Annotated in this window: 112 protein-coding genes and 6 pseudogenes (1 of these 118 cut by a window edge); 81 read left to right on the top strand and 37 right to left on the bottom strand. The window is 61.0% G+C overall.

Translation table 11 applies throughout. The features are described 5' to 3' along the window. From D3242_RS28805 to D3242_RS28785, 4 genes are all read left to right on the top strand, one after another. Positions 1-627: the end of an Nramp family divalent metal transporter gene (locus D3242_RS28805; protein ID WP_064982354.1), read on the top strand. The gene continues 663 nt to the left of window position 1, outside the view; only the last 627 of its 1,290 coding nucleotides appear in the window; its start codon lies beyond the left edge, outside the window; the stop codon is at positions 625-627. A 6-nt stretch (positions 628-633) separates the two neighbouring features. Further along, the gene (locus tag D3242_RS28800) at positions 634-1,530 is read left to right on the top strand and encodes a DUF6328 family protein (RefSeq protein ID WP_019864034.1); all 897 of its coding nucleotides are present in this window, start codon (positions 634-636) and stop codon (positions 1,528-1,530) included. Then, positions 1,527-2,678, top strand: a complete 1,152-nt coding sequence (locus D3242_RS28795) for a DUF2252 family protein (protein ID WP_032921655.1) — start codon at positions 1,527-1,529, stop codon at positions 2,676-2,678. The genes D3242_RS28800 and D3242_RS28795 overlap by 4 nt, the downstream gene beginning before the upstream one ends. 292 nt (positions 2,679-2,970) lie before the next feature. Beyond that, positions 2,971-3,471 carry a DUF6894 family protein gene (locus D3242_RS28785; protein WP_019864037.1) on the top strand — a complete coding sequence of 167 codons (501 nt, stop codon included), beginning with the start codon at positions 2,971-2,973 and terminating at the stop codon, positions 3,469-3,471. Between the two features lie 110 nt (positions 3,472-3,581). Here D3242_RS28785 and D3242_RS28780 read toward each other — a convergent pair whose 3' ends face one another. Together D3242_RS28780 and D3242_RS28775 are read right to left on the bottom strand one after the other, a co-directional pair. Beyond that, entirely contained in the window at positions 3,582-3,779 is a 198-nt protein-coding gene (locus D3242_RS28780; protein ID WP_027047930.1) for a hypothetical protein, read from the bottom strand. Between the two features lie 1,101 nt (positions 3,780-4,880). Beyond that, positions 4,881-5,180, bottom strand: coding sequence for a DUF1236 domain-containing protein (locus D3242_RS28775; protein WP_064982366.1), 300 nt, complete (start codon positions 5,178-5,180; stop codon positions 4,881-4,883). A gap of 531 nt (positions 5,181-5,711) precedes the next feature. Between D3242_RS28775 and D3242_RS28770 the strand changes: the two genes are divergently transcribed. Continuing rightward, entirely contained in the window at positions 5,712-6,809 is a 1,098-nt protein-coding gene (locus tag D3242_RS28770; protein WP_064982353.1) for a glycosyltransferase family 4 protein, read from the top strand. Between the two features lie 193 nt (positions 6,810-7,002). After that, the gene (locus D3242_RS28765; protein WP_081295980.1) at positions 7,003-9,171 is read left to right on the top strand and encodes an amylo-alpha-1,6-glucosidase; all 2,169 of its coding nucleotides are present in this window, start codon (positions 7,003-7,005) and stop codon (positions 9,169-9,171) included. Positions 9,172-9,360: 189 nt separating this feature from the next. On the opposite strand, the gene D3242_RS28760 is transcribed toward D3242_RS28765, so the two are convergent. Further along, positions 9,361-10,752, bottom strand: a complete 1,392-nt coding sequence (locus D3242_RS28760) for a Do family serine endopeptidase (protein WP_032920954.1) — start codon at positions 10,750-10,752, stop codon at positions 9,361-9,363. A gap of 378 nt (positions 10,753-11,130) precedes the next feature. Here D3242_RS28760 and D3242_RS28755 point away from each other — a divergent pair, with 378 nt between their 5' ends. Then, the gene (locus tag D3242_RS28755) at positions 11,131-11,562 is read left to right on the top strand and encodes a hypothetical protein (protein WP_064982350.1); all 432 of its coding nucleotides are present in this window, start codon (positions 11,131-11,133) and stop codon (positions 11,560-11,562) included. A 1,252-nt stretch (positions 11,563-12,814) separates the two neighbouring features. Beyond that, positions 12,815-13,033: a hypothetical protein gene (locus D3242_RS33375; RefSeq protein ID WP_147377497.1), complete on the top strand. Its 219-nt coding sequence runs from the start codon at positions 12,815-12,817 to the stop codon at positions 13,031-13,033. Between the two features lie 367 nt (positions 13,034-13,400). Here the strand turns inward: D3242_RS33375 and D3242_RS28745 are convergent, their stop codons facing one another. Continuing rightward, a complete protein-coding gene (locus tag D3242_RS28745) occupies positions 13,401-13,646 on the bottom strand; it encodes a DUF6894 family protein (RefSeq protein WP_019864047.1) in 246 nt (81 codons plus the stop codon). Between the two features lie 121 nt (positions 13,647-13,767). Here D3242_RS28745 and D3242_RS28740 point away from each other — a divergent pair, with 121 nt between their 5' ends. Both D3242_RS28740 and D3242_RS34105 read left to right on the top strand, forming a co-directional pair. After that, positions 13,768-14,487, top strand: a complete 720-nt coding sequence (locus D3242_RS28740) for a Crp/Fnr family transcriptional regulator (protein ID WP_027047934.1) — start codon at positions 13,768-13,770, stop codon at positions 14,485-14,487. Positions 14,488-14,639: 152 nt separating this feature from the next. Continuing rightward, positions 14,640-15,002: a hypothetical protein gene (locus tag D3242_RS34105; RefSeq protein ID WP_223217967.1), complete on the top strand. Its 363-nt coding sequence runs from the start codon at positions 14,640-14,642 to the stop codon at positions 15,000-15,002. A 163-nt stretch (positions 15,003-15,165) separates the two neighbouring features. Here the strand turns inward: D3242_RS34105 and D3242_RS28730 are convergent, their stop codons facing one another. From D3242_RS28730 to D3242_RS28720, 3 genes are all read right to left on the bottom strand, one after another. After that, a complete protein-coding gene (locus D3242_RS28730; RefSeq protein WP_019864052.1) occupies positions 15,166-15,396 on the bottom strand; it encodes a hypothetical protein in 231 nt (76 codons plus the stop codon). A 381-nt stretch (positions 15,397-15,777) separates the two neighbouring features. After that, positions 15,778-17,349, bottom strand: a complete 1,572-nt coding sequence (locus D3242_RS28725; protein WP_081295978.1) for an alpha,alpha-trehalose-phosphate synthase (UDP-forming) — start codon at positions 17,347-17,349, stop codon at positions 15,778-15,780. A gap of 182 nt (positions 17,350-17,531) precedes the next feature. Continuing rightward, a complete protein-coding gene (locus D3242_RS28720) occupies positions 17,532-18,425 on the bottom strand; it encodes a LysR family transcriptional regulator (protein ID WP_019864055.1) in 894 nt (297 codons plus the stop codon). Positions 18,426-18,527: 102 nt separating this feature from the next. On the opposite strand from D3242_RS28720, the pseudogene D3242_RS28715 reads away from it, so the two are divergent. The 5 genes and pseudogenes from D3242_RS28715 (at position 18,528) to D3242_RS28685 (ending at position 23,343) form a co-directional block, all read left to right on the top strand. After that, positions 18,528-19,346: pseudogene (locus tag D3242_RS28715) on the top strand (NmrA/HSCARG family protein). A gap of 277 nt (positions 19,347-19,623) precedes the next feature. Continuing rightward, positions 19,624-19,956 carry a low affinity iron permease family protein gene (locus tag D3242_RS28710; RefSeq protein WP_019864057.1) on the top strand — a complete coding sequence of 111 codons (333 nt, stop codon included), beginning with the start codon at positions 19,624-19,626 and terminating at the stop codon, positions 19,954-19,956. A 1,111-nt stretch (positions 19,957-21,067) separates the two neighbouring features. Further along, on the top strand, positions 21,068-21,667 hold the full coding sequence (locus tag D3242_RS28705; protein ID WP_019864058.1) for a cupin domain-containing protein: 600 nt from the start codon (positions 21,068-21,070) through the stop codon (positions 21,665-21,667). Between the two features lie 415 nt (positions 21,668-22,082). Next, the gene (locus tag D3242_RS28700; protein ID WP_063827361.1) at positions 22,083-22,322 is read left to right on the top strand and encodes a hypothetical protein; all 240 of its coding nucleotides are present in this window, start codon (positions 22,083-22,085) and stop codon (positions 22,320-22,322) included. Positions 22,323-23,139: 817 nt separating this feature from the next. Next, positions 23,140-23,343, top strand: a complete 204-nt coding sequence (locus D3242_RS28685; protein WP_064982362.1) for a hypothetical protein — start codon at positions 23,140-23,142, stop codon at positions 23,341-23,343. Positions 23,344-23,792: 449 nt separating this feature from the next. On the opposite strand, the gene D3242_RS28680 is transcribed toward D3242_RS28685, so the two are convergent. Continuing rightward, positions 23,793-23,981 carry a DUF3606 domain-containing protein gene (locus D3242_RS28680; protein WP_019864062.1) on the bottom strand — a complete coding sequence of 63 codons (189 nt, stop codon included), beginning with the start codon at positions 23,979-23,981 and terminating at the stop codon, positions 23,793-23,795. Positions 23,982-24,107: 126 nt separating this feature from the next. Here D3242_RS28680 and D3242_RS28675 point away from each other — a divergent pair. Continuing rightward, positions 24,108-24,993, top strand: a pseudogene (locus D3242_RS28675) (ATP-dependent DNA ligase). A gap of 46 nt (positions 24,994-25,039) precedes the next feature. Further along, a complete protein-coding gene (locus D3242_RS28670) occupies positions 25,040-25,411 on the top strand; it encodes a response regulator (protein WP_064982344.1) in 372 nt (123 codons plus the stop codon). A gap of 1,065 nt (positions 25,412-26,476) precedes the next feature. Here the strand turns inward: D3242_RS28670 and D3242_RS34100 are convergent. Both D3242_RS34100 and D3242_RS33370 read right to left on the bottom strand, forming a co-directional pair. Then, positions 26,477-26,665: pseudogene (locus D3242_RS34100) on the bottom strand (SOS response-associated peptidase family protein); the annotation flags it as partial. A gap of 1,209 nt (positions 26,666-27,874) precedes the next feature. Further along, positions 27,875-28,168 carry a hypothetical protein gene (locus D3242_RS33370; RefSeq protein WP_081295976.1) on the bottom strand — a complete coding sequence of 98 codons (294 nt, stop codon included), beginning with the start codon at positions 28,166-28,168 and terminating at the stop codon, positions 27,875-27,877. A 48-nt stretch (positions 28,169-28,216) separates the two neighbouring features. Here D3242_RS33370 and D3242_RS28640 point away from each other — a divergent pair, with 48 nt between their 5' ends. Beyond that, the gene (locus tag D3242_RS28640; RefSeq protein ID WP_019864068.1) at positions 28,217-28,606 is read left to right on the top strand and encodes a hypothetical protein; all 390 of its coding nucleotides are present in this window, start codon (positions 28,217-28,219) and stop codon (positions 28,604-28,606) included. Positions 28,607-29,129: 523 nt separating this feature from the next. Here D3242_RS28640 and D3242_RS28635 read toward each other — a convergent pair. Both D3242_RS28635 and D3242_RS28630 read right to left on the bottom strand, forming a co-directional pair. Further along, on the bottom strand, positions 29,130-29,354 hold the full coding sequence (locus D3242_RS28635) for a hypothetical protein (RefSeq protein ID WP_064982339.1): 225 nt from the start codon (positions 29,352-29,354) through the stop codon (positions 29,130-29,132). 239 nt (positions 29,355-29,593) lie between these two features. Continuing rightward, positions 29,594-29,794 (bottom strand): hypothetical protein, encoded by a 201-nt coding sequence (locus tag D3242_RS28630; RefSeq protein ID WP_019864070.1) that lies wholly within the window; start codon positions 29,792-29,794, stop codon positions 29,594-29,596. 130 nt (positions 29,795-29,924) lie between these two features. On the opposite strand from D3242_RS28630, the gene D3242_RS28625 reads away from it, so the two are divergent. The 7 genes from D3242_RS28625 to D3242_RS33675 all read left to right on the top strand — a co-directional run bounded on the left by D3242_RS28625 (position 29,925) and on the right by D3242_RS33675 (position 41,938). After that, positions 29,925-30,434 (top strand): pyridoxamine 5'-phosphate oxidase family protein, encoded by a 510-nt coding sequence (locus D3242_RS28625; protein ID WP_019864071.1) that lies wholly within the window; start codon positions 29,925-29,927, stop codon positions 30,432-30,434. Positions 30,435-31,198: 764 nt separating this feature from the next. Beyond that, positions 31,199-32,161 (top strand): ArdC family protein, encoded by a 963-nt coding sequence (locus D3242_RS28620; protein ID WP_064982337.1) that lies wholly within the window; start codon positions 31,199-31,201, stop codon positions 32,159-32,161. Between the two features lie 308 nt (positions 32,162-32,469). Beyond that, a complete protein-coding gene (locus D3242_RS28615) occupies positions 32,470-34,593 on the top strand; it encodes a ParB/RepB/Spo0J family partition protein (RefSeq protein ID WP_064982335.1) in 2,124 nt (707 codons plus the stop codon). Positions 34,594-34,752: 159 nt separating this feature from the next. Then, positions 34,753-39,072 carry a bifunctional class I SAM-dependent methyltransferase/DEAD/DEAH box helicase gene (locus D3242_RS28610; RefSeq protein ID WP_064982334.1) on the top strand — a complete coding sequence of 1,440 codons (4,320 nt, stop codon included), beginning with the start codon at positions 34,753-34,755 and terminating at the stop codon, positions 39,070-39,072. After that, positions 39,072-40,130 (top strand): DUF7146 domain-containing protein, encoded by a 1,059-nt coding sequence (locus D3242_RS28605; RefSeq protein WP_019863575.1) that lies wholly within the window; start codon positions 39,072-39,074, stop codon positions 40,128-40,130. Before D3242_RS28610 ends, D3242_RS28605 begins: the two co-directional genes overlap by 1 nt. Before the next feature lie 355 nt (positions 40,131-40,485). Further along, positions 40,486-41,415, top strand: coding sequence for a DUF2493 domain-containing protein (locus D3242_RS28600; protein ID WP_019863577.1), 930 nt, complete (start codon positions 40,486-40,488; stop codon positions 41,413-41,415). Between the two features lie 355 nt (positions 41,416-41,770). Continuing rightward, positions 41,771-41,938 (top strand): hypothetical protein, encoded by a 168-nt coding sequence (locus D3242_RS33675; RefSeq protein WP_019863578.1) that lies wholly within the window; start codon positions 41,771-41,773, stop codon positions 41,936-41,938. Between the two features lie 51 nt (positions 41,939-41,989). On the opposite strand, the gene dinB is transcribed toward D3242_RS33675, so the two are convergent. The 3 genes from dinB to D3242_RS34095 all read right to left on the bottom strand — a co-directional run bounded on the left by dinB (position 41,990) and on the right by D3242_RS34095 (position 44,154). Next, positions 41,990-43,075, bottom strand: coding sequence for a DNA polymerase IV (gene dinB, locus D3242_RS28595; RefSeq protein ID WP_019863579.1), 1,086 nt, complete (start codon positions 43,073-43,075; stop codon positions 41,990-41,992). A gap of 58 nt (positions 43,076-43,133) precedes the next feature. Further along, positions 43,134-43,559, bottom strand: coding sequence for an SOS response-associated peptidase family protein (locus D3242_RS28590; protein WP_027047835.1), 426 nt, complete (start codon positions 43,557-43,559; stop codon positions 43,134-43,136). A gap of 325 nt (positions 43,560-43,884) precedes the next feature. Beyond that, on the bottom strand, positions 43,885-44,154 hold the full coding sequence (locus D3242_RS34095; protein WP_223217989.1) for a hypothetical protein: 270 nt from the start codon (positions 44,152-44,154) through the stop codon (positions 43,885-43,887). Between D3242_RS34095 and D3242_RS34090 the strand changes: the two genes are divergently transcribed. Next, positions 44,047-44,559: a DUF2285 domain-containing protein gene (locus D3242_RS34090; protein ID WP_223217984.1), complete on the top strand. Its 513-nt coding sequence runs from the start codon at positions 44,047-44,049 to the stop codon at positions 44,557-44,559. The two genes, D3242_RS34095 and D3242_RS34090, sit on opposite strands and share 108 nt — an antisense overlap. Here the strand turns inward: D3242_RS34090 and D3242_RS28575 are convergent. Then, positions 44,520-45,101 carry an amino acid synthesis family protein gene (locus D3242_RS28575; RefSeq protein WP_019863584.1) on the bottom strand — a complete coding sequence of 194 codons (582 nt, stop codon included), beginning with the start codon at positions 45,099-45,101 and terminating at the stop codon, positions 44,520-44,522. The genes D3242_RS34090 and D3242_RS28575 overlap by 40 nt on opposite strands. Positions 45,102-45,263: 162 nt before the next feature. Here D3242_RS28575 and D3242_RS28570 point away from each other — a divergent pair, with 162 nt between their 5' ends. From D3242_RS28570 to D3242_RS28525, 10 genes are all read left to right on the top strand, one after another. Then, positions 45,264-47,060 carry a helix-turn-helix domain-containing protein gene (locus D3242_RS28570; protein ID WP_064982330.1) on the top strand — a complete coding sequence of 599 codons (1,797 nt, stop codon included), beginning with the start codon at positions 45,264-45,266 and terminating at the stop codon, positions 47,058-47,060. A 174-nt stretch (positions 47,061-47,234) separates the two neighbouring features. Further along, positions 47,235-48,212 carry a flavin reductase family protein gene (locus D3242_RS28565; RefSeq protein WP_064982329.1) on the top strand — a complete coding sequence of 326 codons (978 nt, stop codon included), beginning with the start codon at positions 47,235-47,237 and terminating at the stop codon, positions 48,210-48,212. Between the two features lie 22 nt (positions 48,213-48,234). Continuing rightward, complete coding sequence (locus D3242_RS28560) at positions 48,235-49,746, top strand: aldehyde dehydrogenase (protein WP_064982327.1); 1,512 nt, start codon at positions 48,235-48,237, stop codon at positions 49,744-49,746. Positions 49,747-49,773: 27 nt separating this feature from the next. After that, positions 49,774-50,850: an LLM class flavin-dependent oxidoreductase gene (locus D3242_RS28555; RefSeq protein ID WP_019863588.1), complete on the top strand. Its 1,077-nt coding sequence runs from the start codon at positions 49,774-49,776 to the stop codon at positions 50,848-50,850. Positions 50,851-50,852: 2 nt separating this feature from the next. Further along, positions 50,853-51,680, top strand: coding sequence for an alpha/beta fold hydrolase (locus D3242_RS28550; RefSeq protein ID WP_019863589.1), 828 nt, complete (start codon positions 50,853-50,855; stop codon positions 51,678-51,680). A 240-nt stretch (positions 51,681-51,920) separates the two neighbouring features. Further along, positions 51,921-52,754, top strand: a complete 834-nt coding sequence (locus tag D3242_RS28545; RefSeq protein WP_064982359.1) for a transporter substrate-binding domain-containing protein — start codon at positions 51,921-51,923, stop codon at positions 52,752-52,754. A 56-nt stretch (positions 52,755-52,810) separates the two neighbouring features. Further along, on the top strand, positions 52,811-53,785 hold the full coding sequence (locus D3242_RS28540; RefSeq protein ID WP_019863592.1) for an amino acid ABC transporter permease: 975 nt from the start codon (positions 52,811-52,813) through the stop codon (positions 53,783-53,785). Continuing rightward, on the top strand, positions 53,782-54,525 hold the full coding sequence (locus D3242_RS28535; RefSeq protein ID WP_019863593.1) for an amino acid ABC transporter ATP-binding protein: 744 nt from the start codon (positions 53,782-53,784) through the stop codon (positions 54,523-54,525). The genes D3242_RS28540 and D3242_RS28535 overlap by 4 nt, the downstream gene beginning before the upstream one ends. A 101-nt stretch (positions 54,526-54,626) precedes the next feature. Further along, entirely contained in the window at positions 54,627-55,031 is a 405-nt protein-coding gene (locus D3242_RS28530) for an MAPEG family protein (protein ID WP_027047839.1), read from the top strand. A 291-nt stretch (positions 55,032-55,322) separates the two neighbouring features. Further along, complete coding sequence (locus D3242_RS28525; RefSeq protein ID WP_032921571.1) at positions 55,323-55,880, top strand: DUF2062 domain-containing protein; 558 nt, start codon at positions 55,323-55,325, stop codon at positions 55,878-55,880. Positions 55,881-56,847: 967 nt separating this feature from the next. Here D3242_RS28525 and D3242_RS28520 read toward each other — a convergent pair. After that, a complete protein-coding gene (locus D3242_RS28520) occupies positions 56,848-57,648 on the bottom strand; it encodes a class I SAM-dependent methyltransferase (RefSeq protein WP_019863596.1) in 801 nt (266 codons plus the stop codon). 115 nt (positions 57,649-57,763) lie between these two features. On the opposite strand from D3242_RS28520, the gene D3242_RS28515 reads away from it, so the two are divergent. From D3242_RS28515 to D3242_RS28495, 5 genes are all read left to right on the top strand, one after another. Further along, on the top strand, positions 57,764-59,269 hold the full coding sequence (locus D3242_RS28515; RefSeq protein ID WP_027047840.1) for a sensor histidine kinase: 1,506 nt from the start codon (positions 57,764-57,766) through the stop codon (positions 59,267-59,269). Next, a complete protein-coding gene (locus D3242_RS28510) occupies positions 59,266-59,712 on the top strand; it encodes a response regulator (protein ID WP_010913467.1) in 447 nt (148 codons plus the stop codon). The genes D3242_RS28515 and D3242_RS28510 overlap by 4 nt, the downstream gene beginning before the upstream one ends. A 6-nt stretch (positions 59,713-59,718) precedes the next feature. After that, positions 59,719-60,750 carry a histidine kinase dimerization/phosphoacceptor domain -containing protein gene (locus D3242_RS28505; protein ID WP_019863599.1) on the top strand — a complete coding sequence of 344 codons (1,032 nt, stop codon included), beginning with the start codon at positions 59,719-59,721 and terminating at the stop codon, positions 60,748-60,750. A gap of 83 nt (positions 60,751-60,833) precedes the next feature. Beyond that, positions 60,834-61,976 carry a sugar ABC transporter substrate-binding protein gene (locus D3242_RS28500; protein WP_020629175.1) on the top strand — a complete coding sequence of 381 codons (1,143 nt, stop codon included), beginning with the start codon at positions 60,834-60,836 and terminating at the stop codon, positions 61,974-61,976. A gap of 142 nt (positions 61,977-62,118) precedes the next feature. Continuing rightward, positions 62,119-62,298 (top strand): hypothetical protein, encoded by a 180-nt coding sequence (locus D3242_RS28495; protein ID WP_019863601.1) that lies wholly within the window; start codon positions 62,119-62,121, stop codon positions 62,296-62,298. A gap of 72 nt (positions 62,299-62,370) precedes the next feature. Here the strand turns inward: D3242_RS28495 and D3242_RS28490 are convergent, their stop codons facing one another. The 4 genes and pseudogenes from D3242_RS28490 to D3242_RS34295 all read right to left on the bottom strand — a co-directional run. After that, positions 62,371-63,213, bottom strand: coding sequence for a PRC-barrel domain-containing protein (locus D3242_RS28490; protein ID WP_019863602.1), 843 nt, complete (start codon positions 63,211-63,213; stop codon positions 62,371-62,373). A 476-nt stretch (positions 63,214-63,689) separates the two neighbouring features. Further along, a complete protein-coding gene (locus D3242_RS34405; protein ID WP_064982357.1) occupies positions 63,690-63,935 on the bottom strand; it encodes a hypothetical protein in 246 nt (81 codons plus the stop codon). 188 nt (positions 63,936-64,123) lie between these two features. Further along, positions 64,124-64,315, bottom strand: a complete 192-nt coding sequence (locus D3242_RS34300; RefSeq protein WP_244748429.1) for an SOS response-associated peptidase family protein — start codon at positions 64,313-64,315, stop codon at positions 64,124-64,126. 82 nt (positions 64,316-64,397) lie between these two features. Next, positions 64,398-64,814 (bottom strand): annotated as a pseudogene (locus tag D3242_RS34295) (SOS response-associated peptidase); the annotation flags it as partial. A 147-nt stretch (positions 64,815-64,961) separates the two neighbouring features. Here D3242_RS34295 and D3242_RS28465 point away from each other — a divergent pair. From D3242_RS28465 to D3242_RS28440, 4 genes are all read left to right on the top strand, one after another. Next, positions 64,962-65,171 (top strand): hypothetical protein, encoded by a 210-nt coding sequence (locus D3242_RS28465; protein WP_010915372.1) that lies wholly within the window; start codon positions 64,962-64,964, stop codon positions 65,169-65,171. Beyond that, entirely contained in the window at positions 65,172-65,732 is a 561-nt protein-coding gene (locus tag D3242_RS28460) for a hypothetical protein (protein WP_223217988.1), read from the top strand. A 418-nt stretch (positions 65,733-66,150) separates the two neighbouring features. Next, positions 66,151-66,477 (top strand): DUF736 domain-containing protein, encoded by a 327-nt coding sequence (locus tag D3242_RS28450; RefSeq protein ID WP_027047842.1) that lies wholly within the window; start codon positions 66,151-66,153, stop codon positions 66,475-66,477. Positions 66,478-66,693: 216 nt separating this feature from the next. After that, positions 66,694-67,773: an IS630 family transposase gene (locus tag D3242_RS28440; RefSeq protein ID WP_019863233.1), complete on the top strand. Its 1,080-nt coding sequence runs from the start codon at positions 66,694-66,696 to the stop codon at positions 67,771-67,773. Here D3242_RS28440 and D3242_RS34290 read toward each other — a convergent pair. Beyond that, positions 67,762-67,944 carry a helix-turn-helix domain-containing protein gene (locus tag D3242_RS34290; RefSeq protein ID WP_280948385.1) on the bottom strand — a complete coding sequence of 61 codons (183 nt, stop codon included), beginning with the start codon at positions 67,942-67,944 and terminating at the stop codon, positions 67,762-67,764. The two genes, D3242_RS28440 and D3242_RS34290, sit on opposite strands and share 12 nt — an antisense overlap. 343 nt (positions 67,945-68,287) lie before the next feature. Between D3242_RS34290 and D3242_RS28430 the strand changes: the two genes are divergently transcribed. The 3 genes from D3242_RS28430 (at position 68,288) to D3242_RS28420 (ending at position 69,613) form a co-directional block, all read left to right on the top strand. Next, positions 68,288-68,755 carry a hypothetical protein gene (locus D3242_RS28430; RefSeq protein ID WP_223217983.1) on the top strand — a complete coding sequence of 156 codons (468 nt, stop codon included), beginning with the start codon at positions 68,288-68,290 and terminating at the stop codon, positions 68,753-68,755. Between the two features lie 101 nt (positions 68,756-68,856). Continuing rightward, positions 68,857-69,057: a transcriptional regulator domain-containing protein gene (locus tag D3242_RS28425; RefSeq protein WP_120145555.1), complete on the top strand. Its 201-nt coding sequence runs from the start codon at positions 68,857-68,859 to the stop codon at positions 69,055-69,057. Positions 69,058-69,112: 55 nt separating this feature from the next. Beyond that, complete coding sequence (locus D3242_RS28420; protein WP_019863607.1) at positions 69,113-69,613, top strand: DUF2285 domain-containing protein; 501 nt, start codon at positions 69,113-69,115, stop codon at positions 69,611-69,613. A gap of 219 nt (positions 69,614-69,832) precedes the next feature. Here D3242_RS28420 and D3242_RS28415 read toward each other — a convergent pair whose 3' ends face one another. Then, on the bottom strand, positions 69,833-70,738 hold the full coding sequence (locus D3242_RS28415) for a LysR family transcriptional regulator (protein WP_064982498.1): 906 nt from the start codon (positions 70,736-70,738) through the stop codon (positions 69,833-69,835). 119 nt (positions 70,739-70,857) lie between these two features. Here D3242_RS28415 and D3242_RS28410 point away from each other — a divergent pair, with 119 nt between their 5' ends. Continuing rightward, positions 70,858-71,280, top strand: a complete 423-nt coding sequence (locus tag D3242_RS28410) for a DoxX family protein (RefSeq protein ID WP_064982496.1) — start codon at positions 70,858-70,860, stop codon at positions 71,278-71,280. A gap of 44 nt (positions 71,281-71,324) precedes the next feature. Further along, positions 71,325-72,197, top strand: coding sequence for an NmrA family NAD(P)-binding protein (locus tag D3242_RS28405; protein WP_064982494.1), 873 nt, complete (start codon positions 71,325-71,327; stop codon positions 72,195-72,197). Between the two features lie 328 nt (positions 72,198-72,525). Here the strand turns inward: D3242_RS28405 and D3242_RS28400 are convergent, their stop codons facing one another. Together D3242_RS28400 and D3242_RS28395 are read right to left on the bottom strand one after the other, a co-directional pair. Beyond that, on the bottom strand, positions 72,526-73,254 hold the full coding sequence (locus tag D3242_RS28400; RefSeq protein ID WP_245435307.1) for a hypothetical protein: 729 nt from the start codon (positions 73,252-73,254) through the stop codon (positions 72,526-72,528). A gap of 23 nt (positions 73,255-73,277) precedes the next feature. Then, the gene (locus tag D3242_RS28395) at positions 73,278-73,985 is read right to left on the bottom strand and encodes a competence protein CoiA family protein (protein ID WP_064982490.1); all 708 of its coding nucleotides are present in this window, start codon (positions 73,983-73,985) and stop codon (positions 73,278-73,280) included. A 213-nt stretch (positions 73,986-74,198) separates the two neighbouring features. On the opposite strand from D3242_RS28395, the gene D3242_RS28390 reads away from it, so the two are divergent. Beyond that, the gene (locus tag D3242_RS28390) at positions 74,199-74,936 is read left to right on the top strand and encodes a hypothetical protein (RefSeq protein ID WP_064982488.1); all 738 of its coding nucleotides are present in this window, start codon (positions 74,199-74,201) and stop codon (positions 74,934-74,936) included. Between the two features lie 605 nt (positions 74,937-75,541). Continuing rightward, complete coding sequence (locus D3242_RS28385) at positions 75,542-76,300, top strand: SDR family oxidoreductase (RefSeq protein ID WP_171880425.1); 759 nt, start codon at positions 75,542-75,544, stop codon at positions 76,298-76,300. 80 nt (positions 76,301-76,380) lie between these two features. Here the strand turns inward: D3242_RS28385 and betI are convergent, their stop codons facing one another. Then, a complete protein-coding gene (betI, locus tag D3242_RS28380) occupies positions 76,381-77,139 on the bottom strand; it encodes a transcriptional regulator BetI (RefSeq protein ID WP_081295988.1) in 759 nt (252 codons plus the stop codon). Between the two features lie 21 nt (positions 77,140-77,160). On the opposite strand from betI, the gene choX reads away from it, so the two are divergent. The 3 genes from choX to D3242_RS28365 all read left to right on the top strand — a co-directional run bounded on the left by choX (position 77,161) and on the right by D3242_RS28365 (position 80,279). Continuing rightward, on the top strand, positions 77,161-78,090 hold the full coding sequence (gene choX / locus D3242_RS28375; protein ID WP_064982485.1) for a choline ABC transporter substrate-binding protein: 930 nt from the start codon (positions 77,161-77,163) through the stop codon (positions 78,088-78,090). After that, positions 78,091-79,125, top strand: coding sequence for an alcohol dehydrogenase catalytic domain-containing protein (locus tag D3242_RS28370; protein ID WP_064982483.1), 1,035 nt, complete (start codon positions 78,091-78,093; stop codon positions 79,123-79,125). 251 nt (positions 79,126-79,376) lie between these two features. Continuing rightward, positions 79,377-80,279, top strand: a complete 903-nt coding sequence (locus tag D3242_RS28365) for an AraC family transcriptional regulator (protein WP_064982480.1) — start codon at positions 79,377-79,379, stop codon at positions 80,277-80,279. 204 nt (positions 80,280-80,483) lie between these two features. On the opposite strand, the gene D3242_RS28360 is transcribed toward D3242_RS28365, so the two are convergent. After that, entirely contained in the window at positions 80,484-81,836 is a 1,353-nt protein-coding gene (locus D3242_RS28360; RefSeq protein WP_064982478.1) for an ROK family transcriptional regulator, read from the bottom strand. A gap of 156 nt (positions 81,837-81,992) precedes the next feature. Between D3242_RS28360 and D3242_RS28355 the strand changes: the two genes are divergently transcribed. The 5 genes from D3242_RS28355 to D3242_RS28335 all read left to right on the top strand — a co-directional run bounded on the left by D3242_RS28355 (position 81,993) and on the right by D3242_RS28335 (position 87,131). After that, entirely contained in the window at positions 81,993-82,427 is a 435-nt protein-coding gene (locus D3242_RS28355) for an RbsD/FucU family protein (protein ID WP_064982477.1), read from the top strand. Between the two features lie 135 nt (positions 82,428-82,562). Further along, complete coding sequence (locus D3242_RS28350; protein WP_064982505.1) at positions 82,563-83,519, top strand: substrate-binding domain-containing protein; 957 nt, start codon at positions 82,563-82,565, stop codon at positions 83,517-83,519. 142 nt (positions 83,520-83,661) lie between these two features. Beyond that, a complete protein-coding gene (locus D3242_RS28345; protein WP_064982475.1) occupies positions 83,662-85,188 on the top strand; it encodes a sugar ABC transporter ATP-binding protein in 1,527 nt (508 codons plus the stop codon). Positions 85,189-85,214: 26 nt separating this feature from the next. Then, complete coding sequence (locus D3242_RS28340) at positions 85,215-86,246, top strand: ABC transporter permease (RefSeq protein ID WP_064982503.1); 1,032 nt, start codon at positions 85,215-85,217, stop codon at positions 86,244-86,246. 111 nt (positions 86,247-86,357) lie between these two features. After that, positions 86,358-87,131, top strand: coding sequence for an SDR family NAD(P)-dependent oxidoreductase (locus tag D3242_RS28335; protein ID WP_064982502.1), 774 nt, complete (start codon positions 86,358-86,360; stop codon positions 87,129-87,131). A 230-nt stretch (positions 87,132-87,361) separates the two neighbouring features. On the opposite strand, the gene D3242_RS28330 is transcribed toward D3242_RS28335, so the two are convergent. The 3 genes from D3242_RS28330 to D3242_RS28320 form a co-directional block, all read right to left on the bottom strand. Beyond that, positions 87,362-88,372, bottom strand: coding sequence for a sugar-binding protein (locus D3242_RS28330; protein ID WP_064982473.1), 1,011 nt, complete (start codon positions 88,370-88,372; stop codon positions 87,362-87,364). A gap of 76 nt (positions 88,373-88,448) precedes the next feature. Continuing rightward, positions 88,449-89,429, bottom strand: a complete 981-nt coding sequence (locus tag D3242_RS28325; RefSeq protein ID WP_064982471.1) for an ABC transporter permease — start codon at positions 89,427-89,429, stop codon at positions 88,449-88,451. A 52-nt stretch (positions 89,430-89,481) separates the two neighbouring features. Continuing rightward, positions 89,482-90,225 (bottom strand): ATP-binding cassette domain-containing protein, encoded by a 744-nt coding sequence (locus D3242_RS28320; protein WP_064982469.1) that lies wholly within the window; start codon positions 90,223-90,225, stop codon positions 89,482-89,484. Positions 90,226-90,364: 139 nt separating this feature from the next. Here D3242_RS28320 and D3242_RS28315 point away from each other — a divergent pair, with 139 nt between their 5' ends. The 16 genes and pseudogenes from D3242_RS28315 (at position 90,365) to D3242_RS28240 (ending at position 105,800) form a co-directional block, all read left to right on the top strand. Then, positions 90,365-91,600: an ROK family transcriptional regulator gene (locus D3242_RS28315; RefSeq protein WP_064982468.1), complete on the top strand. Its 1,236-nt coding sequence runs from the start codon at positions 90,365-90,367 to the stop codon at positions 91,598-91,600. A gap of 15 nt (positions 91,601-91,615) precedes the next feature. After that, positions 91,616-92,695: a Gfo/Idh/MocA family protein gene (locus tag D3242_RS28310; protein WP_064982466.1), complete on the top strand. Its 1,080-nt coding sequence runs from the start codon at positions 91,616-91,618 to the stop codon at positions 92,693-92,695. After that, positions 92,695-93,531 (top strand): sugar phosphate isomerase/epimerase family protein, encoded by an 837-nt coding sequence (locus tag D3242_RS28305; protein ID WP_064982464.1) that lies wholly within the window; start codon positions 92,695-92,697, stop codon positions 93,529-93,531. The genes D3242_RS28310 and D3242_RS28305 overlap by 1 nt, the downstream gene beginning before the upstream one ends. Continuing rightward, the gene (locus tag D3242_RS28300; RefSeq protein ID WP_064982462.1) at positions 93,528-94,328 is read left to right on the top strand and encodes an alpha/beta fold hydrolase; all 801 of its coding nucleotides are present in this window, start codon (positions 93,528-93,530) and stop codon (positions 94,326-94,328) included. Before D3242_RS28305 ends, D3242_RS28300 begins: the two co-directional genes overlap by 4 nt. Beyond that, positions 94,325-95,218 (top strand): ROK family protein, encoded by an 894-nt coding sequence (locus D3242_RS28295; protein WP_064982460.1) that lies wholly within the window; start codon positions 94,325-94,327, stop codon positions 95,216-95,218. The genes D3242_RS28300 and D3242_RS28295 overlap by 4 nt, the downstream gene beginning before the upstream one ends. A 399-nt stretch (positions 95,219-95,617) precedes the next feature. Next, positions 95,618-96,745, top strand: a pseudogene (locus D3242_RS28290) (IS30 family transposase); the annotation flags it as partial. A gap of 463 nt (positions 96,746-97,208) precedes the next feature. Next, positions 97,209-97,535, top strand: coding sequence for a DUF736 domain-containing protein (locus D3242_RS28285; protein WP_064982458.1), 327 nt, complete (start codon positions 97,209-97,211; stop codon positions 97,533-97,535). A gap of 301 nt (positions 97,536-97,836) precedes the next feature. Beyond that, positions 97,837-98,118, top strand: a complete 282-nt coding sequence (locus D3242_RS28280; RefSeq protein ID WP_019863632.1) for a helix-turn-helix transcriptional regulator — start codon at positions 97,837-97,839, stop codon at positions 98,116-98,118. A gap of 17 nt (positions 98,119-98,135) precedes the next feature. Further along, positions 98,136-99,188, top strand: coding sequence for a replication initiator protein A (locus D3242_RS28275; protein ID WP_064982456.1), 1,053 nt, complete (start codon positions 98,136-98,138; stop codon positions 99,186-99,188). Further along, positions 99,185-99,676, top strand: a complete 492-nt coding sequence (locus D3242_RS28270) for a DUF2840 domain-containing protein (protein ID WP_167470466.1) — start codon at positions 99,185-99,187, stop codon at positions 99,674-99,676. The genes D3242_RS28275 and D3242_RS28270 overlap by 4 nt, the downstream gene beginning before the upstream one ends. Further along, positions 99,673-100,218: a S26 family signal peptidase gene (locus D3242_RS28265; protein ID WP_064982452.1), complete on the top strand. Its 546-nt coding sequence runs from the start codon at positions 99,673-99,675 to the stop codon at positions 100,216-100,218. The genes D3242_RS28270 and D3242_RS28265 overlap by 4 nt, the downstream gene beginning before the upstream one ends. A 36-nt stretch (positions 100,219-100,254) precedes the next feature. After that, positions 100,255-100,584, top strand: a complete 330-nt coding sequence (locus tag D3242_RS28260; protein WP_064982450.1) for a DUF736 domain-containing protein — start codon at positions 100,255-100,257, stop codon at positions 100,582-100,584. Then, positions 100,581-101,357 (top strand): lytic transglycosylase domain-containing protein, encoded by a 777-nt coding sequence (locus D3242_RS28255; RefSeq protein ID WP_064982448.1) that lies wholly within the window; start codon positions 100,581-100,583, stop codon positions 101,355-101,357. Before D3242_RS28260 ends, D3242_RS28255 begins: the two co-directional genes overlap by 4 nt. A 243-nt stretch (positions 101,358-101,600) precedes the next feature. Then, positions 101,601-103,340 (top strand): relaxase/mobilization nuclease domain-containing protein, encoded by a 1,740-nt coding sequence (locus tag D3242_RS28250; protein WP_064982446.1) that lies wholly within the window; start codon positions 101,601-101,603, stop codon positions 103,338-103,340. 22 nt (positions 103,341-103,362) lie between these two features. Further along, positions 103,363-105,351: a conjugal transfer protein TraG gene (locus D3242_RS28245; RefSeq protein WP_064982444.1), complete on the top strand. Its 1,989-nt coding sequence runs from the start codon at positions 103,363-103,365 to the stop codon at positions 105,349-105,351. A gap of 5 nt (positions 105,352-105,356) precedes the next feature. Beyond that, positions 105,357-105,800 (top strand): CopG family transcriptional regulator, encoded by a 444-nt coding sequence (locus D3242_RS28240; protein WP_064982442.1) that lies wholly within the window; start codon positions 105,357-105,359, stop codon positions 105,798-105,800. A 186-nt stretch (positions 105,801-105,986) separates the two neighbouring features. Here the strand turns inward: D3242_RS28240 and D3242_RS28235 are convergent, their stop codons facing one another. Continuing rightward, entirely contained in the window at positions 105,987-107,312 is a 1,326-nt protein-coding gene (locus D3242_RS28235; protein WP_064982440.1) for a type II toxin-antitoxin system HipA family toxin, read from the bottom strand. Then, entirely contained in the window at positions 107,312-107,566 is a 255-nt protein-coding gene (locus D3242_RS28230; RefSeq protein WP_064982438.1) for a helix-turn-helix domain-containing protein, read from the bottom strand. Before D3242_RS28230 ends, D3242_RS28235 begins: the two co-directional genes overlap by 1 nt. A gap of 166 nt (positions 107,567-107,732) precedes the next feature. Here D3242_RS28230 and D3242_RS34080 point away from each other — a divergent pair. Continuing rightward, positions 107,733-108,039: pseudogene (locus tag D3242_RS34080) on the top strand (conjugal transfer protein TraG); the annotation flags it as partial. Positions 108,040-108,100: 61 nt separating this feature from the next. On the opposite strand, the gene ehuB reads toward D3242_RS34080, so the two are convergent. Continuing rightward, positions 108,101-108,973 (bottom strand): ectoine/hydroxyectoine ABC transporter substrate-binding protein EhuB, encoded by an 873-nt coding sequence (gene ehuB, locus D3242_RS28220; protein ID WP_064982437.1) that lies wholly within the window; start codon positions 108,971-108,973, stop codon positions 108,101-108,103. 175 nt (positions 108,974-109,148) lie between these two features. Here ehuB and D3242_RS28215 point away from each other — a divergent pair, with 175 nt between their 5' ends. The 3 genes from D3242_RS28215 (at position 109,149) to D3242_RS28205 (ending at position 110,560) form a co-directional block, all read left to right on the top strand. Continuing rightward, positions 109,149-109,700: a putative peptidoglycan-binding domain-containing protein gene (locus D3242_RS28215; RefSeq protein ID WP_019863647.1), complete on the top strand. Its 552-nt coding sequence runs from the start codon at positions 109,149-109,151 to the stop codon at positions 109,698-109,700. Then, complete coding sequence (locus D3242_RS28210) at positions 109,697-109,990, top strand: hypothetical protein (protein ID WP_064982435.1); 294 nt, start codon at positions 109,697-109,699, stop codon at positions 109,988-109,990. Before D3242_RS28215 ends, D3242_RS28210 begins: the two co-directional genes overlap by 4 nt. A gap of 165 nt (positions 109,991-110,155) precedes the next feature. After that, positions 110,156-110,560: a DUF1515 family protein gene (locus D3242_RS28205; protein ID WP_064982433.1), complete on the top strand. Its 405-nt coding sequence runs from the start codon at positions 110,156-110,158 to the stop codon at positions 110,558-110,560. Positions 110,561-110,616: 56 nt separating this feature from the next. Here D3242_RS28205 and D3242_RS28200 read toward each other — a convergent pair whose 3' ends face one another. The 4 genes from D3242_RS28200 to D3242_RS28185 all read right to left on the bottom strand — a co-directional run bounded on the left by D3242_RS28200 (position 110,617) and on the right by D3242_RS28185 (position 113,459). Then, positions 110,617-111,441 carry a methyltransferase domain-containing protein gene (locus D3242_RS28200; RefSeq protein ID WP_019863649.1) on the bottom strand — a complete coding sequence of 275 codons (825 nt, stop codon included), beginning with the start codon at positions 111,439-111,441 and terminating at the stop codon, positions 110,617-110,619. A 687-nt stretch (positions 111,442-112,128) separates the two neighbouring features. Then, positions 112,129-112,533, bottom strand: a complete 405-nt coding sequence (locus D3242_RS28195) for a sunset domain-containing protein (RefSeq protein WP_064982431.1) — start codon at positions 112,531-112,533, stop codon at positions 112,129-112,131. 24 nt (positions 112,534-112,557) lie between these two features. Continuing rightward, positions 112,558-112,959, bottom strand: coding sequence for a hypothetical protein (locus D3242_RS28190; protein ID WP_064982429.1), 402 nt, complete (start codon positions 112,957-112,959; stop codon positions 112,558-112,560). Continuing rightward, a complete protein-coding gene (locus tag D3242_RS28185; protein WP_147377495.1) occupies positions 112,959-113,459 on the bottom strand; it encodes a hypothetical protein in 501 nt (166 codons plus the stop codon). Before D3242_RS28185 ends, D3242_RS28190 begins: the two co-directional genes overlap by 1 nt. 198 nt (positions 113,460-113,657) lie before the next feature. Here D3242_RS28185 and D3242_RS34515 point away from each other — a divergent pair. After that, on the top strand, positions 113,658-113,734 hold a 77-nt coding region (locus D3242_RS34515; RefSeq protein WP_425374469.1), incomplete at its 3' end, for a DUF1515 family protein.

Here is a 113,734-nt window from a genome sequence, read left to right as displayed (position 1 = left end):
GCCAAGCCAGAGCGCCAGCCACTGAAGGACGCCCCGGAGCAAACGGAAAACGCGGTCGAACGCATCCGCCTCGATACCTATGTCGGCATGGCCTTTTCGAACATCGTGGCGCTTGCCATCATGATTACCGCCGGCGCGACCTTACATGCTCATGGTGTGACGGACATCCAGTCCACGAGTCAGGCGGCGGAGGCCCTTAAACCCGTCGGGGGCAACTTTGCCTTCGCAATCTTCGCCGTTGGCGTCATCGGCACAGGGCTTCTGGCAATACCCGTGCTCGCGGGCTCGGCCGGCTACGCCTTGGGAGAGGCGCGAAAGTGGCCGGTTGGTCTCGACCGCAGGCCGCTCGAAGCCAAGGCCTTTTATGCCACGATCGCTGCCGCGACCGTCGTGGGGGTTGGCCTCAATTTCACGCCTATCAACCCAATCAAAGCCCTGTACTGGAGCGCCGTGGTCAACGGCGTGGTTGCCGTCCCCGTTATGGCCGTGATGATGGCGATGACCGCGAGGCCTGACATTATGGGAAAGGCCACCGTTCCTCTGGGGCTGCGCGTGGTGGGTTGGGTCGCAACAGTCGTGATGGCTGCAGCGGCCGTTGTTATGATTGGACAACTCATCCGAGGTTGAGAAGAGGTGACGCCCGACAAGAGAACCAAGCTGGCATTGGATGAATCGCGGACGCTGATGCTTGGCGCGCAGATTTTGCTCGGCTTCCAGCTTCAGGGACCCTTTCAGACAGCATTCTCGTCCCTGCCGTCCGATGCCAAAGTGATCTACGTCATCGCGTTGGGCCTGATGGTCCTCGTTGTCGGGCTTTTAATTACGCCGAGCGCCTACCATCGCATTGTCGAACACGGCGCGGCTGGACCGCGCGTTGATCGTTTTATTACCCGAGCCGCCGAAACCACACTCGCGCCGTTCGCTTTGGCGATGGCCCTGGACCTTGCTATCGCCGGGGAGGTTACCGGTGGAGTCTCTGTCGCCTTCGGTGCCGGGACTGCGGGGCTCGTTTTGGCGCTGACGTTCTGGTACGGCCCGATGGTTTTCAGAGCGGGGCGACAGGAGGGAGCATCAGCCATGCATCAAACGTCGACCGAGACCAAAATCGAGTATGCGATGACCGAAAGCCGCATTGTGCTGCCCGGGGCACAAGCCATGCTGGGCTTTCAATTGGCAATTGTGGTCACTCAAGGCTTCGCCGCCATGCCGCCGCTTGACAAAGCTTCTCATGGGATTGCCCTGGCGTGCGTTGCGTTGTCGACCGTCCTGCTCATGACGCCGGCGGCCTATCACAGGATCGTCTATGGCGGAGAGGCGGCGCCGGCGTTCTACACCGTGGCGAGCAGGCTGGTCCTCGCCGCAACTGTATTCCTGGCGGTCGGACTGTCCGTGGAGATGTACGTCGTGGTGAGCAAGATTACGGGGATAGCCGCAGTGGGCGTATTTGCCGCCGCCGTCTCAATAATTGTGCTGGTCGGCCTTTGGCATGTCTGGCCGCTGCTGCGCCGATGGCGGGAGACGCAGCCATGAACTTCTCGGATCGGCCAAGGTATCTGGAGCGGTTGCGCCTCCGCAAAATGGCAAAGTCGCAGCATGCATTCGTGCGCGGCAGCGCATGGCTGTTTTATGACTGGCTGAACAAGCATGATGAAGGATTGCCGCAAGGCCCCGCTGCCTGGATCTGCGGCGACTGCCATCTTGGCAACCTGGGAGCGCTCTCGGACCTGGAAGGCGGCGTAGCGATCCAGATCCGGGATTTTGACCAGACCGTCATCGGCAACCCGGCAGATGACCTCGTGCGGCTGGGCCTCTCGCTGGCTTCGGCCATCCGCAGTTCCGACCTCCCGGGCGTGACAACAGCGCACATGCTCGACAACCTCCTCGCCGGCTACATCAAGGCAGCGCCTTCGTCAGGCGCGCGGGGATCCGAGGACCTGCGAAAGCTGCTCAAACGCGCCGCGCATCGCCGCTGGCACAACCTCGCCCTTGAGCGATTTGAAGGACAACAGAAGCAGTTGCCGCGGAACCGTCGGTTTTGGCCCTTGCATCACCCCGAGCGCAGCCAGGTGCGCACCTTCTGCCAAGTTCTGGATATCTCAGGCCTAACTCCTGAGACGGAACAGCACGGCAAGAAAGGCTGGGAATTCATGGACGCGGCGTACTGGATCAAAGGATGCAGTTCGCTCGGGCATCTGCGCTTTGCGGCCCTCATGCGGGGCAAGCATCGCCGCATGGCGCTGCTCGACATCAAGGAAGCGACTGCTGCGGCCGCTCCCTCGGCACGGCGGGCACAGATGCCGGGCAATCATGCTGAGCGTGTCCGGGCAGGCGCGCGCGCCATGTCTCCAAACCTTGGCGATCGCATGGTGTGCGGTGAGATTGAGGGGAAGCCGGTCTTTGTAAGGGCTATATCGCCACGCGATATGAAACTCGAAATCGACCGGCTGACAAGTCGACAGACGCAGGCGCTTGCCCGCCACCTCGGTTCGATTGTGGGCGAAGCACACGCACGCCAGATGGACGTCGCCGATTGGCGCTGTTGGACCCGCGAACTGTCGCACGCGACTGGCGCGAACACTAAGACACCGTCGTGGTTATGGACGAGCGTCATTGACCTGCTCGCAACGCATGAGCTTGCGTATCTTGATCATTGCCGACGGTTCGCTCTCGCAAACTAAGCGGTTCTCTGGAAACGCGACGACGGGGGAACCTCCAAGTCAATGGTTAGTTCATCCCTGACTCATGACATGGGAGAAAACCGACATGACAATTTCCGACAAGAACCCTCAGGCCCCTCAATCCAAGTCTCCATCACGGCCTGCAACGCCATCGCCGTCCACCCAGAAGGTCTCCGGCGCCGGGCCCGCCCTTTCCGAGCATTCCAAGGACGCCAAGGCGCCAAAGAGCGGGCGACAGCCTGGGGCGTATGTCAAGGACTGATCCGAAAGACCGATAGCGGTGGAGTATCCCATGCAGATTCTTGAAACGGTCGTCGAGAACGGACCTTTCCCGACAGTCCGCTTCGTGGGCGAAGGTGGTGAGGCGATTTCCGTCTCCCTGGCCTATGACAGCGCCCTCGATGACGTGCAATTGATTGCAAAGGCAAAGGTGCTGCTATTGCACGCCGCCGCGTTCGATGAAGACAGCGGCGCCGCAGACGCCAGTATGCGAAGTCAGCTGGAATCAGGCCGCGCCGCGTCTTATACCCTCGAGTATCAAGACAAGGGTCAAGTGCGAGAGCTCGCAGGCCTCTCGTTTCCCACGCTGCAAGCGGTCTTGGACGAATGCCGACGTTCTGCGGCCGACCTGTGGCAGGACGCGCTCTCGCGTGGTGAAACGCCTGTCGGTTGGGCGGTGCGGGCTAAGGATGCAAGCGGGGCGGTCGTCGCGACAGTCGATTACGAGGATGTTCGCGCATCAGATGACGCGAACGTGACTGGCGTAGCTGAGCCGACCCCCTCGAACTTATAGCCATATCGTGCCGATGCCCGGCGTGATGGTGTGCGCCAGCCGATCAGGGTGACGGAGGCTATGAGCGTGTGGAACGTCCCAGCTCCCGGCAAGATAGCGGGCGTTAACCGCTACAGCCGATCGAAATCAGTAAGCCCGAGACGTATTCGCTGGCCCTCTGCGTAGGCCAGGGCGAACGGCTCCAATTGGAATGATCGGGTTAGTTCCTCGTCGCCGTCGACCACGCGGACGAACCATTCTCCGCAGACTTCGATCACTTCAACGCAAGGGCTGACCTGATCATTGAGGCTTACGGTCACGCTATCCATCGCAAGCTCCTTAGAAAGCAATGGGGAAAACATCGATTTTTATAAGGCTCGCCCGCGGCCGGTTTCAATATCAAATGTGTATCGGAGCGTAGGCAAGGATGATCGGCGACAAGGCCTGGATAGAGGGATAACCCTTCCACCCTGGTCGAATCTGCGGAAATGTGAATCCCCAACCCATGGGCGGAACATTAGCACCGCGTAGCGGTTCTAATTTGGTTGGAGACCTTCGAATCCCGGGTGGCTATGATGTCCGTATTGGCGTTTGAATTGGTCCATTTTGCCGGTCTGACGAGCAACGACCTGCTGGGCGGTGTCGTATCCCTGCTGGCGTGCCTCGTACTCTTCAACGTCATGGCAAAGGATAGCCCAAATCAATAGAACTTGCGCTCGGTGGGACGTTGATGCCGCATATTGTGCACCACAATACGGGCTTGACGAAATGCATGCTCGTGGCAGAAGCGTGTCCGAAGTGATTTTCGAGGCGATCAGTCGTGGCAAGTGGCCCGGCCCGCCTTCGGGCTGACACAGGATGACTAGCCGGGCCGCGCCGGCCCTTTGAGCCAGCCGGGCGAAGCGACGAATCTCACTCTCCTTGAGTCGGCTCTCAATAATAAATCGATGTACGATTTTACGGAGTTGTGATTGTCGGCATGGGTCTGACGGCGTTGCCCGACCCCAGTAGATCACCCTGAAACGACTTGCCTGCGCGGATCACGGTTCGAGCAATGGCGAACTGTGTTTTCCGTCTTGGTGTTCTCTTCTGGTTTTTTTCCGATCAGCCGCTTGTCTCAAAGCCAATGCTGCCGCTGCCTCCCCCGTCGCTTCACAGTGCGCACCAACGACCTCTCGAACGGATGGATCTGGCTAAAGGACGACAGCTTGATCTGTTCCACGCGCTGCCGGGTGTTGTCGCTAGGGCCGGGAAATGCGTAGCGGCAAATGAGCCAGCGTTGCTTGCGAGGATGGGGATGAGGCCCGAAATGCGCGTAGGCTCCAGTAGGACAGGTCGGGCCAGAGCGGCAGAGGGTGGCCGCAAAGACTACAAAGCCTGCTGCCACCCCTTCGACTTCCGCCGCCCGATCAACGTCTGCCGTCTGCCGTTTAATCGTACACCTTGACGATCTTGCGCGTACCCGGATCGACCAGGACGGTCCGGTTGTCGATCACGACGTACCGGTATTTGACGTTGGGAACCTCATGCAGCTCAACGGTATCAGGTAAAGCTGTGCCAACATTGAGTTCCACGCCAGGAAGCTTTACGGAAGCCAACGGTTGCTTTTTCACATATTCCCGGATGACCGTGTCCTGTTCAGGCTGGATGACCACATCCTCTGCCGCGGCCGCACCGATTCCGGCTATGAGCAAGAAAGCCGCAGCGGCGGCACCGAAATGCATCCTCATGATTTTCTCCTTCAATGCTAGTTGAAGAGCACCTCGTCGGCGCTCACAAATCTAACCCAGAGGGCGTCGAACCGTTCCAGAGTCGGACTTTGGTCCCAAAATCGGGTCTACACCTGACCTGTTTATCGAGGCTGAGGAACCTGACTGTTATGGGTGGCGCCGCAGCCATCGAGATGACCGTGACCAATCGCGGTTTGGCCTCACATTCGATGGAATCCATTCGGGCCGGCCCACTCCGGACCGCCGGACCGGCGGACCGGCCCCTCCGGATTCGAAGCGAACCAATGCAGGCTTGGCCGCATTTTGGTGAAAATATACTAAGGCGTGCCCGAACACCTGGTGGCTTGCCTGAAGTGGGACTTTGCAGCGATCGCACCCGCGGCCGAGCCCTTGTGTGCGGTTCCCCTCCGTCAGACCGTCAGCCGTTACGTCTTTCGGGAACATATTAGCAATTCGAAAGTTTGCGGGCGAAAGGAGCGGCGCTCGCATGCCGTCGGCCTTGGCAAGTCTTAAGTCGCGGACGCACCTACAATGAAGATCGCCCAGATTGCACCTCTAATGGAGTCCGTCCCTCCCAAGTTCTATGGGGGTACCGAGCGCATCGTCTCGTATCTGACCGAGGAGCTGGTTCGACAAGGCCACGAGGTGACGCTGTTCGCCAGCGGCGACTCAAGGACGTCGGCCGAACTTGTGGCGTGTTGCGACGCTGCGTTACGCCTGAGCCCTAAGGGAAGGGACCCCGTGCCGTGTCACGTTTCGATGCTTGAGCAGGTACGCAGATGGGCGGAAGCCTTCGATGTGCTGCATTTCCACGTCGACGTTCTGCACTTTCCGATCATTAGAGAATTTAGCAGGCGAACCGTTACGACCCTTCATGGCCGGCTTGACCTCCCAGACCTCGCACGGCTTTATGCAATGTTCGATGACATTCCACTGGTTTCGATCTCCGATGATCAGCGCCGGCCGATGCCCCCGGTCAATTGGCTCGGAACGGTCTATCACGGCTTGCCGCCTGGTATCCTGCCCTTCCGTGAGAAGGCCTCGAGCTATCTGGCGTTCCTTGGCCGCATCTCACCGGAAAAGGGACCGCTGGCCGCGATAGAAATCGCCGCCCGCGCAAGAATGCCGCTGAAGATCGCGGCCAAGATCGATTCGGTTGACCGCTCGTTTTGGAGAGAAAGCGTCGAACCACAGGTGCTTCGAAATTCAAATGTTGAGTTCATCGGCGAGATTAATGAGAGGCAAAAGGCGGAGTTCTTGGGCAATGCGGCAGCGTTGCTATTCCCGATCGACTGGCCGGAACCGTTCGGCCTCGTGACCATTGAGGCGATGGCCTGCGGAACCCCCGTGGTGGCGTTCAATCGTGGCGCCGTTCCCGAAGTCATTGATGATGGGGTGTCGGGATTTATCGTGAAGAATATCGCAGAGGCCGTGAAGGCCGTTCATCGCGTAGGTGACCTCGATCGAGCTCGGGTGAGGAGGACTTTTGAGAAGCGGTTCACCGCCGAGCGCATGTGCGCCGACTATATGGCGATCTATCGCTCGCTCACGGGCGCCAAGCAACGTTCCTTCCGACGTAGTAGCTATGCTGGAAACATAGCTGGTCAGGCGACTGAACCGGCGGCGTAAGCGATCGGCTGGATATCAAGTTTGATTGCTCAAAATCCAAAATTCGCCAATCATACCACCTCCAGTCGAACGACGCTTTTGCGTTCGGACCATGCCGCGCCGAGGCGGGCGGTGGTGACGAATTCGATGTCGGCGACGATCGACAAGCATGTGCCCTCAATGGGCAAAGTCTCTTTCGAACGGGAGAGCTGACATGATCGCTGAAACCGAAGATCGCAAGCTTGACCCAGCTGTGGCGCTGCCGGCGATCGATGAATCGGCGCCACGCGAGCCTCACAGGCAATTTGCGCTCAAGCATGAGGACTGCTTCATCGTCTCGGACAGCTACGGCGACATACGTGGCACCGGCGACGGTCTTTTCCGCGACGACACGCGCGTACTGTCGCGCTTCCGTCTGTTCATCGGCGGGCGCATTCCTTCCCTGCTTGGCGCCTCGCTGTCGCAGGACAACATACTGTTCACCGCCAATCTCACGAACTTGGCCACTACGGGTCCAGACGGTCGTGAAACGCTGCCGGGTGTCGTCCACGTCGAACGGACACGGTTCATCTGGCAAAATCGCATGTTCGAGCGGGTCACCTTCACGAATTACTCTGGGCGCGAAGTGCTCCTGCCTGTGAGATTCGACTTCGACGCCGATTTTCGCGACATGTTCGAGGTCCGTGGCACTACGCGCAGCCGCCGAGGTCACGCCCATGACGCGCTGATCGGCGAAGCAAGCGTCACGTTTCGCTACGAAGGGCTCGACAATTTGGCGCGCCAGTCGAATATTTCGTTCTCGACGCGGCCTGACCAGATCCAGTCCAACCACGCCGTGTTCTTCATTGTAGTGGGCAGGCGTGACGCAATGGCGCTGTTTGTAGAGGTTGGTCACGACGAAGAAGCCGCCTCCAGCGACCGCTTTCGAGCCGCTGCGGCCCGAGCACGATTTGCGATGCGCTCGAAGCGGCGGCAGGGCGCCACCGTCTTCAGTTCCGGCCGCGTGTTCAATGACTGGCTTACGCGCACGCGCGCCGACATCGCACTGCTGACCACCGATCTTGAGACCGGCCCGTATCCTTACGCCGGCATTCCATGGTTCTCGACCGCTTTCGGCCGCGACGGCGTCATTTCGGCCCTTCAGATGCTTTGGCTCAACCCGGCACTTGCCCGCGGGGTCCTGGCATTCCTTGCGCGCCATCAGTCCACTGAGACTTCGACATTCGATGATTCCGAGCCCGGCAAGATCATGCATGAAACGCGCAAGGGGGAAATGGCGGTGCTGCGCGAACTGCCGTTCGGCCGCTACTATGGCGGCGTCGATACGACCCCGCTCTATGTCTACCTCGCCTGCTCCTACGCCGATCGCACTGCCGATGAGCTGTTTGTCAATCGCATGTGGGATTCGCTCTGTGCGGCGGTCGGATGGATAGAGGATGTCGGAACGCGCAACGGCGAGGGCTTCGTGACCTATAGCAGGGCGGCGGACACTGGGCTTTTCAACCAAGGCTGGAAGGATTGTGCCGACGCCATATTCCATGCCGACGGCACGATCCCGAGGGGACCCATCGCGCTGGTTGAGGTGCAAGGCTATGCCTTTGCAGCCTACCAGGGCATGGCAGCACTCGCAGCCAGACGCGGCGACCCGGTGAAGGCAGCGCGATGGAGCGCTCTGGCGGAAAGTATCCGCAACGCAGTGGAGAGGCATTTTTGGATGCCAGACCAAAATTTCTACGCCTTGGCCATAGACGGGGAAGGTAAGCAATGCGCGGTGCGCGCTTCTAACGCCGGTCACCTGCTTTATATCGGGCTAGCGTCGGCGGAGCGGGCGTCGTCAATAGCCGAGCAGCTCTTTTCGGGTCACCTCAACAGCGGCTGGGGCGTCCGCACCTTGGCCGACGACGAGGTGCCATTCAATCCGATGTCCTATCATAACGGCTCGATCTGGCCGCATGACACTGCCATCTGTGCCGCCGGGCTCGCCCGCTACCAAGAGCGTGCCGGCGTCGTGAGACTCATGAGCAGCATGTTCGAGGCCGCGGTTCGTTTTAACATGCGGCTCCCCGAGCTATTCTGCGGGTTCACCCGCGCGATTGGCGATGCACCGGTTGCCTATCCTGTCGCGTGTCTGCCGCAGGCCTGGTCCGCCGGCTCGGCCTTCATGATGCTGCAGGCCTGTTTGGGAATTCGGATCGACGGGTGGAACCGTGCGATCGAGGTCGACCGGCCACGGTTGCCAATAGGCATCGACAATATCGTCATTCGTCACCTGGCGGTTGGGGAGGCGAAAGTCGATCTCACGTTCGAGCGCGTCGGCGACCACATTGTTTGTTATCTCGACGAGCGCCATGAAGGGCTCGTGCCGCTGCTAGTGCGCTCCTAGCTGGGCCGGTCGCCGGAATTCCTTTGTACCCTGACATTCGAACTTAGGTGAAAAAACCTGGAAGAAACACAGGGGCGACGACCGGCTTGTTGTTCTCTCGGTTACCGTGCTGGGCAAACTTCCCGAAAGAATAACTAAAATCATCCGCAACCCGGCGATATTTTCGGTTTTCATTCCTGATAGTAGGCCTCAGGGAGAAGCTATGGCGACGAAAAGCGATTGTCCGCGTCTATTTATGCGCAACAGAATAGGCCTGTTCTTCTGTTTGGATTTAACCCATTCCTCCTGAATATCTGACGGCTGCGCTACATCGCGATTGTTGGCCGAGACGATTACGTCCCCACGGCGAAGGTCATTTTCAGCGCCGAGGCTATTTGGGGCGACGTCTTGAATAAACACGCCTGTCGCGTCCGGCTGAAGGCCGAGTTGCTGGCGCGCCTCTTCTGGAATCGGGCTGAGAGAGAGCCCCAGGTGTTGCTCGGCTGCTCCCGAACTTGGTACGGTACCCGTCCGCAGCCCCTCATCCTTACGTTTGCCGACTGTCAGGTTGAGTTCGTTTTCTCGGCCTTGTTGGGTTGTTGTTAGCGTCGCATTGGATCCTGGCTTCTGGTTGGCGACTGCGAGAGTGAGATCGTGGACGCTTTGAACGTCCTTGCCGTTGAACCTGGTAATGACGTCGCCGGGACGCACTCCTGCCTTGTCGGCCGGGCTACCGGGCTCTACCGAGGCGACTAGCGCACCCCTGGTGCCTGTAATGCCAAGTGCCTCGGCAAGAGAGGGCGTGACCTCCTGAAGATGCACTCCGATGAAGCCGCGTTCGATGTGACCGGCGCTGATCAACTGATCAACGACACTCTGCGCAGTTCGAGAGGGCACGGCAAAGCCGATCCCAACACTCCCACCGGATGGCGAGACGATCGCCGTATTGACCCCAATCACCTCGCCGCGCGCGTTAAACAGCGGCCCGCCGGAATTCCCCTTGTTTATGGATGCATCTGTCTGCAGGAAATCGTCATAGGGCCCGGCCTGAATGTCTCGGGAACGGGCAGAAAGCACTCCGACGGTGACAGACCCGCCGAGTCCGAAGGGACTGCCTATCGCAATGGTCCAGGCGCCCGGTTTAACGGCGTCGGAGTCGCCCCACGCAGCCGTTGCCATATTGGGCCGCGGATCAACCTTCAGTACCGCGATATCCGTGCCCGGATCGCGGCCGACAAGGCGAGCAGGCTTGGTTTCCTTGTCGGAAAACACAACGTGAACTTCGGTGGCGTCGGCCACGACGTGATTGTTGGTGACGATGTAACCTTGTGGACTGATCACGAACCCCGAGCCCAACGCCTCTCGGACCTGCGGTTGGGCAGTGCCCGAGCCGCGACTGTCGAAAGGGTCGAGGAAATCGTTGAGCGACGCCTGATCGTCGATAAGCTGCTTCGTCGTGATGGCGACGACAGCGGGTAGCTTCTGCTGCACGATTGCGCTGAAATCGTTCGGGATCTCCTGAGCTGAGACGGGAGCAAAACCGGGCGGGATCATCAGAGTTCCCAGCACCACCCCAACGCAGAACTGTTTCTTCGCAAGCATGCTGAACCTCCTGTTGGCCACGCCGGCGTCTTTGCGGCCATGCCAACGCCGAAACTGAGATTTGCGCGGTTTGTTTCACCGGTTGAAAAAATATGTTCCAAACATGGTCCGTTGAGCGAACGCGCCAAGTTCTATTCGATCTGCCGTTAGGGTCGTGCCGCCTCGATGCCGCCTGGCGCCGCTGGAAGTGCGCCTGACGTGGGCCGGCGCACGGATAATCAAGCACGAGCGTTCGCAGCGCCGGCAGTGACAGCGGCCGCATCAACGAGCGCGCTATGCCAATTTCGTCGCTGATACGCAGCGGGGCCGGGTCTTGTCAGGACGTCGGTGCGCGATAATTTTTGAAGGGTAGGGGACCTCAAGCCACAGGAGCCCACCATGAAACATCAAACCCTGGAACAACTGCACACAGTCGCGAAGATTCAGCCTTTGTCGACGTACCCGTTCATGACTCGCCAACAGCGCATAGAACGTTGGGCAGTACTGCTGGAAAAAGACCCAGATCGGTGCCTGGTCGCTCTTACAGGCACCGAGCACCTGAAGCGGGAGGCCCGTGATTCGGCACGCTGTGAGGGCTCGCCCATCACCGTGGCGTTCGAGGATCCGGTATTGCGGGAGCTGGGCCTGAGGGATGATTCTTATGGAGAAGCCAAGCGGTTCTTCGAACTGACCGACCGGCAATTGCACAGCATCGTATGCAGTTGCCACGTCGGCACGACATTTAAGGCTCAATGGGCGGCCGCACGGGTTCGCAGAACGATTGGCGGCAACAAGCTGCTTGAATGGCTGAGCGAGAAACTGTGGCACTAAAGCTTTTGATATTGAGGTGGCAGCTTGGGTCGGAGATAGGCGTCTTAGCGGCGGCGACCATTGGTAGCTGGAATCAATCGGATATCCGCCCGACGTCAATTTCCGGCGCGTCCTTTTCGCAACGCCTCAGACTGCTGTCCGCCGCGACAGCACATTCCTATCCGATTTGCCCGCTCCCCCCAGGAGCGGGCTTTTTCTTCTGACAATGGCCCAGCAGTTGAAGCTTGACGCTGACGAAGCCGGTTAGGCCGAAAAATTGGCCACATCGAAGACGCCATTCAATGCGCGCTCGATTAGGCTAGCAGGAGAAGACGGCAGACCTCCGGGACGCGAATTCGCTCGCCCCTATCCACCCTGCCTTGGAAACTGCTGAGGCTGACCGCGAAGATTCGCAGGACGCAGAGGGAACGCAGTCACAAGTGGTCCCCTCATAGCGACATGCCAATTTGTCAGGTCACCGAATGCCGGAATGCGAACGACGGCAACCAGAACCTTGTCGGTTAGGACGGCCTAAAACCGCATTCCTAAATTCGGAACGCCTAACGCCCACGCACGCCACGGCGCTTCCTGTCAGGCCGCTGGGCGGACCATTGCGCAGCCTTTGCCACCGCCTGCCGAAGGAGGTGAACTTCCGTCCCCGGCCGGTTCGGGAGCAGGCGACCTTAGGTTCGGCTGACGGAAGTCCCCCTATTTCGCATCGCACCGCCGTTTAGCGCTGTGGACGATATTTTCATGCTCCCGCTTCTCTGTTGAGGGTCCCTGTTCATGCGATGTCTTTCAAAAATAGCGATCTTCTCTTCGTAGCCAATCCGCACCGTTGCTCCGCAGCGCTCGCATTTGAACCTCCCAATCGTTATCAGCCATGAGCCTTTTCTGGCAGTGGGATGGCAACAGATCGGACAACGAAACTCGATCGGAATATCGCGCAGTTCTTGAGATAGAGGCATGGGTTTTCTCTTCCGCTCAGCGGCCGGCCCTCAAAACCAACGGAGCGGGCGAAAGTTTCCCGACCTCGGACCTTTGCTCATCTGAATCGGACTTTGGTCTTGGCGGCAAAAGGAGACGTCCGTCAGAGCTCTTTGGCGCATCCGTCCGGGACAGTTGCCCGCCCAGCTCCGGCCGGGCTTGCTGGCGCGGAGATAACTGCGTTTTCAATTTCCAGAATCGGAGCCTGGAGCCGCTTCACAAGATGCCCCCGTAGCCGCATTATCGTGCGCTACGAAAATACAGAGGTCAGCCCCAAGGGACCGGTATGCGCACCTTCAAGGTCGAGGTCATATCCGGAACGGTTGTCGTTTCATCCTCGACAGTGGAGGCGGCACTGCCGTTTAAAGCCGCCGAACGGCATGCTCAGAAGCCAGTTACGCTTCGTCGCAAGGAAAATGAGTGGATCAGGGTGACAGAGCTCAACGGCGAACACAGGATGTTTGCATACACCGTCCGGCACTCGGCCCAGCCGTCGTCTTCATGAGTTAACAGATCCGCTCCCTGGGGCACGGGTTGGCTTTTCCAAGGACCTTCCTGGAACCAGAATCGCGTCCCTTTTCCTTGGAGCGCTGGATGAAGCCGTGAGCCTTGGTCGGCCGCGCCGTCGCCGGAGGTGGCGCGGACGTGATGGCAGACATAAAGCATGAAAGGCTGTACTGGATGGCTAGGAAATCAAGCTTGATCTGAAAAAGCGCGAACGCTTTGGCACGCGGCTCAGGTCCGGTTGTTCTTTGGCTCTGTGGCGCCGTTGACCTAACGTCGCTCCGAAACCTGGCGGGCTATTGGTCCCCGCCGAAGCGAGATCGAGACCGACCTGTTTTACCGAGGCAGCTACTTGTCGATTAACGCGCCTACGGCTGCTTGGCGGTCCAGCCAGAGGTCAAAATGAGTGATGCTTCAAACACCTTTGCTCCATTCTCGCTCCGCACTTTGACGGTCAGTTTGAAAAGATCGCGATCGGGCATCTCGTCGCGCGCGACATCCTGGAGGACACGCAAGGCCTCGTCCTTGGCACTTTCCTTAGAGGCAAACAACTGGCCCTCCTCGTCCAGTACCTGCCCCTCGCTGTTGTAGATGTCAAAGAAATACCGGTCCATTCAACGCTCGCTTGGGCTGAGCACCTAGATCAATACCCCTTCTTCGGTCTGGTTCCTCGTTATGCTGGCATTTTACGCGAAATGCAGGCAGATTCACAAAATCGGGCCCCGGGGATTGACCATGCTTGAACCGCTGTACCTGCAGCTTGCCCAGCACGATGTTCTTTCTGATGCCGAAAGGTCGATGCTGGCGCAGGTCGTATCGGGCGGAAAGGAATTTTCGGTCGGACAGGACCTGGTGTCTGAGGGCTCCCGGCCAATCTACAGCACGTTGCTCGTTGAGGGGCTAGCAGCGCGCTACAAAGTTCTGGAGAGCGGTGGCCGGCAATTCACGTCCCTGCAGGTGCCCGGAGACTTTGTGGACCTCCACGCGTTCCTGCTCAAAACCATGGACCATGGGATTGTGGCCTTATCATTGTGCCGCGTCATGTTCGCGGACCACACCAAGCTGCGCGTCATCACGGAGAAGGCGCCGCACCTGGGTCGGTTGCTGTGGCTTGACACCCTCGTTGACGCGGCCATCCACCGGGAGTGGATTGTCGCGATGGGACGCCGATCGAAAGTCTCCCACTTGGCACATCTGATCTGCGAATTGTTTATACGTCTGCAGGTCGTCGGGCACACGAATGGAACGAGTTTCAATCTACCCTTGTCACAGGCCGAATTGGCGGACGTGTTGGGACTGTCCGTGGTCCACATGAATCGAGTCATTGGCAGCTTGAGAAAGTCGGCGGCCGTCAACTGGGCCAACCACACGGTCACCATCGTGGACTGGCGACTGCTCGCCCAAATGGCTGAGTTTGACCCAACTTACCTGAGTATGACGAACGAGCCAAGATAGTCAGGGTCACCGCTTAGCCAACGAGGGCGAGCCGGCCGGATCGAGTCGCGCCGCAAGCTTGTTGGTATGCTTCGTTCGTGGCGACGTTCCGTGCCTGTCCGCTGGTTGGCAGGTCGCTTCGGACTCGACAGGAACGCCCAGCGCGCCGTGTGATGGCTCAGGACTTTCATCCTTTTATGTCGACCAACGCAGGCGCAAACGTGCCGTGGTGTAACGTCAAAATCGTGCCAAAATCGTTGGCGATCAAAATGCAATGCGCCCTTTTTTGGGCTGACATTGAATGGAGGTTAGCAATGATCCGCAAAGCCGCTATTGCCAGTGCACTTGTCGCCATTTTCACCATGCCTGCTGTTGCAGCCACGGAGTACTGGGTTGCTAAGGATGCGGCGACCAAGAAGTGCGAGGTTGTGAGCAAAAAGCCGGACGGCACAAAACTGACCGATGCCGGCAATAAGACATATACAAGCAAGGCCAATGCCGAAAAGGCGCTGAAGGAACTGGCTGCCTGCAAATGAACTGCCAGGTCGGTGGAGGCCGCCCTGGTCTATGAACGGGCGGCCTGCACTGCCCGCCGATCGCACCGCGGCTCAAGCGGGCGAGGCCTACCAAATCTGCGAGACAATCAAGAAGACCTTGAACGGCGCGACCGAACCCCTGATCATTCGTCGGCGTCCGGATTCAGCTGGGCCTGATATCGCCTTCATCATCGGGCTCGATCAGGTCGATCAAGCCTGCTACCCGTGTTCCTGGCAATGGGCGTCCCTGGCTCATCAACGCCTCATCCCCGAAGGTCCACGCCCATGCCTCTCTCAACTCCTCGAGCGAGGCACCGGACGCGATGATTTCGGCAATCGTTGCTTCGTCGACGGGTCCGAGGACCGAGACAACGTCCTGGCGTGTCATGGTCATACTTACCTCCACCTTAAATCCCAGCCGCACGCCACGGCCAGCCGAGCTCCCTCAGCTGTCTGCCGACTGAGGTCGGACCAGGCGGAGCACGGGGCGTGGGGTCCGTTCCTGGCCAACCTCAACAATCGGCAGCGCGACAAGGTCCGGCGGATTGGTCAACCGGTGCTGCAAGAAAATCGGATGCAACCCCTCTCCGCGTGGCGCTGCAAGTTCATGAAATTGCAACAGCGATAGCTTCATGGCGCTATTCCCGTATATCTTCACCTGCAGCGGCAACGTCGCAGAATGGCACTCGTTTCATGCCGCTGACGAAAATCTCGCCAGAGAGTCTGGAACCGGTGCGCGATGAGGATGTCCGGTCGGTTCCCCGCCAGGCCAGGGCTAGATCCTGTTCGCCAGCGCCTCGAGAAATGACTTCCGCCATTGTGCCGCGTCATTGCGCCGGATGCGTTCGATCAGAGCACCGTGTCTTGCAATTCTTTCCTCAAGCGGCATGGCCAGCGCTTTTGCTATCGCGTCAGCAACCTCGTCGACCGCATACGGGTTCACGATCAAGGATTGCGCGAGTTCTTCAGCCGCGCCGGCAAAACGCGACAACACGAGGACCCCGGGATCGGCTGGATCCTGGGCGGCAATGTATTCTTTTGCGACGAGGTTCATTCCATCACGCAGGGGCGTGACAAGCCCGACCTGACTGGCGCGCAACAGACCGGCCAGGCGCGAGCGCGGAACGGTGCGGTGGATGTAGCGGATCGGCGTCCAGGTCAAATCCGCGTATTTTCCGTTCACGGAGCCAGCCGTTGCCTCGAGTTGCGCGCGTATTTCGGCATACGCTGCGACCTCTTCTCGCGTGGGCGACGCTATCTGCAGATAGGTTACCGCCCGCTCGTGTTCGGGGTGCTTTTCGAGAAGGCGCGCAAAAGCCTGCATGCGGCCGGGCAGTCCTTTGGAGTAATCCAGCCGGTCGACGCCGATGATCTGCTTGAGACCAAGAATCTGGCGGCGCATGGAATCGATCTGAACATCCTCTGCCGCCTCATTTGCCATGCGTGCGAAGGCGTCGACATCGATGCCTATCGGAAAGCTTCTCGACAGGACGGTCCGGCCGCTGCTTTGGGCTACGCCGCCGGCGTCGAAGGTGGTCGAACCTGTCGCCCGAGCGGAGCGTCGAAAATTCGTTACGTCGGTCGCGGTCTGGAAACCCAGCACGTCGTATTGCAGCAGATCAGCGATAAGTTCTCCATGGTCAGGAGTGGCGACAAACAGGTCCGGCGGCGGGAACGGTATATGGAGGAAAAAACCGATCCGATTTCCCAATCCGAGCCGCCGCAACGCCGCAGCCAGGGGGATAAGGTGGTAGTCATGAACCCAGATCAGGTCATCATTGCCTGACAGCAAGCGCGCGAGTGCCTGGGCAAAGCGCGCATTGATCTGCCTGTACGCGTGCAGAAACTCGCTGCGGTGCTGTACGAGGTCGAGCCTATAGTGGAAGAGCGGCCAAAGCGTACTGTTGGCATAGCCGTTGTAGTAGAGCGAATACTCCTGCTGCGGCAGCGTCAGTGCGGCCGTCTCGATCTTGCCGACGCGTTCGAGGTGGATGAGCGGTTCGTCGCTCGCGGCTGAACCATGGTGCTCTTCGCTTGCTCCTAGCCACAGCCCTCCACGCTCGGCCAAGGCGTCGAGGATGCCCGCCGTAAGCCCGCCGGCTTGCGCCAGATCGCGTACGTTGCCGAGCCGATTCGAGACGACAACCAGACGTCGCGATCTGGCATCATTGGTGGTGTGTCGATCGCCCAACGCGGCCTCACGCTCTGCGAAATCGCAAACCGTCTGCGAAGCCTCGTCATGGGTTTCGTTCGGTGGCTGCAACACGAGAAAATCCTGAGCCTGAAGATCGCCTGAGAACGGTCCGCCGATGCGATTGTTCCATGCAATTCGTTCCGTCCCTTCCATGGATGCGCCGCACCAGTACCCGGCTCGATTCTGCGGGTCACTGTCCCTGACGCACCACCTCGGCCTGCCCTTGAATACGGCTAGACCTGGCCGCGGATAGCGAGACGCCAAGGCGAGGAGCGCTCACCGGCTTTCAGGGTTTTATTGGCTAAAATCGTCGGGCGGCGCGAAAAGACCCTAAGTTATCCCCTGCCAATATACGCGGCCAGTTCGTCCGGCGTGCCATTCGGGAAGGCCTGTTTCAAAAAGCCCAAGAACGCCGACACGCGCGCGCTGAGCAGCCGCCGCGATGGGTAGAGCGTCCATAGTGAGATTTCGGAGCCATCAATATCCCCCCAACTCACCAGCGTGCCGTCAGCGAGGTCGTGGGCAACCAAAGAAATGGGGAGCCGTCCTGCACCGACGCCGGCTCGCACGGCATCCCGAACCATGATGAGCGTTGACAAAACGAGAACCGGCTCGATTGTAATTGTTGACCGGCCACCTTGTGTCTTTACGTGCCATGTTTGCAGTTCGCCCGCCCCGCGCGCAACGCCAGGAGCGGCACGCTCACGGGTCGTGCGAGGAAGGTCGGGGCTCGCCACAACAACCAGACGGTCGCGGAGAAACGCCCGTCCGACCAGGCTTTCGTCGGGATCTGGATTGACCCGGATTACCAGATCGTAGCCTTCCTCGATCATGTCGACAGGCCGATCCTCAGTCGTGACTTCAAGCGTCACCTCCGGGTATTTGAGGGCAAACCCCGCGCCGATCTTCCCCATTGCGGTCTGCGAAAAATGTAAAGGTGCGCTGATCCGCAACCTGCCTTTGGGACTTTGACCGCCCGAGGCAATCGACGAAGCCGTCTCGTCCAGTTCGGTGAGCAACGCCCCCGTCCGCTCGAAGAGCGCCCGTCCTTCTTCGGTCAGCTTCAGGTTACGCGCACCCCGCTCAAACAGGCGTAGATCAAGGCTGCTTTCCAATTCTCCAACACGCCGGGACAGCGTTGCCTTGGGCCGTCCGGTGGCTCTTGCCGCTTTGCCGAAGCCTCCATGGCGGGCAACGAGATTGAAATCGGCGAGGGCAAGAAGATCCATGAGTGTTCCACGAGTGGGACAGTGCGTCTAAAATTTCCGTCTATTACGCTCTCAGTGAGCCACACATATTGGAGGTGTCAAGCAACCAACAGGAGAAATTTCATGACCATTCTCGTTACCGGCGCCACAGGCAATATTGGCCGCCAAGTCGTCGAACACCTCGTCAAGCGCAGCGCTGATGTCCGTGCTCTCGTGCGCGATCGATCGAAAGCCAGCTTCCCGGAAGGCGTATCCGTCGCGCAAGGCGACTTTCTCGATGTCGATTCGCTGCGCAAGGCCATGTCAGGCATTTCCACCCTGTTTCTCTTGAACGCCGTGGTGCCGGACGAATTCACCCAAGCGTTGATTGCGCTCAACGTCGCCCGATCGTCCGGCATCGAGCGCATCGTCTATCTGTCGGTGATCCACGCTGACGTCTATGTGAACGTGCCGCATTTCGCGGGCAAGTTCGGCGTCGAGCGAATGATCGAGCAGATGGACTTCAAGGCCACGATCCTGCGCCCCGCCTACTTCATCCAGAACGATCTGATGATCGAAGACGCCATCACTGGCTACGGCACCTACCCAATGCCGATCGGCGCCAAGGGTCTCGCCATGATTGATGTCCGTGATATAGCCGAGATCGCTGCCCTTGAGCTGCTGCGCCGCGAACAGTCCGTAGAGCCGCTTGCGCTCGACCGGATCAACCTCGTCGGTCCGCAGACACTGACTGGGACGGATATCGCCGCCATCTGGTCCGACGTGCTCGCCCGCCCGATCAATTATGGTGGCGACAATGCAGAAGGCTTTGAGCAAAATCTCAAGCAGTTCCTGCCCGCCTTGGATGGCCTACGACATGCGCCTGAGCGCGTGACTGCGCTTCTGGGCCGTCCACTTCGCCCATATCGCAACTTCGCGTCGGCCATCGCAGCAGCCGCCTGATAGCAGCAATGGAGTCGAAAGGATCATCCCACGGATCTTTTCAACGGACTATGCGGCGACAAATAACCGAACCTCGCGTCGACGCGTTGCCGGATCGATCCAGCAACCCGCGCACGGTCAAACGCTCGTTGCGTTTGACCGCCCTGATTCGGCCAGACCAAGCCCTGGCAGGCAGTACGGACCCACTTCTATCTCAACGCATGGGGAAGTTCGCCGAGGACGACGACGGAACAAACTTTCCCCAAACTGGTTGAAAAAACAAGATTGGAATCGGGAAATGAATGCCTCCAGCATCATCACGCAAGCCGGTACACTGACCGCGAGGCCATGGGCATTTCTGATCCTGGTGGTCTACGCCGTGCTGTGGATTATTTTCGAACGCAGCAGCTTTGATTGGCACGGCGCCGCGACATTGGCCACTTGGGCGATGACCCTTTTCATACAAAGAGCAGAACATCGGGATACCCAGGCCATACAGTCAAAATTGGACGAACTGTTGCGCGCCAATAGCGCGGCCAGAGACGAACTGACACAGATCGACAAGAAGGAACCAGAGGAAATTGAGCGCCAGCGGGAGGCTGAGCGGCCCCAAGCGAAGATTGGCATGTAAAGGCGCCTTTGTAGTCACGATCACCGGGGGGGGTAATAGCCGTCGACGGCCGGCACGGCCCCATTACGGCGTCATGGGCGACGCCTATTTTGGGTGGCAGCCGCTCGATGCCCTGGCGAGAAACCGCGCTATCCAAATCACGGGGCCGCGTTTGTCATGCCGAAATCTGGCGACCTCCGCCAACGAACTGGATCGCCCGCAAATGCCTCCTAAGTATGGCGGGAAATCTTCAGCCATCCGCGCTACCGATGGGCTGCCCTTCCAGCCTTTGTTGGCCCGCACCACTGGCAAGGCGATGCGGGCCCGGCCAAGGCTTCACGCCCATGGCCAGCAGCGCGAGGGGACGCTGCCGCCGTATGTAACTGGTTGTGAAAAATCGGGTTCCGTCACGCTCTTCAAAAAGGCCCGCCACCGATCGGCAGCGGGCAGGGTCTGGAGTGGCTAGGGATCAACCCAGCACGACGTCAACGAGCGACGGTGCGTTTCGTTGCCTCTATACTGGGCGGGGCAGGGGGGTGAACCTCGATGCAACCATCGCCGTGACGCTCTTCTACATCCAAGGCAAAGGTTTTCAGCGAGGCTTGTCGTCCAGCGCGTAAAGCACGGCCACCGCGGAGTTGCCGCCGCAATCCGAAGACCGGCAGCTGAGATTGGACTGACGGTGAATTTAGCCCAATTGGCCCGAATGACCGACGCGGGGAGGGAAATGCCGGTGAAGCCTGCCAGTCCCACGTCGGCCACCACGGCTTCTTGAGGGGTTGCCGCCTGCCAAATCTACAACACCCCGAACGGCAGGCAACTCGTTGGTTAAAAACGTACACTGCGCGGAAGTCCGGTAGAGAGATTTGGCGGACCGAAGGCCAGCGACGAGATTATTGGTCAGGTCATCGGGCGTTAAGCGCTGCGGGACGTCTGAGCTGGACATGCCGGCCGCAAAAAAAGGTCTTCAACGTCATCATTCTTTGTCATTCTTTGTCGGGAAATCCACCAGATTCAGCCCTTCCATTGGATGGCAACCGGAGCTCGGCCTGCCAAAGCGGGAGGAACCGCCGGACCTGTAGGCATGTTAAAACCGAAACGTGTTTGCATCTATCCGGCGGAGACCGCATCGATGAGCATTCTACAAACCACCAGAAAAGCGATCGAGACCATCACCGGTTTCGCAACTCCGGGCGAGGAAGAAGTCGCCGCCTTCGTGAGGCAGCGAAAACCGAATGAGTTCCGGTTTGATGACGACGGGCTGGTGCCCAATCATCCATCATGGCCGCTTGTTTTTTATCGCGGTGCGGTGAAGCTGCCGGAGAGGCTTGATCCGGCGGCCGTCATGGAGGTGATTTTCAAAAGAAACGGTTGGGGCGATAGCTGGCGAAATGGCATCTATGACTACGTCCACTACCATTCGCGAATACACGAGGTCCTAGGGGTGGCGCGCGGGACGGCCAAGGTCCGGTTTGGCGGCAAGAAGGGGCGGACGTTGAAGGTGAAGGCCGGCGACGTGGCGATTCTCCCAGCCGGGACCGGGCACCAATGTCTGTCTTCATCCGATGATTTTTTGGTTGTAGGCGCATATCCTCGGTTCGGCACTTACGACGAATGCACCACCAAGGACGAACACGATGATGCGGTCGCGACCATCCCAACCGTTGTTCGTCCTCGTAACGACCCCTTATATGGAAGCAAGGGTTCCCTGATGACGAGTTGGAAGCGCTAAGGTCTCGGACCAGGAGGACACTGTCTTGAATGGCAGTGGGCGACCGCAGCCGGCAAGCACGTCTGCGCAAGCCTGGCTTCTCGCGCGATGATGTTGGCGTTCACCCAGATTCGCGGGGGGCGCCATTGAATTCCTTCGTCGGACAATTTCCTCGAACTGGCTGGTGATGTGCTGAAAAAATCTTCGCGGCTGATATACACGGCCGATCACCCGAAATTGCGGGGTGGGCATCGGCGTCGACTCATTGGAAATATTGGCGTCCAGCATCCCATTCCGCATTGACGAATATCGGGCCGCGGCCGTGAGAGCTGATGCGCTTTCCAAAACTGATATCCTTTGGGGGAGGGGCCTGGATGGTCTTCTTCGTTCTGGACGGATGCCAACTTGTAGAGAGGTTACTGCCATGATTTGCTGCATGAAAGTGTTTCAAGCTTCATTCCGGGGAGTAGCTATTACGGCTGCGAAGTATTACGTTTTCAAAGAGGGGGACCGCTGGAAGATCCGTTACGACGGGAAGGAATACCCATACGATTCCAACAGCGATGCCGTATTGGCCGCCGTCAAGGCTGCGAAAGCCGCCGCCTCATGCGGCTACGACGCCGAAGTCGTGACCCAGGGCGTCGACCTGAAATGGCGAACGGAGTGGGCAAGCTAGCATTGGAGAACGGTCAGATTGCGGGTGGTTGACAGAGCTGCAACAAAGAGCGCTCGCCCCGCCATGCATCGCCTATCAATCGCGACCGCCATCTGACAAGCACGTTGCTGCCCACGGGCTTGTGTATGAGCAACCTCTGGTCATCCGATTGACCTGTTCCAGGCTCTCAGGCGCCGCTGCTAGGAAATCCCAAACCCCGAAAAACAAAGGCCAAGGATCCACCTGGCTAAACCGGCGCTGCTCTTTCATCGGTCGTGGACAAAGTCGACACTTTCGACCTGCCACGGCCAATCGTTTGCTGCGCGAAGCAGGAGCTTGCAATGATTCAATCCGACGCGTCAGTCAAACGCTGAGCCCCAGGTCGGGGATCAGTCGCGATACACAAGCGATTCGAACCGAACTCCCGTCCGTCGCGGCCGCGAGCGAGGCTGCGAAGAATGCCGCGTCAGTGGCCGTGAAGCCGAAATCCACGCGTAGGGGGCGACCGGGCACCAGCACGAACGGGTCGAAACAGTTCTTTAACCATCCCATCAGGGTAAACACTTTGTGGAGAACATATCAGGTTGCAGAAGGTTGTGGGCGGGTCTGCAACAAAGGAGGACAAGCCCCGCCATGCATCGTCTGCCTATCGCGACCGCCCTTCTGATCTCCTTCGCGACAGCCTTCGGACTATGCGTTTGGGCATCCTCTGCCGTCGGCGTTGACCTTTTTCCGGCTCAAGCGTCACCGTTGCAAATACGCGGGTTTGATAGCCAGCAAGGCGGAACTGGTTGTCTACGGGCGCGTTCCTGTGCGGGCCTCAAAACAGAGAGCGACTATGGATGACGACCTGCGCCGGAAGCTCAAGGAACTGAGCACGAGCATGCAAAGCCGGGCGGACGAACTCGCGTTGCCCGGCGGGAACACTGATATTTCCGCACTGATGTCCGGTATCGCCGTCACGTTGGAGGCGCTTCTCGTTATAGCCGAAGAAACCCGGATCCCGCGTTCTGGGCCGACTGTAGAGCCAGGCATTGACTAAAGATCCCCAACAGTCGCGCCGGCTGCGGGGCGCGACCATGTGCCGGTGGGTCGCTCGCTGCTTCGATAGTGCGTCGCCCAGCTAGCCTATCCGTTCGAATGATGCCAGCCCAGTGGGCTGGGCGCGTTTTGGCCCTAGCCGCCGGCAAGCATTATACCTCAACAAACCGCCGCCTAGGCCCGGCTGCCGACCTAGTAGCCCAAATCTTCAACCGCCGGGCCACCAGCTTCGTTGCTATATACAGAGGCACCGCGGAACTGGTCGATCCGCCTCTTGGCCTTTGATGGCGCGGCGCCTTTTCAGGTCGCAGGAATCGAACGTGTGCGCACCAAAGCTTTGCAGGCATCGCATCCGAGGCTTCCGATCGCGCGAACCCAGCAACCCGACCCACCATACGACGGACGTGGAACTTCGTCGGCATGATGTTCCACCTGGGACGAGGTATCTTCTTACCGACCCTTGAGGGCCTCGGCTTCCCGTTCCAGCGTGTCGCGGTCGTTGCCGTGCTTTGCGATCAACTGCCGAACCTGCGGGATAGACAGGCCGAATTTGCTCGCGAAATAGCCGACCTCGTATTCCTCGTCGCCGCTCACGCGGCTTCGATCGTGATAGCCAAGCTTGTTCTTGTCGTCAGGCATGATGGTTCTCCCAAGCTGCGATTCGACCGCAACGCGCGTCAGGTCAATTTGTTTCGCTGGGCATTTCCAGGCGCGGAACTATTTTAGCTGTAGCTAATTGAATCTCGGCTGGTAAGAGTTCCATAGATGCGTTTGAAGTTCGTCTCGCCCTTGATGCCCACCCTTGTCGAGCAGCCTCCGCAAGGCGATGGTTGGATTCACGGAGTCAAGTTCGACGGCTACCGTTCGCAGCTCATCATCGACGAAGACGGGGCACGCATCTACACCCGCAACGGCCATAACTGCATATCGCGACCTGGTGCAGGAGGCGAAGAGCCTCGGCGCGGAAAATGCCATGGTCGACGGCGAGATCATCGTTCCGAACGACGCTGGCCTTTCCGACTTCGGCGAACTGCGAAAGGCGATCATGCGTCGCCAGCATGACCTCTATTTCGTCGCCTTCGACCTGCTGCACCTCAATGGCCATGATTTGCGCGACATGGCGCTCGAGGAGCGTCGGGAGATCCTTGCCGGCATGATCGAGCCCGGCGGTCGGATCCAGTTCAGCGAGCCACTGCCGGGCGAGGCCACGGCAATCTTTCATCTCCTCGACAAGGCTGGCCTCGAGGGAATGGTATCGAAGCGCCGTGACAGCAAATACCGCAGCGGCCCTTCGACGAATTGGCTAAAGGCGAAATGCTACTCCATAGACGAATACGAAGTGCTTGGCGTCGAGCGTGAAGCCGGCAAGCCTGCCTTCGCCCTGATGGCCGATCGGGCGACCGGCCGCTATATCGGTTCGGCTTTCATCACCTCGGGCCAGGGTATCCGCGAGCGGCTGTGGAAGCGGGTCCAGGAGCATGCCGGGCCGGCGCCCAAGGGCATGAAGCGGCCGGCGACGCAATGGGTCAAGCCCGGCATCATTGGCCGCGTGAAGCACTTGCGCGGCGAAGAGGATTTGCGGCACGCTTCCCTGCAGGACTTCCGGGAAGAGGATCAATCCGCAGACGGTCGGTGTCCGGAGCGGCGGTGAGCGAATCCGTCTTGATCCCTTCCCGCGACAAGCTATCTCTATTTCCATGATGCTGGCGCCCCTTGTGCTTGTGCTTGAAGACGAAGAGTTGATCAGTTGGGACCTGGAGGTCTTGCTGGCGGAAGCCGGATATCTCGTCGCAACAGCGAGGTCATGCGCCCAAGCCGCCGGTTTCCTCGATACTCGTCGGCCGGATGTCGCAATTCTAGACATTCTCCTTAGCGACGGCCAATGCGTCGATGTGGCTAAGAAACTTCGTGCAGACGGCGTACCCTTCATTGTGCATTCGGCTCTGGCACCGACAGAGGTCGACGACGCTTTCCGATCAGGCACGTTCCTAGTGAAGCCGGCGGGTATCCTCGATATCGTTGGCGCGGTCACGAAATTGGCCGCCGGAGACCAACGAGGAACAATTTAAGCAAGTGATGATTTCATAGGTCAGTTAGCCAAGGGAGGGCTATCTTGACCCAACGACGGATCGACAAAGAGCGCATCGAGCGGGCCGATCGAGAGCGAGGCTGTTAGTCGAAGCGGAGACGAATGCGCGAAATGCAAAGACGGCGCGATTGCGGGCGCTACGTCTTTCGGCCCAGCCCGCGGAGAGTCCAGCTCCCGTCAAAAGGCGCCGGGCGCCCGCCAAAAAGCCGTCGCGGAAAATTATCGAAGTCGACTGAGGCCAACTGGCTTCGGATCACGCGAAGCTGCTGCGGGAAGGACGGAAGTACATGGCCGTTGCCAAGAAGGATCAAGAGCGCACCAGCTACGCCTGGATGTACGGCGTTCAGGCCGCAAAGACGGCAAGGAGCGAGCAGTGCCCTATTTCTGGCAGGAGTCTGCCCACGCGTGGCTAGAGGGATTTACATGGCCACAGCGAGCGGCCAGGCCAAGCCGGCCAACTCGGATTTGCCGAGCTTGTTGGGTATGAGCACGCGAGGATCAACTCCCTGGATCAATGGCTGGCCGACAACGTTCCTAACGGCGAAGGCCGATGTCATCTCCGTCGACGAGTTCACGCACAAGCCAAGGCGCTTGGCATCAAGCGCGGCGAAGTCGATGAAGAATCGATAGCCTCCATCGAACGATCGTCGACGCGATTGCATTACGATCCCGGCCTGCTTGAATAACCGTTGCAATCAAGATCGAGGCGAGGAATACAATCCTCCCGTTACGGCGAACCGCATAAGCGTCCTGGCGCTCTCTTTCTGGGTCATGTTGTCGGCCGCGATCAGCCGCTTTCGGCGCGCGACCAGCCGGCTTCCAGCATACAGTCGACGATGACTTGGAAGCCGGGCTCCACGCCTCCTGGCAGTCGATGACGCGGTCGGGATATTCGTCCTCTTCTCATGGTCGACCAATCATCTCGCCGCCGCCAAATGCCTGTCGCCGTGTTCAATGCTCGAAAAAGAGCCAACGTGATTTTCGATCCGTCTACTTTGCCGCGGCGCCGCCGTCATGCCTTCGGCAAGCTTGATCGGTTCGTCGCTCACAGCGGATCGATCGGCCCGACCAAGGCAGGGTGGTCATTCGGCTGCTTGTGTGATGACGGTCGAATTGAAGTATTCCCCCGGCGTCGCCGGTCGAGCCAGGCTTCATAACAGGCCCGGTCGAGGATGACCGGTTGTCGATCGTGCAGGTTCTTCATCGGCTCGCCGGCGGACGCGGTGAGGATGGTGCAGCCGGCGACGTCAAGATTGGAGTTCTACGCCCAGAGTCCGGCAAACGGAAAAAGGGCGCGTGCGCAGGCAAATAGATTTGCCAAGGATCCTTCTTGCCGTCGGCCGGCGAAATCGCCCATTCTTAGAAGCCATCGGGATCAGGCAGCACTTCGACTTGAAGGCGTCCCGAAAGGCCGGCGCCGTGTCGATCCTTCAATCCTGCCGTTGAACATAGCCGCCTTGGGCATTTCCTTCGCCCAAGAACGGAACCAGCCACCATCAACCTTGCGCTGCTCGTGATTGCCATCGTCCCCAACCTTGAAGAAAGGGCCTTCATCAGTAGATTCGATTTTGTAGCGCGGCGCATCATTGGGTCCGATCTCTGCAGGCGCCGTCAGCCGGTAGGACCGATGGACTTTTGACCATGTCAGCCTGTTGCGGGCGAGATGGACGCCGGATCCGAGGATCTGGCAATCAGTGAGTCAGCACCGAAACAGTCCTTCAGGGCTCAACGCTCGGCGCGGCAGCGCTCAATAACAAATGATGTAAGAAGCGGAAAATTTCGTCGGGAACAATTTAAAAAGTCAGCCTTTTTTGGCCCGTCTGGTCGAAGGAGGTTGCGGATGAAACGTCGGAAGGTTGATCGCGAAAGGATAGAGAGAGCAGATCGAGAAAGCAGGCTCGTACTTGATGCAGAGCGGCAAGCCAGGGAGGCAAAGACCGCCCGGTTAAGGGAACAGCGGCTCAAAAAAGCGACTGAGATTTTGCTGGCTGAACTCAACCGGCCGGGTGAGGTCGAGCCTCCATGAAGGCCGCACGCTATCGGGTTAGTTCTCCTGCCTCATCGACCATGCGGAGGACCCTCTCTCCGCAGGCTTCTATCACTTTAACCGCCACATGACCGGGTGCTGTCGAAACTCAACGTTCGACAGCGCATCGAAGCGCCGCTCATGACGCGCGACCGTGAAAGGAAACTGGTGTTTGTTGGCGCTTGAAGACCGGCACCAGGCCACGGAGAGGCCGACCATTCATCGGCGCGCGGCGACACTGGCGAGATCGGCATAAATTGCGGTGCGGTGTCCGTCATGCTTTTCGATCAGGGCCAACGTTTCCGCTCGCGTCATTTGGCCAAGCTTCATCAGAAATTCAAACTCGTGCTTTGGTATCGACGCCGCCAGGCGTTCGAGCTTCGTCTTTCTGCTTTCACGTCTAACAAGCATTGAACGTCAACGACCAGTGGGTCGAGGCTGGATAAGGCCTACGTCAAAATTAACTGGCAAGTCTAAGTATTTCTTCTGGAACGCGGCTGTTTTCAGCGGATCCACCGGCAAGATAATCACCATTCGCACCATCGGTTGAGACCCGAATTGTTTTCCGGAAATTAAGAACGTTATTGCCAGAAGACCTATTAGAAGAATAGTGGCGAAGGCATTAGCGATAATCTCTCCAATTTGCACACCGCTCTCCGGCACTGATGACTCGACCGTTTGCCCCCCGGCGGAACTTTCAGACAGCGGCATGGTTCCTGGTCGCAGACTTCAGTCGCACACTGATTGGACCAAGGTCCCATGAGGGAACGTCAAGTGCCGCAAGATGCTTATTTGTCCATGGGCACAAGCGGAGCCGAACTCTTCGCCAAATCGGTCGCACGGGACCATCCATCCGATGATCGCGTGGCGGCAATCCATAGCGCAAGCAGAATTCTAGAGGCCGAGAAGGCGGAGGCGGCCGCGAAGTCAGAGCGGGCGGAGGCCACAACGCAAGATGGAATCCCAAAGGTTGTCGACGACCAACACGGCTTATTCGACAATGAAATTCCCAATCCTCTAACCCGCGTCATCGTTGCTGCCTATCGCAGCGACTTTTTCCCCCTCCTTCTGCTCCTGACAGGCTACATGCTGTTTGCGTTCGGAGCGGCTCTCATCCTGCTGCTATGGTTGATCGCGCACCCTGCATAGAACAAATCGCTTGTTCCTCAAGGGATTTTCCGGCGCATCATGCCCGAGCGATTGCTAGCTGAGCTTCCATCCTTGCAGTCTCTGTCCCGGTCATTGTCGGCGGCGATCAGCCGTTTCAGGGAACGCAGAGTTTCGCCGCGACTAGAGGGAGCGGGAAGATATGCTGGTGAAGGCGGAATGCAGTTGTGGAAACATCCGCTCCTGGCGCTGGCGGATCTGGAGCCCGATCCGCTGAAGCCAAGGTTCTCAGGCCACGACATTTCACGGCTCCAAAATACTTCATCGCTGTCACGGATAGGGGACGGTGAAAAACTAAGGAATTCGTGGTGAAGCTCACTATTGGCGATTGCTTGTTCCCATTGTCGAGCCTCACCTCAGCTCACTCCAAGCGCGCGCCTCAAGCCCCACAGGCGGACATGGAAACCGATACCCTGCGCGCTGTGTAGCAACCCTTGTCGCGGTTTGTGGGCACCGGCGCTGGTTGGCGAAGTCCAACAATTGAGGCGGGCCGGCCCGCAGTGGGTCACTTGCAATCTGGAAGCTTCTTCAAGGCATCCTTCGCTTCCGCCTCGGTCTTATACGTGGCCTTGCTAAGGGCTATGACCAAGGTTCCGTCTGGCTTCTTTGTGACGACCTCGCACTGCTTCGAAACGGCATCCTTAGCGACCCAATATTGAGCGGTGTCTCCAAATGCCGAACCTGAAAACTGAATGACCAGCGCTACCATAATTGCGATTTGGCGTACCATTTCTATGCTCCTTTACCGCATTAGAACGTTCGGATTTGAGCTTCTGTTCCCCTGCACTTGCCGCACGCCACGGGGACGCCGACCGCGCCCTGGGCTTGCACCACGCCCGACCCCTGGCGACGTGCAGACGCCGGAAAAGACGCCGCGAGATGAATGGTTGCGGCCGTTGCTGTGTCGATCGCCAGACGGCAGAGATTTTTGCGAAGACAGGTGGTCCTCCACCGATCTATCGCGCCGTCTTAACGATCCAGCTCAAACCAGGCTGCCGTGCTGTCATCAGGATGCGTTACTCTGATCCATTCGCCCATGTCAGGCTCATCGCCGGGCGGGATGGTCACTGGTCCCCATATCTTCGCAGCCTCAACAACGTTCTCAGCCAGTATTGCGACGCGTTTCACCGCTTTGCCGTCACGTACCAACTCGACGGTGAACCTCTGCATCGATCAGGCCTCCCGGCGCGATCCTATTCCTAATCAGTCCGAGGGAAAACTGACCGCCCTGAAAGCGAGCATGGAACGTCGCGGCGCTACGCAAGTTCTAAGGCCGCACATTCACCTTGGAGGACATGCTATGGTCACGCGTCGAGAGCAACAGGCAGAACTGACACCCGCCGAGGCGGTGGACCGCATCTGGAAACTCGCCGAGGAAATCGACATCTGTATGTTTGTCACCTGGGACGGCCAATACAATCGTGCCCGTCCGCTCTCCGCACGCGTCTCCCGAGAAGAAAACGCCATCTATTTCCTCGTCAATGATCACAGCGCGAAGAACAAGCAACTTTCGACCTATCCAAAAGTGACATTGGCCTGGAGTGACAGCAGGCACTACAAGTACGCCACCATCTCCGGTTCCGCTGCGGTGACCAATGACAGGAAGAAGATTGCCGACCTCTGGGAGAAAACCGACGCGGCTTGGTGGGACAACGCTGACGACCCCGAGATTCGACTGATTACAGTCAAACCCGACGAAGGCGAGTTGTGGGACAGCCCCGGATTGGTCGTTGCTACGGCAAAAATGATGTTCGCGGCCGTCACGGGCTCGAAGCCAGACGTCGGCGACAACGCCAAAGTCGACCTGTGATTGTTCTGCCGGTTGTCAGCTCTTGCTGGAGCCCCGGAACACAAACGCCGCGACGGCAATTTGGCGGCTTATTCAGGAGGTCCCGCCAGTTGAGTACTTCTCCAACATCTTAGCGGCGATCAAATGCGCGATTGGAAGTGTCCATTTCTAAAATCAGCAGCGCGGCAAGATCCGCCCCTGCGGACGGTCATTATTGGGGGACGCGCGCAGCCCCTCCACCTTTCCCGGGGGCCAGTCATGGCGCCATTCCTCCATCGCTAAAGCAGCCGATTGAAGCTGAGTTCTTCAGGGAAGGACATCCCGAAAGCCGGAAACTCATGCAGGGCGATCATTTACCGGGCGGAGGGCTCCGATGCATGAGTCGAGCAGGCACGGGGCCATGCCAGGTACATATTGGCGGTGAGGGTGAGCTGGGCCTGGATCGACCATGCGTCATGCGGGGCGGATCGCTTCCTGCTCTGCATAGTCTCATATGGCGCCCTTCGCCGGGGGCGGTCGGTCCCGCATCCCGCCTCACGGCGGCGCCATGCTGATGCTCCTTCGGCCGCCCTGTCGAACCGGTCTCAGGGCCACGAACGTGCTCCAGCACCGAACTGACTTATTCCCGCTTACGGACATTTCGGTGCTTCCGCCTTGTACGCCCTTTTTCACGTTGGTCGGGAGAGCAGGGCTCTCCCGACGGAGAGTCCGAGGAGGGGCCGGGTTTTCCGCGACGGGTTGTAAGCGGGAGGAGAGGCCTTCGGCGCCCGTCGCGGAGAACCACGATGTCTGTCCGGACCAATCGAACCCATGCCGTCGCCGACCGGTCGAACCTCTACGACGAGATCACCGGCAAGATAATTGCCGAGCTGGAAGCGGGTCGTTTTCCTTGGGTTCAGCCCTGGGGGACGTCCGCGGCAAAAGCCGCGCTTTCCCTGCCGCAGAATGCCAGCACGTATCGCGCGTACAGCGGGATCAACGTGCTCATCCTCTGGGGCGCCGTCGTCGAACGCGGTTTCTCAACACAGAGTTGGATAACCTATCGACAGGCTTTCGCGCTCGGCGGGAACGTCCGCAGAGGCGAGCACGGGACAACGGTCGTCTATGCCGATCGTTTTGTCCCGGATCACGAGAAGAAGCGCGCTCGCGAGACGGGCGAGGATGCTCTAGCCGTACCGTTCCTCAAGCGCTTCACCGTTTTCAACATCGAGCAATGTGAAGGGTTACCTGACGAAGTCGCAGCTTCGGCCCCGCTGTCGGTGGCAAGCCCGATCGAACCGCGGGTCGAGGCGCTGATCAAGGCCACCGGTATCGACTTCCGTATTGGCGGCGACAGGGCGTTCTATGTGCCTGCCCACGATTATATCCAGGTGCCTCCGCCCCAAGCTTACTTCGAGCCGATCAACTGGCATCGGACAGCCTTGCATGAGCTCGGTCATGCAACCGGTCACAGCTCACGCCTGGATCGCAGATTCTCCGCCTCTACCGCCTCCAGAAAATATGCTTTCGAGGAACTCGTGGCAGAGATCAACGCGGCCTTCTGCTGCGCGGCCTTGGGCATCGTGCCTACTGTTCGGCATGCGGATTATATCGGCTCATGGCTAGAGGTTCTGAAAGAGGACAATCGTGCCATCGTTCGTGCCGCCAGCCAGGCCAGCAAGGCGGCGGAGTGGCTTCTTGGCCACCTGCCGGATGAGGTCGGAGCATCCATTGAGTTGGGCGCAGGCAACGATAGAAGGGCTGCATAGCCATCGTTGACCGGACCAGCGCAAGCGCGGTCCGTCAATCACCGGGTTCACAGGGTTCCGCGTCGGGATTGCACGCAGCGGCCCCGCCGACCGTCCCGGGTATCAAGCGCCAGCCGCGCTTGATCGATCCCTCTCATTGTCGGCTCATGCAGAAACTGCGTTCACGGCTGTGCGCGCTGTGCAGGCTCGGCAGGCGATCAACGGCGTGCCGGATCGTGCTGGCAGGAGAGGGAGAGTGTTGGAGGGATTTCGTGACGGGTTCAAGGTCGAGAGAGAGGCTCTCGGCGCCCGTCGCGGAGAAAACCCCGATGGCCAACGCCGTTCAGAAGATAAGCCTGTCGCCTTCGCGCGACATTCCTTTCAACAAGCTGGTGCTTGCCCAGACCAATGTCAGACGTATCAAGGCCGGCGTCTCGATAGAGGAACTCGCGGCCTCGATCGCCCGCCGCGGTCTCATCCAAAGCATTCATGTTCGTCCCGTGCTCGATGCCGGCGGCAAGGAGACCGGAATGTTCGAAGTTCCCGCCGGGGGGCGCCGTTATCGCGCGCTTGAGATGCTTGTGAACCAGAAGCGCCTCGCGAAGACCGCGTCCATTCCCTGTGTCGTCGGCAATTCGTCCGGGCCGATCGCGGCCGAGGAGATCTCCCTTGCCGAGAACATTGAACACGCCCCGCTTCACCCTCTCGACCAATATCGCGCGTTCAAGGATATGCGCGACAAGGGCATGTCGGAGGAGGAGATCGCAGCCGCGTTCTTCATCTCGACAAGCGTGGTAAAACAGCGCCTCAAGCTCGCTGAAGTGTCGCCGGCGCTTCTTGAGATATACGCCGACGATGGCATGACGATCGCCCAACTTGAAGCATTCGCCGTCAGCAACGACCACGCCAGACAGGACCAGGTCTGGGAGGCGATCAAGAACAGCTGGTCGAAGGAGCCATACCAGATCCGTCGCATGCTGACCGAGAACACCGTGCGTGCCTCCGACAAGCGGGCCCTGTTCGTCGGTCTGGAGCGCTATGAGGCGGCGGGCGGCGAAGTGCTGCGCGATCTTTTCCAGTCGGACGATGGCGGGTGGTTGCAGGACGTCCCGCTGCTTGAACGGCTTGTCACGGAGAAGCTGCAGATGATGGCCGACGAAATCGCCAGCGAAGGCTGGAAGTGGATTGAAGTCGCGGTGAGCTTCCCCTACGGCGCGACAAATGGCTTGCGTGAACTCAAGGGCACGCCGATCGACCTCGCCAGCGACGAGCAGGCCACGCTCGATGCGCTGCGTGACGAGTTTGACAAGCTTCAGGCGCAGTACGAGGAGGCCGACAAGCTGCCGGATGAGGTCGACCAGCGGTTTGGCGAGATCGAAACCGCGATCAAATCGCTCGAGGCGCGGCCCGTCCGCTTCGATCCGGTCGAGATCGCGCGCGCAGGTGTCTTCGTCAGCGTCGATACGGATGGAATGCTTCTCGTCGAGCGCGGCTTTGTGAAGCCGGAGGATGAGGCGCCCGTGACACCCGAGGGCGACAACGATCCCGGCATCGACGAATCCGGCAATTCGGCCACAGGCTCTAATCAGCGGGCCATCATCACCATCGGTGGCCGGCCGGTCGACCCGGATGATGAGGAGGAGGATGGCATCAAGCCATTGCCGGATCGGCTCATCATGGAACTGACCGCGGATCGCACGCTGGCTCTGCGAGACAAGCTCGCGAACGACCCGGCAACCGCTTTTCTGGCCGTGCTTCACAAATTCGTCCGTGACACCTTCTCTCGCTACAGCGCTCAAGGCGTGGCGATGGAAGTCTTTGTCCGCGGCACGGTCTTTCCGGTCCAGTCCGAAGGGCTTCGGGATACGATTTATGCGCGCTCGATCAAGGCCCGCCACGATGCCTGGGAAAAGCGTCTTCCAGCTGACGTCGCCGACCTTTGGAACGCGCTCTCTGCACTGACGGGCACCCAGCAAACTGAGCTGTTCGCGCATTGCGCATCCTTCGGCGTCAACGCGCTCTACGAAAGGGCTGATCGCTACGGTAATGGCGCCATCTCGACGCACGGCGTCCAGCGGCGGCTTGCCGACGCCGATCACCTTGCTCGGGCAGTTGGGCTCGACATGATTGACGCCGGATGGCGCCCCACCGTCGGCAACTATCTCGGCCGCATCACCAAAGCGCGTATTCTGGAAGCCGTTCGCGAGGGTGCTGGCGAGCGCGCATCCCAGCTCATCGATCACCTCAAGAAGGGCGACATGGCCAAGGAAGCCGAACGCCTGCTCGCCGATAGTGGCTGGCTGCCCGAGCCTCTGCGGCTTGTCGACGGCGATGTCGAAGCAGTCGACAACAACACTGGCGACGAAGATGAAGCTCTGCCTGAATTCCTGGCAGGTGACAATGACGTTGCTTTGGTCGACGGGGAAGAAAAACAGCTCGACGCCGCCGAATAGGCCCTTTCCCTTCCGCACCTTTCGCCCGGCTCTCGCAAGAGTGCCGGGCGTTTTTGCGTGCTGTGGTGAGAGTGAGTGTCCGGCCGGGACGGCTTGAGCCCGTGCGGTCAGAGAGAGCGCCGATGGGCTTTCCCGGTCTCGCTCTCCAGAGGATCTCCGATGAACTTCCTGGCTCCGACATTAACCGGCACTCCGGTCCCTTCCGCCGCTAACCCTGCCGATCCAGCCGCAGCAGTCTACGCGGCAGCCCTGCGTCTACTTCCCCACCTCGAATGCGGCCGCCGCGTCGATGCCGTCGTCCTGCGAGCTGCGATGGAAGCCTCATTCGGGGCGTCCGACACGAGCGGTGCCTGGGACTGGAAGACGGCCTATGACGCCTGCGAGGCCGCGACCGTCCTGTTCCTTCGCAAATACGGAAAATCGCTTCTGCGCAAGGCCGGCTCTGTGGCGTCCGCGTTACCGCTTTTCAGCCGGATTGCAGACCTTCTGCCCACGCATACCCGCCGCTCTGAGGAAACTCAGGCGCTGCAGCAATTCTCGACGCCTATCCCGCTGGGCCTCGCAGCCGTCTGCGCAGCCGCAATATCGGCGTCTGACCGGGTGCTTGAGCCTTCCGCGGGCACCGGGCTGCTTGCCATCCTCGCCGAGATCGCGGGTGGCTCGCTTGTCCTGAACGAGCTTGCAGAGATGCGTGCGGGTCTTCTGTCCAATCTCTTCCCAACCCTTTCGGTCACGCGGTTCGACGCGGCCCAGATCGACGATCATCTCGATCCCGCCAGCTTGCCCACGGTCGTGCTGATGAATCCGCCGTTCTCGGTCCTCGCCAATGTGCACGGGCGCGTCGCGGATGCGGCCTATCGCCATGTCGCCTCGGCACTCGGCCGGCTTGCCGACGGGGGTCGGCTGGTCACCATCACCGGCGCGGGTTTCGGGCCGGAGATGTCGGCATGGCGCGATGCATTCCTGCGCCTCCAGGAGCAGGGTCATGTCGTTTTTTCCGCCACGATCAGCGGCGCCGTCTATGCCAAGCATGGTACGACGATCGACACCCGGTTGACGGTCATCGACAAGACGAGGGTTGGTGATCCGTCCTTCATGCCGGCTTCGCCCGGCTTTGCGCCGGATGTCGCGACCTTGCTCAGCTGGATCGAGAAGCACGTCCCGGCACGGCTGCCGATCGCCGAAGCGGCCAGGGTTGTTCCCGCCATTCCCGCGCCTCGGTCGGTCCGCGGTTATCTCGCCCGTCCTGTCGCAGGCCCGATTCACCGGCAGCTGTCCGAGCCAGTCGGCGTTGAACTGTCCTACGAGACGGTCGATTGGGCACCCGGCGAGGGAGCACGGCTGACCGACGCGATCTACGAGGAATATGGATTGCAGACCATCCGTATTCCTGGTTCGCAGGCGCACCCGACCAGGCTGGTCCAGTCCGCGGCGATGGCATCGGTCGCGCCGCCAAAGCCCACTTATCGTCCAACCCTGCCCGGCGATATCCTGACGTCTCTCTCGGACGCCCAGCTCGAAACGGTGATCCTGGCCGGCGAGGCTCATCATGGGTTTCTCGCCGGATCGTGGTCGGTCGACCACACGCTCGATGTTGTCAAAGCAGGGGCCGAGAACGCGCCAACAGCCGTGCGCTTCCGGCGAGGCCTCTTCATCGGCGACGGGACCGGCGTCGGTAAGGGCCGGCAGTCTGCGAGCATTGTGCTCGACAACTGGCTGCAAGGCCGGCGCAAGGCCGTGTGGATCTCGAAATCAGACAAGCTGCTTGAGGACGCGCAGCGCGACTGGGCGGCGCTCGGCATGGAGCGTCTGCTGGTCACGCCGCTGTCGCGCTTCGCGCAAGGGCGCACCATCACGCTTCCAGAAGGCATCCTGTTTACAACCTATGCCACGCTGCGCTCCGACGACCGTGGCGAGAAGGTTTCGCGCGTCAGGCAGATCGTCGAATGGTTGGGCTCGGATTTCGACGGAGTGCTCATATTCGACGAGGCGCACGCCATGCAGAATGCCGGCGGCGGCAAGGGAGAACGTGGCGATGTCGCACCCTCACAGCAGGGTCGCGCCGGCTTGCGCCTGCAACATGCGTTGCCTGGCGCCCGTGTCGTCTATGTCTCCGCCACCGGCGCGACCACCGTCGCCAATCTGGCCTACGCCCAAAGGCTTGGCCTCTGGGGTAGCGAGGACTTCCCGTTCTCGACCCGAGCGGAGTTCGTCGAGGCGATAGAGGCGGGTGGCGTGGCGGCAATGGAGGTGCTCGCCCGGGACCTTCGTGCGCTGGGCCTCTACACGGCACGCTCGCTCTCCTTCGACGGCGTCGAGTACGAACTGGTCGAGCATGAACTGACGCCTGAGCAGCGGCGCATCTACGATGCCTATGCGGGCGCCTTCGCCGTCATTCACAACCATCTCGACGCGGCCATGCGGGCCGCGAACATCACCGGCGACGGCGGCACGTTGAACCGCCAGGCCAAGTCCGCCGCGCGTTCGGCCTTCGAGAGCGCCAAGCAGCGCTTCTTCGGTCACCTGCTGACGTCGATGAAGACGCCGACGCTGATCCGCTCGATCGAGCAGGATCTCCAGTCCGGGCATTCGACCGTGATTCAGATCGTCTCCACCGGCGAGGCGCTGATGGAACGCAGGCTGGCGGAGGTGCCGACGCAGGAATGGAACGATGTCCGTGTCGACATTACGCCGCGCGAATATGTGCTCGATTACCTCAAGCATGCCTTTCCGGTTCAACTCTACGAACCCTTCACGGATTCGGAAAGCAACCTGTCGTCGAGGCCGGTGTTTCGCGACGGCCAGCCCGTTGAAAGCCGCGAGGCGCTCGCGCGCCGCACGGCCCTGATTGAGAAGCTGGCGAGCTTGCCACCGGTCCCTGGCGCGCTCGACCAGATCGTCCAGCGCTTCGGCACCGAGATGGTCGCGGAGGTGACGGGCCGGTCGCGACGCATCGTCAGGAAGGGCGAACGCCTAATGGTCGAGGGCCGCGTGGCCTCGGCCAATCTCGCCGAGACGCAGGCCTTCATGGATGACGTCAAGCGCATCCTGGTGTTCAGCGATGCCGGCGGGACGGGCCGAAGCTACCATGCGGAGCTTTCGGCGCGGAACACGCGCCTGCGCATCCACTATCTTCTCGAGCCTGGCTGGAAAGCCGATACCGCCATCCAGGGCCTTGGCCGAACGCATCGGACCAACCAGGCGCAACCGCCGCTTTTTCGACCGATCGCCACCAACGTGAAGGCCGAGAAACGCTTCCTCTCCACGATTGCCCGGCGTCTCGATACGCTGGGCGCGATCACGCGAGGCCAGCGCCAGACCGGCGGGCAGGGCTTGTTTCGCCCGGAGGACAATCTGGAATCGCATTATGCGCGCGATGCACTGCGCCAGCTCTACCTGCTGATCGTCCGCGGCAAGGTGGAGGGCTGCTCACTCACGCTGTTCGAGCAGACCACGGGGCTGACGCTGACGGACGAGAACGGCATCAAGGACGAGTTGCCGCCGATCACAACTTTCCTCAACCGGCTGCTGGCGCTTACCATCGAACTACAGGACATCCTGTTCGCGGCCTTCGAGCAGTTGCTCACAGCCAAGGTGGAAGGCGCCATCGCGGCTGGGGTTTATGATGTTGGGCTCGAAACGCTGCGGGCGGAGAGCTTCGTCGTCACGGATCGGCGGGCGATCTACACCCATCCGGGCACCGGCGCCCAAACGCAGCTCCTCACCATCGATCAGCGCCAGCGCAATCGACCCGTGCCCGTCGAGGAAGCTGTCGCCCATCTCGTCGACCAGCGCGCCATCCTGTTGGTCAACGAACGCTCAGGGCGTGCTGCCGTCCAAGTCCCCGCGCCATCGTTCATGCTAGATGATGGCGAAATCGAGCGGCGGGTCAGGTTGATCCGGCCGATGGAACAACACCATGCGTCGCTGCGTATGATGGAGGACAGTCATTGGCAGCAGGCTGATCGCGCGACCTTCGCTGCCGCCTGGAGTGCCGAGGTCGCGAGCGTCCCGACTTTCTCGGACTCGACCATCCACATCGTCGCGGGGTTGCTGCTGCCGATCTGGAAGCGACTTCCAAACGAATCGAGCCGGGTCTACCGGCTCCAGACCGACGAGGGGGAGCGCATCATCGGACGCAGGGTTTCGGCCGCATGGGCCGCCGATGCGCTCGCAACAGGCGTCAGCACGCTGACGGCACAAGATGCCTTCAACGCCCTTGCGGATGGGCGGACGATGCTCGACCTCGATGAGGGACTTCATCTGCGCCGCGTCCGCGTCATGGGCGCCAATCGCATCGAGCTGTCGGGCTTCACCGATACTATGCGCGAGCGGCTCACGGCCTACGGACTTTTCCATGAGATCATATCCTGGAAACTGCGCATGTTCGTGCCTGCGGACGCGAGTGGACCTGCGGTGCTTGCCAAGGTGATCGAGCGTCATCCGATACAGCGCATCAGCGAGAGGCAGGCCAGCTGATGCCGCCTCGCGATGCATCCGAACTCGCAAGCCGTCTCGCCCAGCGGGCGGAGGCGGTTTGCCGCCGCTACCTTTCCAATGGTCGCCGCCAGGGCCGCTACTGGCTGGTTGGCGACGCCCGCAATGCACCGGGGCGCTCGATGTTCGTCCGTCTCAAGGGATCGGATTCCGGCAAGGGTGCTGCCGGGAAATGGACCGACGCCGCCACCGGCGAGCACGGCGACCTTCTGGACGTCATTCGGGAATCGCTTGGCCTTGTCGATTTCAAGGAAGTTTTCGACGAGGCGCGGAGCTTTCTGTCCATGCCCCTAACGACGAACGAACCAAAGGACCGGCGGGAGCAAGCCGGTCCCGCTGCGGGCGGCTCTACCGAAGCGGCGCGGCGGCTGGTCTCCATGTCGCAGCCGATACCAGGAACGCTTGTGGAGAGGTATCTGCGCGGACGCGCGATTACAATCTTGCATGAGACCGGGAGCCTTCGGTTTCATCCGCGCTGCTATTACCGTCCAGAGAGCGGCCCGACCGAAACATGGCCGGCAATGATCGCGACGGTCACCGACCTCAAAGGCAAGCTCACCGGCGCCCACCGCACCTGGCTCGATCCGGGCGGATTCAGCGAGGCTCATCTCGGCCGCGCTCCGATCGACACGCCAAGACGGGCCATGGGCGAACTGCTCGGTCACGCCGTCCGCTTCGGCTGCTGCCGCGATGTCATGGCGGCCGGCGAAGGCATCGAAACCATGCTGTCGCAACGCATTGTCCTGCCCGCTATGCCGGCACTCGCGGCGCTGTCGGCGGCGCACCTGTCCGCAATCCTGTTCCCTGACACATTGCGTCGGCTCTACATTGCCCGCGACGATGATCCGGCAGGCGACGCAGCAGTGGCAACCCTCATCGAACGCACCAGCGCGGCGGGTATCGAGGCGATGGTTCTGACGCCGAAACTTGGCGACTTCAACGAGGATCTGCGTCTGCTCGGCGCCGATGCGCTGAGGGGGATCCTGCGGGTTCAGATCGCGCCACAGGATGTCGAACGCTTCATGACGCTGGCGGCCTGACCGGAAAGGGGAGAAGGGGCCGTGCCAGCGATGCGTGGCTCGCGTGCGCGGGTGGATCTTCGCTCGGCGAGGGCCGGCCCACGGCCTTCAAGAGGGCGATCGGGCGCCGGCCGGTCCGGACAGGCAATGGCTGCGCCCGGCTATTTTCCGGCGGCCCTTGCCACCCCACGCGGCGGGCCGCGCGGGGCCCCGTCTTCGGGCCTTTCCATCGCGAGGCAAAATAGCCGGGCTTCGCCATCCTCCACTCCCGTTCCGGCCCTGCGCTGACGCTGCGGGTGCAAGTCCGGATCGTCCATCGCCTTCGTCGCCATGAAGGCCGCGATGGGCGCGGCCGGTCCGACGAAGGCAAGCCGCCATGAGCACCGAGCACGATACCGAATATCAGTCACAGACCGCATCATCACCCATGGACCACGTCCTTCAGGAGCTTCAGCTCTACGGCTACCGTCCCTTCGACGACGAACCCGATCCGCGCCCGCTTCCCGAAGGCCGGGTCGTGGCAGCCAGCATCGCCGACATCTTCGACGCTCTCGTGGTGGCGATGGCCGACACACGCCTTGAGCCCGACCTCGAGGAGCTGCTGTGGGGCACGGTCAATCTGTTCCATCGCGCGACCAAGCGGATCGAACGCGAGCTCGATGAAAACGAAGTTGGCCAGCAACGGCTGCAGCGCGAACAGGATGGATCCGAGGTCAACTCGGTCGAACTCGAGCGCCTCATCGCCCAAGGTCAGACCCTGCTCGAACGCCGCAGCGGCTTCGAATTGATGCGCGACCAGGCCGCCGAGCACTACGAGCGTCACACCCACTCGATCTGGCGCCCGCGTTCGGGCTCTGTCGTCAACCACCGCAACCTGACCGCGGCACTGATCGACAGCCGGGACTTCGTTGCCGCGAGGAAGCACGCAGACGGCCAGGTGCTGTTGCCACCTGGACCGAAAGTCGCCTTCACCGGAGGACTCGATTTCAACGATCATCGGCTGATCTGGGCCAAGCTCGACCAGGTCCATGGCAAATATCCGGACATGGTCCTGCTCCACGGCGGATCACCAAAAGGTGCCGAGCTGATCGCGGCCAAATGGGCTCACAGCCGCAAGGTGCCGCAGATTGCCTTCAGGCCGGACTGGACCAGGCATGCCAAGGCCGCGCCCTTCAAGCGCAACGACGCCATGCTCGACACCTTGCCGATTGGCGTCATTCATTTCCCCGGCTCTGGCATTCAGGACAACCTCGCCGACAAGGCCCGCAGGCTCGGCATTCCGGTGATGAAGTTTGGTGCAACGTGAAGGGGCCACCAGTCGACCCGCCTCAAGTCATTCGCTCTGATTCCCGTCACTCTTGGCGCGTTGATCGGACGACCGCTCCTGCCGATGTGGCGTCGATGAAGGCGAGGCGGTGGACCACGAGGTTCACATCGCACCTGGTCTTGGAATGGAGGACAGGGAACCGATCGCCGCGTTTGTCGGCGCAATTCCTTGGTCCGGTCCAAGGGCTGATGCCATCAACCCATGAAGGGTCGGACTACGCAAAGCGTGCCGCCGTTTCGGCCTTGCCTTCACGGTGATCGCGGCCCTTGGCCGGACACATCGGGCGCCTGTCACGCGTGGATCGCTCCCCGCTTCCAGAACAGGAGCCGGAAAAATGTCCCTCGTAGAAGCCAACGCCTTCGCCTTCAGCCTCGCCACCAGCCTGATGGTCAGCATCGTCATCTTCCGCGCCGGCGACGGAACACTCACGGTCGTGCGGGCCGACGAATATGAAGGAGAGGTCTCCCAGATCGTCCGCGAGATCGATCCGCACGAGCGATGATCCGGACAAGTTGCGGCCGGTGATTCTCTGCGTCCGGCCTGAGAGGCAGCGCTACACCTCGAACCGAAGTTGTCGTTGATCCGACGGCGACACATCGCCTAGCGACGACAGTGTTATGCCCAACAGGCGGATGCCTTTCCGCACGGGGAATACCGACCTCAGGAGATCGGCCGCGAGCTCCTCGAAATCACGAAGCTCGATCGGCATCGCCACCGTGCGGCTGCGCGTGATCTGCTGGAAGTCGGCGAATTTGACCTTCAGCGTGACGGTTCGGCCGCGGATGCCTTTGCCTTCGCAGTATCCCCAGACTTTGGCGATCAACGGCTTAAGTTCGGCGAGCGATGCATCGAGCTCGACGATATCGGCTGCGAAAGTGTCCTCCGCGCCGATTGATTTGCGCGGCCGATCCGGTTCGACGGCGCGTTTGTCGATGCCGCGCGCGATCTGATAGTACCAGAGCCCTGACTTTCCGAAATGCTGCTGCAGGAAGGGGAGCGACCTCTCCTTGAGATCGGCGCCGGTCTCGATACCGAGCGCTTCCATCTTCGCGGCTGTCGCGGGGCCGACACCGTGAAATTTCTTGACGGGCAAGGTCTCTACGAAGGCGGGACCGTGACGTGGCGTGATGACGAACTGGCCATTAGGCTTGTTCTGGTCGGAGGCCATCTTGGCGAGGAATTTATTGTAGGAGATGCCGGCGGAAGCAGTCAGCCCGGTTACCTCCAGGATCTTTGCCCGGATCAGCTCTGCGATCGTTGAGGCCGCAGGAATATTGAACCGGTTCTCCGTGACGTCGAGGTAGGCTTCGTCGAGCGAAAGCGGCTCGATGAGATCGGTGTGTTCGGCGAACACGTCGCGGATCTGGGCCGAAACCGCCCGGTATACCTCGAAGCGGGGCGGTACAAAGATCAGTTCGGGGCATTTGCGCTTTGCCGTGACCGAAGGCATGGCGGAGCGAACGCCGAACGCGCGGGCCTCATAGCTTGCGGCCGCGACCACGCCGCGGGCCGCGGCCCCACCGACGGCAAGCGGCTTGCCGCGCAGTTCCGGATTGTCGCGCTGTTCGACCGAAGCGTAAAACGCATCCATGTCGACATGGATGATCTTGCGCGGGCCAGCGCCGCGTTCAGGGGCCATTTGCCTGCAATGTCATTTCGCCAGGGTGTAAGGTTCGTGCTTCCGGATCCTACAATCTTCAGATCGCAAATTCAGCCTGTCTGCGACCCTGGCGGAGACGCGAAATCGCAAAGCTTGCACCTGGAAGGGGACGAAGGACCTCGTGTTCGGGCTGCGTCATGTCGAGCCAAGCCGCGCGTTCGTCCCGGCGCAGCACTACCATCTGGCGCTCATGGTAGGGCGCAATATCGTCGTTGGCCTGGATCGTCAGGATTGCGTAGGCTTCCGACCAATCGCGGGTCGCTGGCCGCCAGATGCCGGCGAAATAGAACCAATCACCGTTTGCGAGGCGAAAGCTGTAGTTCTTTCCCTGGCTGCGATGCCGGAATTCGGACGCCGGCACCAGGCAGCGATGGCTCGGGAACGATCGGTCCTCTGCGCGTACGACCGTGAAAGGTCGCCCGCCGGGTTCCCTGGGTTGGAGACCCCATGGCAATTCAAGCATCTCAACATCGCCGCCATAGCGTCTTATGATGATGCGGCGTTCGTCGAGCGGTGCGTCAGTTGATCGAAGCCATAAGGCTGGCCCAGCGCGGAAACCGGCTTAGCCGAGAGGGCGTGATATCGGCGCTCCGGCAAAGCCAATATCGCGGTATTGCATACCCAGACGTCGTCAAATGGGATGCCAGGCAGGACAATGGCGCCGCGATGACGGCCTTGCACGTGGTCGAGAAAGGCCGGTTCAAGCAGATCAGAATGATTGCTCGAGCGTCAGAGACGTCGGCCCTTTGATTGATCAACGCGGACGCGACGCCTCTGGTTTGAGGATTTCACGAGATGCCCAAGGCATTCTCCAGTTGCTTCTTCGTCATCTTTGACCGGTCAGCGATCTTTCGACGTTGCGCCCGTGCGTAGAGCTCGTCACGCAACTGGCGTTTCTCGGCGACGCGCAGCCAGGCGAACCGATGGCTGCTGCGATCCCACGCGACGAAATGGCGCTTGACCGGCTCCAGGCAATCGAACGGTTCATCCGCTCGATCCACACGCCCAACCTTCCCGATGCCAGGTTGACCGCTGTCCAGCGTCGGCGCCTTGGTCACATGCTGCGATGCTTGGACGGTCGCGAGGAACAGGCATCCCATTTAGAAGTCGCAACCGCCTTGTTCGGCCGTCGGCTGGTCAACGCCGCCGACTGGCACGACCCGGCGTTTTACCAGACGCAGCCTCGTGCGCGACGGGCTGAAGATGGTCGAGCGCGGCTCTCGCCAATTGCTGCACGCGCGAAGGCGCCATCACTGACAAGTCCCGCCGGCCGCGCTGCCCAATTTCTTACTCTGTTTTCAAGCCGACGGTTACTGTCAATCATGAAGCGAATGGCTGTTTGCGCCTCATGTCCGCCGTTTAACAGCCGCGCCAATCGAGAACTTGGCATCATCAACGACCGAGCAGGAATGCCGCGCAACCATCACATCGCTGCTTCCTGCTCCATCTCCTTCATGTCCTGAAAACGATCCGCGATCCGCGGATGGAGGCGGCCGCCATCCGCCGCGCCTATGGCTACGACGATTTCGTCGGCGGCCGGTCCATCGGCGATCTGGAAGTTGGCTGTGATGAAATGCGAGCGGCGGCCGTTCTCGCTCTTGTGCATCATCGGCAATGACAGAAGCGCGCCCGGCGCGTTGCGCGTGTTGCAGAATTCGAGATAGGTCGTGCCGCCGACGGCATCGCGAAACACATTGCCGAAGCGCAGCGTGTGGATCATGGCGGAAGCGTGTTCGATCTCGCCAGCGACCCCAACGGCGGCGGCCTTGCCGTAGCTCTCGATGCGCTCGGCAGGCATGAGTTCGAGCACGCGTTGCGTGAGCTCATGTCCCAAACGGGGTGCGATAGCGACAATCTCCGGCCGCAGGTTCTCGACGAAACCGCGCCCCGCCCATGGATTGCGCAGGACAGCGGCGACGACGATCGATCTTACCGGCCTGGCGCCGGCCTTGCCGCCTTCGATGTGCACTTCTTCGATGAAGGTGCAGACTTTTCGCAATTCCATAATTTTGGGCCCTGTTGGTGGAAGCTCAGCCTAATCGGATCTAGCGGACGGGTATTCCTCCGGTTCGTAGGAAAAATCGACGTGCACCCCGCTTGGAAGCGGTGTAGCGTTCATATATCCGCGACGGCTTAAATTGGCCCTTCGCGAGGCGGAAGACCGGGCGTGGACCACGAGTCTCAAATTCTCTCTTTGCGGGACGCCGCCAGCCTCATCAACTCGGGTGGCGATCTCCAGTCCGTGTTGCGAGACCTCGTGCTGGCAGCCTGCCGCCATGCCAAATGGACGCTGGGCTCGATCATGAGCATCGATGCGCCGCATGGCCACGCCTATGTCATCGTGCGCCATGACCCCACGCTCATTCAACGCAGTTTGCCTGACCGCTGGGAATTGGCGACCAGTCCGTCGATTGTCGCGCTCAACCGGAACGAGCCGGTCTATATCAGGGATGCGCGTGTGTCCGAGGAGTTTCCTGGCTATCGCCGGGAGGCGTTCGAGCGCGACTATCGCAGCGTGCTCGTCATGCCGATGAACTGCGTCGACGACGACGGCCGGCCAATGGTGCTGACCGTGGTCTCGCGCGAAATCACCGAAGTGAGTGCCGAGGATATCGCGTTCATTGGCATGATCGTGCATTTGGGCGAGATAGCGGTGGAGAAGCAGCATCGCCTGCGCCAGGAAAAGCAAGCAGGCGAGCGTCTGCAGCGCGCCTTGTTGGCGCACACCTCGCTTCTGCAGCAGGCTCTGTCGGAAGGATCGGTGGTCTCACTCGCCGACAAGGTCGGCGAGCTGTTACCCAATGCGGTCGTGGTCATTGATTTCCACGCCAACCTGGTCGTGGCTGGCCGCTCGCCGAGCGAAGCGCATTTTGATGCCGCGGCCTGGCGTCAGGCCGTTGGCGGCGCGCTCAACCGGCAGATCGTCAAGGTCGCGCGCGGCGCGTCGGAAGCGCGCCAGGAGGAGACTTTGTTCGTTGATGACGGCAAGCATCGCCTCAAGCTTTCGGTGCGCGTAGAGCCGCTCACAATCGATGACGAAGTGGTTGGCGCGCTCATGATTTTTCCGACGCCGCAGCAATCGGGCCAACTCGACCAGATGCTGCTCGACAGCGCCAAATTCGCGCTCAGCGTGCAGATGATGCGCAGCTTCGTCCGCTTCCGCTTCGAGACCAGATCGCTGACCGAGCTTTTCCTGGAAGTCGTAGAACGACGCTGGCGTGACGAGGCGGATATCGTCAACCGGGCACGGCGGCTGGGGCTTGACCTGACCGTACCGCAAAGGCTGATTGTGGTCGACTACGCCGACGCGGCCAAGCACGGCGGCGGTGGTCTGGCCGACCCCCATCATACCCTTGTCCGGCTGTTGGACCAGGCAGGCGTGGCGGGCACCGTCATCGCCGTAGAAGGCGATCTTGTCTGTCTCGTGGTGGGCGATAACCGGGAGAGCATTCGCCTGACGAAATTGCCCAACACAATCGCTGCGGAGTTTGGCCGCCATTTCGGACGTGAGCCGGCGGTGCTGGTTTCCGAAATCTGCGCCTTGCTGGCCGATTATCCCACCGCCTGGGAGCGTTGCCGCCGCATGATCCGCATCGGGCGATCTTTCGGACGCACCGGGGTTTTCGCCGGCCAGGATTTTGGCCCGCTGCCGATGCTGGTCGCTGCCGCCGATGTGCCTGATGTGCGCAACTTCGTTGACAAGAGCGTCGGCGCCTTGATTGCGCATGATCGCGAGCACCACACCCCCTATCTGGACACGTTGTTTGCCTATCTGCGCGAAGGTTGCCGCAGCCAGGCTTGCGCCGATGCGATGGGGCTGCATGTCACCACCTTGCGCTATCGCCTGTCGCGCATGGAAGAGCTGTTCGGGATCAAGCTCGACACGCCCGAACAACGCTTCGCGGCCGAACTGGCGATCCGCCTCAGCGGCATCATCGACAGCCGGTTGCCTGAAACCCGCTAGAGCCATTTCATCGCGTCATTGCCGTCGCTGGGGCGGTCCCGCCAGGCGCGGACCTGCCGTGCTTCTGCTTGCTCGGGATGGCAGCAGCCGGTTGCCAACTCCTTCCTATAGATCTGAGGAAGAACCGCTGCCGGCCCCTGCCTAGCCTCCGTCCCAGAAATGTGGAGGAAGGCAATGGCGGACGCTGTAGCACAAAGGACGATCGACCCGATCGCCTTGCGTCGTGCCTTCGGAACTTTCGTCACGGGGGTCACAGTCATCACGACGCGCGACAGCGACGGCAAGCCGCGCGGCATGACCGCCAACTCCTTCACCTCCGTCTCGCTCGACCCGCCGTTGCTTCTGGTCTGTGTCGGCAAGTCGGCGGCAAGCTTTCCGGCATTCAATGAAACGAGCGCTTTCGCGGTTAATTTCCTGCATGAGGGGCAGGTCGATGTTTCATCGGTCTTCGCCTCCAAGGCGGCGAACAAATTCCAGTCGGTCAATCATGACAGCGCCCACACCGGCGCGCCGGTCCTCACCGACAGCCTGACATGGTTCGACTGCACCGTTCACAACCGCATCGAGGCCGGCGACCACATCATCCTGATCGGTCAGGTCCAGGCCTTTGGGACGAGCCCGTCGGCGCCGCTCGGATTTTGCCGCGGCCGCTACGCCAGCGTGAAGGATCCGCTGCCGGCCGGCTGGCTCGCCTCGCAGGATATGATCATCGGCTATCTCGTCGAAGCGGGGGACCGCATCCTCCTGTGCGCCGACGGCAAGGGCAGCTGGGTGCTGCCGACGGCGCGGCGCCGCAAGGCCGACAGCCAGCTTGTGCTGGACGGCGGCGAGGCGCTGAGCCTCGTTCCTGAAAATACCTTCCTCTATTCGGTGTTCGACGTCGCCGACAGCGACCCCGGCTATCTGATCTACCGCGCCGAACTGAGCCGCGAGAGTGCCGAAGCCGCGCTTCCGGACGGCCATGCCTTCTTTTCCGTCGACGCGCTGCCCTATGAGCGGATCGCCACGCATGAATTACGCGCCATGCTGCGCCGCTATGCGCGCGAGCGGCAGGACAAGCGCTTCGGCATCTACATCGACACCGGTGACGGCGGTCGCGTCGCCATGATCGACGGCCAGTCGCAATCGTGGACGCAGGCGGCGTCCGAATAATGAATCTCCCAGGACAGACAGCATGAAAACGACGATTGCATCGCTCGAAGGCTCGCGCCAGAACCTGTTCATCAACGGCGCGTTCGTGGCGCCGAACGGCGGGCAGTATATCGACAGCTTCGACCCGACCACCGGCAAGCCCTGGTACCAGTTTGCCGAGGCCGGCGCCGAGGATGTCGGCGCGGCTGTCGAGGCCGCGCGCGCCGCTTTCGCCGCTCCAGCCTGGCGGCGCATGACCCAGACCGATCGCGGCAAGCTCGTGCGTCGGCTGGCGGAACTGGTGATGGAGCACGCCGATGAGCTGGCGCTGATCGAGACACGCGACAATGGCAAGCTGCTCAAGGAAATGCGGGCGCAGATGCGCGCCATGCCCGACAGCTACACCTATTTCGCCGGCATGGCCGACAAGCTGCTTGGCGACACCATTCCAGTCAACAAGCTCGACATGCTGAACTTCAACCTGCGCGAGCCGATCGGCGTCGTCGGCATGATCACGCCGTGGAACTCGCCGCTGATGCTGCTCGCCGGCACGCTGGCGCCATGCCTGGCGCTCGGCAACACGGTGGTCGTCAAGCCGTCCGAGCATGCCAGTGCTTCCACACTCGCTCTGGCCGAGCTGATCATGGAAGCCGGCTTCCCGGCCGGCGTCGTCAATGTCGTCACCGGCACGGGTGCTGTGGCCGGCGACCCGCTGACCCGGCATCCGGGCATCGCCAAATTGGTCTTCACCGGGTCGACCGTGACCGGCCGGCGGATTGCCACCAACGCGGCGCAGAATCTCGTTCCCTGCTCGATGGAACTCGGCGGCAAGTCGCCGCATGTCGTCTTCGGTGATGTCGACATCGACCATGCCGTCAACGGCGTCGTATCCGGTGTCTTTGCGGCGGCGGGACAGACCTGCGTCGCCGGTTCGCGCTGTTTCGTCGAGGCCAGCGTCTACGATCGCTTCGTCGAGGCGCTGGTCGAGCGCACGAGGCGCGTGCGGGTCGGGCTGCCGACGCTGGAAGAAACCGACATCGGTCCGCTGGCGCTGTCGGCGCAGCTTGCCAAGGTGGAAGGATATGTCGCCTCGGGTGTGCGCCAGGGCGCCAGCATCGCGGCCGGCGGCAGGCGGCCGCAAGCGGCCGAGCTTGCCGGCGGCTGGTATTTCGAGCCGACCGTGATGACCGATACCGACAACAGCATGGACTTCATGCAGGAAGAGCTGTTCGGTCCGGTCGTCGGCGTCATGCCGTTCTCGTCGGAAGACGAGATGATCCGGCTCGCGAACGACACGCGCTATGGGCTCGCCTCCGGCATCTGGACGCGCGACATCAACCGCGCGCTGCGCTTTGCCAGGAATGTCGAGGCAGGCACGGTCTGGATCAACACCTATCGCGCTTCCTCCTTCATGTCCGCCAATGGCGGTTTCAAGGAGAGCGGCTACGGCCGGCGCGGCGGCTTCGACGCCATGGAGGAGTTCTCGCGCCTGAAGAACGTCGTCATCGACTACTCCGGCGCCATGCAGGACCCCTTCATTATCCGCCTTCGCTGACCAACCCGACACACTGGGGAGACCGACATGAAATTCGCCGTTTCGCTGACCATGGAGCGCTTCTCGCCCGACATCCCGATGTCGAAGGTGAAGAGCAATCTGCTCGAACTGGCACGCATGGCCGACGAGGGCGGCTTCGAGACGTTGTGGACGGCCGAACACCACACGATCGAATGCACGATCTCGCCAAATCCATTGATGACGCTGACTTGGCTTGCCCAGCATACCGAGCAAATAAGGCTCGGCACCTCGACACTGGTCGCGCCCTATTGGAGCCCGATCCGGTTGGCCGGCGAGGCAGCGCTTTGCGATCACCTGACCGGCGGACGTCTGGAGTTCGGCATCGCGCGGGGCTCGTACCAATACGAGTTCGACCGCATGGCCGGCGGCATGCCCCAGCAGGAGGGCGTCGCCTATCTGAAGGAGCTGGTTCCGGCGGTTAAGAAGCTCTGGGCGGAAGACTATGCCCATGACGGCCATTACTGGAAGTTCCCTTTGGCAGCCGGCGTGCCGAAGCCGCTGCAGAGGCCGCATCCGCCGATCTGGGTGGCCGCGCGAGACCCGGGCACTTTCGACTGGGCAGTGAGCATCGGCGCGTCGATCCTGTCGACGCCCTTGTCGGCGCCGGCGGCCGAGATCGCTGCGCTTGGCGAGAAGTTCCGCAAGGCCGTCGCCGATCATCCCGAGGTCCCGCGCCCGCGCCTGATGATGCAGCGGCGCACCTGCGTCTACGAACGGGCGCAGGACTGGGAGATCGCCGTCGGTCATGCCATCGACTATGGCCGCGCCTTCGAGAACTTATTCCAGAACATCGGCACCGTGCAGAACGGCTTTCCCGAAGCCGTCCCCTACGAGAGCGTCAAGGGCAAGGACAACTACGATCCGGAAAACATCCGCCGCAACCTGATGTTCGGCACGCCGGACGAAGTGATCGAGAAGCTGCTCGACTATGAAGCGGCGGGCGTCGACCAGTACTGCCTCGGCCTTACCTTCAACCTGCCGTTCGAGCTGCAGAAGAAGACGATCAAGCTGTGGGTCGACGAGGTGATGCCGGTCTTCGCCGCGCGCGAGCGTGACAAGGCGCGCCAGGCGGCGAGGGCGTGACCATGGCGTGCTCCGGCCATCTCGATGTCGAAGGCGTGCTGATCAACTGGCGCCTCGAGGGCAAGGGCGACGTGCCGCTGGTCTGCATTCATGGCGTCGGCTCCTATCTCGAAGCCTGGAGTGGCGTGGCCGGGCGGCTGAAGGATCGTTTCGCGGTCCTCACCTTCGACCTGCGTGGCCATGGCCGCTCCAGCCGGGTCAAAGGCCGCTACGAGATCGACGATTTCGTCAAGGAGACGCTGGCGCTGGCCGATCATATCGGGCTTGCCACCTTCCATCTGGCAGGGTTTTCGCTGGGCGGTTTGATCGCACAGCGTCTTGCGCTGACGCATGCCGAGCGCCTGCAAAAACTGGTGCTGCTGTCGACGGTTGCCGGCCGCACGCCCGAGGAACGCAACGCGGTGCGCGGTCGGCTGGCGGCGCTGATGGCCAGCGATGCCCCGGCGCATCACGCCGCGTCGCTGTCGCGTTGGCTGACCGAGGAGTTTCAGGACAACAACCCGGAGATTGTCGCGGAGCTGCGCCGGCGTGACGCCGAGAATGACCGCGATTGCTACGCCGCCGCCTACAGAGTTCTCGCCGAAACCGATTTCGGCGGCATCCTCGACCGCATCACTTGCCCGACACTGATCGTGACCGGCGAGGACGACCAGGGTTCCAGCCCGCGCATGGCACGTCTGATGCACGAACAGGTGCAGGGCTCCGAACTCGCCATCCTGCCTGGGCTCCGCCATTCCATCCTGATCGAGGCGCCGGCTCTCGTCGCGGACACGATGGCCGACTTCCTGCTGGGCGCTGGTCGCGCGAGAGGGGCGGTCGCGCATGGATAGCGGTCTTCGCGGAGCAGGTGAGGGCATCTCGCCGGCAACAGGCCAAAGCTTTCCCCGTGAGCGAGGGAATGACGGCTGCAAACATCCTCCACGGCAGCGGAAGACCGGACCGGCTCGGGCATCGCTAAATCCGCGAGCCGTCCGGAGGATGCCGACCTCGTCGGCAAGGGATTGCGAGATCATGACCGGCTGAACGGCCATGAGGGCAAGTGAATGAACAACAACAAGGGGAATACGCATATGACAATCTGGACCAGACGACAGCTGACGATAGCCGCGGTGGCGCTTGCGCTTGGCGCATATCCTGCCCATGCAGGCGCGGTGCTAGACCGTGTGATGGCAGCCGGCACGCTCAAAGTGGCAACCGACGCCAACTGGGCGCCGCAGTCCTTCGTGAATGCCAGCAACGAGCTAGACGGTTTCGACGTCGACGTCGCCAAGGCAATCGGCAAGCACCTCGGCGTCAAGGTCGAGTTCGTCACGCCCGGCTGGGACATCATCACCGCCGGCAATTGGGCGGGGCGCTGGGACATGCATGCCGGCTCGATGACGCCGACCAAGAAGCGCGCCGAGATCTTCGATTTTCCGGCGGTCTACTACTACACACCGGCGGCCGTTGCCGTGCACAAGGACAGCAAGGCGAAGACTTTGGCCGACCTCGACGGCAAGGTGGTCGGCGCCACCAGCACCTCCACCTTCGAGGCCTATGCCAAGAAGGATCTGACGCTCGACGCCGCCGGCGCGCCGCCCTTCGAGTACAAGCTCAATCCGAAGGAGGTCCACTCCTACGAGAATTCGACGACCGCCTTCGACGACCTTCGCCTCGGCGACGGCGTGCGCCTGGACGCGGTGGTCTCTTCGTTGCCGTCGATCCTCGACGCCGAGAAGGCCGGCTACCCGATCAAGCAGGTCGGCGATCCGGTGTTCCACGAGCCGCTGGCAATCGCCATCGAGCGCGGCGACCCGGAACTGTCGGCCAAGATCGCCGACGCCGTGAAGGCGATGAAAGCTGACGGCACGCTGAGCAAGCTTTCCGAAAAATGGTACGGCCAGGATTATTCCAAGACCAACTAGCTCCCTTCAAAGGCGGCCTTCCCCTGGGCAGGCCGCCGAACAGCCGGTGCTCAAATATGCTCTATCCCGATACCGTCGAAGCCGAAATCCTCGTCCATAAACCCTGGTTCGTGGCGACGATGTTCGGCGCCGTCCTGCTTCTCTTCATGGCTTTCAACATGTCGAGCACCAGCTTCGCCGAACTCATGCGTCCGGTGATCGGAGAGCCGTCGACGAGCGGCCTCTACGGGCGCTTTGCTATCGGCTTCGCCATAGCGGTGATCTTCACGCTCAACGTCGTGCTGATTGGTTTCGCGCCGCTCAAGGTCCAGATCGGCATCGTCTGGCTCGAACTGCTGCTGCTGTTCATTGCCTTCTTCGAGACGTTCCACCTCAGCCTGCCCTTCATCAGGGAGAAGCTGCCGTTTCTGATAAGTCAGGGCGTTGTCACCACGCTCTATGTCTCGGCGATTTCCATCGTCATCGCTTCAGTCATTGCGGTGGCCGGCGCGGTCGCCAAGCTTTCCAGCAATGGCTTCGCCTACGCCATCGCCAGTTTCTACACCTCCTTCTTCCGCGGCCTTCCGCTACTCATGCAGGTCTACCTGATCTATCTCGGCCTGCCGCAACTCGGCTTCGTCATCAATGCGGTGCCCGCCGGCATCCTTGCGCTTTCGCTCTGCTACGGCGCCTACATGACCGAGATCTTCCGCTCCGGCATCCAGAGCATCGATCGCGGCCAATGGGAGGCGTCGCGCTCCATGGGCTTCGGCTTCGCATTGACCATGCGCCGCATCATCCTGCCGCAGGCGCTGCCGGTCATCATTCCGCCGACGGGCAACCAATTCATCTCAATGCTGAAGGACTCCTCGCTGGTCTCTGTCATCGGCGTGTGGGAACTGATGTTCCTGGCGCGCACCCTCGGCCAGAAGACCTTCCAGCACATGGAGATGCTGATTTCCGCAGCCATGATCTACTGGATGCTGTCGATCTGCCTCGAACTGATCCAGGCGCGGATCGAGCGACATTACCACAGGAGCAAGGTCCGATGAGCGCTCCCGCCATCATCGAAGCGCGCAACGTGTCGAAGTGGTACGGCACCTTTCACGTCCTGAAGGAAATCAACCTGACGGTTCATAAGGGCGAGCGGATCGTTATCTGCGGCCCTTCGGGTTCCGGCAAATCGACGCTCATCCGCTGTTTCAATCGCCTGGAGGCGCATCAGGAGGGCGAGATCACCGTCAACGGCGTCGCTCTGCATGGGAAGATGGGCAATGTCGCCGACGTGCGCTCCAACGTCGGCATGGTGTTCCAGCACTTCAACCTGTTTCCGCACATGACGGTACTGATGAACTGCATGGCCGGCCCGATGTGGGTGAAGGGCGTGCCGGAAAGGGAGGCGCGCAAGACCGCGCTTAAGTTCCTCGAGCGGGTCCGCATTCCCGAGCAGGCCAACAAGTTCCCCATCCAGTTGTCCGGAGGCCAGCAGCAGCGTGTGGCGATTGCCCGCAGCCTGTGCATGGAGCCGGCTGTCATGCTGTTCGACGAACCTACATCCGCGCTCGACCCGGAAATGGTTTCGGAGGTGCTGGAGACGATGACCGGGTTGGCCCGCGACGGCATGACCATGGTGTGCGTGACGCACGAAATGGGGTTCGCACGGGCGGTAGCCGACCGCGTTATCTTCATGGACGCCGGTCAGATCGTCGAGGAGGGCACGCCCGACGCGTTTTTCAGCCGCCCGCGTCACGACCGAACCAAGCTGTTCCTCAGCCAGATTTTGAAGCATTAGCCTCCAGCAAAGGCTGCTTTTCCGGTCGAGTTCCTGGAAACTTAGCGGTAGACTAGGTGATTGGTTACGACGACCGAGACTGCTAGCGACGGGGACGGCATATGTCGGCGACTGCGTTTGCATTGACTGGATTCATCTCGTGGGCACTGGGACTGCTGATCGTGATGGAAGTGATCCGTACATATCTGGTGATCTCTGGGAAGGTCGCAGCAAACGGCTTTACGCCAGATAACGCGGCTCTTTCTCCCTTTATGCAAAGGTTGGCCCGCGCCCACGCCAACTGCATAGAAGGGCTTCCAATCTTCGGAGGTCTGCTCGGAGTCGCGATCCTTATTTCAAAGACCGATGTGACGGATCCGCTGGCTTCTACACTATTAGCCGCGCGAATAGTTCAGTCGATAATTCACCTCGTCTCCACGAGCCAGGTCGCGGTCAGTCTCAGGTTCACTGCGTTCACAGTGCAAATGGTAATTGGTGCGTACTGGTCCTGGGCGATGTTGAGGTGAAAAGTGCCAGAAGCCCGGCGGCCCGTGGCGCATTGCGCGGGAGCCGAAAAGAGGGGCGCCCGACGTAGGGGCGGATTGGCAAAATGCCGATAACCAGACGCTCTACCCATTCAACGCGGTACAAAACTATGCCGCGCGTTCTCAGCCTGGGTTTTTCCAACTGTTGCCCGACTATCCGCTGCGCTTTCGGACACCCGGTTGATCAGCAAATTCGGAACAAAGCAGCACAGGCTACGTTTTCAGAGACGAGGTCCATCCGTTCAACCGACCGCGTTTCAAGTGGGCAAGAGAGTGCTCTTTAGACGCCGAAATCCTGATGGTCTATTCGAGCGATTGCGCATTTATATGTGGCCGCGCCGCTCCTTCTCGCGATCGTTTCAGTATGTTTCAAAGCGTATCCTCCGTCTGAACGCCACTCCAACGGCCGTCGCGGCGGGGGTGGCGGCTGGGGTTTTCGCGTCTTTCTTTCCACTAGGGTCCCATTTCGCCATTGCCGCCATCGTGTGCTGGCTGATTTCAGGAAACATGGTGGCGGCAGGGCTAGGAACATTTGTCTTTGGCAATCCGCTGACCCTCCCGTTTGTTGTGGGAGCGACTTGGGAGACCGGCAAGATCATGTTGCACGGCCACATGCAAAGTCACGAACGGCCAGCCCATCTGAGTGAGATGTTGCAGACCCTTTCAATTTCGCAACTGTGGGCACCGGTCTTAAAGCCCATGCTGTGCGGTGCGGTGCCACTCGGGCTGATTTTTGGCCTGTTGTTCTATGGCATCACCCGCTATGGCATGACAGTTTTCCGCGAACAAAGGCGCAAGCGACTGGCCGAAAAGGGGAGCCTGCTCCAGTAGCAGGAAGACATCGTGTTATCGCCCCCTCTGTCAACTCGACATCGCCGTTCTGGAGGGTGAATTACGGAAGGGCAGCCGTAGAAATGCGTCCGCTCGTCGGCAATATCGCCGCTATAAGCGCGTCCCTACAACTGGCGGCCCGGATATCTGGAGCCTCCGTCATGGGTTCCTCGCCGCACTTTTATTGATGAACGCCCCGTCTGCCGAATGGCAGCTATCCGCCGTGCTCGCCCCGATAGCGGACTGGCCGTTTCCCCCCCATTCGGACAAAGCAGCAAAGAAAAACCCGCCGACCGAAGCCGACGGGCTTTTTTCCTCGTACTACGCGGCTTCCCGGGATGGCCCCCGCCAGAAATCCAGAAAACTCAGCGCTGCGGCCATCCGTAGCTTAAAAGCTCAATCGGCGCTGTAACCCGGTAGCAACAGGCGGCCTGATTTCGCAACGTGAGGCGTGTTGGCGCCTCCTTTGTGTCGCCTTGAGTGTGTTGGTTCTAAATTGGACGCCAGAATCTTTTGATCCCGGTCAAGGCGATGATTTCGCATACACTATTTCATCCCAAGCTCAGCACCATTTTCTTGGGTGACTTAGTGGTGAAGAAATCCCGGACCCCCTTATCAGTAAAACGGATAATCCCAATTCTCGCTTCTTTTGCCAGAAAGAGGCCAACCTGCAGTGGACCGTATGGGACCGCGTCGCCGACAGACCTGCCAGCCTCGGCGGACGTGAACTGGTCGGATGCACGTCCTATCGCGCAAGTGCGGCCGCTTCCCTGTGACGCAGATTTATTCGCATGGGCTGGAGGCCGGTGCGCACCCGCAGCGGCCCGAGCCAGAAACGCCAAAGGGCTCGGAAGTACGCGCCTCGCGGGATGCCGACCAGGAAATTTCGCGCCAGTCTTCCTAGCGCCTTCCTCGGCCAAAGGCTGTCACCCCTTCCGGCCAGAATGAGACCGGCTCCTTGGGGCTCTCAGGGCGCGATCCCTCGGCAAGCCCAGGCGACATTTGCAAAGGAACGCGGGCCGTCCGGCTGGCCGGCCTGATATGCTTCGCGCACCGCCGCCTCGGCTCTCGCGCGATCCGGCGCATCGAGGGACGACAAGAACTTGCCGAACGGGCCCTCGCCTGCGGCCATCGGCGACCAATAGTCGTCAAAATTGCTGTAATCCATCCGGATCATCAGCTGCGTCTCGCTAACCTGCAGAAGCCCTTGCTCAATGAAGGTCGCCCTCATCTCTCCCGGCATCATCATGGGTTGGAAGCAATAGCGCGCACGAAACTGGCGGCCGGCTTCGCCGAGCGCCGCCACCGTATCGGCCATCATGCGCATGCCCGGCATGCCTCCCAGATGATCCCAGACAGAAGCGGCCACGACGCCACCAGGCCGAACGACGCGGCGCATTTCGGCCACAGCCTTGCCGGCGTCGGTAACAAAATGCAGCACCAGAAGCGCCAGCGCGCGATCGAAGGCTCCATCGTCAAAGGCGAGCGCGCAGGCGTCGCCCTGCTCAACCTTTATCCGCGGATCTGTTCTGCGCCTGATCGTTTCAGCCACGAAAACCGGCGAATAGTCGATGGCGGTGATCTCCTTGAGCTCAGCCGCCTTCAGCAGGGCAAATGTCAGACTGCCAGTGCCGCAGCCGACGTCGAGGATCTTCTCGCCAGCCGAGATGCCCGCGAAATCTATGAACAGCGGCGCAAGCTTCTGGCTCCATCGGCCCATGAGCTTCTCATAGCCGCTGGCATCATGGACTGTGAAAGTCGAAGTCACTTGTTCCCTCCCTTAATGCAACGCGGACACATGCTTGTTTGGCCGGCGCGTCGGTTGTGGGAAAGTATAACGCTCGCTAGAGATAACGCCACCAATGCGCACCAGTGAGACGAATTTGTCTGAAAATCCAACCGACAAGGTCATGCTGCGCGGCTCCAGCGCTCTGCTGGCGATGGGCCTGCTGGTTCTGATGGGCATCGTTGCCGCCACATACCTGCTCGCCGAGAAGTCGCGCATCAGTTTTGACGATGTAACTGCCGCGCGTGACACCCGCACCGCTGCCGTCGATGTCCGCAATTCTCTCCTCTCGGCGGAATCCAGTCAGCGGGGTTTCCTCTACAACGGCAACGAGATCTATCTCTCGCCTTACGATACGGCAAAGTCGTCGGCTCTTCGCCGGTTCGAAAAGTTGCAGCTCCTCGTTGCCGGGGAACCCGAGGCGGCAGCATCGATCGACCAGCTCAAGGCAATCATCGGCGAAAAGCTTGCCGAAATGGACAGGACCGTCGCCCTGAAGCGACAGCGCAAGGACGATGCCGTGGCGGCGATCGTCGCTTCCAACCGTGGCAAGGCGCTGATGGATCAGGCCAACGTCTACTTCAACGGCATCATCCTTGCGGCCGACGACCGGCTGACCGCGCGCGTGGCGGAACAGAGGTCCTACTTCGCCTGGCTGCGCATGATAACCATAGCCGGCGGCATTGCGATCGTTATCGTGGTCGGCTTCGCCTGGGCCTCGCTTTTGCGCCACACGCGCGAACTCAGCGCCGCACGGTGGAACCTCGAGGCTCTCAACAGCGGGCTGGAAACCAGGGTGCGCGAACGTACCGCCGACCTCGTGCGGGCCAATGAAGAGGTTCAGCGCTTCGCCTATATCGTCACCCATGACCTGCGCGCGCCCCTCGTCAACATCATGGGTTTCACCAGCGAGCTGGAAGCAGGTGTCGCCACCCTGCAGACGCTCATCGAAAAGTCCGGCATCGGCGCCAACGCGTCCGACCCCCTGGTTGCCAACGCACGAATGGCGGCGGAGGAGGACCTGCCGGAAGCCATCGGTTTTATCCGCTCGTCAACGCGCAAGATGGATGGGCTCATCAACGCCATCCTCCAGCTTTCGCGCGAAGGACGCAGGCCGTTGCGGCCCGAAGCCATACAACTTGCGGCTTTGATCGAAAGCACGGTTTCCAGCTTCCAGCATCAGGTCAAGGAAGCGGACGGGAAGATCGACGTCGACCTCGCAGGCGTGGAGATCGAGGCCGATCGCCTGTCGCTCGAACAGGTTTTTGCCAACCTTTTCGACAATGCAACCAAATATCGCTCGCCCGCGCGGCCGCTTCGCATCAGGGTCGGAGCAAGGACTATCGCCGGCGATCGCATCGCCATCGATTTCGAGGACAATGGCCGCGGCGTCGCCGAGCAGGACGTGGAACGCATTTTCGAGTTGTTCCGGCGATCGGGTCTACAGGACCAGCCTGGCGACGGTATCGGACTTGCGCATGTACGAGCCATCTTGCGCAGGCTAGGCGGCGACATCACGGTCAAATCAACGCTCGACGTTGGGACAACTTTCAGGATAGAGCTGCCGATGATCGCGGCATCAAACGAAAGAGCGTTTGCATGAGCCAAGCCGGCAAACCAGTAACGATCGTTATGATCGAGGACGATGAGGGCCATGCGCGCCTCATCGAGAAGAACATTCGCCGCGCCGGGGTCAACAACGATGTCGTTGCTTTCACCAACGGTTCCAGCGCGCTCGCCTACCTGCTGGGGCCGGACGGCTCTGGCGACGCGAGCGTCGGGCGTCATCTTCTTGTGCTTCTCGATCTCAATCTGCCTGACATGACCGGCCTCGATATTCTGCAACAAATCAAGGCCAATCAACATCTCAAGCGGATTCCTGTCGTGGTGCTGACAACGACCGATGACAGTCGCGAGATCCAGCGCTGCTACGATCTCGGCGCCAACGTCTACATCACCAAGCCCGTGAACTACGAAGGCTTCGCCAACGCCATCAGGCAGCTCGGCCTCCTGTTCACCGTCATTCAGGTCCCGGAAACGGCCTGAAAAACGATGCCTAAGACCAGGGTCCTTTACATCGATGACGACGACGCGCTCGCGCGCCTCGTGCAGAAAAAGCTCGGCCGCCTCGGTTTCGTCGTCGAGCATGCTTCCAGTCCGGAACAGGCTCTGACCAGACTTGAGGAAGGCGGCTTCGACGTCTTGGCGCTCGACCACTATCTGGGTGCCGGGACCGGGCTTGAATTCCTGGCAAGGCTTGCAACGCGCGGCGCCGGCCCTCCCGCCGTCTATGTGACCGGCTCTTCCGAAATGAGTGTCGCGGTGGCCGCCCTGAAGGCCGGGGCCAGCGACTTCGTGCCGAAGACGATCGGTGACGACTTCATAGCGCTTCTGGCCTCCGCCCTCGATCAGGCTGTCGCCAAGGCACGCCTCGTTGCCGAGAAGGAAGCCGCTGAGGCGCAGGTGCGTGCGGCGCGCGACCGCGCCGAACTCCTGCTGGCCGAGGTCAACCACCGGGTCGCCAACAGCCTTGCAATGGTCTCAGCGCTGGTCAACCTGCAGGCCAATGTGTTGACGGACAAGGGCGCCAAAGATGCGCTTGCCGAAACCCAGGCGCGCATCTTCGCCATAGCCTCGGTGCACAAGCGCCTCTACACCTCCGGCTCGGTCGGCATCGTCGAACTCGACGGCTATCTCGGCGGCCTCCTGGAAAACCTTGGCGGCTCGATGCGAGGCCAGGGGCACGGCGCCAACCTGATCAGCGATCTGGCGCCGCTGACACTCGGCATCGACGCCACGATCAATCTCGGGGTGATCGTGACCGAGTTGGTCACCAATGCCTTCAAATACGCCTATCCCGACAAATCCGGCGATGTGCGGGTACTCCTGCGCGAGGACAGCCCAGGGCGCGCTTTGCTGACCGTCGAGGACGATGGCGTCGGCAACGCCGGCAAAGTCATCAAGGGAACCGGGCTGGGAACGCGCATCATCAAGGCAATGGCTAGAAGCATCGACGCCGACGTTGTCTATCACGCACGCGACCCGGGGACAGCGGTGGTGCTGAGCTTTGCCCTGCCGCAGTGACGGGCTATGCGCGCTGGCAGGCTTTGCCTCCGCCATGGGTCATGCAAGGATGCGCCCGGCGTTTTCTTCAGGTGGAGAGTTCGATGTTTTGGCAGACCGGTAGATTCGCCATGCAGCAGTTGCTGCCGATCGCTGCTCTGCTGCTCGCAACCAATGTCGCCTCGATGGCCGAGGGGTCACCCGGCATTACCGTTCCGACGGTTCTACAGCCATTCGTTCCAACGGCGCCGAGCTGCTCGAAGCCAACCGACCTCAAGCCGATCCTGGCATTCGCCAAGGACAACAAGCGTGAGTTCATCGAGGGTGTCGATCATGGCCTGGCTCAGGCGGCCGAAGACAACCATCTGGAATATCGTGTCGCCCTCGCCGCCAATGACAGCGCCAAGATGATCTCGGACGTCGAGGCGCTGCGCGCCGAGCGGGTGGGCGGGATCGTTGTGTCTCCCGTAGACCCGGCGGCGCTGGCCCCCAGCCTGCAAAAGGCCATGTGGTCTGGAACCTATGTCAGCACGGTCGTCGCACCGCCGGCAACGTCGCTGCTCAACGCGCCGCAATATCTCACCGGGAAGGAACTGGGAGACGCGGCGGTCGCGTATATCAAGGACAAGTTCCACGGCCGAGCCGACGTGGTGCTGCTGACCCAGGACAGCCTGCAATTTCTCACGCCGCGGTTTGTCGCCATCCGCGATGCGCTCGACACGCTGCCAGACGTGCGCATCGTAGCCGATATCTCCCCCAATCCCGTCAGCAAGGAAGGAGGATTGGCCACGATGCGGATGGTCATCCAGGCGCATCCGCATGTGGACGTGGTGCTGGGCGCCGATGGTGTCGTCCTTGGCGCCCTGCAGGCGCTGCGGGAGGCTGGCAAGGACAGGCCGGATCAGTTCATCGGAGGGATCGACGGCGAGCCCGAGGCAATAGCCGAAATCACAAAGGGAGGTCCCTACAAGATGACGGTCAGCCTGAATTCGCCTGTCTTCGGATATGCGATGGGCCAGCATGCGGCCGACTGGCTCGAGGGAAAGCCGATCCCGCAAGCGATGGATATCCTGCCGCACGTCATCACGGCGCAAAACCTTGGCGACTATCAAAAGGATCTTGCCAATCCAGGCGCGGTCTATGCCGATCCGGCGCGAAGAGATGGCTATCTACGGATGTATGGCAACATCTGCTACGACAGCCGCGATCAATATCTCAATTTCCCCTGGTCGTCTGAATCTCGATAGTAGACGCACCATCCGGAGGCTGGGCAACAGGCCATTTGACCGGACCAACGCCATTACGACACCGACGTGTCGAATTGTTTGCATTCAAACGACTTTTGCGACGCTATCTCCGTGCCCTCACTTGGTGATCGTGGGAGGACACATGGGATCGCCCGAGCACGCAGTCGAAATCATTCGCGACAAGAAATGGACCGTCCGCGTGACAGCCTACGGCAACACGCTGACCTTCCCTTTCGAGGCCGAAAGTTACGCGCGCTCCTACGCGGACGGCCAGGCGTTCCGGCTTGGTGTCGAGGTAGCTGAACGCAAGAAGTGCGCGTGAAGGCTCGTGCGTTCGCCTAACACGTGATCGCGGGCTCGACCGCCAGGGAACGAGCTGGCTTGGCTCGATCTTTCACTTGGAGTCGGTATTGGCTTGTGGGACCGACGGGGTTCCAGAGCGAACCGGGTCCGGGATCAACTTCTGGAAGATCGCATCGTTCTTCGCTCGCCACGCTTCATCCGCAAGCCACAGATATTTCTGGTCGGGCATCAACGGCACGGCTTTGACATCGGCGCTGGAGATGCGGAGGTAGAAGCTTGTCCGCTCCTCGTTCACTTGAAGATAACGTAGCGGGACGACGATGCTGTCTTTCCCGGCGATAAAGAACCCACCGGAGGCAACGACTGCGTAGTCCCATCGGTCCTTCGTGCCAATCACGACATTTCGAACTTCGCCAACGATCTTGTCATCCGAGCTGCGGACCTCGGAGCCGACGATCTCGTCGACGCGAAGGCCAGGTCCAAGGTCGTCGAGATTGATGAGCGGGCGGGCGTCTGGGGCGTCACGATTGCCCTGGATACCCCCACCTTCATGCTGCTTAGGTTCGCCTGCTGCCAATTGCTCATCGGCAAGATCCTCATCATTACCCGCGAGCTTGGCCATTGACGGCGCGGCGATCAGTTGGCGGATATTGGCGAGCACGCGCTCGCAATCGTCGTGCAAACCGTATGTCCATAGAACGAACGCCGCATCCCTCAAGGTGCGCAGGTCATGGACCAGGTATCGGTTTTCTGGCTTGCGCAACTCAGGGCTCTTGAGCACGGCCTCCTCGAGTTTCGCATCGGAGATATTGCATACAGCGAACGCCGGGCTGACACCAAGCGCGCAAAACAATGCCAACGGCGCTGCAACCTTAACGAATTTCATATTGTTTCCCACAGGCGGCTTCTTGCTTTGACTTCGTGTGTCGAGCACGCCAATCGGGTGGAAATGTACCGCGGAACATTTGTACCAGCACAGCTCAACAGCCCGTGTGGATATTGGTTCCAGCGGTGGGGGTCGTATTTTTCCGAGTCGGCCTGAACACAACAAGCTCGCGTGGTGGTTTCGATCGCATTTGCCTAGCAGGCGATTGCGGTCTCGACCTCCAATACGGGCAACGACCCGTAGAACAGAACACCCGGGCGTCCTCATATTCGCCACTGGCCGGATCGCCGCAGCGGCTGAAGGCGATCACCCCAGCGGCGGTCTTAGAGCATGGACGACTCTGAAACCTGATGAACAGAAAGCGGTGTTGCAAGATTGCGGCGATACCACGCTCAACAAGTCGCACGCAGATTTCTGCGCCATGGCAAAGAAGATGGGCGGCTGAACCTAGGCCGGACGTCGAAGGCGGGCCCCAGGTCCGCCTTCGAGTAACTGCGGCTGGTGCTGTGCCTACAATCCCTCAGCTATAAAGGCTTCCCGGCGCGCATCATGGCCCGAGCGATGGCAAGCTGCGTTTCCGTCCTGGCGTTCTCCTTCTGGGTCATGTTGTCCGCCGCGATCAGCCGCTTCAGTGACCGCAGAGTTTCGCCGCGCGACCAGCCGGCCTCCAGCATGCAACCAACGATGGCCTGGAAGCCGGGCTCCATCGCCTCCTGGCAGTCGATGACTCGGTCTGGATAATCGTTCGCTTCTCTTGGTCGACTGATCATCTCACCCCCCGCCAAATAGCTGTCGCCGTGTTCGCGATGTTCGAAACAGACCAATGTGATGGTTGTCGGCTTTGCAAATCCGAACGGCGCGCGCTTCCCGCACACGTCAAACTCGCAGACATGATTTTCGATCCGTCCACCTTGCCGCGCCGCCGTCATGCCTTCGGCAAGCTTGATGGGTTCGTCGCTCACAGCGGATTGATCGGTCCGACCAGGGCAGGGTGATCATTCGGCTGCCTGTTTATGACGGTCGAATTGACGTCGCGCCCAACTCGGTTGAACTGCAACTGGCCGTCGATGTCGTGGCTGAGGATATCTTTCAGATATTCCTTCGGCGTTCCCGGGTCGAGCCATGCGTCGTAATAGGCCTGGTCGAGGATTGCCGGCTGCCGGTCGTGGGTTTTTCATTCGGCTCGCCGGCCGGCTGGGGATGATTGTGCAGCTCGTGATGTCGAGATTTGAGTTGTGGGCCCAAAGCCCGGCAAACGAAAAAGGAGCGTGGCCGGGAAGGTAGATGTGCCAAGGGTCCTTCTTGCCGTCGGCCGGCGAGATCGTCCACTCAAAGAAGCCGTCAGCTGGGATCAAGCATCGTTTCGACTTGAAGGCGTCCCTGAACGCCGGCGCCGTATCGATGCCTTCAATCCTGGCGTTGAACATGGCCGCCTTGGGCATTTCCTTTGCCCAGAACGGTACGAGCCACCATCGCCCCTCCCGCAGGCGGTGGTTCCCGTTCTCGCCAGCGGTGACGAAAGGAACATCCTGCGTCGGCGCGATGTTGTAGCGAGGCTCATCATTTCGCCCGATTTCCGCCGGCGCCGTCAGGCGGTAGAGACGGTGGATCTCCGACCATGTCAGATATCGGGTGTAGCGGCCGCACATGACATATCCTCGATCGACAGGCTTCCCGATCCTTCGGTGCAGCTATCCTGCCGACAGTGAACGAAATGAGAACAAAATAGTCAAGCGCCTCTTGACCGGACAGGAATATGTTCCTTATTCCTGATCTATCTGAGCAGGAAAAGAGCCATGGGAAAGCGCCAAAATGCGCCGATCGGCGAAGCTATGTCTGAATTGGAGTTGGCGGCGCAGCAAGCCATTGCTGCAGCCGGTGGCGACGCTGTGGTCGCCTTGCTGACCGCTCTGGCTAGGAACGCCGAACTTGAACGCGAACTCGCTTTGTCACGCGCGGCGGTCTCGAATGGCTTTTCTCGCGGCTGGCACAAGGCGCGCCCCTAGATGGTGGACACTGCCGAAGACAATTTCCGGATCGAGGTTTGGGATCGGGAGGAAAAGACGCATCTCGAAACCATCTGTCGAACGCCGGACGCGGTGGTGAGCCAAGCTGCCTGGCACGCCGCCATCCGGCGCCGGCCGGGCATGCTGCTGATCCACTACAACAGCCGCCACGTTATGGAGAAGATCGTTACCCCGGGCGAGGTGAAGGTTCCGCCGCAGACGATCATCGACGGCAGTATTCGCGCTGGGCGACTTGCGCAGCTGGCACACGCTGCGTGCGTGGTGCACGACTTGCTCGCATCATGCCGAGGTGAAGCCCGAGGGTCTGATCCGGCGCTACGGCAAGGAAGCTCTGTTCAGCTCGGTGGAGCGCGCTCTTTTCTGCACGAGTTGCAAAAAGGGAGGACCGGTTCGGCTGGAGATACACAGCATGCCGCGAAACTGAGAGTGGTCGTCGGCGCTGTTGATCAGTGTCTCGAATTTCGAGATGACGCGCGGGCTCCAGGCTCGCGCCTGCTCCACCTTCGTCATCTTGCTTTCGAGAAGACGATCGTTGACTAGCGTCACGCCAGATCCTCAACCTTTCCTCGCGACAGCCTACTAAAAACGAGCGCGGTGCGAATGGATTGAATTCCTTTGTTGGCACGACCCCCCTCCACGGCAACTTTCTGGGTGGTTCGTCTCGGAACCGCACCGTCTTCTTGCGGCCCAAACGAGACATACTCGGTACGCCGCCTTGTGCGGTTGGATGGAGCAAGCTTTCATCCAAGTCACGTCAAACCGTTATCGGTGGACATCTCGGCCTGCAGTTCGCTTCATCATTCTTGATAGCCAGGTGCCGCCATTGCCTCCCTTCTTCATTTCATAGAGCGCACCAACGACCTCACGAACGGGCTGATCTGCCCGAAGGACGGCTGAAGCCTCGACCGCCTATGCCGCAATGGCGCGGGCTCGGAAACGAAGAGACGGAGACTGAAAAATGGCTACCATCGGCACTTTCAAGAAGACCAATGCGAACGAGTTCACCGGCGAGATCGTCACCCTCAGCGTCCAGGCCAAGGGCGTGCGCATCGTCCCCGACACAAGGGCCAGCGGCGAGAACGCTCCAAGCCACCGCGTGGTGGTCGGCAAGGCCGAAATCGGCGCCGCCTGGTCCAAGCGCTCCAACGAGGGCCGCGACTATCTCGGGCTCAAGCTCGACGATCCGAGCTTCACCGCTCCGATCTACGCCAACCTCTTCGCCGACGAGGAAGGCGAGGGCCACAGCCTCATATGGTCCCGCCCCAGCCGCCGCAACGGCGAATGAATGAAGATCCTCTCGCCTGGCAATCGCGCCGGGCGAGAGTTCTCTAGGTCTGATCAGACCGTCGCGCAAATCGTAAGCCCGCGCCGCCGCCATTTTCCGCAAGGAATTCGATTCCCGCTGTCTCAAACGCACGGCGGATCGCAGCTAGTGGATTGATCGAGACAAAAGAGTCCAATATTGGATTCCCATCGGTCTTCGCATGTGCGACGATCGGGCATGCGCACCGGTATTACATTTGACGTCATTGCCACCGACAGGATCCGGCTCGAAGCCATCGTGGCAAAGCGCGGTTCGCCGCAGAAGCATGCGTGGCGGGCGAAGATCATTCTGATGAGCGATGACGGCTTGGGAACTGTGGCCATTATGGAGGCTACAGGCAAATCGAAGACCTGCGTGTGGCGATGGCAGGAGCGTTTTATGGCCGAAGGCGTGGATGGCCTTTTGCGCGACAAGAGCCGCCCGCCAGGTATTGCGCCACTCGATCCCGAACTGGTCGATCAGGTGATCGCGCTGACGCTGGAAACGCCCAAGCAAGAGGCCACACACTGGACCGTTCGCGCGATGGCAAAGGCGGTGGGGATCGCGGCCTCTTCGGTCGTCAAGATATGGCACGAGCATGGTCTTGCACCGCACCGCTGGCGCAGCTTCAAACTGTCGAATGACAAGGCCTTTGCCGAGAAACTGCACGATGTCGTTGGGCTCTACGTCTCGCCGCCGGCCCATGCCATTGTTCTTTCCGTCGATGAAAAAAGCCAGATCCAGGCGCTCGACCGCACCCAGCCGGGACTTCCTTTAAAGAAGGGGCGGGGTGGCACGATGACCCATGATTACAAGCGCCACGGGACCACCACCCTGTTTGCTGCCCTCAATGTTCTCGACGGCTCGGTGATCGGCCGCAACATGCAGCGACACCGGCATCAGGAGTTCATCCGGTTCCTTAACGTGATTGAGGCGCAACTGCCGAAGGATAAGGCAGTCCACGTCATTCTCGACAACTACGCGACCCATAAGCAGCCGAAGGTCCGCGCCTGGCTGGCTAGACATCCGCGATGGACCTTCCACTTCGTTCCAACATCATGTTCATGGCTCAACGCCGTCGAGGGCTTCTTCGCCAAACTGACACGACGCAGACTGAAACACGGCGTCTTCCACTCCGTCGTCGACCTGCAGGCGGCAATCAACCGCTTCATGACCGAGCACAATCACGAACCGCGGCCATTCGTCTGGAAAGCAGACCCCAATGAGATCATTGCAGCAGTCAAACGCGGGCACCAAGCGTTGGAATCAATCCACTAGATTGTTTCGGTGCGGAATACGAATACTCCTCTCGAAGTCTACTATCGTAGTTCTGGAAACAGCCGCTGCCTCGGCTAGGTCCCCCTGACTCCATCCGAGCATAGCTCGTGCAGCACGACACTGCTGAACAGAGATCGCATCACTCTCAATATCGTTCTTTTTGGTTGACATAGGTCAAAAAAGCCGCTTTTAGTATGCCACCCTACGGAAGTCATTGATGAGGTCTGGCGAAATAGCCTCGCTCGGCCCCACTACGCGACGACGTTGATAGCTCAGAATCTTCATTGATTCTGACGATAGCTACCAATTGTCCTTTCGTCACGGGTGAGAACGGGAGGCGCCGGTGAGTGGAGGTAAGGCAGCTTCACAATCCCCATCAATTGGCGAAAACCAGCCGTCGGCCGATCCAGCACTTCTCCTATCCCTTGCCTGGATTGACGCTCACGTTGCGATGCTGGCCTCGTGCGTTCGGCAGCAGCAGGCTGAGGAGGGGGTCCTGGAGTGCGGTGCGCTCATGCCTGTCGGCGAAGTGATTGGGCGCGGAGAGAGGGTTGGCGCCGACCGCGACTGGCCTGATTTTCTGAAGGAAGAGCAGGATGGCGCTGAAAAGGCCGACGCGTTGCTGGCTGAGATTGTGGCGACGCCTGCACAATCCTTGGCGGGCGTGGTCGCCAAGCTTGCGGTCATCCTTCGGGAGGCGACTGACAACACCGACCTTTGCGAATTTCCGCTGCCGCATATCCGCTCTGCTTTGGCCGATCTAAGGCGCCTCACGCACGAAGCGACAGGCGACGAGCCTGCCGGCTGGCCCGCAGGCGACCAGTCGATCGGCGCGCTGTTCGAGCAGCCTGCGTCATCGTTCGCCGCATGGCGCGCCTTCAGTGCCTGGAGCCAGGGCGATGACGACGCCTATCGCGCCTGGACGAACACATTCAAGACACTGCAAGGCGCAAGCCAGCAAGCATCGCGAAGTGTCACCTGACTGCTCGGCGCCGAGATATCTCATCGTCCATTCGTCAATGACGGAATCCAAGGATTTCGCTCAAAGCCACGTCCCCCTATCAAATCCTTGAGAAGGGAAGGATGCGGATGAAGACGGATACATCGCAGTGGCGTGACCCACAGGCATATGCGTTCGTCCAAGGTGCCGCCGCCGATGCGATTGCCTGGGAGTTCCTGCGACGCAATCCCCAGTATCAGCAGGACTTCGCGGCCTCCCGCTCGGCCAAGGCGATGCGCGCATTGCGCCAGCGCTGGGGTTTGCAGTTTCGCCGCCAGGCCTGACCAGTCCGCAGTCGAGCAGACCGTCTATTGGGCGCCTCAGATCGATCCTGGGGTCGTGAACCTTGTCCAGATGCCGCCGGATCTGCGAGCGCAGGAAGGCAGTGCTTCCGACGTCCCGCTGGCCGCGGGCCGGCATGACGAGGTCGGTCTTCACACGCGCTCTTCGCCGGGCGGCACGCAACTGGCGCTTCTCGACGACGCGAAGCCAGGCGAACCGCTTGCCGCCATCATCCCGCTCGACGACATGGCGCACGACCGGCTCCAGGCGATCGAGCGGTTCATCCGCTCGATCCATAGGCAGCACGTTCCCGACGCTCGATTGACTGCGGCCCAGCGCCGACGCCTTGGCCTCATGCTGCGATGCCTGGATGGCCGCGAACAGCAGGCATCCCATTTTGAAGTCGCGACCGCCTTGTTCGGTCGGCGGCTGGTTAGCGCCGCCGACTGGCAGGACTCGCCTTTTCGCTACCAGACGCATCGCCTCGTGCGCGACGGACTGAAGATGGTCGAGCGCGACTACCGCCAATTGTTGCGCGCGCGGCGGCGTCAACTCTGACGAGTGCCGCCGGTCTCGTTGTCCACTGACTTGCGCTGTCTCCAAGCCGACGCCTACTCTCAATCCTGAAAAGAATGGCGGCTTTGCGCCCAATGCCGGACATTCCTGGGCAAAGTGAGCCGTCCCGAAAGCGGCCATTCGTTCCGATTGCTCGACGTGCGACCCTTGATAAGGTTGTGAACAGCGGGATTCGAAGGCCGGACGAAGATGTTCGTCAGGCTATTCCATATACGGCGTCAGCACATCCTCGATCCATTTCATGAATGCGCGGACCCGGCGCGACAGGTTGCCGCGATGTGCCACGACGAGCGACACGGCGAGCGGCCGGCGACGAAAATCGGGTATGATCTCCACAAGCGCCCCACTCTCCAAGTATCGGCCAATCCCCAAGAGTGGCGCCTGAATCAGGCCAAGGCCGGCGAGGGCAGCGGCTTCGTAGGTCTGAGCGCTGTTGACGTGCAGTGCACCTGGTAGTTGAAGCGTCGCGTAGCTGTCGCCGTCCGGATATTCCCATCCATGGGGTCTTGCGCCCAGCATCGTTGAAAAATGAATTGTCCGATGTTCCTGGCGCTGGAGATCTTCCAGCGATCGAGGGACGCCATGGCGCGCCAGATAGGCAGGACTGGCGGCATTGACCATGCGCAACAGGCCCAGTGGGCGGGCAATCAGCGTCTCGTCTCTGATGGGGCCAAGCCGCAATACGCAGTCGAACCCCTCTTGAACCAGATCGACTTGCCGATCCGTACTCGACACCTCCAGCTCCAACTCGGGATGTGTCGCCATGAAATCCGGCAAGGCCGGCATGATCGTTGTGCGCGCCACCTCGGTCGGGAGATCGACCCGCAAACGTCCGCGAAGGGCCACGCGATCGCTCGCGAACATCGAGTGTAGGTCATCGACTTCGGCAAGCAGATCGCGGGCACGGGCATGAAATGCGCGTCCGTCCTCCGTCAACTGCACGCTGCGCGTCGTCCGGTGCAGGAGCCTGACACCGACATCTTCTTCCAGCTTCCGGACCGCCGTTGAGGCCCTCCCTTTTTGGATACCCAGGCTATCCGCCGCGCGGGTGAAGCTCCCCATTTCCGCTACCGTTATGAAAATGAGGATGGGTTCGAGATTCTGCATTTTCGTGCCTTGGCATTGTTCTCCAAAAAGAGAACAGTTGGTTCATTTTCTCGGTGTTTATCACACCTGAGAGGCACAGTAAGCTTCGAATATGGGATCCCCCCATCGGAGAATGACAAGTGTCCGAAACCATGAACTTGCATCAGATACCTGAAACCATGACCTTGCATCGCGCCCTGTGGGCCGGCCGGATAATGAGCGCGTTTGTCGTTGTCGCTCTGGCGGCAGACGGCACTATTCAGCTTTTCGCGCCGGCACAGATCGCGGGCATGTTGCAGGAAACCGGGTTCGCGATGGACCTGACCTGTGTCGTGGGTCCGATCATACTCGCCTGCGCCATCCTTTACGCGATCCCGGCCACCGCCGTCCTCGGCGCGATCCTGGTGACGGGCTTTTTGGGCGGTGCCATCTGCGCACATGTCCGCATTGGTGAGTTGGGGTCGCCGCCGGAAATCATTTCCCTGCTTCTGGGTGCGATGACATGGGGCGGCCTCTACGCGCGCGATCCCCGAATCCGGGCCATTCTACCGCTCATCCAATGAACCAACCGGGCAGTGCTCTGTCCCTCAACATCAGGAGAAAACACATGTTTTTAGTAATGGGAATCACGGGAAAAGTTGGCGGCGCAACGGCAGAACATCTGTTGGCGCACGGCAAGAAGGTACGCGCGCTCGTCCGCAATCGCGAGAAGGCGGCTGACTGGGCGAGCCGGGGCGTGGAACTGATCGACGGCGACTGGAACGATCCGGCGGCCATCAAGCGGGCGCTCAGAGGCGTCGAAGGCGCGTTCGTCATGTTGCCCTCTGTCTGGGCGCCGTCGGCCGATTACAAGGAAGCAAAGGGCGTGATCGCAAACTACGTCGACGCGCTCAGCAAGGCTGCGCCGCCTCGAGTGGTTGCGCTCTCGTCGATGGGCGCGAACAGGACCAGCGGGCTCGGGATGATCACGGCGCTGTCGCTGATGGAGCAAGGTTTTCGTGCTCTGCCGTCGCCAATCGCATTTGTCCGCGCAGGCGGATTCTTCGAGAATTTTCTTTACGGCCTGCACGTCGCCCAGGGCGGAACGCTGCCGGTCTACTACAATCCGACAGACCGGAAATCGACCATGGTGGCGACCAACGACATCGGCGCGGAGATCGCAACCCTTTTGACCGGGCCAGCGTGGTCAGGGCAGCGCGTCGTCGAGCTTGGTTCGATGGTCGCCGCGGATGAAGTCGCGGAGCAATTGGGTGAAGTCCTGAACCGCGACGTGAAAGCCTTCGCGATCCCGCGTGCTGGGTGGGCGGAAGCGTTCGAGCAATTCGGCATCCCGAAGGGCCACACCGGACCTGCCGAAGAAATGTTTGAGGCGGTGAACGCAGGATGGATGGACGTCGGCGTCGGGGGTACGGAGCACGTAGCCGGTACCACGTCCGCACGCGATGTATTCGAGGCTGCACAGAACGCCGCCAAGGCGTAAGCCCGGAACGGATCGGGCATGAGACGGAGACTTCCCGCTTCTGCGTCGGACGCGTCGCGGGAAGCGCTCAACAGTTAAGGCAAGCGGGGCGCTTCCATTCCCGCCTGCCGACCACAATGCGCCTCAAGTCGGCCGTTCGCCGGGCCAATTGCTGACCCTCAAAGCCGACGTTCGTTTATGTGTGATTGGGCGCCCGAAATTTGCGGCTTGGTGCCGGCGCCGATCTGCATCAAGGCCCGGTCGGCCCGCACACATCGCCGTATTGTCGCCCTCTCTTCTGCTACCTTCGCCGGCCGGAGGGGCCGTTGATTCAGGAACGGCGGACGAACTATCGCGCAGACTGATAGGCGGCGATCGCCGCTTCCTTGGCGTCGTTCAACGCCTGGAGCTCGTCCTGCAGCTTCCCAGTCGCGGTCGGGCCGGACAGCGCAATGATGCCGATAATGGCAAAGCCGAAGTCGAGGCAGGCGCAGATGCCGCGGATCGTCTCGTGGTGACTTGAGCCGTATAGGCTGGTGTGGGTGACAGCCACCATGCCGTCCGGTCGATCTTCGTTGATCGACACATGGCCGAAAACGCCCTTCGGATTGGGGTGCGCGCCGTAGTCGATCGCGCCCTCGTAGGCCTCTTTGGCGAGCCTATCGATATCCGGAGCCTTATGGGCAAAACCCTTGATCGCCTTATCGAAGGTGAAGGCGTTGCGGCAGGCCTTCTTGTCGGCCTCGCTGCGGTGTCGATTGCCCCAGACCTCGGAGAGGGCGGGCTGCTGCTCCATCAGGTAACCATAGCTTGCAGATTCGAGGGCGGTCCGCACAAGTGGAAAAACCGCCGCCGGATGCCCGCTTAATGCCATGCGCGCCGCGCCGAGAAACATCTGGTAGGCGTTGAGGAAGAGGACGAAGGCGAAGGCCGGCGTCGGCGATACGTGCTCCCACAGGTCGCGCCGAAAATAGGCGTCGTACTGCAGCAGCGCCTTCAGCAAGGGGCTGTCGGCTTCCCGCAGGTCGCGCATGGTCTCATCGGCCGCCGCCATGTATTGCACGAGCCCGTCGCCCAACTCGACGCATGCTTTGCCTTGGTTCATGCGCCGCCCGTCCAATGAACGGAACGGATGAAGTCTTCCCGACTCCATCGACTGAGCACGTATTCGCCCTTTTTGAGGGGAATTCCGCCGGCTACGCGCCGCGCCAGCTCGTCGCCGGCGAGAAAGAAAATGTAAGTTTCGCACTCAAGGAAAACATAGCCCGTCGCTCGTTTCCACTTCTCGATGAGCTGTTTGCTGCGGCCCATCCACTGCATGATCGCATAGCGGCGGCCATCGATCTCGACGGGCCGGGCTCCCCAATTCATTGAGGCCTTGAAGCTCCAGCCGGTGAAGCTCGACGGCCCGTCATGAACGTGGACGAGCCAATACAGGCGGTGGCCCTGACGATAAAAGGCTTCGCGTGCCGCTCGTTCCTCCTCCGAAATCGGAGAGTATTGCAGCTCCAGAACGGCCGCGTGCGGGGTACCGGCGTTGCAAAGCACGTCGGCCCTGTGGCGCTCGCCGGTCGCTTGGTCGATCAGACCGACCTCGCGGCAGTTCTCGGGAAAGGCCTCTTTCCAGCTTAGATGCCAAGGGCCTTCCGGTTCGCTCCATGGATCGCAATCCCCGGCGTTGTGCCGCCAGTGCCTGACATTCTCGACCGGCATGACGGAGGTCAGCAACCCGCCGCAATCACTGCAGACCGTGCTTTCCCCTTTGGCGAGGGGAGCGCGCTTTATTCCGTCGATCCAGGCGTAAAGCATTCATCCCCGCGACAGTGTTTTGGGCCTTTCAGCATCGGTCTCCCGGAAGCGCCAAGACTGGTCTAATCTGATGTGAACATTAGCGTGAGGTCTTCCCGGGAGGTGAGGGAGACAATTCCGGTTCTGTAACGACATAGCTTTATACGAGGGGGATGTCAGTGGCCGTAATGTCCAGGATACCGTAGGATCGTCGATGACGACAGGGGAGAAGGTGTGGCAAGGAAAAGTGCTGTATCGAAGGCGATCTACACGCGCCACATCCGGCTTTACCGCTATCTCAACGACGCATGGATATTTACGGCGCTGCTGCGACCGGAGTTGAAGACGCGCGCGGACAAGCTCCGGTCTTCAAAGAGCAAGGCGAAAAAGCCCTATCCGGTACCGAAGCGCAAAGGCACGGTTACAAGCCGGCGCCGGGACGAGGATATCGGCCTGATCTTCTACGCCCAGCACGAGCGGGGCGTCTTCGAGACGAACATCGTCTCGATGGTGTCGCGGGTCGAAGCCTTCATCCAGGAATGTATCGCGATCGCCGCGAGTACCTTTCCCGCCAAACTATCGGTGCTGGCGGACAAGAGCGGTATTCCCCTCGACCTGTTCCTTGAGCACGGAGACCGGGATGACGTGATCCGCCGTTTCGTCGAGCTGAAGTGCGAGGGACTGATGTTTGGCAAACCGTCCGAATATCTCGACAAGGCGGCGAAGGTGCTGTCGATTGAGCTTGAGCCGGAAACAGTGCGCGCCTTCATCGAGATCAAGGCCTCACGGGATATCATCATCCACAACAGCGGGCTCATCAACAAGCTCTACGTCGAGAAGGCGGGCGACAAGCGTCGGGGGGACGCTGGGGAAGAATTGGTCATTGACGATGCTTATTTCCGGCACGTCATCGTGACACTGAAGGCGCTGGCCGGGGCCATCCAGTCGAAGACGGAAGCGGTCTACAAGTAGCTGCGCCGCTCCTGCGGCGTGACGCCTTTTTGGCGGCGGGTATCTCAGGATCAACGGGCGTCCGCGTTTAGAATGAAGCTGATGTTTGAATGGCGGGTTGGGGTCTTGGCCGCTTCGTGAGGTGATTAGCCTTGTCCACTTATGGCGTTCGGCGCTCCAAAGCTGCCATCCCGCTACCGGCCCCTTTTCGGACTTCAACTCACTGTTCCCGATTGCCGCTCCCTGTGATCCGCGCCATTGCTCGACCGATCCAGCCACGCCGAGCAAATAGCCTGGGCTCCGGGCACCGTCCGAAATTCGACCGGAAACTACTCGATCGCCGATGACTTTCAAAGTTCGTGGTAGGCTTTCAAACTATTCCAGCGTCGCAATCGATTGCTCGGCCGCCGCGGCGGCTATGGAACAAGAATTAATAGGGTTGCTTTCGTTCACCGTTATCCCTCGACCCTGCCCAGAGAACCGACAGCGGCGCTTGTATCACCGCCTACGGTGGCAGGTAGTGCGCGACAATTCGGACTATCGCAAATTAATTGCGGACTTCTGATTATATATAGTCCGGGATCGACTGGGGTACATTGGCGCATCACAAACGAAAGGAGATCGCCATGAAAACCGCGCTTATCACTGGAACATCGTCAGGCTACGGCCTCGAAACCGCCAAGCTTTTTCATGCCAAGGGCTGGAACGTCGTCGCCGCCATGCGCACGCCGCGCGAGGATGTCCTCCCCAAATCCGACCGCATCCGGATTATCCCGCTCGACGTTACCAATACGTACAGCATCAGGGCAGCGGTAGCAGCGGCAGGCCCGATCGACGTGCTGGTCAACAATGCCGGCATCGGCATGTTCGGTGCCTTCGAGGCAACATCGATGGAGACGGCCCGCCAGGTCTTTGAGACTAACACGTTCGGTGTCATGGCCATGACCCAAGCGGTGATTCCCCAGTTCCGCGCCCGCGGTTCGGGCACCCTCATCAACATCACGTCCAGCGCGGTGCTGGTCCCAATGCCACTGGTCGCCATCTACACGGCCAGCAAGACGGCCATCGACGGATTCACTGCGTCGCTGGCCAACGAGCTCAATCATTTCGGTATCCGTGTGAAGATGGTTCAGCCGGGTTACGGCCCGACGACGGCGTTCTCCCGCGATGCGGGTTCCTATGTCGAGCGGTTCATTCCCGAAGCCTATGCCGGCTATGCCAGCGAGATTTTCGCCGAGATGACCCGCCCGATGGCACACACCGTGCCTGAGGACGTCGCCGAGGTTGTCTGGCAGGTCGCACACGACGACTCCGCGACGATCAGCTTTCCTGCCGGACCCGATGCGGTGGCGATGAGCCAAGCGCGCCATGCCAGGGCTGCCTAGTCCCTTCTCCAGATCTTCCGCACCCGGTGGATATCCCGTCCGGTGCGGCAGAGGGGTTCGCACGATCCCCCCCCACAGGATCATAGTCGCCTTCGCCGGCCGGCCGCAGCCTGCTTGGGCTCTCGGCCTGGAGGGTAACGCAGCCGCTGTTCTTCCTTGTCGCTCACCAAGGAGTGAATTCCGCGGAACACCAGCGTGATGGCCTCGTCGCGTCCTATGTCGTCGGCGACCGCCTTGCGCAGCCAAAGCCCATCGATCAGCGCGGCAATGATAAGGCTCGCTTCGTGCAGGCGCGCCGCATCGAACATCCCGTCAAACACTGAAGCCAGATTGGAGCGCAGCCGCCGGTGGAACAGCTGCTGGAGCCGGGCATATTGCTCGTTCACGCCGGCTTCCGCGCAAACGGACATCCAGGCGCTGGCGATGGCGCGGGTAAAAGCCTGGCTGGGAAAGTTCCCCTCGACGATCGCTTCCAGCCGCGCCCAATTGGTCGGCGCCGCGCTGAGCCGCGCGATGACGTCTTCCATCAGCAGGCGGTTGTTGTAGCGCACCATGCCGAACAGGACTTCGTCCTTGCCCTTGAAATAATAGGCAAGAATGCCGGGCGACATGCCTGCTTCGCGGCATATGCGGGCCGAGGTCATGCCTTGCAATCCATGTTCGAGGAACACGCGATGCGCGGCCGCGATCAGCTCGATGCGCCGGATGTCTTCGATTCTGGTTCGCTTGCCTTGAGTCGCCATTTCCCTTTTTAGCAAATAAGATTTTTGTATGCTCGTACAAGATTCTGTAATGACATATAGCACCGAGGCCATAGCGTTGACGTGCAGTCGTCTCATCAAGAAAACGGGGAACCAAAAATGCGTACGACAGTCATTCTTGCCTTGCTTTCAGGGTTGATCGCATCGCCCGCCATGGCCGCCGATGCGGCGCAGTGCCAGAAGGTCCGCATGGCGGATTTGGGCTGGACCGACATCGCGCTCACCAACACCACCGCCGAGGTGATCCTCGACGCCCTGGGCTATGACGCCTCGCAGACCTTGCTCGGCCTTGGCGTCGCCTATTCGGCGCTGAAGGAAAACGACATGGATGTGTTCCTGGGCAACTGGCGACCGGTGCAGGACGAGGAATACAAATCCTATTTCGACGAGGGATCGGTCGAAGTGCTCGGCGTCAATCTGGAAGGCGCCAAATACACGCTCGCCGTCCCGCAGTATGTCGCTGACCAGGGCATCAAAAGCTTTGACGATCTCGCAGCCCATGCCGACAAGTTCGGCAGCAAGATCTATGGCATCGAGGCAGGCTCGAACAAACCGTTGCTCGACATGGTGGCAGCCAACCGGCACGGGCTGGGCAACTGGCAGATCATCGAGTCCAGTGAGGCGGCAATGCTGACGCAGGTCGCAAACTCGGTGGCCGACAAGGGCTGGGTCGTGTTCCTCGGCTGGGAACCGCATCCGATGAACCTCGACTACAGGATCACCTATCTTTCGGGTGGCGACGTCGAGTTCGGACCGAATTTTGGCGGTGCTACCGTGCGCACCATCGCCCGCAAGGGCTTTTCGACAGAGTGCTCCAACGCGGCCAAGCTGTTCGCCAATCTGGCCTTCGATCTCACCTATGAAAACTACGGCATGCGCATGATCCTTGGGGAGGGGAAATCCGCCGACGAAGCCGCCCGCGAGATGATCAAGCGCAATCCGGACAAGCTCGCGAAATGGCTGGACGGCGTCTCGACCTTCGACGGTCAGCCAGGCTTGCCCGCCGTGAAAAGAGCGCTGGGTCTGTAGATGAGCCACAGCATGCTGGCCGCCGTGCTGGAGATGCCAGGTGAGCCGCTGCGCATCATGAATGTGCCGCGGCCGGAACCGGGTCGCGGTGAAATACTGGTTCGCCTCGAGGCGAGCGGCATTTGCCACACCGACGTGCATGTGTGGCAAGGGCATCTGCGGCCGGCGTCGGGTCAGCTTCCAACTGTCCTCGGCCATGAGGGCGTCGGCCGGGTGGTGCAACTCGGTACCGGCGTTACCGGCTGGCGCCTTGGCGAGCGCGCCGGTGTCGCCTGGCTTCACGATACCTGCGGCGCCTGCGACGAATGCCATTTTGAAATGGAGTCTTTCTGCCAGCACCAGCGGGCGCATGGCTTCGATGTCGCAGGCACTTTTGCCGAATACGTCGTTGCCGATGCACGTTTCGCAGCGCGTGTGCCGGAGGAAGGCGATGCTGCCTTGCTGGCGCCGCTGATGTGCGCTGGCCTGACCGCTTTTGGCGCCGTGCAAAGGGCAGGGGTCAAAGCCGGAGAGGTTTGCGCCGTCTTTGGCTGTGGTGGTTTGGGGCTTTATGCGATCCAGATCGCCCGGCGGCTCGGCGCAACGGTTGTTGCCGTTGACACCGATGAGGCCAAGCTTCAACTCGCAGCCTCGTATGGCGCCGAGCATACGCTGCTTTCGCCGCCCAGTCTGGCCGACAGTTGGCCGGCGAACCTGCGTGCCCATGTCTGCATCAATTTTGCGCCGACGCCAGCAACCTGGGGCGCGATGATCGCGGCAATCCGCCCGCGTGGCAGGATCGTCGCTGCGGCGATGGTCTCGCAAACGGTGCCCCTGAGCCAGGAGTGGCTCACCGCAAGTGGCGTCTGGATAACGGGGACAAGCGTGGGAACGCGCGCGCAGATGCAGGAGCTGATGCAACTGCATCACACGCAGCCTCTCGAGACGCAAATAGAGCGCGTCGCGCTTGCGGAAGTGAGCAGCGCACTGGACCGGTTGAAAGCGGGAAATGCCGGAGGACGACTGGCGATCGTCTTTGATACCCGTCTGCCATAGCGGGAAGCGACGTGGGTGAACTTACTGTCCTGGTCAGTCTTTTCGAAGCCGAAGTGGCGCGGCATCGTCAGCAAGCCCAGAACCGGGATTTTGCGGATCCCCGCGTCGGTTAGCGAACATCGGTTGTCGCTGCGTCACTCTCGGGGAATTCCGACCCGATCGGCGCAACGGTGCGGATGACATCAAGTTTCGTCGACTATTCAGGACGACCTGCAATTGATGGTGCGAATTCGTTTGCTATAGTCCAACTCATGATTGATCCTCTCTCTGAAGTCATTGGACTCCTCCGGCCTCGGGCCGTGTTCACCAAAGGCATTAGCGGTGCTGGCCGCTGGGGCGTCCGCTACGATGATTTCGGGCACCCGAGCTTTGCCGTGGTCCTCGACGGGGCGTGCCGCCTTGCTGTGGACGGCCAGGAGCCGCTGATGCTGGAAGCCGGCGACTTCGTGCTGCTGCCGAGGACCCCTGGCTTTGTCATGTCGGGCTTCGAGGCTGTCATCCCGGACTTCATAGATCCGCACATCGCGGCCCAGGCGACGGGCGAGGTGCGTCACGGGACGCAAGAGGGGCCACCCAGCGTGCGTATTCTTGGCGGCTACTTCATCTTCGACAGCGAGGATTCAGGCCTTCTCGTCTCGCTGCTGCCGGCGCAGGTCCATGTCCGCGGTGTCGAGCGGCTTTCGACCCTGGTGAAGCTATTGATTGACGAGGCGGCACAGCGACATTCCGGACGCGATCTGGTGCTGACCAGGCTGGTCGAAATCCTTCTGGTCGAATCCCTGCGGCTGACACAAACATCCGACGCGCCGGCCGGGCTGCTGCGTGGTTTGGGGGATGTGCGGCTAGCCGAAGCCATCCGGCAGATGCATGCCGATCCGGGGCGCCCGTGGACGATGGCGCAACTCGCGAAGGAGGCCGCACTTTCCCGATCGGCATTTTTTGACCGCTTCAGCCGCAGTGTCGGGGTGCCGCCGATGGAGTATCTCCTGGCTTGGCGGATGGCATTGGCGAAGGATCTGCTGCGCCGTCAGGAGATCGACATCGCCGAGGTTGCCGAGCGCGTCGGCTATGGGTCAGCAAGCACCTTCAGCACGGCCTTCAGCCGCTATGTCGGTCAGCCGCCCGGCCGCTACTCCAAGACGACACCACATTAGACGCCAGTCATCCCGTATTTTTGAGCAAGCTCGCCCCAATGGAACCTTTAGCTGCTGTTCTTAGCCTACTTGCACCGCGCATGGTCTTTGCGAAATTTTCTGATGGCACCGACAAGTGCGCTGTGCGGTACTGCGATTCTGGCGATACAAAAGCTATGCAGTGCTCTCGGCCTCTCGGTTGCGAAGAAATGGCGTGCTAAGCGACTAGTGCCCGTCATACGTCGCAGCGATTTCGGCAGATTGGGATGGTCGGCCAGGGAGCAATCCATTGCCTATCTGATCCAGCTCGGGCAGCAGGAAGATGCCGTCGCGCACGGTACCGGCGGCGCCACGAGCTACAGTGTCGGCTTCACTTCCGGCGACCTCAATAGGCGGCAACGTCAAACCGTGCAGCAAGTTGGCCCCAAGAACCGCTTCGACCTTCTTTTGAACTCTCGGAAACAAGACAGCCAGTGGGCCGCCGAGGACTATCCGAGCCGGGTTCAGTATGTGGATCAGATTGAGCACACCAACAGAGATGACTGCTGCCCATGTGTCGAGCGTGGTCTCAAGGGCTCTGCCGGGGTTGGGTATAGCCGCCAAATTTGCCAGCCCTTCTGCGATTGATTGCTCATCGGATAGAAGTGACAAGAAAGGGCCGTAGCCTCCAAGCAGGCCTAGGGTCTGCGATTTGGCATCTTCGGGTTTGGCGGAGAGGACCATATGACCTATTTCGCCAGCAAACCCACTGACTCCCTCAGCAACACGCCCGTTGCGAATGATAGCCGCGCCAACGCCTTCCGACAGCAATACGACCAGCAAGTCCTCCGTGTCATGCGTATCCAGCGCACCGATGGCGGCGGAAAGCGCTACGGCGTCGTTGCACACCCGGATCGGCCAGGGTGCTCCAAGCGAGGTTGCGACCAGCTGTCCGATATCGACATCCTCCCACTCCAACAGTTTTGCCGATACCACGACTCCGTTGCGATCCACGATGCCGGGGACGGAGATTCCTACGCCCCGCACCCGCTTCGTATCGACTCCCGCCCCCACGACGAGACGGCGGGCCAGGTCCGCAATTGTTTGAGCAACAGGGCCCGCATCGCGAAAATTCTTGCTGTTGGGGACGACTATCCTGTTGAGCAAAGTCCCGCCGAAATCGACAAGCACGCCGGTCAGCCAAGTGCTCGACACGTCTATCCCGATGAAGAAGGCTCCCTTCGGGTTTAGCGCGACCCGTATTCCCGGCCTGCCTACCTTGGCGGCCTCCTGCGGTTCGGTCAGTTCCATTGCCAGATCAGCCTGGAGCAGCACCGCAATAACGTTGCCAGCGGTTGCGCGGGTTAAGCCGAGTTCGCGGGCAATGTCGGCGCGCGAAAGAGGGGAAGCCCTTCGCAACAAGCGCAGACACCTCGTCTCATTGACGTGTCGGATGAGGTTGGTGGTTTTCAAGTTGCTCTTCTTTTCGATCGTCTGTTCGGTTGCAATCGTCCTGTTAACGTCAGGCAGCCGGTCGCGTCCAGCGTGATTGGGCGCTCCCACTTCAGAGCCGCGGAAACTCGCATCGAAATTGCCCATTGACGACCACTGAAGGCAATTAGTATAGGTTCAATGCAAATACAAGCTAAGACCTCGATAGCGACTAGTTTTAACGATCGCTGACCAAACCCCTGGCTGATGGGTGACCTGCGCACTCATCAGGCGAAAATCCCAATCCAAAAAAGGACATCTGTCATGCTGAAGGGTATTGATCCCGTGTTGTCACCCGACCTTCTCCATGTGTTGCGGTCCATGGGGCATGGCCATGAGATCGCGATCGTGGATGCCAACTATCCCTGTGATGACGACGCCCACATCATTCGCCTGGATGGTGTCCTGGGCACTCGGATCCTCGAAGCCATCCTTTCGGTGATGCCGCTTGAAAGTGGCGATTCACATGCGGCGTGCCGCATGATTGTCGATGGAAATCCTGAAGCTGAGCTGCCGATATTCGGCGAATTCCTGGAAATCGTCTCGAAGCATGCCAGCCGGTCGTTGGCGTTGGCGCCGATTACGCCGGCCGAGTTCAAGGCGCGCGCCAAGAAGGGCTTTGCAATCGTCCTGAGCGGCGACGGGAGGCTCTATGGAAACATCCTGTTGAAGAAGGGCGTTGTCGCCCCTGCGAACTAACCTGCTCGTTGCATTCGCCGGGGCTTGCGTCTTTCTAGTTTCGAGAATATGTATAGTCTGTAAACAAATTAAACGTTGGCTTCCGGGAGGACATTTATCCGGAGCCTGCGCGCCAAACCTGGGAGGATGGATAAAATGAGCACAAGGACCTTAGCTACAGCCCTGGCAGTTGTCGGCTCTCTGCTGGTGTCGGCCCCGTCATGGGCGGCGGACAAGCATCTGACAATCATGCTGTCGAGCCCTGATCTCGCGTTCCCGTTCTCGGTCCACATCATGAAAGAGATGCAGGATGAAGCTGCAAAACTCGGCAACATCGATGTGGTGGTTAGTGACGGTCAGCGCAATTCCAGCAAACAGAGCGCCGACATTGAGGCCGCAATCACAAAGGGCGTCGACGGCATCGTGATCAGCCCGAATGACTCCGCAGCACTGGCGCCGGCAATCCAGGAGGCGATCGATGCCAAGATTCCGGTTGTGACCGTCGATCGCTCTGTCGACAGCGTCAAGGGAATTCTCGCCCATGTCGGTGCCGACAACGTGAAAGGCGGCGAGGTTCAGGGCGAGCTCATCATCAAGCTGTTTCCGAACGGAGCCAATGTGATGAACCTGCAGGGACAGCCGGGCACCAGCGCAGCGATCGACCGCAACAAAGGTCTACACAACGCGCTTGATCCACTGGCAACCAAATACAAGTTCGTCTTCGAGGACACCGCCGGATTTGATCGCGCCAAAGGCCTTTCCGTTACGGAGTCTGCCTTGGCGTCGATGGGAACGCCGCCGGACGCGATTGCCGCGGCAAACGATGACATGGCGCTCGGGGCCTTGGAGGCGCTCAAGGGTCGCGAGTTGACTGGCAAGGTAAAACTGATCGGATTTGACGCCCTGCCTGAATCCCTCGGCAAGGTTCGCGATGGAAGCATGACCGGGACCATCGAGCAGATGCCGGGCAAGCAGGGTAGGCAGGCGGTTGATATTCTCGTGGCCTTTGCCCGCGACGGAAAAGCACCGGAAAACAAGATCACCCTCCTGACCCCGGTCGCTGTGACGAAGGACAACCTGAATGCAGGCGAGCGCCTGGGCGAACTCAAGTAGCCACCCGGCGGTCGGCGCGCGAACGCAAATTCCTCCCAATTTCGATCGCGGGCATGGGTGAGGCCGCTAGCAGCGGCCCCACCCCGACCGGCTCACAGCGTCACGCGCTTTCCGAGCCACTGCTTTTCATTTGGATACTATTATGTCTCAGCCTCTCTTGCAGATGAACGGCATCACCAAGTCGTTTGGCGGCATTTCCGCACTCAGGTCGGTGGATTTGCGCGTGGACGCGGGTGAGGTCCACGCACTGCTGGGAGAGAACGGTGCCGGCAAGTCAACCTTGCTCAAGATACTATCGGGCGCTCAGCTACCAGACGATGGCGAGGTTACCTTTCTGGGCGTAAAGGCGGCGTTCAATTCTCCCCAGGATGCACAGCGCTGTGGCATCGCGACGATCTATCAGGAATTGACGCTCGTTCCTGGAATGTCGATTGCCGAGAACATCTTCCTGGGGCGTGAACCGGGCTGGGCGAACCTCGTGAACTGGCGAAGGTTGGTGAACCAGGCGAAAGGCTTGATGGCGAGGGTCGGGCTTGAGAAAGATCCTCTCGCACCCGCTCGGGACTTGTCGGTGGCCGAACAGCAGCTGGTCGAGATCGCCCGGGCCCTTTCGATGAGATCCAAACTTATCATCATGGACGAACCGACCGCAGCCCTTTCAAATGCTGAAGTGGACCGACTCTTTGATATCGTGAGCGGGTTCAAGGCCGATGGTCTCAGTGTCATCTTCGTCACGCACCGCCTGGAAGAGGTGATGCGCGTGTGCGACCGCTTCACTATACTTCGGGATGGCAGGTTCGTTTGCGATGGAAACGTCGCCGACACATCCATCGATGCAATTATTCACCACATGGTCGGCCGCGAGATCACGGCAACGCAACGGCGTCCGGCCCCCGCGGCGACCGATGCGGTCGTTCTCCGTGTCGAGCATCTTTCGCGGCGCCGGGGTGCTGAAGGGCTCAATGCGATGGCCCTTAGTGACATTAGCCTCGAGGTTCGACGCGGAGAAATTCTTGGGATTGCCGGCCTGGTTGGCTCCGGCCGGACGGAGACCGCGAGAGCTATCTTTGGCGCTGACCCCTTCGATTCCGGGAAGGTCTTCATCGATGGGGTGTTGTTGCATGCGACGTCGCCCCAAGATGCAATTCGCCAAGGCATCGGATTGGTTCCGGAAGACAGAAAGCAGCAAGCCTTGTTCCTGTCACTGTCGATACGCGCAAACCTGACAGTGGCTGCGCATGACAGAGTGTCCCGGCTGGGTGTCTTCATCGATTCAAACGCCGAGGACACATTAATCGCACAATACAGGAAACTGCTTCGCATCCGAATGGTAGGACCGGAGCAGATTGTATCCGACCTCTCCGGCGGCAACCAACAGAAGGTTATTCTGGCGCGGTGGCTCGCCTTGGGTCCCAAGGTCCTCATCGTCGACGAGCCGACCCGCGGAATTGACGTCGGCGCCAAGGCGGAAGTCCACAACCTTTTGTTTCAAATGGCAAGCACTGGGATCGCGATCGTCGTGATCTCTTCGGAACTGCCTGAGGTGCTGGCGATAAGCGACCGGATCATCACGATGCGCGAAGGCCGTGTAACGGGCGAAGTGCAGGCGGATGCCGCCAGTCCTGAGATGCTCATGGCCCTGATGACCGTGGATGCGGTTGCGGCATGAGGCAGGATGAATCAGGGGAGAAGAACATGGTACAAGTGACGGCAGGTGAGGCGATCGGAAGGCGGCCCCAGTTTCGGCCAATCAATGTTGCGGCACGTTTTGCGCCGGTGTTGTTCCTGGTTGTCCTCATGATCGGCTTCTCGATCCTTGAGCCGCGCTTTCTCACAGCGCTGAACCTCTTCAATGTTCTTCGACAAGTCTCCATCTACGGATTGCTGGCGATCGGAATGACGTTCGTCATCCTCACGGCCGGCATTGACCTTTCAATTGGCTCAATTCTCGCGATGGCCGGTCTGGTTGCTGCGATGGTGGCAAAAGGCGGCCTCGACAACCGTTTCAGCGTCGGTGATGGCTCTGCCTCGTTGGGACTGGGTTGGGAGTTCGCCGCACTTGCAGCGATCGGTGTCGGCGTCGCAGCCGGTCTTGTTCAAGGGTTTGCCATCACCCGGTTCAAGGTGCCGCCTTTTGTTGTGACGCTCGGGGGCATGTCAGCCTTTCGCGGCGCGGCTTTGCTCTTTTCTGGAGGTGGCCCCGTAAGCGGATTCGACGATGCATTCGTTTGGTGGGGCCAAGGCAAAGTTGGACCGGTTCCGGTTCCAGTTCTGATCTTTGTCCTGTTCGCCGTCATTGCCCACATAACATTGAGCTACACCCGCTATGGTCGACAGATTTACGCCGTTGGTGGGAACCCTGAGGCCGCACGTCTCGCGGGCCTCAATGTCCGCAAGATAATCCTCAGCGTCTATGTCATCACTGGCTTTTTTTCGGGGCTGGGAGCCTTCGTCCTCGCCGCACGGCTTAACTCGGCTGAAGCTGTGGCGGGGACCGGTTTTGAACTGACTGTCATCGCCTCGGTCGTGATCGGTGGGACTAGTCTGTTTGGTGGCACCGGCACGATATTCGGCACGGTCATCGGTACCGTTCTGATCGGTGTGTTGCTCAACGGCTTGGTCCTTCTCGACGTCTCCGCCTACGTCCAGCAAATCATCATCGGCGTCATCATCGTTCTGGCGGTCGCGTTCGACACCTTCGTGAAATCCCGGCGTAGAGCTTTGTGAGGCCGGTGCGAAACGCTCGAGCGCTACCCACCGCTCTTTGAGTTTCGCCAGTTCGCAAACACCCAAACACTGCCTGGTCGAAAAGCCTCGTCACCTATGGAGTCCCTTGAGATGACAAAAAGTTCTCTGCCCAATTTTGGTCTTGACGGGAAGGTCGTGATGGTGACAGGCGCCGGGCGCGGCATCGGTCGTGCCTGCGCGCTGGCATGCGCCGAGGCCGGAGCCGATGTCGTGGCAATTGTTCGCGACAACAGTGCCGGCGCAGATCTGGTTTCTGCCATCGAAGCACTCGGGCGCCGCACTCTGCTCGTCAGGCTGGACATATCCCAGACCCGGCAAATCGAGCACAGTGTGCGAGATGCGGTAGCTCATTTCGGACAGATCGATGTGTTGGTCAACAATATCGGGATATCGCGCCGAAGCCCGGCAGAGTCCGTCAGTGAAGAAGACTTCGATCTGGTTCTCGGCACGAATCTGAAAGGCACGTTCTTCCTGACGCAGGCTGTTGCAAAGACGATGATCGAGCGAAGGGCCGGCCGCATCCTGAACATAAGTTCGCAAGCTGGGACCGTCACATTGCGTGGGGAAGCGATCTACTGCATGTCGAAAGCAGCGATCAATCACCTGACCCGGTGCCTGGCAGCAGAGTGGGGGCCACTGGGAATAGCCGTGAACAGCATTTCACCGACCTTTATCTGGACAGACTCAACCCGTCCATATCTGAGCGACCCTGCAGCTCACCAGCAGACGCTCGCACATATCCCATTGGGTCGAATTGGGGAGACGGAAGATGTCACCGGAGCCGTCATCTACCTGGCCTCACAGGCAGGCTCTCTTGTCAACGGGGCGAACCTGATGATCGATGGCGGCTGGTCAATTGCGTGAAATCAATGGACGCCTAATGGGATCGTTGCCACGATCCCGTTCGGCTGCTTTTGTAAAGCAGGGCCGGTTGCGCACGACCGGCTCGCCACGTGAAGCGTGATCCTGCGGATCGAGGCAAGACTACGCGTAGAGCCGAACTGAAATGTCTTCTGGACGTGTTTCGTGTCGGCTGCGCTTGATATCTCACGCCCGGGCCGATGGCAGCCGGGGCGTGAGCTTGTCGGTAGAGATCAGTTGGCGACCTTCCCGCAGGTGGTGAGGGCGTCTTGCGGCGTGCAGACTTCGGTGCCAGTCTTGATGAACGGTTCGACGGTGCCGCCTTTGCTCAGCTTGTCCAGCGCCATGATGGTCTCGTAGCCCATGTCATAGGGGCGCTGGCCGATATTGTAGTGGCTGAGGCCGGCGGCAAGCAGCGGCAGTTGCGGACCGAAATTGTCGCCGAAGACAACGACCAAATCCTTGCTGTCGAGACGCGCCTTGAGCGGCGTCATCGCCTGCTTGTAGGCTTCCGGCGCGTATTGCGCCCATCCGCCGACCGCAACGAAGGCGCTGAGACCTGGATTGTTGGTCATGACGTCGCGCACCTGCTGGGCGGCAAGCGTGATGTCGTCATTGTTGTAGACCGGGCAGCCCGACGGCTCGGTCCAGCCGTTCTGGCCGGTCAGGCTCTCGACGCCCTTGTCCTTGGTGACGCCGGCGAGCGTGTCGCGAATGCCTTGCACGCGCGCCTTGAGGTTTTCGGAAGCCGGCGCGCCGGACTGGATGCACACCGTGCCGCTCTTCTTGTGGGCGAGCACCTTTTGCGCCAGCGCCACGCCGAACTCGTAATTGTCGGTGCCGATATAGGTCGAGCGCAGGCCCGCATCCTCCGGCAGCACGTCGGTGTCATAGGTGACGACAGGAATGCCCTTTTCCTTGGCCATCTTCATGATGCGGGCCATGGCCTTCGGATTGCCCGCCGAGATGCCGAGGCCGGCGACGCCGCGCGTGACCATGTCCTGCGCCAGTTGCACCTGCTTGGCCTCGTCATATTCCGTCGGTCCGAGATAGGTGCATTTGACGTCGCCGAGCTTCTTGGCGGCGGCTTCGCAACCGGCCTGGATCGGCGGGCTGAAGGCGTTGTTGAGGACCTTGAAGACGAGCGCGAATTCCCGCTCTTCGGCCTTGGCCTGGACCGCCGTCATACCGATTGCAAGGCAGGCGATGGAAAGCGTGGTTCTAAGCGTTTTCGACAGCGACATTGTTTCCTCCATTTGGGTTCGCCGTGACGTGTCCGCTCGGGTTTTTCTTGGAGCATGATCTTTTCGAGATCACGCTTTAGCGTCGCACAGAGCGGATTCTTTCCAGGAGGACGGCTGCAAGGATGAAGCACCCCACAAACGTGCCCTGCCAGAACGGGTTGACGCCTGCCAGAAGCAGCGCGTTGCGAATGGTTTCGACGAGAATGGCGCCGATGCCGGCGCCGAGCGCCGAGCCGAAGCCGCCGGTCAGCGAAGCGCCGCCGATGACGGTCGACGCGATGACCTGCAGCTCGTAACCGGTGCCGATGGAGTTGGTGACGGCGCCGAGCCAGCCGACGAGGAAGATGGCGGTGACAGCAACCATGAAGCCGCTGAACGCATAGGCCGAGATCTTGATGAGATCGACCGGGATGCCCGACAGCCGTGCCGCCGGCTCGTTGCCGCCAATGGCGAAGAGATAGCGGCCCCAGCGCGACATGGTCAGCAGGAAATGCAGGACGATCACGCCGATGACCAGCGCGTACACCACGTTGGGAAGGCCGAGTGTGTAGCCGCCGCCAAGCGCGACGATCGCATCGCTTGCCCGCCCGAATTCATAGAACACCTGGTTGTTGGTCAGCACCAGCGCCAGGCTGCGGCCGATCGACAGCGTCGCGAGCGTAACTATGAAGGGCGGCAGTTTGACGTAGGCGATGATCGTGCCGTTGACGGCGCCGCACAGCACGCCCATCGCCAGCGTCGCCACGATGCCGACGACCAGCGGCATGTCGGCGTTGAGCACGATGCCCAGCGTGACACCGCACATGCCGAGGATCGAGCCGACCGAAATGTCGATGCCGCCGCTGATAATGACCGGCGTCATGCCGATGGCCATGATGCCAATGAAGCAGGCGTTCTGGAAAATGTTGAGCAGATTGCCCGGCGTGGCGAATTTCGGCGCGATCATCGACACGACGAGGCCGAGCACCAGTATGGCGATGGCGATCCAGGTTTCCTGCGCCAACAGCACGCGGTTCAACAGCGTGCGGCTCGATCCCTTGAGAAGGTCGATCTCCATTCCGGGATGGTCGTCGGGGGCGCTCATGGCATGGCTCCGTGGGAAGGCTGGTTCAGGCGGTCTGGATGGCGCCGGTGATCAGGCCGGTCACTTCCTCAGGGCTGGATTGCGCGATCGGCTTGTCGGCGACCTTGCGGCCGCGGCGCATCACCACCACGCGGTCGCAGACCTCGAACACGTCTGGCATGCGGTGGCTGATCAGGATGACCGAGAGGCCCTGTTCCTTCATGCGGAGGATCAGCGCCAGCACTTCGGCAACCTGCCTGACGCTGATGGCCGCGGTCGGCTCGTCCATCAGCACGATCTTGGATTTGGCGAGCCTTGTCCGGGCGATGGCCACGGCCTGCCGTTGGCCGCCAGACATGCGCATGACGAGATCGGCGGGCCGCGTCTCCGACTTCAATTCGCGAAAAATCTCGGCCGAGCGGGTGTTCATGCTCTTGTGGTCGAGCACCTTCAGCGGCCCAAGCTTTCTCATGATTTCGCGACCGAGGAAGACATTGGCCGACGCTGTCAGGTTGTCGCAAATCGCCAGGTCCTGGTAGACGACCTCGATGCCATGCCTGCGGGCATCGGCTGGTCCTGACAGAAGCACCGGCTTGCCTTCCAGCGCATAGGTGCCCGATGTCGGCTGGAAATTGCCGGCAATGGTTTTAACCAGCGTCGATTTGCCGGCGCCATTGTCGCCCATCAGGCCGAGAACTTCGCCCTCATTGATGTCGAGTGAGACATTGTCCAGCGCGCGGACGGCGCCGAAATCCTTCACGATATGTTCGAGACGCGCTAGAACCGGCATCGCTTCCTCTCGTGCCAATTTGTAAGTTTTGGATACAAATCACCGTTTGAAACTCGGGTCAATAGCCGCGAAGTGTCAAATTTTTTGTTGCAATGCACATCATTTTGGCTCTTTCAAACCGACATGAAAGTCAATTAGTATGCAAATCGAACAAACGTCGGAGGAAAATGTGCTGGTGTCGACCGATCTTCGGCCGAATGAAACGCGGGCTCTTGCGGCGCTGTTTCGAGCCGGCGCGTTGAGCCGGGCGGCACTCGCGCGCGATCTCGGCCTGACGCGTTCGACCACCGGCGCGCTGGTGCTCGGCCTGACGGAAGCCGGTCTGGCCCGTGAGCGGTCGGATGGGGCCGATGACGAACAGGATGGCGAGGGCCGGGTCGGCCGCCCCGGTATCCTGGTCGAGATCGACGGCAATGGCGGCTTCTTTCTCGGCGCCTATATCGGCGTCAACTGGATCGCGGCGGTGGCTGTCGATCTTGCCGGCGTCAAACGTGCCGGCGCCTCGCGGGTCTTTGCCGGCCCGGGCAGCACGCCCGCGGCCGCGGTCGCCATCATCAAGGAGCTCGTTGCCGAGGTCCGCTCGCAATTGCCTGCGGGCACGCGCCCCTATGGGCTCAATGTCGCCGTGCCCGGCTTTCCCGCCGCCGATGGCGTGTCATACCATGCCACCATCCTAGGCTGGCACGGGGTCAATCTGGCCGAGCTTCTGGTAAGTGCCTTTGGCGACGAGTTTCCGATCCTGCTGGAAAACGATGCCAATGCCGTCGCGGTGGCCGAGACGTACCGGGCACAGCCGGGACAGGACGATGAGGACGTCCTGGTCATGCTGATCGAGAATGGCGTTGGCGGCGGCATCATCAATGCAGGCAGGCTGCATCGCGGCCGGCTCGGCGGCGCTGGCGAAATCGGCCATCTGCGCATTGGCGATGAAGGTTTTGTCTTCGACGCGAAGCGTCCGGGCCGGCTGGAATCCTATGTCGGCAAGGATGCGCTGCTCGCCCGCTATTTGCACATAAGCGGGCTGCGCGTCGGCGTGGACGAATTCGTCGCGGCAATCGCCAGCGGCGATCCGGCGGCTGTCGCCACGGCGCGCGACTGGGCGCTCTGGTTCGGCCGTGGCCTGGCGACGCTGACCTGCACCTTGCAGCCGGAGCGCATCATCCTCTCCGGCTCGGTCAATGCCGTCTATCCCTTCGTCGCCGAACAGATCGAGGCGTTCCTGTCGGACTTCCTTGCTGAAGGTTATCCCGTTCCGAGTATCGAACTGGCGCGCGTCGGCGCTGACGGTCCCGCCCTTGGTGCTGCCTGCCTGCTGCATCAGGCAGCTCTGTCGGGCGATCCACAATTTCAACTTCGCGGCCTTGCCGCGCGCTAATCAGGAGAAGATTCCATGCCTCGCAAAGATGAAAAGCGGCTGCGTGTCGGCGTGCTCGGCTGCGGCCCGATTGCGCAGGCGGCGCATTTCGAATCCTGCACCAAGGCGCGCAATGCCGATCTCTATGCCATCTGCGATGTCGCCGACGATCTGCGCGACAGGATGGCGGCCACTTTCGCGCCCGAAAAATCCTATGCCGACTATGGCCAGATGCTGGCCGATCCCGATCTCGACGCCGTCATCATCGCGACGTCGGACACGTTCCATGTCAAGGCTGCGGAGCTGGCGCTCGAGGCAGGCAAGCATGTGCTGTGCGAAAAGCCGCTGGGTGTTTCGGTCGAGGAAGTCGAAGGCTTGCGGGCAGCGGTCGAGAAGAGCGGCAAGGTGCTGCAGGTCGGCCATATGAAGCGCTTCGATCCCGGCATCCAGGCGGCAAAGGTCTTTGTCGATAACGAGATGGGCGAGCGGTTGGCCTTCAAGGGCTGGTATTGCGACAGCACCCACCGCTACCCGATGACCGATGCGGTGCAGCCGCTGATCATCACCAGCGCCAAGGCGCGCAAGCCCGCCGTCAATCCCAAGGCGGATCTGCGCCAATACTACATGCTGGCGCATGGCAGCCACCTCATCGACACGGCGCGCCATCTGCACGGCCCGATCGAGGCGGTCGAGGCCCGGCTCACTGAGCGCTACGGCGCCTATTGCTGGTTCGTCACCACCATCTTCGCCGACGGTTCGGTCGGCCATCTCGACCTGACGGTCGCGGTGCGCATGGACTGGCACGAAGGGTTTCAGATCTACGGCCAGAACGGCAGCGTTCTCGCGAAGACCTATAACCCCTGGTACTACAAGAGCAGCGAGGTCGACATTTTCCGCGAGGCCGATGGCAGCTGGCATCGTACGCTTGGCGCGGATGGTCACTTCTACCGCCGCCAGCTCGAAGGCTTTGCCGATGTCGTGCTGAACGGCGCGCCGATGGTCGGCGCCGGCATCGATGACGGCATTGCCTCCGTCAGGGGGATGGCGGCAATCGCCCGCTCTGCCGCTGCCGGCGGCCGCGCCGTCAACCTCGCCGATGTCGACGGGGCGGTGTGATGCAGCTTGGTATCTTCGCCAAGACTTTTGCTGCCACCGGCGCGTTGCCGGTGCTGCGCGCGGTGGCGGACGCAGGCTACACGGCGGCGCAGTTCAACATGGCTTGCCTTGGTCTGCCGTCGATGCCGGACAGGATCGAGCCCGACGCGGCTCGGTCGGTCGCCGTGGCAAGCATCGAGATCGGGGTGTCAATCTCTGCGATTTCCGGAACCTACAACATGATCCATCCCGATCGCAGGGTTCGGGAGTCAGGCCTCGTCCGGCTCGAGGTGCTGGCCGCCTCATGCGCCGATCTCGGTACTCGCCTGATCACGTTGTGCACTGGCACCAGGGATGCTGAGGATCAGTGGCGCTGGCACCCGGATAATGCCACGGACGCCGCGTGGAGCGATCTTCGCGTGGAGATGGAAGCGGCGGTCGCGATTGCCGAGCGCTTCGACATCGAGCTTGGCATCGAACCGGAACTCGCCAATGTCGTTTCCGGCGCGCGGGCCGCGCGCCGACTGCTCGACGAGATGAACAGCAAGCGCCTGCGCATCGTGCTCGATCCGGCCAATCTGTTCGAAGTGGCCGATGCAGCCGAGCGTCATCGCCTGATCGAGGAGGCCGTCGATCTGCTGGCCGCGGAGATCGGCATGGCCCATGCCAAGGACCGTCATGCCGATGGCAGCTTTGCCGCCGCCGGGCAGGGCGTCGTCGACTTCCCTCATTTCATCGGCCGTCTGAAGGCCGCCGGCTTTGACGGCCCCCTGATCACGCATGGCCTGACGGAAGCCGAGGCGCCTGGCGTCGGCGCCTTTCTGCGCAGGGTTCTGGAAGAGAGCGACATAGCGTGAAGACCTTCAGCCGCGATGGCGTCGACCTTGCTTACCGGGATGTCGGCACCGGCCTTCCCGTCATCTTCCAGCACGGGCTGGGCGGCGATGAGGCGCAGGTTGCCGATGTGTTGCCCGATCAGCCCGCGACACGGCGTGTGACGTTGGAATGCCGGGGGCAGGGAGGGTCTGGCTATGGGCCGGTCGAGCGGCTTTCGATCGCGACCTTTGCCGAGGACATCGAGGCGCTGGCCAATACGCTCGGCATCGGTCCTGCTGTCGTCGGCGGCATCTCGATGGGCGCGGCGCTGGCGCTTCGCCTGGCGGTGCACCGGCCGGCCCGTGTCCGCGCGCTGGTGCTGGCGCGGCCTGCCTGGGTGTTCGAGGCAGCGCCCGCCAATATGAAGCCTTATGCCATGGTCGGCGATCTCTTGACCCGCCATTCGCCCGGGGACGCCAGGCGTTTGTTCGACGACAGCCCTATAGCGGCCGAACTGGGCAAGCTGGCGCCGGACAATCTCAGCAGCCTGCAGGGCTTCTTCACTCGCCCGGATTCGGTTCGGTTCGGCAGGCTGCTGATGGCGATTGCAGGCGATGGTCCCGGCGTCAGCGAGGCCGATATCCGCGCCATTGCGGTTCCGACTTTGGTCATCGGCCATGACCACGACCTTGTTCATCGCTTGGCCGATGCGCAGGCGCTGGCCGGGCTCATTCCGTCCGCCACGCTTCACACCATCACTGCCAAGTCGCAGGATCGCGTCGCCTACCGGCGAGAATTTCGCGCCTGCCTTTCGCAATTTCTGGAAACGCTCGCATGACCGACAATACGACGGACGACACGATCGCCGTGGTCGAGATCGGCGGCACGTCGGTCAAGGTCGGCTTTGCCGACCATGGCATCCCGGTGGATTTTGCCCGCACCTACCCCACTGCGCAGCTGCGCCAAGGGGCGCCAGTGGTAGGGCTGGCCCATGTCGTCGCGGCGGCCTCCCGCGACTCCGGCCTCAAGCCAGCCAGCGTGGTGGCGACCGTGCCTGGCTTCATAGACAAGGATTTTGACACCGTACTGCACACGGCCAACTTTCCCGAGCTGGAAGGCATTCGGCTGGGCACCGAATTGGCGTCGAAGCTCGGCGTTCCCGTCCGCCTGGAACGCGACGTTGTGCTGCAGTTACTGGGCGAAAGCGTTGCCGGTGCAGTGGCGCAGCAGAGCGAGGTGCTGGCGGTCTATCTCGGTACGGGCATTGGCGCTGCCTATCTCGGCAAGGACGGCATTTTTCGCGGCGGCGGCTGGGCGCTCGAAATCGGCCATATGCCAGTCTACAGGCCTGATGATGGCAGACGGCCAAAGCGCGCCGAGACGTACGCGTCGGGGGCAACACTGGTCGAACTTGCATCAGATTATGAGGTTCCGGTGGCGGATTTGTTTGCGGCCGTCGGGCAGCCCCCGTCGCTGGGTGAATGGCTCGACGAGATCGTCTGGCAGCAGGCCGTGACCATCGCAACGGCGGCCGCCTTGTTCTCTCCGCAAACAATCCTGATCGGCGGCGGCATCGTCGACATGAAGTCCTATCCCCGCCAGACGCTCAAGCAGCGCATCGCCGACAGCCTGCCGCATTCGCTTGTCGTACAGCCTTTGGACATACGCTGGGCGGCCCTTGGCTGGCAGGCGGCCATTCACGGCGCTGTGCTGCTCGCCGCAGTGTGATCGCGCGGTGCACGCGCCATTTCAAAGCAACGCGGTTTCTGCGCAGTTCACGATTTTGGTCATGAAATGGCGGACTACGTCTTGCCAGTCATGCTCTTGGCGGAATCCGAGTAGCGCGGGCAAGGCGGTCCGATATTTGCATTCGTGGATCCCGAGAGCGACGATCTCGTCGCTTTGCTCGCATCATAACGGACGGCGTCTATAAGGCGATGATCATTGTCAAGGCCAGTTGGCGTGGCACAGGAGTAAACGCCCTGTTGATGGAGCCGTGTTGAATGACCCGCGAGCCTAACGGCGGCTTGCTTAAAGATTGTACTGAAACCAGACAGGCTGGTTACGGCCGGTGGGTTCAATAGGTCGCCGCAACACTCTTAATCTGAGAGGATGAGGAGGTGTTGCATGGTGACTTCACGGATCTGGTTTACGTCAGCGCAGAAGGCCGAGCTTTGGGAGCGATGGAAGCAAGGTCAGAGCATTTTGTCGATCTCGCGGGCACTGGATCGCCGGAACAAGACCGGCGTTCAGCGGATCGTATCCTTACACGGCGGCATTGCTCCGTCAGCAAGGCGTAGAGCGGCCTCGGCGCTCGGGCTGGCGGAGCGCGAAGAGATCTCTCGCGGGATCGCGGCGGGTCTCGCAATACGCGCTATTGCACGAAGTCTCGGGCGATCCCCATCGACAATATGTCGCGAGATCTCGCGCAATGGCGGTGCACAAACGTATCGTGCAACCCGGGCTGACAAGCATGCTTGGGAGCGAGCGCTGCGCCCGAAGCAGTGTCGCCTGGCATGCTCTGGACGGCTACGATGGCGGGTGGCGCAAAAGCTGGCGCTGCAATGGTCGCCGGAGCAGATAGCGGGCTGGTTGAGGCGAGAGTACCCGGGCGATCCAAGCATGCGGATATCTCATGAAGCGATCTATCGCAGTCTATTCATCCAGTCGCGAGGGGTGCTCAAGAAGGAACTGACAGCGCACCTGCGTACCAAACGACAGATGCGCCTCGCCAAAGGCGCACAGAGCCGGACGGGGCAAGGACAAATACTCGATATGATCTCCATCCGCGACCGCCCCGCCGAGGCGGAGGATCGTGCCATCCCAGGTCATTGGGAGGGTGATCTGCTCACCGGTGCTAACGACACGAACATCGCCACCCTCGTCGAGCGACACAGCCGGTTCACTATGCTTGTGAAGTTGGCGAGAAGGGACTCGGCGACCGTCGTGAGGGCCATCGCCGAGAAGATCGGCACATTGCCCGAAGAGTTGCGGCGCTCGTTGACATGGGACCAGGGCAAGGAGATGGCTCGTCACAAGAGCTTCACCGTTGCCACCGACCTACAGGTCTACTTCTGCGATCCGCGCAGTCCCTGGCAGCGCGGCAGCAACGAAAATACCAACGGTCTGCTCAGGCAGTACTTCCCCAGAGCAACCAACTTCTCCCACGTCTCGCAGGACCAACTCTACGCCGTCGCCCTGCGGCTCAATCAGCGCCCCCGAAAAATCCTGGACTTCGAAACGCCGGCCGATAGGCTACAGAGGGTGTTGCGGCGACCTATTGAACTCACCGCCCCAAATGAGACATTCGCGGTACTTCACCGAGTGCTGCTGGCAGCGGATGTCTCAAGGATTCATTCAGGTCATGCCAAGCTGTTGTCGGCTGACATCTCGGCCACCAATTCGATTCATCTTTCGTGAAAGCCAGTGGTGCCCTTGCCTCCACGTCGGCCATTTCGCGGAGGGCACCAACGACCTCTCGAACGGGCTGATCTGACCGAAGGACGGCTAAAGCCTCGACCGCCTATGCCGCAATGGCGCGGCGCGCGTTTCTTCCCCTGGGCGAAGCCCATTCCTCGCGGAACCAAGAAACGCGCGCCTGCGCCATCCTCCGCTTTGCTGCGGTCGCAAGCGATGCGGCGGCGGTCGCCTCCGGCCTCTCGATCGCCATCGAGGTCGCATGGTGCGGGCTCGGAAACGAAGAGACGGAGACTGAAAAATGGCTACCATCGGCACTTTCAAGAAGACCAATGCGAACGAGTTCACCGGCGAGATCGTCACCCTCAGCGTCCAGGCCAAGGGCGTGCGCATCGTCCCCGACACAAGGGCCAGCGGCGAGAACGCTCCAAGCCACCGCGTGGTGGTGGGCAAAGCCGAAATCGGCGCCGCCTGGTCCAAGCGCTCCACCGAGGGCCGCGACTATCTCGGGCTCAAGCTCGACGATGCGAGCTTCACCGCTCCGATCTACGCCAACCTCTTCGCCGACGAGGAAGGCGAGGGCCACAGCCTCATCTGGTCGCGCCCCAACCGCCGCAACGGCGAGTGAATCGCCAGACGCCTCGCCCGGTACCGGGCGAGGCGTTTCCTCTCGGTAACCGCGGAAGCTTTTCGCTCCCCCGGCCGCCATGACGGGCTTCCTGTCATCGGATGCATTGCTTGACGCGCGATGGCGCGAAGATGGTTGAGCGCCGCTGTCCCCAATTGCTGTGCGCGCCGCCGCCGCTCCTGAAGGCCTCTTGGCGGTGCGAAATAGCGCCCCGCAATTGCGCACCTGATCACGGCGCCCTTGCTCCTCCATCCTGGCCATCGATCGCCGTTCAATCGCGACGGCCGCAAGGAGACACCCCATGAATGCCGACGCCGCGCCATTGCCGCCGCGCTACCTGCGCACTTCGGAAGCAGCGCGTTTCCTCAGTCTTTCTGCGCGTACGCTGGAGAAACATCGCACCTACGGCACCGGGCCTGCCTATCGCAAACTCGGCGGCCGCGTCGTCTACGCCGTCGACGACTTGCAGGCCTGGGTGCAGCGTGGCGCGATGACATCGACATCCGATCCGCATGGCTCTGTGCTGCCCGCCAAGCCTCAAGCCGCACGCCTGATCGCCTATGCCGGACGCGAGCGGCGCTGAGCCCGCTGATCTCTCCTATGTCTGGACGCACACGCCAACCGTCGGAACGCGGACAGCTTGATCTGTTCCACGCGCTGCCCGGTGTCGTCGCGCCACGCGATGCGCAGGACCTCATGGCCTATCCCTTCTTCTCGCTTTCCAAATCCAGGCGCATCGCGCCGATCGACTTTCGCGCCGGCGATATCGCGATCCGTGTCGAAGCGATGCCCGACCACGGCATGGCGACGATCTGGGATGCCGATATCCTGATCTGGGCCGCGAGCCAGATCGTCAGCGCGCGGGACGCCGGATTGCGCACGTCGCGCCTGATGGCCGCGACGCCCTACGAAATGCTCACCTTCGTCGGCCGCGGCGTCTCGAAGCGAGACTATTTGCGCCTCAAGGCGGCGCTCGACCGCCTGCAGTCGACAAGCGTCGTCACCTCCATTCGCCAGCCCGCCGAAGGCCGGCGCCATCGCTTCTCGTGGATCAATGAATGGCAGGAGCGCTTCGATCGAGACGGCCGCCCGCTTGGCGTCGAGTTGATCCTGCCCGATTGGTTCTACCGCGCCGTCATGGACGATGCGCTCATCCTGACGATTGACCGAGCCTATTTCGGACTGACGGGCGGCCTGGATCGGTGGCTCTATCGGCTGGTGCGCAAGCATGGCGGACGCCAGCGCGCCGGTTGGCGTTTCGACATCCGGCACCTGCATCAGAAGTCCGGCAGCCTCTCGCCGCTCAAGCGCTTTGCCTTCGAGCTGCGTGACATCGTGCGCCGCCAACCCTTGCCGGGATATCTGCTCTTCACGGAGGTCGAAGCCAGCGGCCGTGTGCTGTTGGCTTTCGAACCGGCGCCCGCGTCGGTGGACAGGATCGTGCTATCGGGAACCCGAACTATCGTGCCAACGGGAACCGCATCCTCGTGCTTTCGGGAACCGCGATCGGCCTTAAGGAACGGGCCCGCAACGGAAAATCACGCCCTTAACTTAGAGTCTAACTCTCAATCTAACAGTCTTGCGGGCAAGCTGCGGACTGACGGTGGGCAGAAGAGGCGATGCGTTGGCCGGCGCGAGGGAGACGACACATGACGTCGTCTCCCCAATCGACGCCGCGCGGCAACCTCACGACGGTCGAGCTGATCTGGATCGAGAAGCGGGTCGAGCATCGCATCCGCTTCGGACGTCCATCCCATGAGACGATCATCGACAAGCAGCGGCGCGTCGTCGGATTTGCGCCAGGCAGTGTTTTTGCGTTCGTGCGCTGGGCGGCGAATGACTTTGGTACTGTCGTTTCGCGCATCGACATCGTGCGCGCCGTCTTGCCCGCTGAACCTTATCAGACGCTGCCTTACATCCGGCCAGGCGGCGAGCTCCTCCTCAAGGTCGCCGGCTGGGACAAGGTTGAGCGGGTTCTCCAACGGATCGATACGATCGAGGCGATCGGCCTCGATCCGGTCGAGGCCGCACCAGACTATTGGCGTCAGACCCACAACCGTCTGGTCGCCGGCGCAACGCCGCGTGCCTATTCGCTCGACCAGCACCGGGCCTTTCTGTTGCGCAAGCGAGCGACGTCATGAGCCGCGTCGCTTGCATGGTCGCAGCGCTTGCGGCCGTCGTCGCGGCGGTCGCTCCGGCTGTCATGAAAATGCCGCCGCTGCTGTTGTGGAATGCATCGGCCAGCGCGCCGCTTGGGCTCTATGCGATCAGGAAAATGGCCGTACCAACGGCTGGCGCGCTCGCTGTCATCGAACCGCCAGACAAGGTCGCCCGGTTCGCCGCCAGGCGTGGCTACCTTCCGCTCGGCGTGCCGATGCTGAAACACATCGAGGGTCTTCCTGGGAGCCAAGTCTGCCGCGCAGGCCGCGTCATCATGGTGAACGGACTTGCGGTGGGTGCAGCGCTGGAGCGCGACCGCAAGGGGCGCGCGCTGCCTGAATGGCAGGGTTGCCGCGTCATCGCCGCCGCCGAGATCTTCGTCATGAACCGGAAGGTCGATGACAGTCTCGACGGCCGCTATTTCGGGCCGTTTCCGACGAGCTCGATCGTCGGAGCCGCGCTGCCGCTTTGGACCGACGAGAGGGACGATGGCCACTACACCTGGCTCGCTCCGGCGAACTGAAATTCAACCCAGCCAACAAGAGGAAGGAGACAATCCATGGCCGAGATCGGCGTCTTCCACAAAACAGAATCGGGTTATGCCGGACGCATTCGAACGCTGCTCGTCGACGCCGAGCTGGTGCTCGTGCCGACCAAAATATCTGACGGTAAAGCGCCGGATTTTCGCATCCACATCGGCGACGGCAGCGGCCCCGAGGTCGGCGCAGCCTGGAAGGAAACCGGACAGACGGCCGGCGACTATCTGTCGTGCCGATTGGAGGATCCGCTGTTTGGCCGGCGCTTTCGCGCCGGTCTGTTCCAATCCGACGACGGCTCCTGGTCGCTGCGCTGGATCCGGCCGAAAGCGCGGCCGGAGCCTGCTCGATGAGTGGGCCATCGGCGCCGAAACGTGCGGACGGAAGCCGACCCGTCAGTCGGTTGCCTGGTCGGCGTGAAGCACTCTGCCTTATCGCTGGCATGCTGATGGTCTGTCACGCAATGACGGGGGCGCTGGCACAGTCCGCGCCGGCCCCGCGCAAATCCGCGGAGGATCCTTATGCAGCACCTATCGCCGAGGCGTCGCATCGCTTCCGCGTTCCCGAGCGCTGGATACGGGCAATCATGCGCCTCGAAAGCGCTCGCGATCGGCGCGCCGTGTCGCGAAAGGGGGCCGTGGGCCTGATGCAGATCATGCCCGCAACCTTTGCCGAGCTGCGCCTTCGCCACCAGCTCGGCCGAGATCCCTATGATCCGCGCGACAACATCCTTGCAGGCGCCGCTTATCTTCGCGAGCTCTATGATCGATACGGTTCACCGGGCTTTCTGGCCGCCTACAATGCCGGGCCAGGGCGTTACGAAGCCTCCTTGAAGGGGCGTCCGCTGCCGGCCGAGACCCGGGCCTATGTTGCGACGCTCCGCCCTTTCTGGGGCGGCGGTGATGCAGCCGGCGCGCTCACCGTCGATTGTGCCAAGGCCGTCACCTGGAAGGCCGCGCCGCTGTTCATAGTGCCGTCCGGGTCCCTTGCCGCTTCCGGTCTTCCGTCCGGCGAAGACGCCTCCGTCGAGCTTTCGTCTTCACCATTGGCGCGCAAACTTTTCGCGGCCGGCTCGCATCCGCGCCAGCTGTTCACCTGGTCCGACGTCCGGACATCGCAGCGATGACGAAGTCTCCGTCAGATCGCCCCCTGGCGTCTCGTTTGACGTCGCAGCCAATGAGGCGCGCAGAGCACAGGGCAACAACCGAGGGATGGCAGGATAAAAGCGCGCACATTGCGCGGCGGTCGGGTGGTTGTTCTTGCTTGATTTTCTGGCGCGTTCCGCACATTGCCGGCCACCGGCGCAATGTGTATCAAGCAGCCAAGGTATTGTATTTGTTTTTCTTTTTCCACATTGCGGTGCCGCGCCATGGCCGATGAGCGCGAGTTTCGCCTTCGACCCGGGCGCATCCGCTCCACGCGCGCCCAGCAGGCCCGACCCTTCATCGCACAGGTGTTGGCCGCGGCGAAAAAGGCCGGCTGCGGTATTTCGCGCTCGGGCCGGATTGTACAGCCAAGCCGCTCCCGCTTTGGTCACGGTCAGCGCGCCAGCATCCAGGCCAACCGCCTCATCACCTCGCGGTCGCGCGGCGCCGTCGTCAAGGCGCGAGTCGTCCGTCATTCCGCGCGCGCCGCTCCACTTGGCACCCACCTCAACTATCTGCGCCGCGAGGGTGTCAGCCGGGACGGGGAGAAGGGGCATCTGTTCGGTCCGGGGACGGAGAATGCCGACGCCGCTTCCTTCGCCGCGCGCGCCAAGGACGATCGTCACCATTTCCGCTTCATCGTGTCGCCGGACGACGCTCTCGAGATGGCGGACCTCAACGCCTTCACCCGCGATCTGGTGGGGCAGATGGAGAAGGACCTCGACACGCGGCTCGACTGGTTGGCGGTCGATCACTGGAACACCGAGCATCCCCACATTCACCTGATCGTGCGTGGCGTCCGCGACGATGGACAGGATCTGGTCATCGCGCGTGACTACATCAAGGAAGGCATGCGCGACCGGGCTCGCGATCTGGTCACCCAGGAACTGGGTCCGCGCACCGATCTCGATATCCGCCACAGGCTCGAAAGCCAGATCCAGTCCGAGCGGTGGACGCAACTCGATCGGCAGTTGCTTCGCGACAGCCGTGACAGCGGGATCATCGATCTCGCGCCATCTCGCCAAAGGCAACCGGACGAGTATCACGCGCTGAAGATCGGCCGCCTGCGCAAGCTCGAGACCCTTGGTCTTGCCCAACAGGCCGGGCCTGGCCAATGGGCAATTGACGAACGGGCCGAAGCAGCACTGCGCGAGCTAGGCGAACGCGGCGACATCATCAAGCGCATCCATCGCGCGATGAGTGCGGCTGGCATCGAGCGTGGCTCAGCCAATTATGTCCTGGCCGCGGAAAGCCTGGAGACGCCGGTTATCGGCCGGCTGGTCGATCGTGGGCTCGATGACGAACTGATCGGCACGGCCTATGCCGTTGTCGACGGCATCGACGGACGCACCCATCACATCAAGCTTTCCGATCTGGAGGCGGCTGGCGACGGCGCACCGGGATCGATTGTCGAGCTGCGCAAATTCGATGATGCGCGCGGTCAAGGCCGGGCCGCACTCGCCGTGCGCTCCGACCTTGGCGTGGATCAGCAGATTACGGCATCGGGTGCGACCTGGCTCGACCGTCAGGCAATCGCGCGCGAACCGGCCGCCCTGGCCGAGGCCGGCTTCGGCGCCGAGGTTCGCGACGCCCTCGACCGGCGCGCCGAACATCTTGTCAAACAGGGGCTCGCGGAGCGGCAAGGCAGACGCATCATCTTCACCCGAAGCTTGCTCGATACACTGCGGCGGGCGGAACTGGGGATACTTGGCGACAGGCTGGCGGCCGACACTGGCAAGCCCTTCCAGCGCGCCGCCAGTGGAGACTTTGTTGCCGGCGCCTATCGCCAGCGCTTGTCACTCGCCTCCGGCCGTTTCGCCATGATCGACGACGGGCTGGGCTTCCAGCTCGTCCCCTGGACGCCCTCACTCGAAAAGCATCTCGGCCAGCACGTCTCCGGTGTCGCGCGCGGCGATGGCGGCATCGACTGGAGTTTTGGCCGCAAGAGGGGGCTCGGCCTTTGACAACGGAAGAAAGGACCACGCCATGTCCGCCACCAAAATCCTCTGGGGTCAGATCCTCACGGTTTTCCTCATCGTCCTATTGACGACCTGGGCGGCAACGCAATGGACCGCATGGCAACTCGGTTTTCAGACAGGGCTCGGTCCACCCTGGTTCGAGATCGCTGGGTTGCCCGTTTACTATCCGCCCGCTCTGTTCTGGTGGTGGTATTTCTACGATGCCTACGCCCCGTCTATCTTCGTGAAAGGCGGCTTGATCGCCGTGTCCGGTGGCTTCCTTTCGATCATTGTTGCCATCGGCATGTCGGTGTGGCGCGCGCGCGAAGCCAAGACTGTTCAGACCTACGGGTCGGCGCGCTGGGCCGAAAAGCGAGAGGTGGAGGCAGCGGGCCTGATCGACAACGATGGTGTCGTGCTCGGGCGCTACAACAGCCATTATCTGCGCCACGATGGGCCCGAGCACGTGTTGTGCTTCGCCCCGACCCGGTCCGGCAAGGGCGTCGGCTTGGTGGTGCCTTCGCTTCTGACCTGGCCGGGCTCGGCGATCGTCCACGACATTAAGGGCGAGAACTGGCAGCTCACCGCAGGCTTTCGCGCTCTGCACGGTCGCGTGCTGCTTTTCGATCCGACCAATTCGCGATCGTCAGCCTACAATCCGCTTCTGGAAGTCCGCCGCGGCGAATGGGAGGTCCGCGACGTCCAGAACATCGCCGACATTCTTGTCGATCCGGAAGGGAGCCTGGAAAAGCGCAACCATTGGGAGAAGACCAGTCACGCGCTGCTGGTCGGCGCGATCCTCCACGTTCTCTACGCCGAGCAGGACAAGACGCTCGCCGGCGTCGCCGCCTTTCTTTCCGATCCGAAGCGCCCGATAGAATCGACGCTTGCCGCGATGATGAAGACCGCGCATCTCGGTGACGCCGGCCCGCATCCGGTCATCGCCAGTGCGGCGCGCGAGCTGCTCAACAAATCCGACAATGAACGCTCGGGCGTGCTGTCCACCGCGATGTCCTTCCTCGGTCTCTACCGCGATCCGGTTGTCGCCGGCGTGACACGGCGCTGCGACTGGCGAATTCGCGACATCGTCGGGGGGAGGCAACCATCAACGCTCTATCTCGTCGTGCCGCCCTCGGACATCAACCGGACCAAACCGCTTATCCGCCTCATCCTCAATCAGATAGGTCGCCGCCTCACTGAGGACCTGCCTACCAAGACAACCCGCCACCGGTTGCTTCTGATGTTGGACGAGTTCCCGGCACTGGGCCGCCTCGATTTCTTCGAGAGCGCGTTGGCCTTCATGGCGGGCTATGGCCTGAAAAGCTTTCTCATCGCGCAGTCGCTCAACCAGATCGAGAAGGCCTACGGTCCCAACAACTCGGTCCTCGACAATTGTCATGTCCGCGTCAGCTTCGCCACAAACGACGAGAGAACTGCCAAGCGGGTCTCGGACGCACTCGGCACGGCGACCGAAATGCGGGCGATGAAGAACTATGCCGGTCACCGGCTTTCGCCGTGGCTCGGGCATCTCATGGTGTCGCGGCAAGAGACGGCGCGGCAGTTGCTCACTCCTGGCGAGATCATGCAGCTTCCGCCGACCGACGAGATCGTCATGGTGGCGGGCGCGCCGCCGATCAGGGCCAAGAAGGCCCGGTATTACGAGGACCCCAGTTTCAAGGAGCGCGTGTTGCCGCCACCCGAACTGGCGCGGTCGCAAGAGGCCGTACCTGATGATTGGAGCCAGTTGCCGGTCCTGGCTCACTTGGAGGTCACGCAGGCTTCCGGAACGCTGCAGCAGGACGACGGAGATCCGACGGGATCGGAGCGCCGCCTGCAGGCCGAACTCAATCGGGCGCAGGCGGTCGAGAAAGCGGCGCCGATCGAAAACGAATTCGATATGGAACCGGACGACGATGCCGACGACGATGATGCGGTGCGCAACCGGCGCCTGGCGCGCCTCATGCAGGGCGTTGCGCGGCAGGTTTCCCTAGACCCCGATGACGGCATGGAGTTGTAGGCGCCATGACGGCTCGCAAAAAGAAGGCGCAGATTTCCGTCTATCTCGATCAGAGCATCATGACGATGCTCGGCGATTATGCGGCACGGCGCGGTCAACCCCAATCCATGATTGCGGAAGCAGCACTGGCTTCCTTCCTGTCGCCGGATGCGGACGCACGCCGCGAGGCCGCTATCGCCAAACGCCTCGACCAGGTCGATCGCCGCCTGGCCAGGCAGGAGCGCGATATCGGCATTGCGGTCGAGACACTGGCGGTGTTCGTCCGCTTCTGGCTCGCGACAACGCCGGCGTTGCCCGAGCCCGCCGCCCAGGCCGCACGCGCCAAGGCGGCCGAACGTTACGAAGCCTTCGTGACGGCCTTGGGCAGGCGCCTGGCGAAGGGGCCGAAACTGCGGCAGGAGATTTCCGAAGATATCAATCCGATGGATAGCAGCGGAAACCCACCCTGACGGATTGCAGGCCAATCATCGGCTGGCTTGGAGCATGATGGCCATGTTCATCATGATGATGGGTATACTCGACGCCCCTGGCGGTCACGCGACGACAAAGTTGGCGTACCGATGACGACCGATGATGATCAGCCGCGGCAACAGGATGAGCGAGCAAGTCCCGGCAGCCGGTTCGTCGCACCTTGATCAATCGATGGCATCAGCCTTGTCGTCGGCGAGGAGGGCCGCCCGCTTGCCGATAGCCGACTTGACCGCGTCGACAAGCTGTTCAGGAAAGCCGCGGGGCAGCGAGACGATCACCTCGTCGGCCTGCTTCTCCACGTTTTCAGCAATGTCATCGAAAATTCTGCGCATGACAGGGGTACCCACACCGGCAATGTCAGCGGTCTGCAGGAAGTGGCGTGGCATGATGTCAGGTACCGAATAGTGTCTGTTCCTGCCGACCGACATTGCCAATTTGAATCTTTTGCGCGGAATCTGTCCGGTATCAAGGCTGGGCTGCGCGGTCAGCACGTCGTAAAGGGGCGTCATGCGGAATCGTCCCCCAGGGCTGAGAAAAATACTGAAATTCTTGGCGTGGCCATCGGTCGCGCCAATCAGCCAGAACAAGATGCAGGTGCGCAAGAAGGTGGCGATGTCTTCATCAGGTGTATCGCTGCCCTTCAGGAGCTCGATAATCTCCCGCATCCCGGGACCGCCATCGGACTGGTACTTGCGCGTCGGCGGCACCGACAGCGCCTGACAGATATCTTCCTGCGGCAGGCGCAGGAGGCGGCCGTCGCGGGCCCACAGCCGGTCGAAGCGTTCTACGATCAGCGTACGGCGCACGCCGAAGTCAGCGATCTGCGCCTGGGCGGCGGGAACGCCGAACGCTTGCAGCAGCTTAAGGCACAGATACTCGTTCTCGACGCTGTTGGAGAGATCGATGCCGTTTGGCAGCCGGCCGATCTGCGGCTTCAGGATATGGGTGGTCGCTGCCGTGCCGATCGGTTTGAACCAGCTTCCATCCTTGCGCAGCAGTGCTGTCTTTTCCTGCGCGCCGGCAATCGAGATGCGAAAGTCCGCATCCTCGCCGAGGCCTAGCGGAGCGGCAGCAAGGTTCTCGATGATCCCGGCGACGTCCTCGTTGCTGACCGGCTTGCCTTCGACACTGCCTGGAGGGCCTGGATCCATGCCATCGGGCAGGAATTGCAACGCACCGACGCAGTCATGGCCGAGCGCAGCCAGCATGCTGTAGGGGTCGGTGCCGTCGGCGCCTACCCGTTCGGCAACACGCCTGCGTATGGCGTCATTGTCGGGAAGCAGGTTGTCGAAGACGTTGGTCACCGGCGTGCCGATATAGCGGTCTTCCCGCAAAGGAAGCGAGAGTGAGATCGGGAAGGTGCCGCGCCAGTCCAGCCATTCGCGGGCGTATTGGAAGTCGATGGCGCCCGTCGATTCCCTGCGCAGGATGCCGACCAGGCGCCCGTTCAGGAAGACATTCAGGGGGATGTGAACCCGGCGACGTGCCATCAGAACAGATCCTCGATATCAGCAGAGCTGCCTTTGCTGCGCGCGCGCACGACGAGTTCAAGGTCGAGGGCGGAGAGGGCGGCCATCAAGGTGCGGAGTTGCATCGCGGGCTCGCCGGCCTCGAGGCGGGAGACCGTACCCTGGCGCAAGTGGATCTGGTTGCCGAGCGAGCCCTGTGTGAGCCCGGCGTTCTTGCGGGCGCGGCGCAGAATGGCCCCGAGTTGTTTTTCGTTGCGAGCGATCTGGTCTGTCATGATGGGTCTCCACGCCCGCAATATGCGCGATCGCGTATTGATCGTCAATATACGGAGTTGCGTATAAAGGGGAGTATACGCGGTCGCGTATATGGTGAAGATATACGCGACCGCGTATGATGACAACTTGTCAGCTGGCAACACGAGCGTCTGCCCGAGCGGCTACGCCTCGACTTACTTTCCCGAGCTCGGGTGTGGGGAATGGGAGGTCCGCGACGTACAAACATCGCCGACATCCTGGTCGATCCCGAAGGGTAGCTCGAAAGGCGCAACCATTGGGAAAACACGAGCCACGCGCTGCTGGTCGGTGCGATCCTGCGCGTGCTCGATGCCGGACCGGACAAGACCCTGGCGGCGTCGCGGCATTCCTGTCCGATCCGAAGCGCCCGATCGAATTGACCAAGGCGGCCATGATGACGACGCCGCATCTGGGAGAGGGCGGTCCGCACCCGGTCATCGCCAGCGCGGGCCGCCCGCGCTAGCGCAGCGCCGCCCGCGCTGTTGATGCCAGCTGGGTTCTGTTGCTGATGGCGTTCAGTTGGCGGCTCCGCACAATTGCGACGTTGTCAATCCTGGCGGCACGTTCTCCGTCGGGCCAAATCCGTACTTCGCCATAATGGTGGCGATCATGCCATTCGACATGACCTTCGCCAGACCCTGATTGTAGAGGTCGCGCAGATCGCCATCGTCCTTCCTGAACGCGATCGCGATGTAGCTGATCGACTTCTCGTCCGTCGTAAACGGGCTGGCGCGCTCCAGATCGGGGCTCTTATTGCCGGCAAGCAGCCCGATCACCGTCGGGGAGGAGAACAGAGCCGCGTCGATGCGGCCGGCGCGCAGTGCCGCGATGTTGGTCTCGATGTCGGGGAACTGCAGGATGCGGTCTTCCGGCACGCCCTCGGTGATGGCGTTCTTGATGACATTGCTGCCGCGGCCGCCACCCATGATCGCGTCGGATTTCTTGGCAAGATCGGCATAGCTATGGATCGCCTTGGGGTTGCCGGCGAGCACGATCGCCGCGTCGTCCGACCTCAGGTCGGGAGCGCCGAAGGCCACCTGCTGGCATCGCTCCGGCGTTATCGACAGTCCGGATGCAACGGCATCGAAACGCCCGGCCATCAGGCCCGGGATCAAGGCGCCGAACTCGGTGACCTCGAAGTCGACCTGCTTGACGCCGAGATCGGCAAAGGCAGCCCTGAGAAGATCCGGATGCCAGCCGAGCAGTTCGCCGGTTCCCTCCTTCTTGTAGCCCCATGGCGAGCGGTTGTGGACGCCGATGACGATGCGCCCTTCCTTCAAGACGCGTTCTTTCGTGGTCTCTGCCGTTGCCGGCAGCACAGATCCAACAAGCGCGGCATAGGCGATGCAGGCCAGGCCAATCGCAGCCGATCGGGCTCGAAATTTCATCGGGGGTCCTCCCATGAGTTTGAGTTGCGCGAAGGCGTCCCGCCTCAGCCGCTCAACGCTACGGTTGGATGTACATCCTCGTCAATATATATGTACAAATTATGTACAGATAGGTGTAACATTACGATAAGTAGTTCTTGACGGCGCGGTGAATTCCGGTCCCGGTCGCTCGATCATGTGGCTTCAGCAGGCGTTGCGGCCTGCCTATACCGGCCGCATTGACGGCGTCCTCGGCATGGGCACGCTTGCGGCGCTGAAGGCGGACAAGAACAACGACGCGCTGATCGACCGCATTTGTAGCGCCCGCATGGCCTTCCTGAAGCACCTCAGCACGTTCGGAACCTTCGGCCGGGGCTGGACGGCTCGCGTTGCTGAAGTCCGAGCAATCGGCCAGGCATGGGCAACCGGTCAGGTGCCACAGGCGGCTAACTTCGTCGACGGCGGCCAAGCGAAAGCCTTTGTCGATGATGCCAACGCCGCACCGTCGACCGCGCCGGCGGACTTGGCAACTGGCGCCGGCACCGGTGGCCTCGGTCTGTCTGGTTACCTCTATGATCTGCAGAACCAGCTGTCGCCGCTGTCCTACACCAGCGAGTGGATCGGCAAGGTGGTCGTGGTCGTGGCACTCGCAAGCGCGGTGCTGGCGATCGGCGGGCTCGGCTATCGCTGGTACGCCAATCGCAAGGCCAAGCGTCTCGCCGCGGCGCTTGGAACGGCGCCGGCGTGACCTGGCTCATCACCTTTGTCGCCGGCGTCGTCGGCGTGCCCCGGCCAGTCGCTGTCATCATCGCGTGGACGGCGATTGCGGTTGCCATCTCGGGCGCCGTGTTCGCCGGCTACGAGTTCATCAAGGACAAAGGCGCTGATGAGGTTCGCGCCAAAATCGAGAAGGGAAATCAGGATGCGATACGCAAGGGCATCGACGCTCGCATGTCTCTTGATGAGTGCATTGACGCTGGCGGCGTGTACGACTTCGGACGTCAGCGGTGTACCGCCGCTACGCTCGGCCCTCGGTAGCAGCCTTCCCGGTGCACAAGGCAAGACGGTTGCCGATCAGAACAAGATCGACCGCACCGTAGCGCCAGGCTGCGCGGTGAAGCTCTACACCCGCGCAGAATGCGATCTGCACACCAAGGCCAGCGCCGCGCGCCGCGCCGAACTTAAATCATAGCAGGGCAGGGAATGATCCCGACGTCGGGAACGAAGAGCCTTGAGATGATGATCGGCGGGCTGCTGCAAGCCACGCAGGATATGCAGCGGGACATCACCGAAATCCGGCGCGACATTAAGGACAGCGATGCGCGAGCCGCGCTGAGCTACGAGCAATCGGAACAGCGCGCCGCCTCCAGTCGTGCGAAAATGTATCAGAAGACCGACGAACTGGTTGAGCGTGTGACCGCTACCGAAAGTGCTGTCAGTAAACTCAACGCCGACATGACCAGCGTCAAGGACGTCACCGCTGAAGTGACACGCTGGAAGCTCATGGGGCTTGGCGCGCTCGGCGTCACGGGCATGGCAGCGGCGGCGCTGGCATCCTTGATCACGGCGTATTGGTCAAATATCTGGCGTGTGCTGCGGGGCGGGTGATGTTCCTTGCCATCCACTAAACAACTTCACCAGGCCTCTCGCTATGGCGGACCATTTTAGCCCGATTTTTGTCCCCAGCATTGGACGAGGAGTTTGTCGATCACCGTCGTGGCAGGATCGTTCAGATGGTGGACCAACGCCTCTTTGTGCTCATTCAATTCGGTCTCCGCCAACAATCCTTTGTCGAGTATCTTCTCTCGAACTGACTCAATGAGTGCAATAAGGTGGGTGCGGCGGTAATCTCCCACTGGAGGCGTTTCGACTGTTACCCTTGACCGGATATTTTGGACGTTGGCTGCACGCAGCAACCCAGGAAGTCGTCTACCAATAAAGCCATCGCCGCCGCCCGCGTGAAAGGCTGCATGAAACGCGTTTAGCAAGACATCCCAAGACGCGTGAGCTGGCTGACAAAGCCATGAGACATTGTCCACATCTTCGACGGCTATCGTTCCGCCTGGGCGAAGCAGCGACAGCATCTCAGATAACAACTGCTCACGGGCCGATACATTGATCATCACCAGGCGCTCGTGGGCGAAGTCGAATGCGGACTTCTCCAACCCAGTATTGAGAGCATCGGCATGGACAATCGTTACGTTGCTCAGCCCGCGCCTTGCGATCTCGCCGCGCGCCATTTCCACGAAGCGCTGCTCGCGTTCGAGACCAACGACCGATCCGTGGGGACCAACGCGTTGTGACAACAAATCGAGAATTCCGATAGGGCCGCAGCCAATGTCGACGGCTGTCCAGCCAGGCTGAATTGTGATCTGATCCAGGAGCCAATTGGCCGAGGCCTCATATTGTTTGGCTTGGGCAAGCAATCGATCCCGCTCAGTCTGTGTGCCGCCTAACGGATAACTTTGAGATTGGCCATCAACAGCCATTTAGCGCCCCTCAATTCCAAATAGACGTTTCCAGCGAAGCGTTGTTAATGCAAGTAGCCTTGGCTGACCCCACAAAGTTGTGATCGAAACAACCCGTCCGACGACAGTTTTTCTCAGCGCTGGTTGATCCCTTACCCGTTGCTCTACCTGACGGAGGGCAGGTCTTTTTTGCATATAAGCGGAACCTGATATTCGTCGGCTGGTTCTTGGCGTGCAGCAATCCCCTCCGCTGCGGCCAGGGGAATTCGCTCTTGGCCGGGCCCGCTTCTTCCCCCATTGAGGCGGGCCCACCTAACAACTCCGTGTTAAGTTGCCCGCTGCCGAAAGGTGGCGGGCTTTTTCGTATTGGGGTGGAACATCGGTCTTAATTGGTTGTTTGACTAGAGGCGGGAGCCTCTTCAGCGGCGGCCGCTGACCAAAGACCCAAATCTTGGTCGGCCCGCGCATCTCCAAGATGTCGCGGGCCACTACCCTGGGTGTGAGGCATCATGACCAACATCAGAGCGCGAGCAGCAACTGGGAGGCCTGTGCTTGGCATGCTGCTGGGCGGGTTGTTGCTAGCAGTGATCGGCTGGGGCATCGGTCGACCAGATGACCAGGAAGCCATGGCTCGCAGTTCTGCCGGCGCCGCTGTTGTGCACCAACTGTCTGGAACCAACTAGCGCCCCCAGCGCGATACTCAGCATTCTACCGACGCGCCTTGCGCCAGCCGGCACCGCGCGCCTCTGCCTCGCTGCAAAACCACCGCTCGCCATATTGGGGGCTGATCCGCGTTTCCGAGTAATGTTCTTGGCCGGGCACGTGGTAAATGCGCTGCCCGGTATTGATCGAGATATTTCCTTTGATGTTGCAGCCGCCGGCGAGCAGAGATGACGGATCGGGAACGTCTATGCTGCCAAGCCATTCGGCCGGAATGAGCTTCGCGACAGTCTCGAGGCTGCTCGGGCTTGCCGTGAGAACAGCCGCAAGAGGAACCATCACCAGTGCGAACAGGTATTGGGGTCGCCAAAACCCGCGTCTGCGCCGTTTCCTGGCGTTCTTGCGCCAACTGTCAGTCTGATCGGCACCTTCATGACGCTGGACTTTGCCCACGTTCGTCTGTCTCTCTCGGCCCCGTTAGTAGCCCGTCTCGTGTCCCGTACGACCGCCTGGCTTGGCCTCGGCAGCTCGGCCGCCGCAAAGCTTGCCCGCGCTGTCCGTTTGTGTTTGAAGGTCGCAAGGATGTTGTTCGCCTGAACCGACATTCACCACGATGCCGGCTTGCGGTGCAGGCCCCAACATCGTCCCCCGATATCGTTGAACGACGCCGGCGATCCGCTGCCCATCGCTCTCAATGTGCGTGTTTTGGCTGTTCGGATTGAACGGGTCGACCGTCTGGGCGAGGCTGTTGGCGCGGTTGGCGTCGCCGGCGGCGAGCGTCACGGAGTCGTAGTAGTTAAGGTAGTCCGCGCCGCACCCGGCGACCGTGAGCATGGCGCCTAGATAAAGCACCACTTCCAGACGGGCCACTCGAACCATCAGACCGGCGCCGGGTTGACGCCAGCGGCTCTAAGCCGCGCGCCGAGCTTCGCCCGGGTGCCACATGCGGCCTTATCGCCAGCGACGCATTTGTTGTTCGCGTCCGACCAGTCAAGCAGCGCCGTGTTGATCCAACTGCCCGGTGCGCGCTGAATCCCGTAGGGTGTCGGCGGCGTACCAGCTGCCACGGCTGACGCAGCCGCGGCGCCTTGTCCGTGCGGCGCGCGCTTCCATCCACTTAGGATGAGGCAGTTCTTCATATATTGATCTTCGGCGGCCAGGTTACCAAGTGCATTGCCAATTCCGGCCCCGGCAACGAAGCCGGGCGATCCGATAGCAATATAGCCTTGGTCAACCGACCCTTTTTGCATTTCGCACTGAGCATGGGCGACGTCGAAACTAGGCCCATAACCTATTTGCATGTAGTCGGCTTGATTGCTTGTTTGGCATCCGCACAGCGGCGCAATGGCAACTAGTGCCATCAACATATTTCTGTTCATATCCCCAGCCCTCCCAAGGCTTAAGATCAGCATCTCCTAAAGTTATTATTTGCGCAAGGGATGACCGTTGTTCTGGTAAATTTCAGCGGAATTGACCAGAAATCTATGTGCTTTGCAAAATCAAAGGACATACGGGGTTATTCGCGACGCGTTTGAAGGCCGTCGCGTCCTCCGCCGATAACGACGAGCATCGAGTAAGTGGCCGCTGAGGTGACACGGTGGAAGCTGATGGGGCTTGGCGCCCTCGGTGTCACCTGTATGGCGGCGGCGACTCT

Origin of the sequence: Mesorhizobium jarvisii, from assembly GCF_003601985.1 — a bacterium.
In the GTDB taxonomy this organism is placed as follows: Bacteria; Pseudomonadota; Alphaproteobacteria; order Rhizobiales; family Rhizobiaceae; genus Mesorhizobium; species Mesorhizobium jarvisii.
The sequence above is the reverse complement of the archived record's forward strand: the minus strand, read 5'-3'. Positions and strand labels throughout refer to the sequence as shown.

Coding starts and splice junctions, on each gene's coding strand:
- D3242_RS28360 (WP_064982478.1), bottom strand. CDS start 81,836: ATGGGCAATTTCGATGCGAGTTTCCGCGGCTCTGAAGTGGGAGCGCCC.
- D3242_RS28450 (WP_027047842.1), top strand. CDS start 66,151: ATGGCTACCATCGGCACTTTCAAGAAGACCAATGCGAACGAGTTCACC.
- D3242_RS28615 (WP_064982335.1), top strand. CDS start 32,470: ATGGCCAACGCCGTTCAGAAGATAAGCCTGTCGCCTTCGCGCGACATT.
- D3242_RS28345 (WP_064982475.1), top strand. CDS start 83,662: ATGTCTCAGCCTCTCTTGCAGATGAACGGCATCACCAAGTCGTTTGGC.
- D3242_RS28510 (WP_010913467.1), top strand. CDS start 59,266: ATGAGCCAAGCCGGCAAACCAGTAACGATCGTTATGATCGAGGACGAT.
- D3242_RS28190 (WP_064982429.1), bottom strand. CDS start 112,959: ATGGTTCGAGTGGCCCGTCTGGAAGTGGTGCTTTATCTAGGCGCCATG.
- D3242_RS28355 (WP_064982477.1), top strand. CDS start 81,993: ATGCTGAAGGGTATTGATCCCGTGTTGTCACCCGACCTTCTCCATGTG.
- D3242_RS34405 (WP_064982357.1), bottom strand. CDS start 63,935: ATGATCAGTCGACCAAGAGAAGCGAACGATTATCCAGACCGAGTCATC.
- D3242_RS28310 (WP_064982466.1), top strand. CDS start 91,616: ATGCCTCGCAAAGATGAAAAGCGGCTGCGTGTCGGCGTGCTCGGCTGC.
- D3242_RS34090 (WP_223217984.1), top strand. CDS start 44,047: ATGGCGCTTGACCGGCTCCAGGCAATCGAACGGTTCATCCGCTCGATC.
- D3242_RS28765 (WP_081295980.1), top strand. CDS start 7,003: ATGATCGCTGAAACCGAAGATCGCAAGCTTGACCCAGCTGTGGCGCTG.
- D3242_RS28760 (WP_032920954.1), bottom strand. CDS start 10,752: ATGCTTGCGAAGAAACAGTTCTGCGTTGGGGTGGTGCTGGGAACTCTG.
- D3242_RS28285 (WP_064982458.1), top strand. CDS start 97,209: ATGGCTACCATCGGCACTTTCAAGAAGACCAATGCGAACGAGTTCACC.
- D3242_RS28540 (WP_019863592.1), top strand. CDS start 52,811: ATGCTCTATCCCGATACCGTCGAAGCCGAAATCCTCGTCCATAAACCC.
- D3242_RS28350 (WP_064982505.1), top strand. CDS start 82,563: ATGAGCACAAGGACCTTAGCTACAGCCCTGGCAGTTGTCGGCTCTCTG.
- D3242_RS28745 (WP_019864047.1), bottom strand. CDS start 13,646: ATGGACCGGTATTTCTTTGACATCTACAACAGCGAGGGGCAGGTACTG.
- D3242_RS28260 (WP_064982450.1), top strand. CDS start 100,255: ATGGCCGAGATCGGCGTCTTCCACAAAACAGAATCGGGTTATGCCGGA.
- D3242_RS28560 (WP_064982327.1), top strand. CDS start 48,235: ATGAAAACGACGATTGCATCGCTCGAAGGCTCGCGCCAGAACCTGTTC.
- D3242_RS28320 (WP_064982469.1), bottom strand. CDS start 90,225: ATGCCGGTTCTAGCGCGTCTCGAACATATCGTGAAGGATTTCGGCGCC.
- D3242_RS28460 (WP_223217988.1), top strand. CDS start 65,172: ATGGTGGACACTGCCGAAGACAATTTCCGGATCGAGGTTTGGGATCGG.
- D3242_RS28505 (WP_019863599.1), top strand. CDS start 59,719: ATGCCTAAGACCAGGGTCCTTTACATCGATGACGACGACGCGCTCGCG.
- D3242_RS28250 (WP_064982446.1), top strand. CDS start 101,601: ATGGCCGATGAGCGCGAGTTTCGCCTTCGACCCGGGCGCATCCGCTCC.
- D3242_RS28630 (WP_019864070.1), bottom strand. CDS start 29,794: ATGCAGAGGTTCACCGTCGAGTTGGTACGTGACGGCAAAGCGGTGAAA.
- D3242_RS34290 (WP_280948385.1), bottom strand. CDS start 67,944: ATGTCAACCAAAAAGAACGATATTGAGAGTGATGCGATCTCTGTTCAG.
- D3242_RS28685 (WP_064982362.1), top strand. CDS start 23,140: ATGGATGACGACCTGCGCCGGAAGCTCAAGGAACTGAGCACGAGCATG.
- D3242_RS28725 (WP_081295978.1), bottom strand. CDS start 17,349: ATGGAAGGGACGGAACGAATTGCATGGAACAATCGCATCGGCGGACCG.
- betI (WP_081295988.1), bottom strand. CDS start 77,139: ATGAGACGACTGCACGTCAACGCTATGGCCTCGGTGCTATATGTCATT.
- D3242_RS28620 (WP_064982337.1), top strand. CDS start 31,199: ATGTCTGTCCGGACCAATCGAACCCATGCCGTCGCCGACCGGTCGAAC.
- D3242_RS28705 (WP_019864058.1), top strand. CDS start 21,068: ATGAGCATTCTACAAACCACCAGAAAAGCGATCGAGACCATCACCGGT.
- D3242_RS28550 (WP_019863589.1), top strand. CDS start 50,853: ATGGCGTGCTCCGGCCATCTCGATGTCGAAGGCGTGCTGATCAACTGG.
- D3242_RS28370 (WP_064982483.1), top strand. CDS start 78,091: ATGAGCCACAGCATGCTGGCCGCCGTGCTGGAGATGCCAGGTGAGCCG.
- D3242_RS28795 (WP_032921655.1), top strand. CDS start 1,527: ATGAACTTCTCGGATCGGCCAAGGTATCTGGAGCGGTTGCGCCTCCGC.
- D3242_RS28545 (WP_064982359.1), top strand. CDS start 51,921: ATGACAATCTGGACCAGACGACAGCTGACGATAGCCGCGGTGGCGCTT.
- D3242_RS28575 (WP_019863584.1), bottom strand. CDS start 45,101: ATGGAATTGCGAAAAGTCTGCACCTTCATCGAAGAAGTGCACATCGAA.
- D3242_RS28430 (WP_223217983.1), top strand. CDS start 68,288: ATGCCTGTCGGCGAAGTGATTGGGCGCGGAGAGAGGGTTGGCGCCGAC.
- D3242_RS28730 (WP_019864052.1), bottom strand. CDS start 15,396: ATGACCATGACACGCCAGGACGTTGTCTCGGTCCTCGGACCCGTCGAC.
- D3242_RS28440 (WP_019863233.1), top strand. CDS start 66,694: ATGCGCACCGGTATTACATTTGACGTCATTGCCACCGACAGGATCCGG.
- D3242_RS28785 (WP_019864037.1), top strand. CDS start 2,971: ATGCAGATTCTTGAAACGGTCGTCGAGAACGGACCTTTCCCGACAGTC.
- choX (WP_064982485.1), top strand. CDS start 77,161: ATGCGTACGACAGTCATTCTTGCCTTGCTTTCAGGGTTGATCGCATCG.
- D3242_RS33375 (WP_147377497.1), top strand. CDS start 12,815: ATGCGCACCTTCAAGGTCGAGGTCATATCCGGAACGGTTGTCGTTTCA.
- D3242_RS28700 (WP_063827361.1), top strand. CDS start 22,083: ATGAAAGTGTTTCAAGCTTCATTCCGGGGAGTAGCTATTACGGCTGCG.
- D3242_RS28755 (WP_064982350.1), top strand. CDS start 11,131: ATGAAACATCAAACCCTGGAACAACTGCACACAGTCGCGAAGATTCAG.
- dinB (WP_019863579.1), bottom strand. CDS start 43,075: ATGGCCCCTGAACGCGGCGCTGGCCCGCGCAAGATCATCCATGTCGAC.
- D3242_RS28590 (WP_027047835.1), bottom strand. CDS start 43,559: ATGCTTGAATTGCCATGGGGTCTCCAACCCAGGGAACCCGGCGGGCGA.
- D3242_RS28530 (WP_027047839.1), top strand. CDS start 54,627: ATGTCGGCGACTGCGTTTGCATTGACTGGATTCATCTCGTGGGCACTG.
- D3242_RS28415 (WP_064982498.1), bottom strand. CDS start 70,738: ATGCAGAATCTCGAACCCATCCTCATTTTCATAACGGTAGCGGAAATG.
- D3242_RS28500 (WP_020629175.1), top strand. CDS start 60,834: ATGTTTTGGCAGACCGGTAGATTCGCCATGCAGCAGTTGCTGCCGATC.
- D3242_RS28635 (WP_064982339.1), bottom strand. CDS start 29,354: ATGGTACGCCAAATCGCAATTATGGTAGCGCTGGTCATTCAGTTTTCA.
- D3242_RS28325 (WP_064982471.1), bottom strand. CDS start 89,429: ATGGAGATCGACCTTCTCAAGGGATCGAGCCGCACGCTGTTGAACCGC.
- D3242_RS28200 (WP_019863649.1), bottom strand. CDS start 111,441: ATGGCTGTTGATGGCCAATCTCAAAGTTATCCGTTAGGCGGCACACAG.
- D3242_RS28330 (WP_064982473.1), bottom strand. CDS start 88,372: ATGTCGCTGTCGAAAACGCTTAGAACCACGCTTTCCATCGCCTGCCTT.
- D3242_RS28770 (WP_064982353.1), top strand. CDS start 5,712: ATGAAGATCGCCCAGATTGCACCTCTAATGGAGTCCGTCCCTCCCAAG.
- D3242_RS28740 (WP_027047934.1), top strand. CDS start 13,768: ATGCTTGAACCGCTGTACCTGCAGCTTGCCCAGCACGATGTTCTTTCT.
- D3242_RS33675 (WP_019863578.1), top strand. CDS start 41,771: ATGTCCCTCGTAGAAGCCAACGCCTTCGCCTTCAGCCTCGCCACCAGC.
- D3242_RS28245 (WP_064982444.1), top strand. CDS start 103,363: ATGTCCGCCACCAAAATCCTCTGGGGTCAGATCCTCACGGTTTTCCTC.
- D3242_RS28280 (WP_019863632.1), top strand. CDS start 97,837: ATGAATGCCGACGCCGCGCCATTGCCGCCGCGCTACCTGCGCACTTCG.
- D3242_RS28670 (WP_064982344.1), top strand. CDS start 25,040: ATGATGCTGGCGCCCCTTGTGCTTGTGCTTGAAGACGAAGAGTTGATC.
- D3242_RS28605 (WP_019863575.1), top strand. CDS start 39,072: ATGCCGCCTCGCGATGCATCCGAACTCGCAAGCCGTCTCGCCCAGCGG.
- D3242_RS28395 (WP_064982490.1), bottom strand. CDS start 73,985: ATGCTTTACGCCTGGATCGACGGAATAAAGCGCGCTCCCCTCGCCAAA.
- D3242_RS28710 (WP_019864057.1), top strand. CDS start 19,624: ATGAATGCCTCCAGCATCATCACGCAAGCCGGTACACTGACCGCGAGG.
- D3242_RS28610 (WP_064982334.1), top strand. CDS start 34,753: ATGAACTTCCTGGCTCCGACATTAACCGGCACTCCGGTCCCTTCCGCC.
- D3242_RS28230 (WP_064982438.1), bottom strand. CDS start 107,566: ATGACAGACCAGATCGCTCGCAACGAAAAACAACTCGGGGCCATTCTG.
- D3242_RS28640 (WP_019864068.1), top strand. CDS start 28,217: ATGAGGGAACGTCAAGTGCCGCAAGATGCTTATTTGTCCATGGGCACA.
- D3242_RS28335 (WP_064982502.1), top strand. CDS start 86,358: ATGACAAAAAGTTCTCTGCCCAATTTTGGTCTTGACGGGAAGGTCGTG.
- D3242_RS28465 (WP_010915372.1), top strand. CDS start 64,962: ATGGGAAAGCGCCAAAATGCGCCGATCGGCGAAGCTATGTCTGAATTG.
- D3242_RS34105 (WP_223217967.1), top strand. CDS start 14,640: ATGGCTCAGGACTTTCATCCTTTTATGTCGACCAACGCAGGCGCAAAC.
- D3242_RS28270 (WP_167470466.1), top strand. CDS start 99,185: ATGACGTCGTCTCCCCAATCGACGCCGCGCGGCAACCTCACGACGGTC.
- D3242_RS33370 (WP_081295976.1), bottom strand. CDS start 28,168: ATGCCGCTGTCTGAAAGTTCCGCCGGGGGGCAAACGGTCGAGTCATCA.
- D3242_RS28680 (WP_019864062.1), bottom strand. CDS start 23,981: ATGCCTGACGACAAGAACAAGCTTGGCTATCACGATCGAAGCCGCGTG.
- D3242_RS28235 (WP_064982440.1), bottom strand. CDS start 107,312: ATGGCACGTCGCCGGGTTCACATCCCCCTGAATGTCTTCCTGAACGGG.
- D3242_RS28535 (WP_019863593.1), top strand. CDS start 53,782: ATGAGCGCTCCCGCCATCATCGAAGCGCGCAACGTGTCGAAGTGGTAC.
- D3242_RS28255 (WP_064982448.1), top strand. CDS start 100,581: ATGAGTGGGCCATCGGCGCCGAAACGTGCGGACGGAAGCCGACCCGTC.
- D3242_RS28385 (WP_171880425.1), top strand. CDS start 75,542: ATGAAAACCGCGCTTATCACTGGAACATCGTCAGGCTACGGCCTCGAA.
- D3242_RS28780 (WP_027047930.1), bottom strand. CDS start 3,779: ATGGATAGCGTGACCGTAAGCCTCAATGATCAGGTCAGCCCTTGCGTT.
- D3242_RS28185 (WP_147377495.1), bottom strand. CDS start 113,459: ATGAACAGAAATATGTTGATGGCACTAGTTGCCATTGCGCCGCTGTGC.
- D3242_RS28495 (WP_019863601.1), top strand. CDS start 62,119: ATGGGATCGCCCGAGCACGCAGTCGAAATCATTCGCGACAAGAAATGG.
- D3242_RS28425 (WP_120145555.1), top strand. CDS start 68,857: ATGCGGATGAAGACGGATACATCGCAGTGGCGTGACCCACAGGCATAT.
- D3242_RS28275 (WP_064982456.1), top strand. CDS start 98,136: ATGTCTGGACGCACACGCCAACCGTCGGAACGCGGACAGCTTGATCTG.
- D3242_RS28405 (WP_064982494.1), top strand. CDS start 71,325: ATGTTTTTAGTAATGGGAATCACGGGAAAAGTTGGCGGCGCAACGGCA.
- ehuB (WP_064982437.1), bottom strand. CDS start 108,973: ATGAAATTTCGAGCCCGATCGGCTGCGATTGGCCTGGCCTGCATCGCC.
- D3242_RS28555 (WP_019863588.1), top strand. CDS start 49,774: ATGAAATTCGCCGTTTCGCTGACCATGGAGCGCTTCTCGCCCGACATC.
- D3242_RS28215 (WP_019863647.1), top strand. CDS start 109,149: ATGTGGCTTCAGCAGGCGTTGCGGCCTGCCTATACCGGCCGCATTGAC.
- D3242_RS28240 (WP_064982442.1), top strand. CDS start 105,357: ATGACGGCTCGCAAAAAGAAGGCGCAGATTTCCGTCTATCTCGATCAG.
- D3242_RS28625 (WP_019864071.1), top strand. CDS start 29,925: ATGGTCACGCGTCGAGAGCAACAGGCAGAACTGACACCCGCCGAGGCG.
- D3242_RS28295 (WP_064982460.1), top strand. CDS start 94,325: ATGACCGACAATACGACGGACGACACGATCGCCGTGGTCGAGATCGGC.
- D3242_RS28265 (WP_064982452.1), top strand. CDS start 99,673: ATGAGCCGCGTCGCTTGCATGGTCGCAGCGCTTGCGGCCGTCGTCGCG.
- D3242_RS28365 (WP_064982480.1), top strand. CDS start 79,377: ATGATTGATCCTCTCTCTGAAGTCATTGGACTCCTCCGGCCTCGGGCC.
- D3242_RS28600 (WP_019863577.1), top strand. CDS start 40,486: ATGAGCACCGAGCACGATACCGAATATCAGTCACAGACCGCATCATCA.
- D3242_RS28720 (WP_019864055.1), bottom strand. CDS start 18,425: ATGGATCTTCTTGCCCTCGCCGATTTCAATCTCGTTGCCCGCCATGGA.
- D3242_RS28775 (WP_064982366.1), bottom strand. CDS start 5,180: ATGAGGATGCATTTCGGTGCCGCCGCTGCGGCTTTCTTGCTCATAGCC.
- D3242_RS28340 (WP_064982503.1), top strand. CDS start 85,215: ATGGTACAAGTGACGGCAGGTGAGGCGATCGGAAGGCGGCCCCAGTTT.
- D3242_RS28565 (WP_064982329.1), top strand. CDS start 47,235: ATGGCGGACGCTGTAGCACAAAGGACGATCGACCCGATCGCCTTGCGT.
- D3242_RS28315 (WP_064982468.1), top strand. CDS start 90,365: ATGCAAATCGAACAAACGTCGGAGGAAAATGTGCTGGTGTCGACCGAT.
- D3242_RS28305 (WP_064982464.1), top strand. CDS start 92,695: ATGCAGCTTGGTATCTTCGCCAAGACTTTTGCTGCCACCGGCGCGTTG.
- D3242_RS28205 (WP_064982433.1), top strand. CDS start 110,156: ATGATCCCGACGTCGGGAACGAAGAGCCTTGAGATGATGATCGGCGGG.